This is a genomic window from Cupriavidus numazuensis (genome assembly GCF_905397435.1).
GTDB lineage: Bacteria > Pseudomonadota > Gammaproteobacteria > Burkholderiales > Burkholderiaceae > Cupriavidus > Cupriavidus numazuensis.
Map to the genome: position 1 here is coordinate 1 of NZ_CAJPVI010000034.1, position 103,223 is coordinate 103,223.

General features: G+C 65.1%; 82 protein-coding genes. 40 read left to right on the top strand and 42 right to left on the bottom strand.

The window, feature by feature from the left end:
• On the top strand, window positions 1-363 hold a 363-nt coding region (locus KHO41_RS24640), incomplete at its 5' end, for a tyrosine-type recombinase/integrase (RefSeq protein WP_211955878.1).
• 22 nt (window positions 364-385) lie between these two features.
• The gene (locus tag KHO41_RS24645; protein WP_211955879.1) at window positions 386-1,555 is read left to right on the top strand and encodes an IS91 family transposase; all 1,170 of its coding nucleotides are present in this window, start codon (window positions 386-388) and stop codon (window positions 1,553-1,555) included.
• Window positions 1,556-1,987: 432 nt separating this feature from the next.
• On the opposite strand, the gene KHO41_RS24650 is transcribed toward KHO41_RS24645, so the two are convergent.
• Entirely contained in the window at window positions 1,988-3,796 is a 1,809-nt protein-coding gene (locus KHO41_RS24650) for an AAA family ATPase (RefSeq protein WP_211955880.1), read from the bottom strand.
• A 185-nt stretch (window positions 3,797-3,981) separates the two neighbouring features.
• On the opposite strand from KHO41_RS24650, the gene KHO41_RS24655 reads away from it, so the two are divergent.
• Both KHO41_RS24655 and KHO41_RS24660 read left to right on the top strand, forming a co-directional pair.
• The gene (locus tag KHO41_RS24655) at window positions 3,982-4,809 is read left to right on the top strand and encodes a hypothetical protein (RefSeq protein ID WP_211955881.1); all 828 of its coding nucleotides are present in this window, start codon (window positions 3,982-3,984) and stop codon (window positions 4,807-4,809) included.
• A gap of 374 nt (window positions 4,810-5,183) precedes the next feature.
• Window positions 5,184-8,813: an SIR2 family protein gene (locus KHO41_RS24660; RefSeq protein WP_211955882.1), complete on the top strand. Its 3,630-nt coding sequence runs from the start codon at window positions 5,184-5,186 to the stop codon at window positions 8,811-8,813.
• An 86-nt stretch (window positions 8,814-8,899) separates the two neighbouring features.
• Here the strand turns inward: KHO41_RS24660 and KHO41_RS24665 are convergent, their stop codons facing one another.
• The 13 genes from KHO41_RS24665 to KHO41_RS24725 all read right to left on the bottom strand — a co-directional run bounded on the left by KHO41_RS24665 (window position 8,900) and on the right by KHO41_RS24725 (window position 22,350).
• Window positions 8,900-10,336: an MFS transporter gene (locus KHO41_RS24665; protein WP_211955883.1), complete on the bottom strand. Its 1,437-nt coding sequence runs from the start codon at window positions 10,334-10,336 to the stop codon at window positions 8,900-8,902.
• Window positions 10,337-10,507: 171 nt separating this feature from the next.
• Entirely contained in the window at window positions 10,508-11,464 is a 957-nt protein-coding gene (locus tag KHO41_RS24670) for a PDR/VanB family oxidoreductase (RefSeq protein ID WP_211955884.1), read from the bottom strand.
• Between the two features lie 85 nt (window positions 11,465-11,549).
• Complete coding sequence (locus tag KHO41_RS24675; protein WP_211955885.1) at window positions 11,550-12,524, bottom strand: VOC family protein; 975 nt, start codon at window positions 12,522-12,524, stop codon at window positions 11,550-11,552.
• Window positions 12,525-12,546: 22 nt separating this feature from the next.
• Entirely contained in the window at window positions 12,547-14,022 is a 1,476-nt protein-coding gene (locus KHO41_RS24680) for an aldehyde dehydrogenase (protein WP_211955886.1), read from the bottom strand.
• A gap of 250 nt (window positions 14,023-14,272) precedes the next feature.
• The gene (locus KHO41_RS24685; protein WP_211955887.1) at window positions 14,273-15,073 is read right to left on the bottom strand and encodes an aspartate dehydrogenase; all 801 of its coding nucleotides are present in this window, start codon (window positions 15,071-15,073) and stop codon (window positions 14,273-14,275) included.
• Between the two features lie 11 nt (window positions 15,074-15,084).
• Complete coding sequence (locus KHO41_RS24690; protein WP_211955888.1) at window positions 15,085-16,779, bottom strand: thiamine pyrophosphate-binding protein; 1,695 nt, start codon at window positions 16,777-16,779, stop codon at window positions 15,085-15,087.
• A complete protein-coding gene (locus tag KHO41_RS24695) occupies window positions 16,772-17,575 on the bottom strand; it encodes an SDR family oxidoreductase (protein WP_211955889.1) in 804 nt (267 codons plus the stop codon). Before KHO41_RS24695 ends, KHO41_RS24690 begins: the two co-directional genes overlap by 8 nt.
• A 5-nt stretch (window positions 17,576-17,580) precedes the next feature.
• Entirely contained in the window at window positions 17,581-18,438 is an 858-nt protein-coding gene (locus tag KHO41_RS24700) for an IclR family transcriptional regulator (RefSeq protein WP_211955890.1), read from the bottom strand.
• Between the two features lie 46 nt (window positions 18,439-18,484).
• On the bottom strand, window positions 18,485-19,021 hold the full coding sequence (locus KHO41_RS24705) for a cupin domain-containing protein (RefSeq protein ID WP_211955891.1): 537 nt from the start codon (window positions 19,019-19,021) through the stop codon (window positions 18,485-18,487).
• A 40-nt stretch (window positions 19,022-19,061) separates the two neighbouring features.
• Window positions 19,062-19,832 carry an SDR family oxidoreductase gene (locus KHO41_RS24710; protein WP_211955892.1) on the bottom strand — a complete coding sequence of 257 codons (771 nt, stop codon included), beginning with the start codon at window positions 19,830-19,832 and terminating at the stop codon, window positions 19,062-19,064.
• Window positions 19,825-20,892, bottom strand: a complete 1,068-nt coding sequence (locus tag KHO41_RS24715; RefSeq protein ID WP_211955893.1) for an aromatic ring-hydroxylating dioxygenase subunit alpha — start codon at window positions 20,890-20,892, stop codon at window positions 19,825-19,827. The genes KHO41_RS24710 and KHO41_RS24715 overlap by 8 nt, the downstream gene beginning before the upstream one ends.
• A 48-nt stretch (window positions 20,893-20,940) precedes the next feature.
• Window positions 20,941-21,246, bottom strand: coding sequence for a recombinase-like helix-turn-helix domain-containing protein (locus tag KHO41_RS24720; protein WP_376989525.1), 306 nt, complete (start codon window positions 21,244-21,246; stop codon window positions 20,941-20,943).
• A 213-nt stretch (window positions 21,247-21,459) separates the two neighbouring features.
• Complete coding sequence (locus KHO41_RS24725; RefSeq protein WP_211955895.1) at window positions 21,460-22,350, bottom strand: alpha/beta fold hydrolase; 891 nt, start codon at window positions 22,348-22,350, stop codon at window positions 21,460-21,462.
• Between the two features lie 514 nt (window positions 22,351-22,864).
• On the opposite strand from KHO41_RS24725, the gene KHO41_RS24730 reads away from it, so the two are divergent.
• Both KHO41_RS24730 and KHO41_RS24735 read left to right on the top strand, forming a co-directional pair.
• A complete protein-coding gene (locus KHO41_RS24730; protein ID WP_211955896.1) occupies window positions 22,865-23,956 on the top strand; it encodes a porin in 1,092 nt (363 codons plus the stop codon).
• Window positions 23,957-24,135: 179 nt separating this feature from the next.
• Window positions 24,136-25,128, top strand: a complete 993-nt coding sequence (locus KHO41_RS24735; protein ID WP_211955897.1) for a Bug family tripartite tricarboxylate transporter substrate binding protein — start codon at window positions 24,136-24,138, stop codon at window positions 25,126-25,128.
• 249 nt (window positions 25,129-25,377) lie between these two features.
• On the opposite strand, the gene KHO41_RS24740 is transcribed toward KHO41_RS24735, so the two are convergent.
• Together KHO41_RS24740 and KHO41_RS24745 are read right to left on the bottom strand one after the other, a co-directional pair.
• Window positions 25,378-26,958, bottom strand: coding sequence for a fatty acid--CoA ligase (locus KHO41_RS24740; protein WP_211955898.1), 1,581 nt, complete (start codon window positions 26,956-26,958; stop codon window positions 25,378-25,380).
• An 81-nt stretch (window positions 26,959-27,039) separates the two neighbouring features.
• A complete protein-coding gene (locus KHO41_RS24745) occupies window positions 27,040-27,825 on the bottom strand; it encodes an SDR family NAD(P)-dependent oxidoreductase (protein WP_211955899.1) in 786 nt (261 codons plus the stop codon).
• A 285-nt stretch (window positions 27,826-28,110) separates the two neighbouring features.
• Between KHO41_RS24745 and KHO41_RS24750 the strand changes: the two genes are divergently transcribed.
• Both KHO41_RS24750 and KHO41_RS24755 read left to right on the top strand, forming a co-directional pair.
• Window positions 28,111-30,432: a mechanosensitive ion channel family protein gene (locus KHO41_RS24750; RefSeq protein ID WP_211955900.1), complete on the top strand. Its 2,322-nt coding sequence runs from the start codon at window positions 28,111-28,113 to the stop codon at window positions 30,430-30,432.
• A 395-nt stretch (window positions 30,433-30,827) separates the two neighbouring features.
• On the top strand, window positions 30,828-32,012 hold the full coding sequence (locus KHO41_RS24755) for a helix-turn-helix transcriptional regulator (protein WP_211955901.1): 1,185 nt from the start codon (window positions 30,828-30,830) through the stop codon (window positions 32,010-32,012).
• Window positions 32,013-32,861: 849 nt separating this feature from the next.
• On the opposite strand, the gene KHO41_RS24760 is transcribed toward KHO41_RS24755, so the two are convergent.
• Window positions 32,862-33,755, bottom strand: a complete 894-nt coding sequence (locus KHO41_RS24760; protein ID WP_211955902.1) for a LysR family transcriptional regulator — start codon at window positions 33,753-33,755, stop codon at window positions 32,862-32,864.
• A gap of 102 nt (window positions 33,756-33,857) precedes the next feature.
• Here KHO41_RS24760 and KHO41_RS24765 point away from each other — a divergent pair, with 102 nt between their 5' ends.
• From KHO41_RS24765 to KHO41_RS24785, 5 genes are read left to right on the top strand one after another with little or no spacing between them, the layout of a single operon-like run.
• On the top strand, window positions 33,858-35,081 hold the full coding sequence (locus tag KHO41_RS24765; protein WP_211955903.1) for a CaiB/BaiF CoA transferase family protein: 1,224 nt from the start codon (window positions 33,858-33,860) through the stop codon (window positions 35,079-35,081).
• The gene (locus KHO41_RS24770; RefSeq protein ID WP_211955904.1) at window positions 35,078-35,545 is read left to right on the top strand and encodes a MaoC family dehydratase; all 468 of its coding nucleotides are present in this window, start codon (window positions 35,078-35,080) and stop codon (window positions 35,543-35,545) included. The genes KHO41_RS24765 and KHO41_RS24770 overlap by 4 nt, the downstream gene beginning before the upstream one ends.
• Window positions 35,546-35,596: 51 nt before the next feature.
• Window positions 35,597-36,580 carry a tripartite tricarboxylate transporter substrate binding protein gene (locus KHO41_RS24775; protein ID WP_211955905.1) on the top strand — a complete coding sequence of 328 codons (984 nt, stop codon included), beginning with the start codon at window positions 35,597-35,599 and terminating at the stop codon, window positions 36,578-36,580.
• Between the two features lie 46 nt (window positions 36,581-36,626).
• On the top strand, window positions 36,627-37,787 hold the full coding sequence (locus tag KHO41_RS24780; RefSeq protein ID WP_211955906.1) for an acyl-CoA dehydrogenase family protein: 1,161 nt from the start codon (window positions 36,627-36,629) through the stop codon (window positions 37,785-37,787).
• Window positions 37,788-37,813: 26 nt separating this feature from the next.
• Window positions 37,814-38,806 (top strand): acyl-CoA dehydrogenase family protein, encoded by a 993-nt coding sequence (locus tag KHO41_RS24785; protein ID WP_211955907.1) that lies wholly within the window; start codon window positions 37,814-37,816, stop codon window positions 38,804-38,806.
• Between the two features lie 63 nt (window positions 38,807-38,869).
• Here the strand turns inward: KHO41_RS24785 and KHO41_RS24790 are convergent, their stop codons facing one another.
• The 8 genes from KHO41_RS24790 to KHO41_RS24825 form a co-directional block, all read right to left on the bottom strand.
• On the bottom strand, window positions 38,870-40,423 hold the full coding sequence (locus KHO41_RS24790) for a SpoVR family protein (protein WP_211955908.1): 1,554 nt from the start codon (window positions 40,421-40,423) through the stop codon (window positions 38,870-38,872).
• Between the two features lie 136 nt (window positions 40,424-40,559).
• Window positions 40,560-41,822: a YeaH/YhbH family protein gene (locus KHO41_RS24795; RefSeq protein ID WP_211955909.1), complete on the bottom strand. Its 1,263-nt coding sequence runs from the start codon at window positions 41,820-41,822 to the stop codon at window positions 40,560-40,562.
• A gap of 37 nt (window positions 41,823-41,859) precedes the next feature.
• The gene (locus KHO41_RS24800) at window positions 41,860-43,782 is read right to left on the bottom strand and encodes a PrkA family serine protein kinase (RefSeq protein WP_211955910.1); all 1,923 of its coding nucleotides are present in this window, start codon (window positions 43,780-43,782) and stop codon (window positions 41,860-41,862) included.
• Between the two features lie 403 nt (window positions 43,783-44,185).
• A complete protein-coding gene (locus tag KHO41_RS24805; protein WP_211955911.1) occupies window positions 44,186-45,376 on the bottom strand; it encodes an acyl-CoA dehydrogenase family protein in 1,191 nt (396 codons plus the stop codon).
• Window positions 45,377-45,562: 186 nt separating this feature from the next.
• Entirely contained in the window at window positions 45,563-46,342 is a 780-nt protein-coding gene (locus tag KHO41_RS24810; RefSeq protein WP_211955912.1) for an enoyl-CoA hydratase/isomerase family protein, read from the bottom strand.
• Window positions 46,343-46,385: 43 nt separating this feature from the next.
• Complete coding sequence (locus tag KHO41_RS24815) at window positions 46,386-47,366, bottom strand: Bug family tripartite tricarboxylate transporter substrate binding protein (RefSeq protein ID WP_211955913.1); 981 nt, start codon at window positions 47,364-47,366, stop codon at window positions 46,386-46,388.
• Between the two features lie 38 nt (window positions 47,367-47,404).
• Window positions 47,405-49,132, bottom strand: coding sequence for a long-chain fatty acid--CoA ligase (locus tag KHO41_RS24820; protein WP_211955914.1), 1,728 nt, complete (start codon window positions 49,130-49,132; stop codon window positions 47,405-47,407).
• Between the two features lie 13 nt (window positions 49,133-49,145).
• Window positions 49,146-50,150 carry a Bug family tripartite tricarboxylate transporter substrate binding protein gene (locus KHO41_RS24825; RefSeq protein WP_211955915.1) on the bottom strand — a complete coding sequence of 335 codons (1,005 nt, stop codon included), beginning with the start codon at window positions 50,148-50,150 and terminating at the stop codon, window positions 49,146-49,148.
• Between the two features lie 341 nt (window positions 50,151-50,491).
• Here KHO41_RS24825 and KHO41_RS24830 point away from each other — a divergent pair, with 341 nt between their 5' ends.
• On the top strand, window positions 50,492-51,640 hold the full coding sequence (locus KHO41_RS24830; protein ID WP_211955916.1) for an AraC family transcriptional regulator: 1,149 nt from the start codon (window positions 50,492-50,494) through the stop codon (window positions 51,638-51,640).
• Between the two features lie 87 nt (window positions 51,641-51,727).
• Here KHO41_RS24830 and KHO41_RS24835 read toward each other — a convergent pair whose 3' ends face one another.
• Together KHO41_RS24835 and KHO41_RS24840 are read right to left on the bottom strand one after the other, a co-directional pair.
• Window positions 51,728-52,951, bottom strand: coding sequence for a CaiB/BaiF CoA transferase family protein (locus tag KHO41_RS24835; protein ID WP_244874012.1), 1,224 nt, complete (start codon window positions 52,949-52,951; stop codon window positions 51,728-51,730).
• A 13-nt stretch (window positions 52,952-52,964) separates the two neighbouring features.
• The gene (locus KHO41_RS24840) at window positions 52,965-53,879 is read right to left on the bottom strand and encodes an SDR family NAD(P)-dependent oxidoreductase (protein WP_211955918.1); all 915 of its coding nucleotides are present in this window, start codon (window positions 53,877-53,879) and stop codon (window positions 52,965-52,967) included.
• Between the two features lie 193 nt (window positions 53,880-54,072).
• Here KHO41_RS24840 and KHO41_RS24845 point away from each other — a divergent pair, with 193 nt between their 5' ends.
• On the top strand, window positions 54,073-54,975 hold the full coding sequence (locus KHO41_RS24845) for a LysR family transcriptional regulator (RefSeq protein WP_211955919.1): 903 nt from the start codon (window positions 54,073-54,075) through the stop codon (window positions 54,973-54,975).
• Window positions 54,976-55,008: 33 nt separating this feature from the next.
• Here KHO41_RS24845 and KHO41_RS24850 read toward each other — a convergent pair whose 3' ends face one another.
• On the bottom strand, window positions 55,009-55,494 hold the full coding sequence (locus KHO41_RS24850; RefSeq protein WP_211955920.1) for a DUF2628 domain-containing protein: 486 nt from the start codon (window positions 55,492-55,494) through the stop codon (window positions 55,009-55,011).
• Window positions 55,495-56,000: 506 nt separating this feature from the next.
• Between KHO41_RS24850 and KHO41_RS24855 the strand changes: the two genes are divergently transcribed.
• The 6 genes from KHO41_RS24855 (at window position 56,001) to KHO41_RS24880 (ending at window position 61,942) form a co-directional block, all read left to right on the top strand.
• Window positions 56,001-56,168 (top strand): hypothetical protein, encoded by a 168-nt coding sequence (locus KHO41_RS24855; protein ID WP_211955958.1) that lies wholly within the window; start codon window positions 56,001-56,003, stop codon window positions 56,166-56,168.
• Between the two features lie 224 nt (window positions 56,169-56,392).
• Entirely contained in the window at window positions 56,393-57,562 is a 1,170-nt protein-coding gene (locus KHO41_RS24860; protein ID WP_211955921.1) for an acyl-CoA dehydrogenase family protein, read from the top strand.
• Between the two features lie 8 nt (window positions 57,563-57,570).
• The gene (locus KHO41_RS24865) at window positions 57,571-58,770 is read left to right on the top strand and encodes a CaiB/BaiF CoA transferase family protein (RefSeq protein WP_211955922.1); all 1,200 of its coding nucleotides are present in this window, start codon (window positions 57,571-57,573) and stop codon (window positions 58,768-58,770) included.
• A 64-nt stretch (window positions 58,771-58,834) separates the two neighbouring features.
• Window positions 58,835-60,211 (top strand): MmgE/PrpD family protein, encoded by a 1,377-nt coding sequence (locus KHO41_RS24870; protein WP_211955923.1) that lies wholly within the window; start codon window positions 58,835-58,837, stop codon window positions 60,209-60,211.
• Between the two features lie 10 nt (window positions 60,212-60,221).
• Complete coding sequence (locus KHO41_RS24875; protein WP_211955925.1) at window positions 60,222-61,061, top strand: HpcH/HpaI aldolase/citrate lyase family protein; 840 nt, start codon at window positions 60,222-60,224, stop codon at window positions 61,059-61,061.
• A 17-nt stretch (window positions 61,062-61,078) separates the two neighbouring features.
• Window positions 61,079-61,942 (top strand): FAS1-like dehydratase domain-containing protein, encoded by an 864-nt coding sequence (locus KHO41_RS24880; RefSeq protein ID WP_211955926.1) that lies wholly within the window; start codon window positions 61,079-61,081, stop codon window positions 61,940-61,942.
• A gap of 854 nt (window positions 61,943-62,796) precedes the next feature.
• On the opposite strand, the gene KHO41_RS24885 is transcribed toward KHO41_RS24880, so the two are convergent.
• A complete protein-coding gene (locus KHO41_RS24885; RefSeq protein WP_211955927.1) occupies window positions 62,797-63,765 on the bottom strand; it encodes a Bug family tripartite tricarboxylate transporter substrate binding protein in 969 nt (322 codons plus the stop codon).
• Between the two features lie 90 nt (window positions 63,766-63,855).
• Window positions 63,856-65,346, bottom strand: a complete 1,491-nt coding sequence (locus KHO41_RS24890) for a class I adenylate-forming enzyme family protein (protein WP_376989528.1) — start codon at window positions 65,344-65,346, stop codon at window positions 63,856-63,858.
• Between KHO41_RS24890 and KHO41_RS41960 the strand changes: the two genes are divergently transcribed.
• From KHO41_RS41960 to KHO41_RS24900, 3 genes are all read left to right on the top strand, one after another.
• A complete protein-coding gene (locus KHO41_RS41960; RefSeq protein WP_407065390.1) occupies window positions 65,273-65,437 on the top strand; it encodes a 2Fe-2S iron-sulfur cluster-binding protein in 165 nt (54 codons plus the stop codon). The two genes, KHO41_RS24890 and KHO41_RS41960, sit on opposite strands and share 74 nt — an antisense overlap.
• Window positions 65,438-65,659: 222 nt before the next feature.
• Window positions 65,660-66,853, top strand: coding sequence for an acyl-CoA dehydrogenase family protein (locus KHO41_RS24895; protein WP_211955929.1), 1,194 nt, complete (start codon window positions 65,660-65,662; stop codon window positions 66,851-66,853).
• A 13-nt stretch (window positions 66,854-66,866) separates the two neighbouring features.
• The gene (locus KHO41_RS24900; protein WP_211955930.1) at window positions 66,867-68,000 is read left to right on the top strand and encodes an acyl-CoA dehydrogenase family protein; all 1,134 of its coding nucleotides are present in this window, start codon (window positions 66,867-66,869) and stop codon (window positions 67,998-68,000) included.
• A 132-nt stretch (window positions 68,001-68,132) separates the two neighbouring features.
• Here KHO41_RS24900 and KHO41_RS24905 read toward each other — a convergent pair whose 3' ends face one another.
• From KHO41_RS24905 to KHO41_RS24930, 6 genes are all read right to left on the bottom strand, one after another.
• Window positions 68,133-68,873, bottom strand: coding sequence for a GntR family transcriptional regulator (locus KHO41_RS24905; protein WP_211955931.1), 741 nt, complete (start codon window positions 68,871-68,873; stop codon window positions 68,133-68,135).
• Window positions 68,874-69,010: 137 nt separating this feature from the next.
• Window positions 69,011-70,036 (bottom strand): Bug family tripartite tricarboxylate transporter substrate binding protein, encoded by a 1,026-nt coding sequence (locus KHO41_RS24910; protein WP_211955932.1) that lies wholly within the window; start codon window positions 70,034-70,036, stop codon window positions 69,011-69,013.
• Between the two features lie 75 nt (window positions 70,037-70,111).
• Entirely contained in the window at window positions 70,112-71,128 is a 1,017-nt protein-coding gene (locus KHO41_RS24915) for an Ldh family oxidoreductase (RefSeq protein ID WP_211955933.1), read from the bottom strand.
• The gene (locus tag KHO41_RS24920) at window positions 71,125-72,060 is read right to left on the bottom strand and encodes a hydroxyacid dehydrogenase (protein ID WP_211955954.1); all 936 of its coding nucleotides are present in this window, start codon (window positions 72,058-72,060) and stop codon (window positions 71,125-71,127) included. Before KHO41_RS24920 ends, KHO41_RS24915 begins: the two co-directional genes overlap by 4 nt.
• Window positions 72,060-73,235 carry a UxaA family hydrolase gene (locus tag KHO41_RS24925; RefSeq protein ID WP_211955934.1) on the bottom strand — a complete coding sequence of 392 codons (1,176 nt, stop codon included), beginning with the start codon at window positions 73,233-73,235 and terminating at the stop codon, window positions 72,060-72,062. The genes KHO41_RS24920 and KHO41_RS24925 overlap by 1 nt, the downstream gene beginning before the upstream one ends.
• A 60-nt stretch (window positions 73,236-73,295) precedes the next feature.
• Entirely contained in the window at window positions 73,296-73,577 is a 282-nt protein-coding gene (locus KHO41_RS24930) for a UxaA family hydrolase (protein ID WP_211955935.1), read from the bottom strand.
• A 552-nt stretch (window positions 73,578-74,129) separates the two neighbouring features.
• Here KHO41_RS24930 and bcsB point away from each other — a divergent pair.
• Genes bcsB through bcsR form a run of 9 tightly spaced genes read left to right on the top strand, consistent with a single transcriptional unit; the run spans window position 74,130 to window position 88,519 of the window.
• Window positions 74,130-76,454, top strand: a complete 2,325-nt coding sequence (gene bcsB / locus KHO41_RS24935; RefSeq protein WP_211955936.1) for a cellulose biosynthesis cyclic di-GMP-binding regulatory protein BcsB — start codon at window positions 74,130-74,132, stop codon at window positions 76,452-76,454.
• 1 nt (window position 76,455) lies between these two features.
• Window positions 76,456-77,634: a cellulose synthase complex periplasmic endoglucanase BcsZ gene (bcsZ, locus tag KHO41_RS24940; RefSeq protein ID WP_211955937.1), complete on the top strand. Its 1,179-nt coding sequence runs from the start codon at window positions 76,456-76,458 to the stop codon at window positions 77,632-77,634.
• Window positions 77,619-81,416 (top strand): cellulose synthase subunit BcsC-related outer membrane protein, encoded by a 3,798-nt coding sequence (locus KHO41_RS24945; RefSeq protein ID WP_211955938.1) that lies wholly within the window; start codon window positions 77,619-77,621, stop codon window positions 81,414-81,416. The genes bcsZ and KHO41_RS24945 overlap by 16 nt, the downstream gene beginning before the upstream one ends.
• Before the next feature lie 8 nt (window positions 81,417-81,424).
• The gene (gene bcsE / locus KHO41_RS24950) at window positions 81,425-83,140 is read left to right on the top strand and encodes a cellulose biosynthesis protein BcsE (RefSeq protein ID WP_211955939.1); all 1,716 of its coding nucleotides are present in this window, start codon (window positions 81,425-81,427) and stop codon (window positions 83,138-83,140) included.
• A gap of 6 nt (window positions 83,141-83,146) precedes the next feature.
• Window positions 83,147-83,350, top strand: a complete 204-nt coding sequence (locus KHO41_RS24955) for a hypothetical protein (RefSeq protein ID WP_011299648.1) — start codon at window positions 83,147-83,149, stop codon at window positions 83,348-83,350.
• Window positions 83,347-84,141 (top strand): cellulose biosynthesis protein BcsQ, encoded by a 795-nt coding sequence (gene bcsQ / locus KHO41_RS24960; protein WP_211955940.1) that lies wholly within the window; start codon window positions 83,347-83,349, stop codon window positions 84,139-84,141. The genes KHO41_RS24955 and bcsQ overlap by 4 nt, the downstream gene beginning before the upstream one ends.
• Window positions 84,138-86,708: a UDP-forming cellulose synthase catalytic subunit gene (bcsA, locus tag KHO41_RS24965; protein WP_211955941.1), complete on the top strand. Its 2,571-nt coding sequence runs from the start codon at window positions 84,138-84,140 to the stop codon at window positions 86,706-86,708. The genes bcsQ and bcsA overlap by 4 nt, the downstream gene beginning before the upstream one ends.
• A 30-nt stretch (window positions 86,709-86,738) precedes the next feature.
• Window positions 86,739-88,307: a cellulose biosynthesis protein BcsG gene (bcsG, locus tag KHO41_RS24970; RefSeq protein WP_211955942.1), complete on the top strand. Its 1,569-nt coding sequence runs from the start codon at window positions 86,739-86,741 to the stop codon at window positions 88,305-88,307.
• The gene (gene bcsR / locus KHO41_RS24975; protein ID WP_244874013.1) at window positions 88,304-88,519 is read left to right on the top strand and encodes a BcsR/BcsP family cellulose biosynthesis protein; all 216 of its coding nucleotides are present in this window, start codon (window positions 88,304-88,306) and stop codon (window positions 88,517-88,519) included. The genes bcsG and bcsR overlap by 4 nt, the downstream gene beginning before the upstream one ends.
• Here bcsR and KHO41_RS24980 read toward each other — a convergent pair.
• Complete coding sequence (locus KHO41_RS24980) at window positions 88,516-89,163, bottom strand: TetR/AcrR family transcriptional regulator (protein ID WP_211955943.1); 648 nt, start codon at window positions 89,161-89,163, stop codon at window positions 88,516-88,518. The genes bcsR and KHO41_RS24980 overlap by 4 nt on opposite strands.
• A 141-nt stretch (window positions 89,164-89,304) precedes the next feature.
• Between KHO41_RS24980 and KHO41_RS24985 the strand changes: the two genes are divergently transcribed.
• From KHO41_RS24985 to KHO41_RS25005, 5 genes are read left to right on the top strand one after another with little or no spacing between them, the layout of a single operon-like run.
• A complete protein-coding gene (locus KHO41_RS24985; protein ID WP_244874014.1) occupies window positions 89,305-90,339 on the top strand; it encodes a phosphotransferase family protein in 1,035 nt (344 codons plus the stop codon).
• Window positions 90,339-90,719 (top strand): DUF6285 domain-containing protein, encoded by a 381-nt coding sequence (locus tag KHO41_RS24990; RefSeq protein WP_211955944.1) that lies wholly within the window; start codon window positions 90,339-90,341, stop codon window positions 90,717-90,719. Before KHO41_RS24985 ends, KHO41_RS24990 begins: the two co-directional genes overlap by 1 nt.
• Window positions 90,720-92,000 (top strand): acyl-CoA dehydrogenase family protein, encoded by a 1,281-nt coding sequence (locus tag KHO41_RS24995; RefSeq protein WP_211955945.1) that lies wholly within the window; start codon window positions 90,720-90,722, stop codon window positions 91,998-92,000. It abuts the gene before it with no gap.
• 20 nt (window positions 92,001-92,020) lie between these two features.
• Window positions 92,021-93,598, top strand: coding sequence for a fatty acid--CoA ligase (locus KHO41_RS25000; RefSeq protein ID WP_211955946.1), 1,578 nt, complete (start codon window positions 92,021-92,023; stop codon window positions 93,596-93,598).
• Window positions 93,599-93,627: 29 nt separating this feature from the next.
• Window positions 93,628-94,629, top strand: coding sequence for a tripartite tricarboxylate transporter substrate binding protein (locus KHO41_RS25005; RefSeq protein WP_211955947.1), 1,002 nt, complete (start codon window positions 93,628-93,630; stop codon window positions 94,627-94,629).
• Between the two features lie 97 nt (window positions 94,630-94,726).
• Here the strand turns inward: KHO41_RS25005 and KHO41_RS25010 are convergent, their stop codons facing one another.
• From KHO41_RS25010 to KHO41_RS25025, 4 genes are all read right to left on the bottom strand, one after another.
• Window positions 94,727-95,899: a thiolase gene (locus KHO41_RS25010; RefSeq protein WP_211955948.1), complete on the bottom strand. Its 1,173-nt coding sequence runs from the start codon at window positions 95,897-95,899 to the stop codon at window positions 94,727-94,729.
• Window positions 95,900-95,904: 5 nt separating this feature from the next.
• Complete coding sequence (locus KHO41_RS25015) at window positions 95,905-96,300, bottom strand: Zn-ribbon domain-containing OB-fold protein (RefSeq protein WP_211955949.1); 396 nt, start codon at window positions 96,298-96,300, stop codon at window positions 95,905-95,907.
• 146 nt (window positions 96,301-96,446) lie between these two features.
• Window positions 96,447-97,991: an acetolactate synthase large subunit gene (locus KHO41_RS25020; protein ID WP_211955957.1), complete on the bottom strand. Its 1,545-nt coding sequence runs from the start codon at window positions 97,989-97,991 to the stop codon at window positions 96,447-96,449.
• A gap of 34 nt (window positions 97,992-98,025) precedes the next feature.
• Window positions 98,026-98,805: a GntR family transcriptional regulator gene (locus KHO41_RS25025; protein ID WP_211955950.1), complete on the bottom strand. Its 780-nt coding sequence runs from the start codon at window positions 98,803-98,805 to the stop codon at window positions 98,026-98,028.
• 379 nt (window positions 98,806-99,184) lie between these two features.
• Here KHO41_RS25025 and KHO41_RS25030 point away from each other — a divergent pair, with 379 nt between their 5' ends.
• Complete coding sequence (locus KHO41_RS25030) at window positions 99,185-100,798, top strand: glycosyltransferase family 39 protein (protein WP_211955951.1); 1,614 nt, start codon at window positions 99,185-99,187, stop codon at window positions 100,796-100,798.
• Between the two features lie 228 nt (window positions 100,799-101,026).
• Entirely contained in the window at window positions 101,027-101,524 is a 498-nt protein-coding gene (locus KHO41_RS25035; RefSeq protein ID WP_211955952.1) for an acyl-CoA thioesterase, read from the top strand.
• A gap of 79 nt (window positions 101,525-101,603) precedes the next feature.
• Here the strand turns inward: KHO41_RS25035 and KHO41_RS25040 are convergent, their stop codons facing one another.
• Window positions 101,604-103,022 carry a sensor histidine kinase gene (locus tag KHO41_RS25040; RefSeq protein WP_211955953.1) on the bottom strand — a complete coding sequence of 473 codons (1,419 nt, stop codon included), beginning with the start codon at window positions 103,020-103,022 and terminating at the stop codon, window positions 101,604-101,606.
• Window positions 103,023-103,223 lie beyond the last annotated feature (201 nt).

Sequence of the window (103,223 nt, forward strand, 5' to 3'; positions counted from 1 at the left end):
ATGCTCTCTCCCGTGCTGCTCGAACGCCTGCGCGTTTGGTGGCGAGTTGCCCATGCCCAGGGCAAGATGCTCGACGGTGGCTGGTTGTTCCCGGGCCTCAACCCCATCGAGCCGCTCACTCCCCGGCAACTCAATCGCGCCATCCATGCCGCCGCCGAAGAGGCACAGATTGAGAAGCACGTATCCATGCACACGCTGCGACACAGCTTCGCTACCCACCTCCTCGAACAGAAGGTCGACATTCGCGTCATTCAAGTACTGCTTGGGCATAAGAAGCTGGAGACGACAGCGCTCTATGCCCAAGTCGCGACTGATCTGCTGCGCGAGGTCGTCAGCCCACTCGAGAACCTGCGTTCCGACTAGAGGTCCCGCCGCCGAGCTCATTGTGCTCGAGGTTGCGGACATCTTCCGCCTCCACGGGCCGGCCTGGCGACAGACTGCCCACTTGAGCCTTGGGCAGTTGCAGGTCATGTCGGCCATCGAACAGTGCCGCACCGGGGCACTGGGAGGGCATGTGCTGCGCTGTTCCGGCTGCGCCAGGCCCGAGGTGTCCTATAACTCCTGCCGCAACCGGCATTGCCCCAAGTGTCAAGCCAGCGCTGCGCATCGCTGGCTCGAAGCGCGCAGTGAGGATCTGCTCCCCGTCGAGTACTACCACGTTGTGTTCACGCTGCCCGCGTCCATCAGCGCCATCGCCTGGTACAACAAGGCGGTAATCTATGGTCTGTTGTTCGATGTCGCCGCCGATACCCTACGGACCATCGCCGCCGACCCGAAGCACCTCGGCGCGCAGATTGGCGCCACCCTGGTGCTGCACACCTGGGGATCCGCACTCACCCATCATCCCCACGTGCACGGCATCGTCCCCGGCGGCGGCCTGTCACTGGACGGCGAACGGTGGGTGGCTTGCCGCCGCGGCTTCTTCTTGCCGGTGCGTGTGCTCTCTCGCCTGTTCCGACGCCGTTTCCTCGAGGCCCTCCAGGCTGCGCATGATCAGGGTCAGTTGCAGTTCTTTGGCGACTACGCCGCCCTCGCCGATCCGGCTGCCTTTGCGCAGTGGCTTGCGCCGCTTCGCACCTCCGAATGGGTCGTGTATGCCAAGCGCCCGTTCGCCGGACCCGAGGCGGTGCTAGCTTACCTATCGCGCTACACCCACCGCGTCGCGATCTCCAACCAGCGCCTGCTTGCCCTGGACGAGCGTGGCGTGACCTTCCGCTGGAAGGATTACCGTGCCAAGGGCCGCACCCGCTACAAGACCATGACGCTCGATGCCGGTGAGTTCATGCGGCGCTTCCTGTTGCACGTGCTACCGCACGGCTTCCACCGCATTCGCCACTATGGGCTGCTTGCCAACCCGGTGCGCCGTGCCAACCTGGCCAAGGCGCGCGAGCTCTTGGATGTCGCGCCCGCAGTCACCGATCCACCTGACGACACCGGCCTCGCGATGCCCACGCCCTTCATCTGCCGGCATTGTGGCGCACCGATGCTCATCATTGAGGTCATTCCGCGCAGTGCCTGTATCCGCGGACCACCACCGAAGCGAGTCATCGCATGAGCCCACACGTCCTACGCATCAAACTCGATCGTCGGCTCTTCGGAGACCAGAGCCGAAAGCGGACAGTCGTGCTCGCTGTCTCACACCGCCTCATTAAATGCTCGCAGCGTCCCAAGGATTCTGACCCACCACCACCTCGCGTCATGCCTCCGTCCGCTTCACGCCTCGCTTCCTGCGACATCCCTTGGCATCGCTGACCGAGCAAACGCTTCAATCGCCATAGCCCGGCGCACCACATCGCTGCATCCCGCGGTTTCCTCCCTTGAGGATTGTTCGACGCCTGCCCACAGGCGCCACCCTCGCTCTCTGTCCTGCAGTCGAGGGCAGGCATCAAACAATCCTTAACAAGAGCGGTCAGTTGGCACACCATCCTGGTTGGACCGATTCGGGTGCGTGTTGTCATCCAGGATTGGTGGGCCAATGTCTGTATGGCTAACAAGTTAGACTCTCAAGGTCTTCAAGTGCAAGTGTGAGGTTGGCAAGTAGCTGCGTATGATATGCGTGCTCGTGGCCTAGGCGGTAGTTCGGTTTCTGGTCCGATTTTCGGAGGTCGCGAATGCTGCGGGCCGTGATACTCCGCTGCAACTGTAAGGCTCGTTTGATAGACGACGCCGTCACCGTGGCAAGGTGTGATCTTCGGAAGGCGGTGGCTTGGAGTCGAGCGCCACCGCGAGGCGCGGCGACGTACTGTACGCCGTCCGCCCCCATTTCTGTGGCAAATAGTTCGCATAGGGCTTCGGTCTCGAGGACAAGGAAGCCGTTTGCGTGGGACAGTTCTCCCCGCGGTAAGCGTGTGTCTTCGACGACAAGCAGCGATCCCGCGTACTGCAGCAGGGCATGAACATCTTGCAGTACGCCCTCCCATTGTTCGATCTCGATCTCGTGCAGCACGTTCGCCATGACAACCACGTCGGCTCTTGTCGCTACCGAAGCGAGGAAATCCTGCGCGGATGCGAATACGCGTGCAGCCCCGTCGTCAAAATGTCGGCTCACCCGTTCGGTGCACAGCGCCCGCGTGACCTCGTTCGGCTCGATTGCATAGTAAGACACGCTGTCGGCCAACGCGTCGCCGAGCGCATGAGTCAGCCCCTCGAGTAGCCGCCCCTGGCCGGCACCAATGTCGACGATGGTCAGACGACCCTCACTCTTCCCAGCGATAAACTCCCGTATCTGCTGGATTTGTGGATCGCCTTCCTTATATGTAACCGCCTCGGGAGGGCAAAGGCAGTCGGCTGAGAACGCGCACGCAGCGAACTGGTCTGCGCGAACACAGAAATCGCTGATCTGCTCGGCGCCTGTTGCCCCGCCAAGAAGACCGTTAACCACCTTCTCCTGCGCTAGGCCAGCGCGCTCGAAACGCCCGTTTGAGCCGAACCAGATTGCCCGCGGCTCTAGCGCAGCAAGGTGCGCTGTCAGCGAAAGACTGTGTGTAGCAATCCACAGTTGCGCGTGCGGCAGGTGGGTACGGAGCGCGTCGATAAGTCCGACGAGTCGCGACGGATGTAGGTGCCGCTCCGGCTCGTCGAGATGTATTGGCACCGCAGCGTTCTCGAGCACTCGCGAATGGACCAGAACGGCGATACGGAATAACGCCATCTGCCCGTCTGAGAACGTTGTGCGATGAACGCCTCGACCATCGAGGGAAGCATGCCCATCGGCGATGTCGAGACACATGCCTGTGATACTGCTCATCAATTTCTGCAAGCGGGCGTACTCGCTATCGATCATTCTGTGCTCGCTGTGAAACCCGATCCGCTCATCTCCGAGGGCTGCAGCGTGGCGCACGCAGATGTCATCGATGTAAACGAGTGGTGCGCCAACGAGCAGCGGATCCGTTGGGTCATCGCCACGCGGGACGCCGACTGTTAGGCGCGCAAAATGCTCTCGATTTGCGATTGAAGAGTTACGCAAGATATCGGCGAGCGCGCAGTATGCGGAGAGTGCGGCATCGACGTCCTCGCCGCTTTCCCAAGCGAGTTCGAAGCCCTCGACAGGCGAGAGCATTGCGTCGAAAGCTTCGAGATCATGGCCCGCCCCGGCAAATGTGTAGTGATCGTCTGGATCGTTGGCGAGAGCGGAGAAGAACGCCGCCTTTTCCTGCCTTCCTGCTCGAATCTCAAGCAAACGGGCATGGCCGACATGCCTCGTGCGGCGAAGGAGCCAGTCCACCGCTTCGAGCATTCGCGTCTTTCCGCAGCCATTTTCTCCGACCAGAACGACGAGCTTCCCCAAATCGCTCATCAAGTTCTCTTGGAGTCCCAGTCTAGAAGCAATGTACGGATTGATAGCAAGGCGCGTGAGGTGCATGGCGAACGTCAAGAAAGTAGCAGGCCCGAAACATAACCCATTTTAAGGGCATCCCGGTTGGTAGATGGGCAGCGTGGCCCTCTTGTATCATCGACGCACAACAACGTAAGGGAGATCACATGAACCACACGCTGGACCTGCTAGACAATGCGATGGACAGCCTGGAAGAGGCACTGAAGAAGTTCGAGGAGGGGGATGGAGGCGATCAAAAGGCCTACAAATTCTGCGTGCTCCACATGGCACACTTCATTGAACTGATCTTTAAGCACCACATCACCGAGAAGCACCCGCTACTAATCTACGCCAACCCTTTTGCGCCAAAGATCGACCCAGCAACGGCCAAGACAATCGGGCTCTGGGAAGCTGTCAACTTCATCAACAATGAAGACAAAGACGCAGTCGCCGGCGATTTCAAGAAGGACTTGGACTGGCTGAAGCGGCTGCGCAATGACATCGAGCACCACAAATTCGAGATGGACGTGGCTACCGCGCGGATCACAATCGGTCGTCTATTCCGCTCTGTTCTGGAGTTCTTGGACTCTTACAGCGTTGTAGACGTAGAGAAGCGAATTCCGGACGCGACTAGGGCGATCTTCAAGGTTCTTTCGGACGAGTACCAGTTCAAACTGCACGATGCTCTTAAGAGGGCTGACGAGGTTGAGGCAGAAAATCCTGTAGATCCGATGGACCCCGACGCTGATCCGGTACGCATGGAATGCGAGGAGTGCGGCAACGACACTATGGTGGTCAACAAGGAGTCTGACTCAGGCTACCGATGCACGTTCTGCGAGAACGAGAACGGGGATGACTTGCCCGCCAGTTGCTCGTGCTGCGGTCAGCGTTTGACGGCTGGGGATCTTGAAACTTGGCACGATGATGTCACTGGTGTTGAGTACCGTTGCTATTACTGCTCTGGGCGTTATGCTGCCGACCGTGACCGAGACTGAGGACATTGCGTAAAGGCGGCACTCTGAAAACGTCAGCTCTGCAATGCGGTCATTCATTGGGAGCGGTTTGAAAGGCGGCTTTGGGTCGGTCGCCTCTGGCCTTGGCAAGCCCCTGCCCAGCTACTCCGGGGGCAGAGATCGACCACGAAGCGTCATTCGCCCGCCGAGACGCTCGGACGCTGAGACGTCGCCAGTGCCACAGCAAGCTGCCGTTTGATCGGAGAAGCTGAACGTCGGTCCATCGGGCTTGGCAAATGGTCTGTGTCACGGAGACGTTCGCTAAAAGCATTTGTGCGCTACCCCTAATAGCAGACCGTCCCCCATAATGACGGTACCTCGATTGTCGCCAACGACAAAGCAAAGGAAACGACTCGATGGAACTACCGAATAAGCAAAGAAATATCGATCCTTTGAAACAAGTCCTTTTGCAGGAGGACACCGTGCTATTCATTGGGTCCGGGATTTCCCTTTGGGCGGGGCTCCCTACATGGTCGAACATGATCGAGGAACTTGCAACGTTTGTTGAGCGCAGCGGCGCAAGCGCCGACTTGATTCGACAAGAGGCAAAGAAGGGCGACCTATTACAGGCAGCAAGCTATGGTTTCGACAAGCTCACGAAGCAGCAGATCGGCGATTTCGTGAGATCTGCGTGTCGCTATGGACGAGCAAAGCCACACGAAATTCACAGGAAGATCGTCACATTAGGGCCCAGGTGCTTTATAACGACAAACTATGACGACTTGATCGAACAAGGTTTACGCCTCTGGCAACCCGATCGGTTTTACCGACCTCCTGTCACGAATAGACATTTGACCGAAACGGCCGAGATCGTCCACGCCCGCGCCACCGATTTTATTTTCAAACCTCACGGCGATGCTGGCGATAGCGAAAGCATAATTCTCACACGGGAGCAATACAGGCAGTTGCTTCCCCAAGGAGAGCGACAGGCCGCATTGGAATCCGTAAAAATGCTGCTCGCCAGCCGCCCCGTCGTCTATTTCGGATTTGGACTTCGAGATCCCGATTTCATCTATGTGCGCGATCTTCTCGCGAACACGTATAAGGGCGGAAGCCGTGATCACTACGCAGTCGTCGCAGACGTTCAAGAGCAAGAGATTGACTACTGGCGACGCAATTACGGAATTCACCTGATCGGATACGAGACGACACAACGCGAGAATGAGGCAGCTGACCATACACCTCTGCTAGAGCTACTTGATCTAATGCTGAAGCAAGCAGCAAGTGAGCAGCAATCTGCAGCTTTCAAGCCTCGCTCGCCTGAGGTCCTTCTTGCGTTGGCTCGCCACGCAGCCGCTCTCAGCCGTACACCGAAACAAGCCCCAGAGTACTCGATTCGAGTTCGTGCTGAATCGTTGCGCAAGGATAGCTTGATTGGGCGAAGGATGTTTGATCATTCTCGGATCGACTCATTTCTCACTGAGGGACCGGACCGAGCGGTCCTAACCGGCCTTCCCGGCGCGGGAAAATCGTACTCCATGCGAAGAGCCGCAGCACACCTTGCGGAGCGCCTTCACGAAGCGAGCCTAGCTGCTGAATTCGACCAGATAAGCGTGATCGTACCGGTATTTGTTGACCTTAAGCTCTACCACGGGAATCTGCGACAACTTGTTAATCAAACATTACCAGGCGGCCTGCCCCTCGACGAATTGATTAGTTCGTTCAGAGTAAAGATCTTCCTCGATTCGTTTAACGAGCTACCTCGGGAATACTGGGAGAGTGGAGCGTACGAGGCAGATTTTCAGCACTTTTTCGACAGTATTGGCGAGACCTCCGTTGTAATCAGCTCTAGAACATCGGATGGCTTGAACAAATTAGAAATTCCATTTTTCTGCCTTGATCAAATCGATCAATCCATAGTTGAGAGCGAGCTCGATCGACTACGGATAAACGTCGATGGAAGATTCCGATTGGAAATGATCCATTTACTTCAGCGGCCATTCTTCTTTCGATACGTCACAACCGGCGCAATCAATTTACCCGCAGCGCCTCATCCGCGGGACTTCTATAAATCACTTCTTGACAATACACGTGATAGATTTACGTCGCGCTTTGGAATTAATCTCGATATCGAACGTGTACTTTCTCCGGTTGCCTACGAAGCATTGAATCGCGGAGAGGAAGCCTTTCCGCTTGGAAGTCTTATTACTATTTTGCAAGCTGGCCCGGCCGCTGAGTCGCTTGTTCAGGCAGGGATATCAGCAAGTGATCTTGCTAACTGGCTTGTTTCGGATTCCCTTTTGGTTCCGTATAGCGGAAGTCGAGTAGCCTTCATACATCAATCGATCACAGAGTACCTTGCCTCAACAGAACTCGCCAGGCGCTATCTGTCTAATTCACTAATTCTTATCGAAAAGATGGCGCTAAAGAGGTGGGATCAAGCGCTATTTTTTACACTAAGCCTACTACCATTCGAACAGGCTAATGTTTTTTTACAGGACGTGATTAAATGTGATTTTGAACTCGCCCTGAATGCGTCTAAATATATGGAATCTGGTCGAGACGCGGTTATAGCGGAATTGCTAGAGAAAATTCCGACTCGCTGTGGTATCGATTTGCGCCGAGAATGGTCTGTAGCTTGGACAATGGAAAATCTTCCCCTTACCGAAGCGCATGAGCCACAGCTACGTTTATTGGTCAAGCTCGGCAATACCTTAGGTGGGACGGCACTAGCCAAGCTGATCGCGATCAAGGGCGAACAAATGAAGGCTGAAGCACTTCCGATGCTTTTGGGCCGGTGGGACGATTTCAATTTTTGTCAGAACGGGTTGGCCCCAGCACTGGCTCCATACGTAACCGAAGACGACGCAATCAGAATAGCGTGTTTGGCAGACGAACTTGATTTGAAAATCAATCCCGAAGACGATGAAGATTGTGCCGCGGGTTTTGTGAGCGGCGCCAGTACTCTCTTGGGTAGTCTGGACCTCTGTGCCGTGGAACGCATATTCATACCGTCGAATCGGTCGGCACCCGTTCCAAAGACCCGTGGGCGCGTGCTGTGCAATCTCCTCCGCGACAATCGCACCACCATGGGATTGACAATTGCAGGCGATTTGTTGCTCAGAGGTGTCAACGAAGCGGCTATGGTAATAGCCTTCGTCGGAAAGTTTGCGAAACTCGAAGACGAGTCATCTTGGGCTTCGTTTACATCTGAACACGTCACACAACTCGAATCACTTTTAGAAGTCGAGAGGTCTTCGGCCGTTGAAGCCCTTAGATACCTATGCGCCGCAAGACCTGACCTGTCAAATCTCGTGAATGAACGCGCTCATCAGATCCACGGGTTGCGTAAGGCGGTGTTCCTTTACTGCACCGCCCCCAACGATTTGAGACCAATCTTCTCGGCCCTTGGTGAATTGCTGGACAAGAGTGATGCGGAACGAAAAATTTTGAAATATGAACCGTTGTTGCGTATCGAATTCGATTGGACTGGGAAGGAGGTTCTATTCACCAAACTCATGAATCTTCAAGATGCTCGTCTCGCGTCCGCCCTGTTAGGAGGCTCGATTCCGCCAGATCTACCGGGTTTGGGTTGCTTGAATATTGAAGATATCGAACCGTGGCTGGAATGGACGCTTGAACTTGCAGCCACTTCTGACTATTTCTGGCTGTCACGAGGAATAGGCGCCTTGCTCGCGGAGCATGTAAGTCAGACTGTCAAGCAAAAGTTGATAGCGGAATTTCAACGAGAGGACTCCAAATTTAGAGCACTGTTGTTGCGAAATGTGATCCCTCATTTCACAGAAATCACGACGGATGCATTCAACGAGAATACAATATCGTTTCTATTGGCTGATCTACGCCGAGAGGGAAGTGTGTGGCCTCTTGATGGACACCTACTTGGAAGTGCTGCAACCGAGCGTTTTGTCGCTGAACGACTATTGCCACTGCTCCCGGCGGCGGCAGATGGAACGTTTTCGAAAAATTTACGTAAAGTGCTAGAGCAAGCGGGGGGCCGCCATGGGATACGGTATCTTATTGGATGAAAGCGACGGACTTTGGTGCGCGGGCTAGATCATTCATGGATTTGCGCACCGAGCCCGCCGGCAGATCGACTAAGCCCCCCAATACCTCAAACCTCCAACTCCTCCAACACCTGCCCCTTAGTCTCAATCCCCAAAAAGTGCACCGTAATCGCCGCCAAAAACGGCACAGCCGCCAGCGAAAGAAACGCACTACTGAGATTCCCGCTGCCAATGGTGCTAGCGATCAGCGACGGAGCAAAGATAGCCGCCAGCTTCAGCCAAGCACCACCCAGCCCACACCCCATAGCCCGCACACTGGTCGGATACAACTCCGGCGTATAGACATACGCCGTAATAAACCCGCTAGCCAGGAACCCCATAGCCAGCGCACACAGCGTCGCCACAACATAAACATTCGACGCATGAAACACCCCCGCCAGCACCAGCGACAGCGCACACAGCAGGAACGACACATTAATCACCGGCTTGCGCCCAACCTTGTCCACAATCATCGCGCAAACCAGCGACCCCACCACCCCCAGCACTGAAGCGCCAGCAGCCAGATTCAGCGCGAGTTGCAGCGGTGCGTGATACACGGTCTTGTAGACCGTCGGCAGCCACGTCGACAAGCCATACTGGATGAACCCGCAGGTCGCCCACAGCATCCACACCGCCAGCGTGCGGCCGATATAGGCCTTGCTCACCAGGTCACGGACACGGCGGCGCGGATGATGGGTCATCGCATCAAAGGCACTGGTATCCCCCACCGGCGGCAGCGGCGTGCGGGCACGCGCCTCGAACGCACGCAGCGCGCTGTCGGCTTCCTCCATCCGCCCCTTCTCCGCCAGCCAGCGCGGCGATTCCGGAATCACGCGGCGCAGGATGAAGAACAGCACCAGCGGAACGCCGCCGAGGAAGTACATCACCTCCCAGCCGTAGTGCGGCACCAGCCAGGCGCCCACGCCGTTGGAAACCATCAGGCCGATCGGGAACACGACTTCATACAGCAGCACGAAGCGGCCACGACCATGCGCGCGCGTGACTTCGTTGATGTAGGTGGCCGCTACCGGCAACTCGCCGCCGAGCCCCAGGCCCTGCACGATACGCAGCAGCAAAAAGATCTCGAACGACGGCGAAAGGCCGCAGGCAATGCTCATCAGGCCGATGATGCCAGCACTCCAGCCAATAGAACGCAGCCGGCCGAAGCGCTCAGCCAGCGCCGGGAACACCAGTGCGCCGACAAGCTGACCCACCGACGGCGCCGCGATCAAAATACCGATCTGGCCCGGCGTGAGCGACCACTTGGCGATCAGCAGCGGCAGCGTGGCGGCGATGGCGATGACGTCGAAGCCGTCGAAGAATGTCGCAAGGCCGATCAGCAGCCGCGCGCGGATATGCATGGCATTGCCCGGCATGCGCTCGATGCGGGCGATGATGTTGCCCCGTGTGACGCCGCCCGTGCTACCTGCGGCACTGGTGCTGCGGCTGTCGGCAAAGCCGGCGGCGCCATCGGCCGCGGTCACGATACTGGCGCTCGCCGCCATCTGCGCGCTCGGGGACGCGGTGTCTTGTCTCTGTGTCAGCACGGTGCTTCTCTTCTAATACTTTGGGGGGCAGTCAGCCATCGCGCCGCGGCACGGAGGGCTTCGGTTGCGCGCTCGGGCGCACTGGTGAAGCGCCGGCGAGGCCGGCAGGCCCCGCCGTCGGGCGTGGACTTACAGGTCCAGCACCAGCCGGCTGCCCTTGCAGCCGGACACGCAGACCATCATGGTCTTGTTGGAGGCGCGCTCGCTGTTGCTGAGCACACTGTCGCGGTGGTCGGGGCAGCCTTCCAGCACGGCGGTCTCGCACGAGCCGCACACGCCTTCGCGGCAGCTGTGCTCGACATCCAGGCCGGCTTCGAGCAGCGCATCGAGCAGCGATTTGCCCGACGGCACCTTGACGAGGGAGCCCGTGCGCGACAGCTGCACGACGTATTCGCCTTCCTGCACCGACTCGGTCGACGGATCGGCGGCGAAGCGCTCGATATGCACATTCGGATAGCCGTGCGCCTCGCACGCGGCTTCGAACGCGTTGAGCATCGGGCCGGGGCCGCAGCAGTACAGGTGCGTCTGCGCGTCCTGGCCGGCCAGCATGGCTTTCATGTCGGGCGGTGCGCCGGCTTCGTCGTCGAAGTGGAAACGCACCGCGTCGCCATACGCCGACAGCGATTCGACGAACGCGGCCTCGGCGCGCGTGCGGGCACAGTACAGCAGCGTGAACGAACGGCCCAGCTCGGCCAGGCGGCGTGCCATGCAGACGATCGGCGTGACGCCGATGCCGCCGGCGACGAGCACCGTGTGCGCGGCGCTTTCATCGAGTTCGAAGTTGTTGCGCGGCGCGCTGACGGTCAGCGTGGCGCCGACGCGCAGTTGCTCGTGCACGTAGCGCGAGCCGCCGCGGCTGTTGCGGTCCTGCAGGACGCCCACGGTGTAGCGGTCGCGGACTTCCGGCGCGCCGCACAGCGAGTAGCTGCGGACCAGGCCATTGCCGAGGTGCAGGTCGATATGGGCGCCCGGACCGTATTCGGGCAGCGTGGCCCCGTCGGGATCTTGCAGCTCGAGGCTGACAATGCCGCGCGCTTCGTAGCGCATGGCCTGGACTCGCATCGTCAGGGTCTTGTGGGCACTCATGTCTCTTCCTTCTGTTTCCTTGGCGTGCTGCGCACAATGCCGCAGCAGCACTACTAGCCTGGTCTTGCGCTCGCGTTCAGCGGGTTCAGCGCTTCTCGGTCAGGAACTTGCCTGCCGGGCCGCCAGCGTTCTTCTGGCGGCGCGTGTTGCCGTCGATGCCGCCCTCGATCGCCCATTCGGCGAACATGGTCGGGCCCGGCTCGAACGCGCGCGGCTCCCAGTGCTCGTCGAGCTGGTCTTCGTCGGCGTAGTACTCGATCAGGCCGCCGGCCGGATTCTTGAAGTACCAGAAGTACGCCGACGAGATCGGGTGACGGCCCGGGCCGAGCTGCGTGTCCCAGCCCTTGCGCGACATGTGCATGCCGCCGCCGAAGACTTCGTGCAGGTCGCGCACGGTGAACGCCACGTGGTTGATGCCAGCCTTCGGTTCCGGCAACTGCAGCAGGAACAGGTCATGGTGGCCGCCTTCGGCTGCGCAGCGCAGGAACGCGCCGCGGTCCGGGTAGCGGTCGGACGGCACGAAGCCGAACTTCTCGACGTAGAAGCGCTCGGTGGCCTTCACGTCCTTGACGAAGAACACCACGTGGCCGACTTCGATCGGCACGGCGCGTTCGTAGATCGGGCTGCGCTGGTTCAGGCGCGGCTTGTCGTTCCACGTGTTCATCAGCGCGCATTCGACCTGCACCTCATGCTTGCGCGTGACCTGGAAACGCACGGCCAGGCCGTTCGGGTCGGTGCAGCCGATGCGCAGCGTGTTGCCTTCGCCCTGCTTCACGAAGCCGGGCGCGTCAGCGATAGCGTCTGCGATATGGTCCAGCGATGCCTGCGTCTCCACGCCCCACACCACTTCGCGCAGCGTCGGGCCGGCTTCGATCGCGGGCGGCAACGTGGCGTCGTCGATGCGGCGCACCAGCACGCGGCAGCCGTTGAGCGTTTCGAAGTCCAGGCCCTGCGCGTCGTCGCGCTTGATGGTCAGGCCCCAGTCGCTGAAAAAGCCGCGGCAGGCGTCAAAGTCATCCGCGCCGTAGACGATTTCGTCGATTCCCAATACCTTGATCATGTTGTGCTCCAGCTTGCGGGGCTCAGTTGGCCCACGGCAGCGGTTGTTCGTTCAGGCCCCAGTACACGCTTTTCTGCTCCATGTACTGCAGGATGCCCAGCCTTCCCTTCTCGCGGCCGAGGCCGCTGTCGCGCCAGCCACCGAACGGCGCGGAAATGGAAAACTGCTTGTAGGTGTTGATCCACACATTGCCGGCTTGCACGGATCGTGCCACGCGCCAGGCGCGCTTGTAGTCGCGCGTCCAGATGCCGGCCGCCAGCGCGTAGACGCTGTCGTTGGCCTGCTCGATCAGGTCGTCCTCGTCATCGAACGGGATCGCCACCAGCACCGGCCCGAAGATTTCTTCCTGGGCGATGCGGGCATGGTTGTCCAGGCCTTCGATGATGGTCGGCGTATAGAAGTAGCCGTTGGGCAGGCCCGCCACGTCCGGACGCAGGCCGCCGGTGCGGAGCTGGCCGCCGTCCTGCACGCCCATGGCGACATAGGACTCGATCGAGTCGCGGTGGCGATCGGTGATCAGCGGGCCCATCTGAGTGCGCTCGTCGGCCGGATCGCCCACGCGCAGATGCGCAGCGCCGGCAGCCAGGCGTTCGATGAAGGGCTCGTACTGCGAGCGCGCCACGAACAGGCGCGAACCGGCGATGCACGATTCGCCCGACGAACTGAAGATGCCATACAGCACACCGTTCACCGCGTGGTCGAGATCGGCGTCGTCGAACACCATGGTCGGCGACTTGCCGCCCAGTTCCAGCGACACCGGCATCATCTTGTCAGCGGCGATATGCGCGATGTGCTTGCCCGTGGTGGTGCCACCCGTGAACGACACGCGGCGCACCAGCGGATGCTTGGTGATGGCGTCACCGATCACCGAGCCCTTGCCGGGCAGCACGCTGATCAGGCCCTTGGGCACGCCGGCCTCGTCGCAGATGCGTGCGAGTTCCAGCGCCATCAGCGGCGTGACTTCGGCGGGCTTGACCACCACGGCGTTGCCGGCGGCCAGCGCGGGCGCCATCTTCTGCGCTTCGCTGGCGATCGGCGAGTTCCACGGCGTGATGGCGGCGACCACGCCCATGGGCTCGTACACGCTCATGGTCAGGCATTCGCCACGCTGCGGCGTGATCTGCTCTTCCAGCGTTTCGCACGCAGCGGCGAAGAACTGGAACGTGCTGGCAGCGCTGGCGACGAGTGCGCGCGTTTCGCTGATCGGCTTGCCGTTGTCCAGGCGCTGGCGCTGCGCGAGCGGCTCGGCCTGCGCGCGGATCAGCTCGGCCACGCGATACAGCACGGCGGCGCGCTCGTGCGGCTTGCGCCGGGCCCAGCCACTGGTCTCGAACGCGCGCTGCGCGCCCTGCACCGCTTCTTCGACATCCGCGAGGCTCGCGGCGTTGAGTTCGGCCACCACTTCACCGGTGGCCGGGTAGCGCGTCGCGTAGCGGTCGCCGGTCCCCAGGCGCCATTCGCCTGCGATACAGATGGGGAGTACTTCTTGCGTCTTCATTGTCGTTGCCTGCTTGGTCTGTCGTTGCCCTTGCGTCCTGCTGCGGTCTCGCGCTGCGACGGCCTGTTCATTTACTGCTGCGTAGCTCCCCTCTCCCGCTTGCGGGAGAGGGGTGGGGGGAGAGGGCAGGAATCTCCACGAAGTCCAGCTTGTCGTGCTTGCCACACGCCTGCCCTCTCCCCCGGCCCCTCTCCCGCATGCGGGAGAGGGGAGCAAACACGCGGTGGGCTTCAACGCCCAAGCATGTCAATCAAATCGATACCGCGTGCGCCCGGTTGCCCAGTGCGCGAACCACGCTGAACACCGTCAGCGCCGAAGTCTTGGGGTTGGCCGCGAGCGGCTTGCCGCGCATGGTCAGTTCGAAGCCGCCGAACGCGCCGCGTGCTTCGATGTGGTGGACGTTTTCCACGGCATTCGGGTCGGCCAGCAGGCGCACCGAAGTGCGGTCCAGGCCGAGCCCGGCCAGCGAAACCGTGGCCGCCACGTTGGCGTTCTTCGGGTACAGGCGGGCCGCGTCGCGCGCGGTGCCTTCGAAGATCACCGTGGGTTCGGTCAGGGCTTCCAGGTCGAACAGCTCGGCGGCCGGTGTGCCGGTCCAGGCGCGCGCCGGCTTGCGGCCGGTGTAGATGACCTCGTCGAGGCCGCCCACACGTGCCGCGGCCAGCGCGTCGATCGCGCCGATCGCACCCGACAACAGCTGCACCTGCGTGTTGCCACGGCGCGCGGCTGCTTCCAGCCGCTCGACCAGGCCCGGCTCGGACAGCGCGCCGACCGACACCACCATGCACGCGATGCCGCGCTCCAGCGCCGGCACGATGTGCTCTTCGAGCGCCTGGTGGCCCGCGCACTCGACCAGCAGGTCGGGGCGCTGACCGTCGAGGCCCGTCGCCACACGGACGTTGGGCGCGAGCGCCGACAGCGCGCTGCGTGCCTCATCCATCTGGCCTTCCGGCACGATCACCACGTCGAACGCGACATCGGGATCCGCCTTCAGCAGCTCCAGCACGCCGCGGCCGATCGCGCCGCATCCCACCATGGACACATGCAGCATGGACATCTCCCTTAGGCGGTCGTAGCCGGCGCAGCAATCGGCGCCTGCTTGTTCACCGGCGGGCCGGCAAACACGGTCTTGAAGCTGCCGATCGACAGCATGTCGATTTCCAGCAGGAACGGACCGGTCTCAGCCGTGGCGTCCTGCAGCGCGGCACCGATGTCGTCCAGGCTGCTGACGCGGCGGTGGCGCAACGACAGCGACTGGCACAGTTGAGCATAGTCCGGCGTGTGCAGGTCGACATAGTGGCGGCGGCCGCCGTACTGCGCGTCCTGGATGTTCTTGATCACGCCATAGCCCTTGTCGTTCATCAGCACGATGACCATGTCGGCGCGTTCCTGCACGGCCGTGGCCAGCTCGCCGAGGTTCAGGATGAAGCCACCGTCACCAGCCAGCGTGAAGGTCTTCTTGCCCGAAGCCGTGGCAGCCGCGCCCACTGCGGCGCCGATGCCCATCGCCAGGCCCTGGCCGATGCCGCCGCCCAGCGCATGCACGCCGGCACGCGAATCGAAAATCTGCAGGTGGCGGTTGCCCCAGGTGCTGTTCGACACGGTCACGTCGCGCACCCAGTTGAAGTTGCGGCCCACGGCCTGCTGCAGTGCCTGCACGAGTGCCGAATACGGGCCCAGACCGTCAACCAGCGAGCTGACCGCGGTGTCGTGTGCGCGGCGCAGGTCATCGGCGAAGGCCGGGTCGATCTGCATGCGGCCTTCGAGGCGATCGGCCAGTGCGTCGAGCGCGAGTGCGGCATCACCGCTGACGAAGTAGTCGCTCTGGTAGCAGCGGCCTTCCGAAGCCGGATCCGCATCGATGCGCAGCAGCGGGCGCGGCAGCTTCAGTTCGTACTTCAGCGTTTCATTGCCGCGCAGGCGCGAACCGACCACGAGCATCGCGTCGCAGCTTTGATAGAACTGCTCGACCGGCTTGTGCAGGTTGTAGGCACCCAGCGAACGCGGATCGTCTTCCGCGACGATGCCGCGGCCTTGCGTGCTGGTGACCACGCCGAAGCCCAGGTCCAGCAGGCGCTTGACCTGCTTGCTGGCATGGCGTGCGCCACCGCCCAGCCACAGCATCGGGCGCTTGGCCTTGGCCAGGCGCTCGGCCAGTGCGTCGATCGCGTGCGCCGACGGCTGGTGCTGCGGAACCGGCAGCGGCTTGAGGTCGACGGGCATGTCGATCAGCGCGGCCTGGATGTCGATGGGGATCTCGACGCTGACCGGGCCGGTCGGCGCCGTCAGCGCGGTCTGCACGGCCAGCTTGATGGTGCTGATCGCGGTGTCGGCGCTGCGCACGCGGAAGGCGGCCTTCGACACGGCCTTCAGCATGGTCAGTTGGTCCGGCGCTTCGTGGATGTATGCGAGGCTCTGGTCCAGGTACGGCGTTTCGATCTGGCCGGTGATGTGCAGCATCGGCGTGCCGGCGGTCAGGGCTTCGACCATGGCGCCCGCGGCGTTGCCGGCGGCGGTGCCGGTGCTGGTCAGGCACACGCCCAGGCCGCCCGTGGTACGGGCGCAGGCGTCAGCCATATTGGTGCCACCCGCTTCACCGCGTGCCGGCACGAAGCGGATGTTGCCGCGCTCGCCCATGGCGTCGAGGATCGGCATGTTGTGGATCGAGATCACGCCAAAGGCTGCCTTGACGCCGCACTGTTCGAGAAACGCCGTGATGGCGCAGCCCACGGTGACTTGCTGTTGTTCGTTACGCATGACGGGAGTGTCCTCCGGAGATATCAATATGGCTGCCCGTGGTGTACGAAGACAACGGCGAGGCAAGGAACAGGATGGCGCGGGCTGCCTCGACAGGCAGGCCCAGGCGGCCAAGGGGAATATGTTTCTGCTGGGCCAGGCGCGCGGTCCATGCGGCCCAGTCCAGGTTGCGGTCTTCTTCGGGGCGCGCATCGAAGCGGCGGCGCCACTGGCCCGATTCGACCAGTCCGATCAGGATGCCGTTGACGCGCACGCCCTTCGGTGCAAACTCGGTGGCCATCGAGCGCACAAGGTTCAGCACGCCGGCACGCGCGGCCGACGTGGCGACCATATGCGGCTCGGGTTGCTGTGCGAGCAGCGAGTTCACGCAGACGATGGCGCCCTGCCCCGATTGCTCGAGCTGCGGCAGGAAGGCGCGCGTCGGGTGGATCACGGAGAAGAACTTGAGCTGCAGTTCTTCCATCCACGCTGCGTCTTCCGTGTTCGCGAAGGTCGACACGCGGCCCTGGCCGGCGTTGTTGACCAGCATGTCGACGTTGCCGAGCGTGCTTTGCACATTGGCGGCAAACGCTGCGACCTGTTCGGGCTTGAGCACGTCGCACGTGGCGGCATAGAGCCGGCAGTTGGGGAACGTCTCGCGCAGTTGCGCTTCGGCGCTGCGCAGGCGGCTTTCGTCGCGGCCGCAGATGGCCACGGCGGCGCCCGCTTCGAGCAGCAGTTCGACGGTCGCCAGCCCGATGCCGGAGGACCCGCCTGTGACGACGGCAACCTTGCCGTCGAGTTCAATCATGGACATTGTCCTCACTCCCGATACAGATTCACTACCTTGCCGCCGCTGCTTTTCAGCGCGGGCCGGTAGTCCAGCAGGCGCGACAATTCGCCCGCGGTTTCCCTGACTTTTTCCACCATCGAGTCCAGCTGCGCGGGATCGATATGCGCGGCCGGAATGGTGGCGCCCAGCGCCGCCACCACCTTGCGGGTGCGGTCACGCACCGGCGCGGCGATGGTGGAAATGCTCGACTCGAAGAAGCCTTCATGCAGCACATAGCCGCGCTCGCGATCGTGCTGCACCAGTTCGTACAGCGCGTCCACGCTGGCCGGCGTACGCTCGGAGAAAGCCTCGAGCCGCGGTTCCGGATACAGCGCGCGCAGTTCGTCGAGCGACAGGTCTTCGAGCAGCACGCGGCCAAGCACGGTTGCGTGCGCCGGCAGACGGGTGCCCACGTTCACGGTGCTCGCGAACGGACGCGGCGACACGGCCTTGGCCACGTACACGATCGAACGGCCGTCGCGCACCACGAGGTTGCTCGGATAGCCGATCTCGTCGCGCAGGCGCTCCAGCAGCGGGCGGCCCAGTTCGGTCAGCTCCAGCGACGCCAGGTATTCGAAGCCCAGCCGCAGCACGGCCATGCCCAGGCGGAAGTCCCGGCCACCCTCGGCACGCTCGACAAAGCCGAGCATTTCGAGCGTGGTCAGCAGGCGGAACACCGTCGAGCGCGGCACCTGCAGCCGGCGCGCCAGCTCGGCCGCCGAAATCGCGCGGTCCTTGCTGTTGAACTCGCCGAGCAGGCGCAGGCCGCGCTCGAGGCCCGGGACGATGTACTTGTCCGGGAACTCGGCGGCGGTTTGCGTGGCGGTGGCGGGTTGCAGGGCGTTCATGGCCTGGGTACCTGGTTATGGCGCGGTGTGCGGTTGGGCACTCGCATCAGCGCTTGATCTTCGACAGCGGATGCTCGGGCGGGTACGTCGGCGTGATCGGCTTCTTGGCGCCCAGCATCACGCACATCAGCGCGTCTTCGTCGCCGATGTTGATTTCCTCGCGGTACACGCCCGGCGGCACCGAGACCAGGTCACGGTCGGTCAGGATGGTCTCGAAGCGCTCGCCGTCCTTTTCCAGGATCAGCTTGATCTTGCCGCGCATCACGAAGAACACCTCTTCCACGTCGGTGTGGATATGCGAGGGACCTTCGTGGCCAGCCGGGATGATCATGGTCGAGAACGTGAAGTTCTCCGACGGCACGGTGTTGGTGTCAGCGGCCACGCCGGTGCCACCGGTGCCCAGGTAGCGCATCTGCGCACGGCGGTACTTCGGGTCGTAGTCGGCCTGGAACTTCAGCGCGTCCCAGTCGTACTTGCGCGTGGAGAAGCGCGCCACGCGGCTTTCCATCCACTGGTCAAACGAAGCGTCTTCCGGTTGTTCCCACGAACGCTTGATGTTGGCTTGTTGAGACAGATCGCTCATTTGGATTCCTTCTGTTTCAGTAGATCGGTTGATCCGTGGATCAGTGCATGACAAAGCCGCCGTTGACCGCCAGCGTCTGGCCGGTCACGAAACGGGCGAGGTCGGACAGTGCGAACAGCACCGCGCCGCAGACATCGTCGGGCAGTTGCTCGCGCTGGATAGCGCGCTGCTCGCGATACAGGTCGTGCCGGTGCTGCGGCACGTATTCGGTGGCTTCCACCAGCGTCAGGCCCGGCGCCACCGCGTTGACGGTGATCTGGTCGCGGCCCAGTTCGCGCGCCAGCGAACGCGTCATGCCGATGATGGCGCTCTTGCTCGCCACGTAGGCCAGCAGGTTCGGCGCGCCCCACAGCGGCGTGTCGGAAGCCAGGTTGATGACAGCGCCGCGGCCGCTGGCCTTCAGGGCCGGCAGGCAGGCGGTGGTCATCAGCCAGGTACCGCGCACGTTGACGTTCATCACGCGGTCCCACGTGGCGACGTCGATGGCGCTGGCGTCACGGCCGCCGGAATCGGTCACGGCAGCGTTGTTGACCAGGCCGTCCAGACCGCCGAGGCCCTTGATGGCGGCGTCGGCGCAGGCCTGCACGGAAGCCGGATCGGACAGGTCCACCGGCACGGCCACCACCTTGAAGCCGCGTGCACGCAGTGCGTCGGCTTCCTGCTGCAGGCGGTCGGCCAGGATGTCGGCCATGGCCACGGCGGCGCCAGCTTCAGCCAGCGACTTGACGAAGGCCAGGCCCAGTCCGCGTGCGGCGCCGGTGACCAGCACCTTGCGCCCGGCCAGCAGGCCGTTGTTGTTGGCCTCAGGCATGATTTGCCACCCCGTCGGCAGGCTTGAGCATGGCAACCGGCTCGTCGGCGATTTCCTGGTCGGCACGGCGCTTCAGCAGGCGGCGCACACGCGTGATGCCGGCGTCGTGCTGGTACAGCATTTCGTGGTCGCGGGCCTGCGGCGCCATCGATTCGAGCACCACGCGGTCTTGCTCGAGCACGTCCCAGTGCAGCTGCTCCAGGCGGTTGCGGTACAGGAAGCGCCATGCATCGCGCTGCCAGCCCTGCACGTTGCGGGTACGCCAGAAAAACACCATGCAGTGGTCTTCATCGACCGGCGTAGCCATGCCGACGATGCCGAATGGGCCGCCGGGGCCGACCTTGTCGCGGTACGGAATTGCCAGGCGCAGCCACAGCGTGCCGGTTTCGCCGAATTCGACCCAGTCGAAGTTCACGCCACGCTGGCCGACCTTCTCGAAGATCAGGCCGTGGTCGGTTTCGCGGATCTGCATCGTGGCCGACTTCTCGCCGCAGGCCATCGAGTGCGACACGGCATGCAGGTAGGCGCCGTGCATCGGGTCCATGACGTTGTCGATGGCGTAGCGGTAGTTGCAGTCCCAGTGCGCGACGCACAGGAAGTTGCTGTGTTCTTCGCTGACCAGCTCTTCCGGCAGGCGCAGCACGTCGGGGCTGCCCTCGCCTTCCTGCGGGGCCTGGTCGCCGAACCACAGGAAGATCGCGCCGGCCTGTTCCTGCACCGGGTAGCTGCGCACGCAGGTGCGGCCTTCCAGCGGGCAGCTGTCCACGGCCGGCACGCTCTTGACCTGGCCGTCACCGCCGACTTCCACGCCGTGGTACCAGCAGGCCACGCGGTCACCGAGGTTCCAGCCCATCGACAGGCGGGCGCCGCGGTGCGGGCAGCGGTCTTCCAGCGCGTGGACCTGGCCGGCGTTGTCACGCCACAGCACGATGTTCTGGCTCAGGCGGGTGATGCCGATCGGGGCATGCGTCACCGCCCACGAGGCAGCGACCGGGTACCAGTAGTTGCGCAGGCCGCTGTTCAGGCGGGCTTCGGCGCGGGCTTGCTTGTTCGATTCCATGTTTCTCTCGCTCGGGGCTCTGTGCTTGTCGGTCGGGGCGGGCTGCGGTCAGGCGCCCAGCCGGCGCAGTTCAGCCAGGAAGCGCTCTTCGGTCCAGGCCTGGCCATCGAGGCACAGGAAGTCCGTGGCATTAAAGGCGCGGACGATGTCGGCCGGCGTTTGCGCGCCGCCTTCGAACGCGGCTTCGAGCGCGTCGCCGAGCTTGTTCTCGTAGGCCGAGGGAGCATCAGCGCGGGTCTGCCAGATGATGTTGGCAACCTTGCCCGGCTGTTCGATGTGGCCCTTGCCCGCGACGTTGTTCGGGGCCGGACGCTCCCAGGGGACCAGGTTGGGGTTGTACGAGAGGCTATCCATTGCGCTTTGCTCCATTTCTGCCTGCGTGGGGACCGGTTTCATCACGCTGTGATCCCGGTTCGGATCACGCTGCGTTTTGTTTTACTAATGAAACGCTGGTTTAGATATTGAACACAGGTACGACTATAGACAACGATCGTTCAAAAATTGACTAGGGTTAACCCGTGAAATGCGGAATGTGCTGCCGGGGCGGCGTGCCCCGGCTGAGGAAGGCTATCGATTGGCCGCAGGCAGGGCGCTGCGGATCAGGCGCGCCGTGGCGGCAGCCTGGTCGATGTAGCAGGCGTGTCCGGCATCGGGCACCGGGTCGAACGGCAGATGGAAGCGCTCGGCCAGCATGCCGCACGCGACCGGGGTGGTGACGACGTCCTGGCTCCCGCAGCCAATGCGCGCCGGCACCGAGGCCGGACGCCTGGCGAGGTAGGCATCGATATCGTCGCCGCACAGCATGGCCACTGCCTGACGGTAGCCGTCCACATGCAGGCGCCGCATGTTCCAGCGCACCCACGCCGCGGCGCCGGCATCAGCACCGCGGCTCAGCAATCGTCCGGGGCCGCGCTCGGCCAGCCCTTCGACGCCGAGCGATGCCAGCGCATCCAGTCGCTGCCGCGAGACTTCGCGTGACTTGTCTTCCTTGCCCGGCGCACCGTATCCCTGCGCCACGCTCAGCAGCAGCAACTGCGCGGGCAGTCCGGCCTCATCGGCACCGGCCACATAGGCAGCGGCCATCAGCGCGCCGAGCGAATGGCCGACGATCAGGTCGGGCCGCACGCCCAGCGTACGCAGCCATTCCCGCAGGCGCTGCGCATAGTCCGCCGCCTTGGGCTCCGCCTGTGCCAGCGGCGTGGAGTCGCCGTAGCCAGGCGCGTCCCACGCGAGCACGCGCGCATGCGCGGCCAGCAGGCTTGCGCACGGCAGCCAGGACGGCGCACCGGAGCTGATGCCGTGTAGCAGCACGATCACCGGACCGGCGCTGCCGCCGCTGCGGTAGGACACCTGTGCACCGCCGCCGATCTGCGCTACGCGTTGCGCAAACCCGCTGTCCAGCGCCGCAAGCATGTCTTGTGACGGTGGGCACGCTTCTTGATAGTCTTTTTGTTCCATATATAAAACTCAGGTTTGTAAATGAAACCTTTTGACTATAGAAGCTCGCTTGCGGCAAGAGGATCAGGGTTAACGATAGGTCAACGAGGCTTTCCCACCGCCGCGCCGACCCGGTGCATGCACCGCGATCGCGCAACAGGATGCAGGCCGGGCCCGTCAGTTGTCTGCAAAGTCTTTACTGGCGCGCCTTGCGCATTTCCGCCCGTGTCGTAGTCGTGTCGTAGCGGCGCGGGCGGAAATGCCGATGCGCCGGCGTCCGACCCCGCATCGTGCACTGGAGGTGTGCAGCCTTCGGCTTTTGCCCACGTCGTACCGCGACCTCACTAGGGATAACCCTCCTCACTCCTCTCGAAAAGCCCGGCTATATTTCGCTCAACGTTTCTTAGGTTGTTTGATGTTTTACCTATAAAACGCAAAAGCGGCTGAAAATGCATTTACGGAGGCTTGCAGCAGCCGGTCCCCAGGACAGACGAGCCAGAACGATTAGAAGACGGAACAAAGAAGGAAACGGTAGATGAAACTTGCACGAATCGCTGCGGGCCTGCTCGCAGCCTCCCCCCTGCTGGCCTCGGCCCAATCGGTGACGCTGTACGGCGTGATCGACACCGGTGTCGAGTATGTGAGCAACGTCGGCGCCAATGGCTATGGCCTGACCCGTGTGCCCAACAACACCGCGACCGTCCCCTCGCGCTGGGGCCTGCGTGGTACCGAGGATCTCGGTGGCGGCCTGAAGAGCATCTTCGTGCTGGAATCGGGCTTCGCGCCGGATACCGGCAGCGCCAACCAGGGCGGCCGCCTGTTCGGCCGCCAGGCGCTGGTCGGCCTGTCGAACCAGTACGGCCAGCTGTCGTTCGGCCGCCAGTACACCATGCTGTTCTGGGCCACGCTCGACAGCGACATCCTGGGGCCCAACGTCTACGGCTCGGGCTCGCTCGACAGCTACCTGCCCAACACGCGTGCGGATAACGCGGTCTCGTACAAGGGCACCTTCGGCGGCTTCACGGTCGGCGCCACGTACAGCTTCGGCCGCGACGCCGTCAACGCTGGCCCGAGCCCGGCCGGCACCAACTGCGCGGGCGAAAACCCGGCCGACAAGAAGGCCTGCCGCGAATGGTCGGCCATGGTCCAGTACGCGACCAACTGGTGGGGCGTGCACACCGCCTATGACTCGCAGCGCGGCGGCCCCGGCGCGTTCGCGGGCCTGACCAACAGCAACCTGACGGACGACCGCCTGTCGGTGGGCGGCTACATGATCCTGTCGCGCGCCAAGCTCGGCGCCGGCTGGCTGCGCCGCGACAACGAAGGCAGCGCGACCCGCATCAGCGACATGTACTACGCCGGCGCGTCCTACGACATCACGCCCGCGGTCAACCTGGCCGGCCAGGTGTACTACCTGAACTACCACGGCAGCGACAACAAGGCATGGTTGTACGCCCTGCGCGGCACGTACGCGTTCAGCAAGCGCACGTCGGTGTACGCGACCGCCGGCTTCATCGACAACGGTGGTCAGCTCGCCGCGTCGGTCAGCGGCGGCTCGCCGGGCTCGAATCCGAAGCCGGGTGCGAACCAGTTCGGCACCATGCTGGGCATCAAGCACATCTTCTAAGAGACGTACGCAACGCGGCTGGCCGGCTCGATGCCCGGCCGCCGCGCTCCATGGCGATACATCCCCTGGCACGACACAGTCCGCGCGGCACTCCGGCCCGCGGCTGCCCTGAAGCACTCAATTGCCATCGTCCGCGCGCATGTTGCAATGCGCGGGACACCAGTTTTCAGAGGTCCACCATGAAGTCTGCACGTCGCAAAGTCCTCGCCACCGTTATCGCGGCCGGCGCTGCCGCCATGTTTGCCGGCGGCCCCGCGCTGGCCCAGGGCGAATATCCCAACAAGCCGATCACCATCGTGGTCGCGTATCCGGCCGGCGGCGACGTCGACGTGCTGGCACGCATGTTCGCCGAGAAGCTGGCGCCGCGCCTGAAGCAATCGGTCGTGGTTGAAAACCGCACGGGCGCGGCCGGCACGATCGGCAGCGCTTACGTGTCGCGCGCCAATCCGGACGGCTACACGCTGCTGCTTGCGCCCAACACCGTCGCCATTGCGCCGCTCGTGCTGAAGCCGGGTACCGGCGCCAGCTACGACGTGCAGCGCGACTTCACGCCGATCTCGCAGATCGGCACGCAATCGCTGTTCGTCGTGGTGAACAAGGGCACCGGTATCACCAAGGTCAGCGACCTGGTGGCACGGGTCAAGGCAGGCAAGGTGGAAACCTACGCCACGCCGGGCAATGGCTCGCCGATGCACATCATGGGCGAACTGTTCAACAAGTCCGCGGGCGTCAAGATCAACCAGGTGCCCTACCGCGGCCTGGCACCGGCGATCGTCGACGTGCTTGGCGGTCAGGTGCCGGTGACTTTCGTCACGTATGGTGCCGTGTCCCAGTATGTCGGCAATGGCACCCTGGTGCCGATCGCCGTGGCCGACTCGAAGCGTTCGCCGTTCGCGCCTAATGTCCCGACGCTGGCCGAGCAAGGCTACAAGGACGTGGAGATCGGCGCGTGGCAGGCGCTGCTCGGCCCCAAGGGCATGTCGCCTGAACTGGTGCGCACGCTCAACGGCCACGTCAACGAGATCCTGAAGATGCCTGACGTGGTGTCGCGCATGGCAACCATTGCTGTCACGCCGTCCGGCGGCGAGCCGGCCGTGCTGCAGAAGCTGCTGGCGTCCGATACAGCGCGCTACACGAAGATCGTCAAGGAATTCGGCATCCAGGCCGACTGAGCGATACCGTAGCCGCAGATGGACAAAGGACCCGGTTCCGCGAGGAACCGGGTCCTGCTGCTGAAAAAGCTGGCGTGCCTGCTTGGTGCTCCCCTCTCCCGCTTGCGGGAGAGGGGTTGGGGGAGAGGGCAGGCGCATGGCAAGCACCGTGACGCCCCACTTCGTGGAAACTCCTGCCCTCTCCCCCGCCCCTCTCCCATAAATGGGAGAGGGGAGACAATAATCGCAGCTTTTGACCTTGTCAGCCGGTCAGTTGACCTGCCGGCCCATGCCGTCCCAGAACGGCTCGCGCAGCTTGCGGCGCAGCAGCTTGCCGGATGGGTTGCGCGGCAGCGCGTCGACGAAGTCGATGCTCTTTGGAACCTTGAACCCCGCCAGGCGCTGGCGCGTCCACGCGACGATGCTGTCGCGGTCGGCAGCCTGCCCGGCCTTGAGCACGACGATGGCCTTGACCGCCTCGCCCCATTTCTCGTCGGGCACGCCGATCACGGCGACGTCGGCCACGATCGGGTGGCCGTAGATCGCGCTCTCGACTTCCGCCGGATAGACGTTCTCGCCACCGCTGATGATCATGTCCTTGACGCGATCATGGATGTACAGATAGCCCTCGGTATCGAGATAACCCGCGTCGCCGGTGCGCAGCCAGCCATCGGCGTCAATCGTGCGCGCGGTCTCTTCGGGTTGCTTCCAATACCCGGACATATTGTGCGCGGAGCGGACCACGACCTCGCCGACTTCACCGGGCGCCAGTTCGCGGCCTTCGTAGTCGACCACCTTCAGTTCCACGCCGGGCAGCGGCTTGCCTGCGGCACGCATGCGCGGCACTTCTTCGGTCGTATGGTCTTCCGGCGGCAGCGCCACCACGGTGCCCGTGGTTTCGGTCATGCCGTACTGCTGCACGAAGCCGCAGCCGAAAACTTCGATGCCTTCGCGCAGCAGCGCCGCCGGAATGGGCGCCGCACCGTACAGCAGGTACTTCAGGCGCGAGTAGTCGACCGAGCGCGCACGCGGATCGCGCAGCACGATCTGCATGGCCGCCGGCACCATGAACAGCTTGCTGATGCGCTCGTGTTCAATGAAGTCGAGCACGGCGCGCGGATCAAACTCTCTCGCCACGACGCCCTTGGCGCCCGAGAGCAGGTTGCGCAGGCCCCAGCCTGAGCCGCCGATATGCGCGACCGGCATGGCCACCAACGAGATATCGTCCGCGGTCCAGTGCGACCAGGGAATCGATTCACGCTCGCTGACCTCGGTGCCAATGGTCAGGTTGCGGTGGGTCAGCATGGCGCCCTTGGGTCGTCCGGTCGTCCCAGAGGTGTAGAGCTGCAGCACGACGTCATGCGCATCGGGCTGGTGATCGGGCAGCGTGGGCGGTTGCGCATCGCGCCAGTCCGTGTAGACGGGCCAGTCCTGTCCCCCGCCCGCTTCCATGGCGATGACCTGCCGCACCATCGGCAATGCAGGCAGCAAACCCTGCACCATCGCCGCGGATTCGGGACCCACGAACAGCATCACGGCATCGCAATGGCCGATGATGAATTCCACTTCGGGGCCAGCGAGGCGCCAGCTTGCCGGTGTCATGACCGCGCCCATCTTCGCCGCGCCGAGCCACGCCTCGAAATAGTGGTCGCAGTTCTTGCCGACATAGCCGATGCGATCGCCCGCGCGTACGCCGGCAGCGAGCAGCGCCTGCGCCACGCGGCTGGTATTGCGCTCGAACTCGGCGTAGGTCGTCTGCCGGCCTTCGAACGAGTAGGCCACGGCGTCGGGCCTGAGGCCTGCAAAGTGGCGCACCGCGTGAGGCAGCGTGGCCAGATAGCTGAAATCCATCGACGTCTCCTCTTCTTATATGTAGAAACGGCCCGGCCAGGCCGGGCCGCAGCCGTCATCTGCGGATGCTTGCGGTGCCGATCAGCGCGGTGCCATGCGGATGGCGCCGTCCAGTCGCACGGACTCGCCATTGAAATAGCCGTTGCGGCACATCTCGACCGCGAGCGAGGCAAACTCTTCCGGCTGGCCCAGGCGCTTCGGGAACGGCACCGAGGCGCCCAGCGCGGCCTTGACGTTCTCGGGCGCGCCTTGCAGCAGCGGCGTATTGAAGATGCCCGGCAGGATGGTGTTGACGCGGATGCCTTCACCGGAGAGATCGCGTGCGATCGGCAGCGTCATGCCGACCACGCCCGCCTTCGATGCCGAGTAGGACGCCTGGCCGATCTGGCCATCCTGCGCCGCCACCGACGCGGTGCTGATGATCACGCCGCGATCGCCGCTGGCGGTGTGGTCCAGCGTCAGCATGCCGGCAGCCGAGCGCGCGATGCAGCGGAACGTGCCGATCAGGTTGATCTGGACGATGCGTTCGAACGCATCGGTCGGGAAGAACTTGATCTGCGACGGGTCTTCCTTGGAGCGCGAAGCGGTCTTGATGGCGTTGCCGGTGCCGGCGCAGTTGACCAGGATGCGTTCCTGGCCGATGGCGGCGCGCGCCTTGGCAAAGCCGGCTTCCACTTCCGCTTCCGAAGTCACGTTGACCTGGCAGAACACGCCGCCCAGTTCACGGGCCAGTGCTTCGCCCTTTTCGGCATTGAGATCGAACAGCGCGACGCGTACGCCGTGCGCAGCCAGCGCGCGCGCCGTCGCCTCGCCCAGGCCCGAAGCGCCGCCCGTCACGATGGCCGATACCGATGCATTGAGTTCCATTGCCGTGTTCCTTCCGTCTGGTTTTTGCAGGCCTGGTGCCGCACAAGCGGCAAGCCCGAAGTTGGTGTCTGAAACCGGCGCAACGCTGCGCCGGAGCGGGTTCGAGATTCGGGGATCGGGCCCTGACACGCATCGTCGGAAGCGACGAATGCACCGAAACGCCACTTTTGCCCGCGCCACGGAGGGTCAGCGGGTCATCCCGATTCCAACTCAGGGAACCGGCAAGGGACCAATGCGCTACAGTGTCGCGCATGGACGGCTTGCCCGCGACGCGGCCCCTGACCCATGCGCCCCTTTGTCCCTGATGCCCGATCACTGCTGCACCGGCACGCCTGGCTGCCGCTGGCCGCACTGCTGCTGCCGCTGATCCTGATACTGGTGCCATGCGCGCCGGCCCATGCCGCGCCGGCCAACCCGCTGGCCGCCGCGATCCGGCAGGCCGATGCCAAGACAGATGCCAAGGCTGCACCGGCCAGCGCCCCGCTGGCCCAGTCGCTCGACCAGGTGATCGTCACCCTGAAAGACGACACCCAGCGCAAGGCCCTGCTTGAACAGTTGCAGGCGCTGCGCAGCGGATTGAATGCCCCGGCATCGGCGCCGGTTGCGCCAGCCTCCGCACCGGGGCTGATCGGCGCCGTCGCGCAGGCACTCGATGAAGTCGATACGCACCTGCGCAAGGACCATGGCCCCTGGCACTACTGGCGCTGGCGTGCACAGTTCGCCGCCGAGGAGTGGCGCGACGCCGTGACGCTCAAAGGAACGCGTTCGGGCCTCGCTTCCCTGCGCGAGTTCGTCATGGTCATTGGCGGCTGGGCGCTCTGCGGCTGGATCCTGTGGGAGATCGGGCACCGCATCCGGGTGCGCCGCCACATGCGCGCCGAGACCACTGTCGCGCTCGTACGCAAGCCACGCGTCGGGTTGCCCGACCTGCCATCCTGGATGGATGTCGGCATCTATATGCTGCGGCGCATCGGGCCATGGGTAGCCGCATTCGCACTCACGATGCTGCTTGCGTACCGGCACTTTTCCCAGTCGCCGGCCAGCATGGCGGCCGTGATGGTGGCCCATGCGATCGTGGCCGGGGCTATCGCGGGCGCGGTCTGCCAGGTCATCTTCGCGCTGTTCCGCACTGCACACCGCCGGCTGGCGGTACGCCAGTTGCTGACGCACTCGCCGCTGCTGCTGTTCTGTACCGGCGCCCTGGCCGCACTCGGCAACAGCGCGACGGATCCCCGCATCACCACGGTGCTCGGCACCAATCTGAGCGCGTTGATCTCCACAAGCGCCAATGTCGCGGCCGCAATCCTGATCGGCGTGTTCGCGCTGCGCTTCCGGCGCCAGGTGGGCCAGCTCATCGCGCAACGTCCGCTCGAATTCCGCCAGTCGCATCCGGCCATGACGGACCTGCTGCGCCTGGCCGGCCAGGCCTGGCATCTGCCCGTGCTCGCCGTGGTCGTGGCGTCGGTGATCGGCACCGTGCTGGCCACCGGCCATGCCGATGTCTTCCTGCGCCGCACCGTGGCCTCGGTGTCGCTGTTCGTCATCGCGCTGCTGCTGACACTGATCGCCGGCCGCTCCCCGAAGGCAAAGGTGCGTGCGCCCCGCATCCGCGACCGGCGGCGTTCCGCCTACCTGGAGCGCTTCGGCCGCTTCGCCATGGCGCTGGTGCGCGTGCTGATCTGGATCACCGTGGTCGAACTGGGCACGCGCATCTGGGGAACGTCGGTGCTGCATCTCGTCGAAGCCTCGCCCGCGGGCCGGCACATTGCTGAGTCCATGCTGAGCGTGACCGCCACGGTGCTGCTCGCGTGGCTGGTCTGGCTGCTGATCGACACGGCCATCACGCAGGCGCTCTCCCCCACGTATGGCCGGGCCGCGCAGCCCAGCATGCGTGCCAAGACCATCCTCCCGCTGGTGCGCAATGCGTCGTTCGTGGCGCTGCTGGTCATCGCCATGATGGTGGTACTGGCCAATCTCGGGGTCAACGTCACGCCGCTGCTCGCGGGTGCCGGCGTGGTCGGCCTGGCGATCGGCTTCGGCGCGCAAAGCCTGGTCCAGGACCTGATCACGGGGCTGTTCATCGTGATCGAGGATTCCATTGCCATCGGCGACTCCATCGAACTGCCCGACCATGCCGGCGTGGTGGAAGGCATGACCATCCGGACCGTCAAGCTGCGCGACGGCAAGGGCGCGCTGCACACGCTGCCGTACAGCCAGATCAAGGCAGTCAAGAACCTGTCGCGCGGGTATGGCTATGCGGTCTTCAACATCGGCATCGCGTACCAGAGCGACCTGGACCGCGCGCTGGAGCTGATCCGGTCCACCGGCGCCCAGATCGCGCACGACCACCGCTATTCGTACAAGCTCCTGTCCGGCCTGGACATCCTGGGCCTGGACCGCTTCGACCCGAGCGGCCCGGTGGTGCTGGCGCAGTTCAAGACCCGCCCGCTGATGCAGGCGGAAATCACGCGCGCGTTCAATGCGCTCCTCAAGCGGCAATTCGATACCAACGGTATCCGCATGGCATCGCCTAGCCTGACCATTCAGTTGGACGGCGGAACAGCCAGCGCGGCAAGCGTCGAAGCCGTCATGCCGCGCACCGAATGAGATGCCCGAATCACGCAGAAACGGGTACGCTGTCGCTTTTGCGAAACGCGGCTGTCATTTTGACGTCGAAATTCCTTCATGACTCCGTATAGCGCATTAACATCCGCGTTATGCAAGCGTCGACATATTGACGATCTGGTCCGCTGCGCTCGCTTGACGGAGCGTTAGCCCCCCAAAGCGGGGGATAAATCGAACTGGATTGTTTGGCATGATTGCCGACATGCAGGCATGGACAATGCTTGCAGAGCATCTTGCACGCGGTGCCGTCACGTTACGGTGCCGTGGCCACGGAGCGCACAAGAACGCCCGGGCAGCACAGCAGTAGGGGAAATACAAAACAGCAGCCATTTTGAAATGGCGCTCAGTAAAGGCGTTTGCCACCGGGGGAACTGAATATGGGCGAACACCCGACGGCCGACGATGATTTTCATCGTCTGGTCGACTCCATCTACGAGTCCGCAATGGACGTGGCGGCCATGCCCGCCGCTCTGGACCTGTTTTCACGCTACACAGCCACAGACAGCCCGCGCTATCTGATCTGGGACAAGCTGTCCGGCCATGCCCGGCTCGGCGTCACCCCGCACGGCTGTTTCACAAGCGGCGTCAGCCTGCCCGACGGCGTCATCCCGCCGTCGGATCCGGGCCAGCCGTCATACGCGGGAACCGCCCTCGCCGCCGGTAGCGATGCAGAGGCCATGGCGGACAGCATCGCGACAGCGGTCGCCGTCTCGCGCGACGGCGACGAACTCGAACAGGGCATCCGGCTGATCGACACCGCCGAGATCTGCGTGCTCATGAGCGGCACCAGCACGGGGCAAAGCCATGTCAGCCGCACCGTGCGCGAACGCCGGCTGGCCCATGTCATGCCGCACTGGGCTCGCGCCGCGCGCATGCAGCAGCGCAACTTCGAACTGAGCGGACTGGCTTCGCTGGGGCTGGCCGGGCTCGACACGCTGGACTTCGGCGTGATGGTGCTGCAGGCCGACATGCGGGTGCGCTATGCCAACAGCTGGGCCGAGGCGCTGGTGCAGGCCGACAGCAACCTGTCGCTCGAACAAGGCCTGCTGCGCTCGCGCGATCCATCGCTGCAGTCTGTGCTGCACGGACTGCTTGAGGGCGCCGTGCGCGGCCGCGGCGCCGACGCGGCATCGGGGTCATGGATGCACATCACCTCCGGCGGACAACCGGTGCCGATCATCGTCGTGCCACTGGTGTCGCGCCAGCCCGTGGAAGGGCCCTGGCAACTGCCGGCAGCGATGATGCTGCTGGGCAACTCGGAATCGCGGTCGGTGCTCGATGCGGCGGTGTTGACCTCGCTGTTCGGGCTGTCGCGCAAGGAAAGCATTATTGCCATCCGGCTGGCCGCCGGCGAAACGCTCAACGAGATTGCCGAGCGGGAGTTTTTGTCGCCGCATACCGTGCGGGTGCATATCCGGGATACGTTGCGCAAGACGGGGACGCATCGGCAGTCGGAGTTGGTGAGGTTGTTGCATTTGTTGCCGGGGGTGAATTTGGTGCGGGCGGGGGGAGCGTCGGCTACCCCGCGGCCGCGGGGTGCTCGGCAAGGGAAGAGTGGTTGAAAGGGTTTCGGCCAGGTAGCCGGCGGGGCGCTTCTCGTTAGGGCTGGGTTGTCGTTCTTGGCGGGCGCTGCTGTTTCGCCGGCGTAGCCGGCGAGTCACTTTTGTCCGAGCGACAAAAGTAACCAAAAACGCGTTTTGGTTGCCCCAAAGGGGCGAATTTTTATCGTAGTGTGCCAGGGGTGTTGTACGGGTATGGGCTTCAGAGTCAGTCACACTGCCTGCCGCGTGGGGCACGACCGTGGTCAGAATTACAGCGCTGATTGAACGAGCCCTGCAAGCGTCTGTGGCCCCTGCTGCGAGCGATATCGTGTGATCGCCTTCGGCTGCGCTACGCGCAGAGCCCTAGTCTGAGCACACAGGCCCAGGGCAAACCACGCCTCGGTAACGAGGCCCGCGCATTGCATGCGCCAAGTGGAGAGAGGGAGAAGAAATACAGACCTCGGGCGCCAGCGACGTTGGTGAGCTTGCGCCCCGACTAGGATGTGCGCGCAGCGCAGCCGAAGGCGTCCCACCACTGACCTTATTGAAACGCTGTACCCGAGTCCGTCTTGGGGATCGTCCAAACGTTGTGCCGCGCCAGGCACAGGTTCTGACTCACATGGCGTAGCAGGGTCGAACGGCCGACCACCATCGCAGGCGTCCAAAGCAGTTTGAACTACCGACACCGTGGAATTGATGGCCCGCGGCAACGACGCGCTTTTTGGTTACTTTTTGTCGCTCGGACAAAAAGTGACTCGCCGGCTACGCCGGCGAAACAGCGGCGCCTGCCAAGAGCAACAATCCAGCGCGAACCAGAAGCACCTACCAGCTACGCAAAAGAACCACCGGCGCGGGCCAAGAACCCGTTCCTTATTCCCCTACCGCCTCCAACGCCGCCCCCAGAAACCTCTCCACCTGCCGATCCGCATCATCCGCCCGCGCCGCGAAGGCAATCCCGATCCTCCCAGCCGGCCGCGGGCTGGACAGCGGCAAGAACCGCACCCGCCGGTTGGCGTACCGCGTCGCCACGCTCGGCACCAGCGCCACACCCAACCCGCTTTCCACCAGACTGATAATGGTCTGCACCTGCACCGCCTCCTGCGTGACGCGCGGCACAAACCCAGCCTGCTGGCACAGCATCATCGCCACCGCATGAAGGTTGGGCACCGCCGCCGCCGGATGCATGATGAACGGTTCAGCCGCGAGCGCCTTCAGCGGAATCGATTCCTCCTTCGCATGCGGGCTGTCCGCCGGCACGGCTGCGACGAAGACATCGCTCTCCAGCGGCGTGAGCGTGTAGCCACCGCTGCTCAGGATCGGAAAGCGCACCAGCCCGGCGTCCAGCCGGTGCTTTTCGAGCTGGTCGAGGATGTTCGCCGTGGTCGATTCATGCAACACCAGCTCGATCCCCGGATGTGCCGCCCGGAAGGCCGGGATCAGCTTGGGCAGCAGTGCATAGGTCGCTGAACCGACAAAGCCGATACGCAGCGCGCCGCGTTCGCCCTGCGCGGCCGCCATCGCCGCCGCCCGCGCCTGCCCCGCATGGAATAGCGCTCGGCGCGCATCCTGCAGCGCCGCTTCGCCGGCCTGGGTCAACCTGACACCGCGCGGCGTGCGCACGAACAGCGCGGTGCCGAGTTGCTCCTCCAGCTTGCGGATGGAGATGGACAGCGGCGGCTGCGCCATGTGCAGGCGCTCGGCCGCGCGGTGGAAGTTGCCCGTCTCGGCCAGGGCAACGAACTGCTGAAGTTGACGCAGATCCATATCGATATCCGGGGTATATCAGTTTCTAAAAAACTAATATTAGACCAGACATATGCCCGTGATCTACGCTGTGCCCCACAGTACAGATCCGGAGACAGACGCATGCTGCCCTTAGCAGGCATCCGCGTGATCGACCTTTCCACGGTCGTGATGGGCCCCTACGCGAGCCAGTGGCTGGCCGACCTTGGCGCCGAGGTCATCAAGGTCGAGCCACCCGAAGGCGACTCCACCCGGCGCACCGGCCCGGCCGCCGAAGCCGGCATGGCCGCGATTTTCCTCGGCGTGAACCGCAGCAAGAAGAGCATCGTGCTGGACCTGAAGCAGCCCGCCGCGCAGGCGGCGCTGGACCGCCTGCTGGCCGGCGCGGACGTGCTGATGCACAGCATGCGCCCGCAGAAGCTGGCCGCGCTCGGCCTGGCGCCGGCCGACGTGAAGGCACGCCACCCGCAACTGGTCTACGTCAGCCTGCTCGGATTTGCCGAGGAAGGCCCATACGGCGGACGCCCGGCCTATGACGACATCATCCAGGGCCTGTCCGGCAACGCCGCGCTGATGGCGGCGCAGACCGGCAGCAGCCGCTACTTCCCGACCATTGCCGCCGACAAGACCAGCGGACTGGTGGCTGCGCTGTCCATATGTGCGGCACTGGCTGGCCGTGCGCGCGGCGACGGCCAGGGCGCGATGGTCGAGGTGCCGATGTTCGAATCGATGGTCGCGTTCAACCTGGTCGAGCATTTCTACGGCCGGCATTTCGAGCCGCCGCGCGGGAGCACCGGTTATCCACGCGTGCTGGCGCCGCTGCGCCGCCCGTACCAGAGCGCCGACGGCCATGTCTGCATGATGCCGTACACCGACGCCCACTGGCGCGACTTCTTCCGCGCCGCGGGCCGTCCCGAACTGGCCGCCGATACGCGCTTCACCGATATCTCGGCACGCACCGCGAACATCGAGATGCTGTACGAGATCACCGGCGAGATCGTGCGCGGGCACAGCACTGCGCATTGGATGGAGGTTTGCGAGTCACTGCAGATTCCCGTGGCAAGGATCAACGAACTCGACGACCTGCCCGATGATCCGCACCTGCGCGCGACCGGCTTTTTCGAAGCCGTCGAAGATCCCGCCATGGGCTCGCTGCGCTTTCCGGGCGCACCGGTGCGCTTTGACGGCGAGCGCGCACCGGTCGGCGTGCCGCCGCGCCTCGGGGAACACACCTCAGAGTTGCTGGCGCAGGCCGGGCTGACACAGCAGGACATTGAAGGGCTATATGCCACTGGCGCTGCCCGCGGTACTTCCAACGCTGAGAACAACTCCAAGGAGACAGCATGACGCAACGCGACCTGCCGCGACTCGGCCAGGGCTTCTACTGGCAGGACCTGAAAGAGGGCCAGGCCTTCCGGACCTTCCGCCGCACCGTGACCGAGACCGACCTCGTCAACTTCATCTCGGTCACCGGCATGGTCGAAGCCATCTTCATCGAGGACGGCTACGACGGCGGTGCGATCGGCGGCCGCCCGGTCCCAGGCGCGCTTACCTACACGCTGATCGAAGGCTTCATCCTGCAGACCATGATCCAGGGCACGGGGCTCGCCATGCTCGAACTCACGCAGAAGATCCTGGCCCCGGTGGTGGTCGGCGATACGGTGTGGGCCACGGTCACGGTAACCGGCATCCGCCCCACGTCGCGCAGCGGCCGCGCGGTGGTCGATTCTGAGATCGAGGTCTTCAACCAGCGCAACGAGAAAGTCATGACATACACGGCGCGGCGGCTGCTGGCCGGACGTCCCGGCTGAAACGCATCGCATTGGAATGGATCTGACGATTTCGTGGAGGAGACAAACAGAATGATGGCAAAGACCCTCATGAAGGCCCTGGCCGCGCTCGTGCCGGCCTTGCTCGCCAGCACCAGCGCGCTGGCACAGGGTGGTGCCGGCTTCCCGGCCCATCCGATCCGGCTGGTGGTACCGTTCCCGCCGGGCGGCCCGACCGACCTGGTCTCGCGCGTGATCGCCAAACGCATGACCGACGAACTGGGCCAGCAGGTGCTGGTGGACAACCGTCCTGGCGCCAACGGCAATATCGCCGCCGAGATCGTGGCCAAGGCGCCGGCCGATGGCTATACGGTGCTGTACAACACCTCGTCGATCGCGCTGAGCCCGGCGCTCTACAGCAAGCTCACTTATGACGTACGGCGCGACTTCGCGCCGGTGGTGCTGACCGCCATGGTGCCGCTGGTGCTCGAGGTCAATGCGCAACTGCCGGTGCACAACGTGAAGGAATTCATCCAGTACGCCAAAGCCCATCCGGACAAGCTGACCTACGGCTCGGCCGGCAATGGCAACGTGACGCACCTGGCCGCCTTCCTGTTCCTGCAGGCCAACGGCCTGAACGCCGTGCACGCGCCGTACAAGGGCAGCGCCCCCGCGCTGACCGACCTGGCCGGCGGTCAGGTGCAGTTCATGACGGATACGATCAACTCGTCGCTGCCGTTCATTCGCGACAAGCGCATGCGCGCGCTGGCCGTGACCAGCAGCACGCGCAGCTCGCAGCTGCCGGAAGTACCGACCGTGGCCGAAACCGTCATGCCGGGCTTTGAAGTGGGCGCCTGGCAGGGCATGATGGTCCCGGCAAAGACGCCGCCGGAGATCGTACGCAAGCTCAATGCCGCGACCATGAAGGCGCTGGCCAACCCTGAAACCCGATCAGCGCTGGCCGCGCAGGGCGCCGAGCCGCGCGGCTCGACCCCCGAGGCCTATGCCAGCTACCTGTCCGCCGAGATGACGCGCTGGCGCAAGGTGGTGAAGGACTCCGGCGCCACGCTCGACTGACACGGCGGCCTGCCCAACGCCGCCATCACGCACCTGGATATTCAACGTGACCGCACTGCTTTCCACTTTCCAGCTCACCAGCCTGCCGCCGCACGCCATGGCGTTCCGCGAGCAGGTCCGGGCCTTCCTGGCCGAACAGATGCCAAAGCTGCCGCCCGAAGTCCGCGCACGCTCGTGGATGGGCTTTGACGCCGCCTTCAGCCGCGCGCTCGCCGCGCGCGGCTGGGTCGGCATCACGCTGCCGGCCGAGTATGGCGGTGCCGGCCTGGACCCGTTCTCGCGCTTCGTGCTGGTCGAAGAACTGCTGGCCGCCGGGGCGCCCGTGTCGGCCCACTGGATTGCCGACCGCCAGAGCGGTCCGCTGATCCTGCGCTACGGCAATGCGGCGCAAAAGGCCAAGTACCTGGCCGCCATCTGCCGCGGCGACGCGTTCTTCTGCATCGGCATGAGCGAGCCCAACTCGGGCTCCGACCTCGCCAGCGTGGCCACGCGTGCCGTGCGGCAACCGGACGGAACCTGGCTCCTGAACGGACGCAAGATCTGGACGACGAACGCGAACCACTGCCACTACATGATTGCGCTGGTCCGCACCTCGGGCACGCCGCAAGACCGCCAGACCGGCCTGTCGCAGGTGATCGTCGACCTTTCGGCACCCGGCGTCACGGTGCGGCCGATCCAGGACCTGACCGGCGACGCGCACTTCTCCGAAGTCAGCTTCGAGGACGTGGTGCTGGCGCCGGACGCGCTCGTCGGGCAGGAAGGCAGCGGCTGGGAACAGGTCAACGCGGAACTCGCCTTCGAGCGCAGCGGGCCGGAGCGGCTGTACTCGAGCGTGGTGCTGCTCGATACATGGCTGGCCGCGCTGCGGCGCCTGCCTGAAGCGCGGCGCGATACTGTCACCGCCGGCCGGCTGGTGGGCCACCTTGCGGTGCTGCGCTCCATGTCGCTGGCGGTGACGGCGCGCCTTGCCGCCGGTGAGAGCCCAGTGGTCGAAGCCGCGCTGGTGAAGGATCTCGGCACGACGTTCGAGCAGTCGATCCCGGCACTCGTGGAAGCCGCGCTCGGCGACGAGCCGGCACTTGCGGCCGATGGCGCGCTGTACCGCACGCTGGCCTATGTCACGCAGATCGCCCCGTCCTATTCGCTGCGCGGCGGCACGCGCGAGATCCTGCGCGGCATGATTGCGCGCGGCCTGGGTCTGCGCTGAACGCGTCCAATACTGAGTCCATCGCCATGCATAACACCTATTCCGACGCACTCGACGCCCTGCTGCGCGACCTTTGTCAACCCGCCACGGTTCGCGCCATCGAACAGGGTGCCGATACGGCGCCACTGTGGCAAGCGCTGCTGGAAAGCGGCTTTGCCGACTGCCTGCTGCCTGAATCCGCAGATGGCGCCGGCCTGTCGCTGTCCGACGTGGCCCCGGTGCTCTACGTGCTGGGTCGTCACGCCATGCCGCTGCCGCTCGCGCAGACGCTGTTCGCCCGTGCGCTGCTGCACGCGCACGGCGTGCAGACGCCAGCCGAACCGATCGCACTCGCAAGTTTCGACGACGAGAGCCCGGCCACGCTGGTGGCTGACGCCCGCCACGCAGGCTGGTTCCTGGTGCAGACCGGGACCCGCTGCGTGCTGCTGCCGGCCTCCTCCGCCGGTGCAGAACCGACCGGTGCCCACGCCGACCTGACCGTGCGCCTGCCGCGTCCCGATGCCCGGGCCGAACAGGCCTTCGCATTGCCCGCCGGCACGCTGCGCACCATCGGCGCCTGCCTGCACGCCGCGCAGATGGCCGGCGCGCTGTCCCAGGTCATGGACATGACGCTGCAGTACGCCAACGACCGCCTGCAGTTTGGCCGCGCGATCGGCAAGTTCCAGGCAATCCAGCACCAGATCAGCGAGATGGCCGAGCATGTTGCCGCCTCGCGGCTGGCCGCACAGATCGCGTGCGAAGGCTCGGGCAGCACGCCCGACCCGGTCCGCGCCGCCATCGGCAAGCTGCGCGCGAGCGATGCGGTCACGCCCGTGGCCGCCATCGCCCACGCGGTGCACGGCGCCATTGGCATCACCGAGGAATTCGATCTGCAGCTCTACACGCGCCGGCTGCACGCATGGCGCGTGGCCGACGGTTCGGAACGCTGGTGGAGCCGCGCGCTCGGCGAGCTCGTGTGTGCGGAGCCGTCGCGCGGCGCAGTGGAACTGGTGCGGGACTGGTGCGAGACCGCCGCCTGACACCTGAAACAAAACAGCGGCCCGGTTAAGGGCCGCCGTTTCGTCCGCAGAAAAACCTGACCCTCAGGCCGCCAGGCTCAGCCCGCCACCAGCCACTTTGCGGTGGCGGCGTTCCGGCTTGCACTCGTACTTGAGTTCGCGTCGACCATCCTCATACGCCACTTCCAGCCGCACGTTGAAGCCCCACAGGCGCGTCACGTGGCGGATCACCTCGTCGAAGTTGTGCGAAAGCGGCCGGCGGTCGCTTTGCTGGTGACGCAAGGTCAGCGAGCGGTCCCCGCCCACATCGACATTGGTGACCTGGATATTCGGCTCCATGCCGGACAGGTCGTACTGTGAAGCCAGCAACTGGCGGATCATCCGGTAGCCTTCATCGTCATGGATGGCCGTCACGCGCAGCTTGTTCTCGCGGTCGTCGTCGAGTACCGAGAACAGCTTGAGTTCGCGGATCACGCGCGGCGACAGGAACTGGAGCAGGAAGCTCTCATCCTTGAAGTTGCGCATGGCGAAGTCCAGCGTGGTGCGCCAGTCCGAGCCAGCGATCTCCGGCGCCCAGTGGCGGTCCTCGTCGTCCGGGTTCTCGCACATGCGGCGCAGGTCCTGGAACATCAGGAAGCCCAGCGTGTACGGGTTCAGCCCACTGTAGTACGGGCTGTGGTACGGCGGCTGGTAGATCACGTTGGTGTGCGCCTGCAGCAGTTCCAGCATGAACGCGTCATTGACCAGCTTTTCCTCATAGAGCTGGTGGATGATCGTGTAGTGCCAGAATGTGGCCCAGCCTTCGTTCATCACCTTGGTCTGGCGCTGCGGATAGAAGTACTGCGCGATCTTGCGCACGATGCGCACGATCTCGCGCTGCCACGGCGCGAGCTTGGGCGCGTTCTTCTCGATGAAATACAGCAGGTTTTCCTGCGGCTCCGGCGGGAAGGTGCCTTCCGGCTCGATTGCGTCGTCATCCGTGGCAAGCGCGTGCGGGCGGTGCTTCGGCAGCGTGCGCCACAAATCATTGACCTGCATCTGCAGGTAGTTCTCGCGCTCGGCCTGGCGTGCCTGCTCCTCCGTGATCGAGAGCTTCTTGGGCCGCTTGTAGCGGTCCACGCCATAATTTTGCAGTGCGTGGCAGGAGTCGAGCAGCAACTCCACCTCCTGCTCGCCATAGCGCTGCTCGCATTCGGCCACATAGTTCTTGGCGAACAACAGGTAGTCGATGATGGCGTCCGCGTTGGTCCAGGTGCGGAACAGGTAATTGCCCTTGAAGAAGGAGTTATGGCCGTAGCACGCGTGCGCGATGGTGAGCGCCTGCATTGGCAGCGTGTTCTCCTCCATCAGATACGCAATGCAGGGGTTGGAGTTGATCACGATCTCGTAGGCCAGCCCCATATGGCCGCGCTGATAGCTGCGCTCCGAGGCCAGGAAGTGCTTGCCGTATGACCAGTGGCTGTATCCCACCGGCAAGCCAGCCGACGCGTACGCATCCAGCATCTGCTCGGCGGTGATGATCTCGATCTGGTTGGGATAGGTGTCCAGCCCGAATTCGCCGGCAATACGGGCGATCTCGCGGTCGTACCGGTTGATCAGCTCGAAGGTCCATTCCGAACCCGTGGAGAGATAAGCCATCTTCACCCCCAATCTGGCGGGCACGCCGGCCGCACCCGGCATACGTTGCCCGGCACGGCCACGCTGCACCGCGTTGCCACTGTCAACGTCCTGCGGGTCCGCCGGAACCAGTGGACCCGAAAGGCTTCACGCCTCGTCAGGCCGCGCGCTTCTGGAACAGGTCGTGCAGCACCGGATAGATCTCGTCCGGACTGATGATGCGCTGCATCGCGAAGTGCTCGAACTGACCTTTGACCGTCAGGTACTCTTCCCAGAGATTCTGCGGTTCCTCCGAGGCAACCTCCACATACGCGTAATACTGCACCAGCGGCAGGATCGACTCGCGCAGCAAACGGCCGCACAACTCGGAATCCCCGGCCCAGTTGTCGCCGTCGGATGCCTGCGCACAATAGATGTTCCACTGGCTGGGTGGATAGCGGTCATGGATGACCTCGACCATCAGCTTCAGCGCGCTCGACACCACGGTACCACCGGACTCGCGCGAATGGAAGAAATCCTCCTCTTCCACCTCCTTGGCCACGGTGTGATGGCGGATGAACACCACGTCGATGCGCTCGTAGTTGCGCTTGAGGAACAAGTACAACAGCATGAAGAAGCGCTTGGCGAGATCCTTCCTGCTCTCATCCATCGAGCCCGAGACGTCCATCAGGCAGAACATCACCGCCTGGGCCTGGGGCCGCTTCTTGAGCACGCGGTTGTTGTAGCGCAGGTCGAGCTTCTCGATGAACGGCACGCGGTCGATGCAGGCACGCAGATGCCGCATCTCCTTCATCAGCTCGAGCGCGGTGTCCCCGTAAGGGCCATCCTTCTCCAGCGCCTCGTTGTAAGCCTCTTCCAGTTCGCGCAGGCGTTTCTGGTACGGGCTGGACAACGCAATGCGCCGGCCAATCGAACTGCGCATGGTGCGCAGGATCGACAGGTTGGAAGGCGTCCCGTCAATGGAAAAGCCGGCGCGGACCTTTCGGACTTCGGCGATCTTGGCCAGGTGGCGCTTGGCCAGGTCCGGAAGCGCCATGTCCTCGAAGAAGAAATTCAGGAAATCCTCGCGCGACAGCGTGAAGACGAAATCGTCCTCGCCCTCGCCGCTGTCGCTGGCGCGCGAACCGGTCCCGCCGCCGCCCTGCTGCTGGCGGTCGAACGAATCCCCCCGGACGAACTTCTTGTTGCCGGGATGGATCCATTCACGCCGCCCGCCCGGGCCGTGGTGAAAGATCGGCTCGGAGATGTCCTTGACCGGAATGGACACCTGCCCGCTCTGCTCGATGTCCATGATCTTCCGGCCGGACACCGCCTTTGCAACCGCCTGGCGTATCTGCTCTCGGTAGCGCTTGATAAAGCGCTGCTTGTTGACGGCACTTTTGTTGCCGCCGTTCTCACGCCTGTCGATGACCGTGCCCATGTATATGCCTTCGAAGAGAGGCCTGGTTCAGGCGCAGTTACGATGATTTTCTTACGCGCAGATACCACTCCACCAGCAGTCGGACTTGTTTCGGTGTGTACCCCTTCTCGACCATGCGGTTGACGAAGTTCTCGTGCTTCTCCTGGTCTTCGCGCGAAGACTTGGCGTTGAACGAGATGACTGGCAGGAGATCCTCGGTAGTGGAGAACATGCGCTTCTCGATCACCATCCTGAGCTTCTCGTAGCTGGTCCAGACCGGATTCTTGCCACCGTTGTGGGCTCTCGCGCGCAGCACGAAGTTGACGATCTCGTTGCGGAAGTCCTTGGGGTTCGAGATACCCGCTGGCTTTTCCACTTTTTCCAGTTCGTCATTCAGCGCGTTGCGGTCGAGGATTTCGCCGGTATTCGGATCGCGATACTCCTGGTCCTGGATCCACAGGTCGGCGAACACCACGTAGCGGTCGAAGATGTTCTGGCCGTACTCGGAATACGACTCGAGGTACGCGGTCTGGATCTCCTTGCCAATGAACTCCACGTACGGTGTGGTCAGGTACTCCTTGATGTGCGCCAGCAGCTTCGCTTCCTGCTCCGGCGGGAACTGTTCGCGCTCGATCTGCTGTTCGAGCACATACAGCAGGTGCACCGGGTTGGCCGCGACCTCGGTATTGTCGAAGTTGAACACCTTGGACAGCACCTTGAACGCAAAGCGCGTCGACAGGCCGTTCATGCCTTCGTCCACACCGGCATAGTCGCGGTATTCCTGGTACGACTTCGCCTTCGGATCGACGTCCTTCAGGCTCTCGCCGTCATAGACGCGCATCTTCGAGAAGATGTTGGAATTCTCGGGCTCCTTGATGCGCGTGAGCACCGCGAACTGCGCCATCATCTTCAGCGTGCTCGGCGCGTTCGGCGCCGCCGACAGCGAACTGCTGCGCAAGAGCTTGTCGTAGATCTTCACCTCTTCCGACACGCGCAGGCAGTACGGCACCTTGACGATGTAGATACGGTCGAGGAAAGCCTCGTTGTTCTTGTCCTGCTTGAACGTCTGCCACTCGGCCTCGTTCGAGTGCGCCAGGATGATGCCGTCGAACGGAATCGCCCCGAAGCCCTCCGTGCCCTTGTAGTTGCCCTCCTGCGTGGCGGTCAGCATGGGGTGCAGCACCTTGATCGGCGCCTTGAACATCTCGACGAACTCGAGCAGGCCGCGGTTGGCCAGGCACAGGCCGCCGGAATACGAGTAGGCGTCAGGATCGTCCTGCGGGAAATCCTCTAGCTTGCGGATATCCACCTTGCCGACGAGCGAGGAGATGTCCTGGTTGTTCTCGTCGCCCGGTTCGGTCTTCGAGATCGCAATCTGCGACAGCACCGACGGACGCAGCTTGACCACGCGGAACTTCGTGATGTCACCATTGAACTCTTGCAGGCGCTTGACCGCCCACGGAGAGGGAATGGTGTTCAGGTACCGGATCGGGATGCCATAGTCCTCTTCCAGAATCTTGCCGTCTTCCGTCGGCGAGAAAAGACCGAGCGGAGATTCATGGATCGGCGAGCCCTTCAGCGCGTAGATGGGTACCTCTTCCATCAACGCCTTCAGTTTCTCCGCCAGCGAAGACTTGCCGCCACCAGGAGGCCCGAGCAGATACAGGATCTGCTTGCGCTCTTCCAGACCCTGCGCGGCATGCTTGAAGAACGCGACGATCTGCTCGATCGTGTCCTCCATGCCGTAGAAATCGCGGAAGGCCGGATAAACCCTGATGACCTTGTTGAAAAAGAGTCGGGACAGTCGCGGATCATGGTGGGTGTCCACCAGCTCCGGCTGACCGATCGCGGCGAGCATGCGCTCAGCCGCAGTCGCATAGGCAGTCGGGTCCTTCTTGCAGATATCCAGGTACTCCTGGATGCTGTATTCCTCTTCCTTGCGAGCTTCGAAACGCGTGGCGTAATGGCCGAAAATGTCCATTCCTCACTCCCGTCAGAGTCCCCATCCGAGGTCAAGGCACTGCTACTCCCCTGAGGCTTCGCGTCAGCTTTAGCGGTCCACCACCCCGGCTTGGCGACCTGTTCATGTTGCGAAGTCTTTACTTCATCATAGTCAAATAACGGCGATGGTGGTGCTCAAGTTGACGATTCGTATGTATGTAGGCAACGGCATTTCCACCCTGCAAACACCACATTCGAACCAGAGCCTTTCCCCGCGCGCGACGGGCCATTGACTATGGCTTGTGACAAACCTTACACCTTTCTGCCCCACCCTGCACAGACGGTTTTGTAACCAGTACACAAAAAAGGCCGGCGATTTCGCCGGCCTTTCGCGGAGATTTTCGCGGCGCGCATCAGCACACGCCGACTGCTGATGACAGCACTCAGAGCGTGCGTGCGACCAGCTCTTTCATGATCTCGTTCGAGCCACCGTAGATCTTGCCGACACGCGCGTTCGCGTACATACGTGCGATCGGGTATTCGAGCATATAGCCGTAGCCGCCATGCAACTGCAGGCACTCGTCGATGATTTCGCAGTTGCGTTGCGTGCACCACCACTTGGCCATTGCCGCGGTCGCTGCGTCGAGCTTGCCTTCCATCAACCGCACCATGCAGTCGTTCACGAACGTGGCCGCGATGGTCGCATTAGTCTTGCACTCGGCCAGCTTGAAACGCGTGTTCTGCAGGTCGAGCAACGGCTGACCGAACACCTTGCGCTCGCGCACGTAGTCAGTCGTCAGCTCGATGGCGCGCTGCATGCTCGCCACCGCACCAAGGGCGATGATCATCCGCTCCTGCGGCAATTGCTGCATGAGCTGGTAGAAGCCTTGCCCCTCCTGCTCGCCGAGCAGGTTCTCGCAAGGCACGATCACGTCGTCGAAGAACAGCTCTGCAGTGTCCTGGCCCTTCTGTCCGATCTTCTCCAGAATGCGGCCGCGGCGGAACCCCGGCAGATCCCGGGTCTCCACCATGATCAGCGACACCCCGCGCGAACCCGCTTCCGGATCAGTCTTTGCGATCAGGCAGACGAGGTCGGCGTGATACCCGTTGGTAATGAAGGTCTTTGCACCGTTGATGCGATAGCAATCCCCGTTTTCCGTCTTCTCGCGCACCGCGCGGGTGCGTACCGATTTGAGATCGGAACCGGCGCCCGGTTCCGACATGGCGATCGCCGCCACCATTTCACCGCTGGCCATCTGCGGCAGCCATTTCTCCTTCTGCGCCTGTGTGCCGTAGTTGAGCAAGTAGTGGGCCACGATGCCGCTATGCACGTTATTGCCCAGGCTGGTGCAGATGCCGCGCGCCATTTCCTGCGTGATGACCGCCTCATGCGCAAAGGTGCCGCCACCGCCGCCGTATTCCTCGGGGATGCTTGCGCACAGCAGGCCGATCTGGCCCGCACGGCGCCAGACGTCGCGGTCGATATAGCCCTGCTCGGCCCAGCGCGATTCGTTCGGCGCCAGTTCACGTTCGACAAAGCGCCGCACCGTGTCCCGGAACAGGATCAGGTCTTCGGTCATCCAGGAGGCCTCGGTGGTAGCAGAGGCGACGGCATTCAGTTCGGGAGTTCCCATGATGTGTATCGACTTCGAAATGCAGAGGGAAAAGGAGGAAAGGCGGAAGACAGGCGGACGACACGCGGCGTTACCGCTGTCATGCCTCTATATAGATAGGCGTATTTCGTTGAAGCCTTGCGAGGCAGGAAACGTCCGGCGTGCCGCAGTGCAGCATGCCGGACGCACCCGATTGCTTCGCAGGACTTAGTCAGGCCAGCGATAACGCGGCGGCTGCTTGGACAGGAAGCGGTTCGCGGCCTCCTGGCGGTATTCCGTGGCGAACGCGATGCCCTGGCCGTCCGCTTCCATGGCCAGCATGCTGTGCAGGTCCTGGTTCAGCGACGCATTGAGTGCCTTCTTGGTCAGCGCCAGCGCAACCGGCGAGGCCTCGGTGAAGGCGCGGGCCATCGCACGGGCGCGCTCCTGCAGACTGTCTGCGGGCACGATCTCCATGACGATGCCCTGTTCCTGTGCGGCCTCGGCGTTCAGTTCCCGCATGGAGAACATCAGCGCCTTGGCGCGCTGCAGGCCGATCATGCGCGGCAGAGTGTAGAAAACGCCACAATCCGGAATCAGGCCCAGACGCAGGAACGGCAGCCCGAAGCGGGCGCGCGGCGTGGCCAGGATGATGTCTGCGGTCAGCGCCAGGCTGAAGCCTGCACCAAAAGCCGCGCCATCCACCGCTGAAATGACAGGGATCTCGAGATTGATCAGCGTCTCCAGCCACGGATGGATATTGCCCAGCCGCTGGCGCCCCTGCGCGGCGCTGATCTCGCCCTGCATGGAGCTGATGTCCCCGCCCGAGCAGAAGTCAGTGCCGGCACCGGTCAGGATCAGCGCGCGCACGCTGGTGTCCTGGCGCAGCTGGTGCATCACGTCGCCGATCTCGCGGCGCATGACGCCGTTCAGCGCATTCTTGCGGGCCGGGTAATCCAGCGTGAGGGTGGCAATACCGTCTTCGACGGCATAGCGAATGGTTTCCATTGATGACTCCATGTAATGCTGCGGTTCGATGCCTGACTGGCGCTCAGTCCAGCTGGATATGCGCGTCGCGCACGATCTTGGCCCACTTGGGCATATCGCCCGACACCACGGCGGCCAACTCCTGCGGTGCGGAACCGACTGGCTGAAGGCCCATGCCGGCCAGCTTCTGGGTGATCTCGGGCAGCTTGACGATGCGCGCGGTCTCGGCGGCAAGGCGCGCGGTCACGTCCTTGGGCGCGTTGGCGGGCAGGAACAGCGCGAACCAGCCGCTCGGCTCGAAACCCTGCAGGCCCTGCTCCGCAAATGTCGCGACGTTCGGAATGGCCTTGTAGCGCTGCGTGCCCGTGATGCCGAGGATCTTAAATTTGCCGCTGGTCAGGTATGGATACGCCGACGTCACATCGACGAACGCCGAGTCGACCTGGCCGCCGAGCAGGTCATTGAGCAGCGGTGCCGCGCCCTTGTAGGGCACGTGCGTCAGCTCGATGCCCGCCTGTTGCCGCAACAACTCCCCGTGCAGGTGCGACGAAGTGCCGTTACCGTAGGAGCCATAGCTGAGCTTGCCGGCCTTCGCCAGCGCGATGAACTCGCGCATCGTATTGGCTGGGACGCGGTTGGGCACCACGAACAGATCCGACGACTTGGCGATCAGCGAAACGGGCGTGAAGTCCTTGTTCACGTCATACGGCGTACGCTTGTACAGGCTCGGCGACTGGATCAAAGCCGTGATCGCCAGCAGCATCGTGTAGCCGTCGGGCGTCGACTTGGCGACGATGTCGTTGCCCAGCATGCCACTCGCACCGGGCTTGTTGTCGACCACCACCGGCTGGCCCCACGCCTCGGCCAGCCGCTGGCCGATCATGCGGCCCACGGTATCGGTGCCGCCGCCGGCCGGGTACGGCACGACCATACGGATCGGCTTGCTGGGGTAATTCTGGGCCAGTGCCTGGCCCACGTTGCCCAGCATGGCGGCGCCCGCCAGGGTGCCGGCCTGTGCCAGCCAGGTTCGTCTGCTCTTCTGCATGATGCTGTCTCTCTCCAAAACTCTGTCTGGTTCCGGTCTCACCGGCCTTCCGTGCCCGTCTTGCCCGGGGCCGCCGGTTGCATGGCCTCTTCCTGCAGCGCGCGCCACTGGATCTTGCCGGTGGCCGACTTGGGCAGGGCGTCGACGAATTCGACGATGCGCGGCACCTTGTAGGCAGCCAGGCGCTCGCGGCACCAGGCCATGATGCGTTCCGGGTCAGCCTCGGGCGTGCCGCGCGATTCCGCGCGCAGCGCCACCACGGCCTTGACCGTTTCACCGCGATGATCGTCGCGCGCGGCGATCACGCAGGCCTCGTGGATTGCCGGATGCCCGTAGAGCAGGTTCTCCACCTCGGCCGGCCAGACCTTGAAGCCGGACGCGTTGATCATTCGCTTGAGGCGATCGCGCATGAAGAAGTAGCCCTCTTCGTCCATGAAGCCGAGGTCGCCCGTGCGCAGGAAACGCTTGCCATCGACCTCGATGAACGATTCTTCGTTGGCCTCCGGGTTGTTCCAGTAGCCGAGCATCACCTGCGCGCCATGGGCGACGATCTCGCCGATCTCGCCTTGCGGCAGTTCGGCCAGCGTTTCAGGGTCGACCACGCGCGCGTCCACGCCAAAGGTGGCAATGCCCAGGCATTCGCGCTTGGGCTTCTGGCGCGGGTTGGACAGCAGGAACGACGCCGTCTCGGTCATGCCATAGGCCTCGACATAAGGCAGGCCGAAGCGCTCCTGCAGCATATTGGCCACGGCATCGGGCATGGCTGCGCCACCGCCGCCGAGGAACGCCAGGCTGGACAGGTCGCGTTCCGTCACGCCGGGCTGTGCGAAGAAGTCCACCAGCATGGCCGGCGGCGCGCCCCATACCGAGACGCGATAGCGCTCGATCAGGTCGGCGGCGAGCGAGCGCTCCCAGCGCGGCATCAGCACCACGGTGGCGCCGAGGTAGATGGGCGAATGCATGCAGTTCTGCATGCCGAGCAGGTGGAACATCGGGGCCACTGCCAGCACCACCGCTTCCGGCGTACTGCTGCGCCAGACCTGCGAGCCCACCGCGGAGCTCATCATGGTGCCGTGGGTATGCATGCACCCCTTCGGATTGCCGGTCGTGCCCGACGTGTAGGCCAGCATGCACAGCGAGTCGTAGCCGGCCTCGTGCGGGCGCGGGCGCTGGCCGGCATTGCTTGCCGCTTCCCAGGCGACGGGCATTGCACCGCTCGGTGCCGCGCTCAGCGGGGGCGCCGGCTCGCGCAGCCAGGCCGGCACGGGCAAGCCACCATCGTCATGCAGCATGCCCGCATAGTGGTGCACGATCACGTGGCGCAATGCCTTGCCGTGCAGCGGCGCGACGCGGTCGTACAGTTCGCTGCCGCAGAACACGGCCACGGCACCGCTGTCCGCGACCACGTGTTCCAGTTCGGCCTCGAGCCACATCGGGTTGGCCGGCACCACCACGGCCTCGGCGCGCAGGATGGCGTAGTACGCCGCGATGAACTGCGGGCAGTTCTGGCTGAACAGCACCACCCGGTCGCCGGGCTGGATTCCGCAGGTGTGCTGCAGATAACCGGCCATGCGCTCGACCTCATCGAGCAGCGCTGCATAGGAGATCGCGGTGCCGAAGTACTGGATCGCGGTCTTATCGGGATAGCGGCGCGCGGCCACCTCCAGGTTGTAGAACAGGCTGGTACGCGGCGCATGCAGCGACGCCGGCAAGCCGGCGGGCCAGGCGGGGGAACGGTAAGGCTGGGAGGTACTGGCGAACTTCATGTCAGGCAAAGGCTCAGTCAAGACGAATGTTGTGGGTACGGATCACCTTGCCCCAGCGCGCGTAGTCGGACTGCACGGTCTGGGCAAAGGCATCGGGCGTGCTGCCGGTCAGGATCACGCCCAGTTCGTTCATGCGCGTGCGCACCGCGGGGTCGGCAAGCACCTTGTTGACGTCGGCCGAGAACTTCTCGACGATCGCGCGCGGCGTGGCGGCGGGCAGCAGCAGGCCGAACCAGCCGAGCGAATCCAGGCCGGCAATGCCAGCTTCCTTGAACGTCGGCACGTCGGGCAGTTGCGGTGAACGCGAAGCCCCGGTCACGGCAAGCGCGCGCAGGCGCCCGGAGGCGTTGTGGGGCTTGGCGCCCATCACGGAGATCACGGCGGATGGCACCTGGCCGCCGAGCAGGTCGTTCAGTTCAGGCGCCTCGCCCTTGTAGGAGACATGGATCATGTCGAGCTTGGCGGTCTCGTTGAAGATCTCGCCGTAAAGATGGCCGCTCGAACCAGTGCCGTACGAGCCAAAGGAATACTGCTTCGGCTTGGCGCGCACCAGCGCAATGAATTCCTTCAGGTTCGTGGCCGGCACCGCACCGTTGACGGCGAACACGAGGTTGGTGGTACCAAGCTCCGACACAGGCGCGAAATCCTTCACCGGGTCGAACGGGGCCTTGGTGTAGAGGCTCGGGGCCTGCACGAGCGTGGTGATGGTGAGCAGCGCGGTATAGCCGTCCGGCTCGGCACGTGCGACCACTTCCGAGCCGATCATGCTGCTGGCGCCGGGGCGGTTCTCCACCACGACGGGACGCTTCCAGGCCTTGCCCAGACCGTCGGCAATGGCACGCGCCAGGACATCGGTCGCCCCGCCGGCCGGATACGGGACCACCAGCCGCACGGATTTCGACGGGAAGGCGGCTTGTGCCATGGCCGGTCCGGCGCCAAGCAAGCCGGTTGCGACCCCGCCCAGTGCCAGCAATCCGGCACCAAAACGCAGCAATGCACTACGACGATCTGCCTGCATGTGGTTGTCTCCTTTGTGTTTTTTGTTCGCGGCGAAGGGCTCTGCCCCCTTTTGCTGACGCCGGCGATGTATCCGTTGGCGTGGCCGTGTCCGGCGTGCCGGTGGCGGTCCGTTCGGTGCGGACCTTTCCACAGCGAGAGGGTGCGCGATGGGAGGTGGTCCGGACAATGACCAGACGACCCAAAATGATTGGCCGAATCGCTCAGTTGAAAGGCAGGCTTTGGCAAATCCCGATTGTGCGGTGCGACCCGGCCGCGATAAGGTCTGCCTCAGGCCACCATGCCGCCAGTTCGCCACTGCCAGGGCAACGCCCGGCGCGCCCCAACACGACGAGGAGACTCATGCACATCGTTGCCACGCCCGCTCACCGGCATCCCGTGCCGGGCATGCCGCGCAGCATCGCCGCGCCGGGTCCGGCGTTGGCCGGCACCGCCGGCACGGTCATGACACCGCTGGCCGCAGCGCCCGCGCCGGCGCGCCACACGATCGCCATCCACCACGTCCAGCAGATCGTGCTCGGCGTGCGCCGGCTCGGCGGCGATATCGATGCGCTGCTGCGCCGCGCAGCCATCTCGCCGGCACTGCTGGCATCGCCCACCGCGCGCGTCACGCAAGACCAGTACGCCGCACTGATCCGCACGCTGCGCCGCATCACGCGCGACGAACTGTGGGGCCTGCTCAGCCGCCCCGTGCCGCCGGGGGTGTTCGCCCAGGCTGCCAGCGCAATGATCCACTGCGCGACGCTGGAGGAGGCGATCCAGGCCGGCCTGCGCCAGTACCGGCTGCACATCGGCGACTTCACGCCACGGTTGCACCGCAGCGAAGATGGCAAGACCGTTTCCGTCCAACTGCATGCGCACGCGCCCGCGTCGCCGTGCCACGTGTTCGCCGAGTCGACGTTCGTGTTCCACGCCTACGGCCTGATTAACTGGCTGGTGGCACGGCGCATGCCGCTGGCCCGCGTTGACCTGAGCGCGGGGCCGCCCAAGGGGCAGACCGACACCGAGCGCATTTTCAACACGACGGTCCGGTACGGGCAGCCCTGCACGGCGCTGCATTTCGACGCCGCCTGGCTGCGGCTGCCGGTGATGCAGGATGCCACCGGCCTCGGCGAATTCCTGCGCGAGGCGCCGCACAAGTTGCTGGTGCGCTACCGCGACAACAGTTGCCTGGCCGAACGCATCCGCCTGCACCTGCGCTCGCACCTCGACGACGAACTGCCTTCGCTCGAGCAGATGGCGCAGATGCTGCGCCTGACGCCGCAAACGCTGCGCCGCCGGCTGCGCGACGAAGGGCGCGGCTACCAGAACATCAAGGACAACCTGCGGCGCGACGTGGCGATCGGCATGCTCGAGCGCTCCGATCTCTCGCTGCAGCAGGTCGCGCTGCGGCTCGGCTTCTCGGAGCCCAGCACCTTCCACCGCGCGTTCAAGAAATGGACGGGCGTGGCGCCGGGCGAATACCGGCAGCTCGCAAGCGCCGGCAGCTGACCAGCCGTCAAGACCAGCGCAAACAAAAAAAGCCGGCGATGACAACGCCATCGCCGGCTTGACCCTATCGGGCTTTCACGTACGCGGTCAGACCACGCCCTGCTCCCGCAGTGCAGCGATCCGCTCCGCGGACAAACCGAGCACTTCAGCCAGCACACGTTCCGTGTGTTCGCCAAGGCGCGGCGGCGGCGCGTCATATTGCACCGGCGTGCTCGACAGCCGTAGCGGGCTCTTGACGGTCGGGCAGATCGCACCGTCCTTGCGTACCAGATCGACCTGCAGTTCGCGATGACGGACCTGCGGGTCGTCGAGCACCTGCGCATAGTCGTTGATCGGCCCGCACGGAATGCCCTGTGCCTCCAGCGCTTCGACCCAGTGCGCGGTGGGACGGGTGCGCATATGGGCCTCGAGCATCGGCACCAGCAATTCGCGATGGATGATACGACCCGAGCCCGTGGCGAAGCGCTCGTCGGCGGCCAGATCCGGACGTTCGATACCACGGCAATACGCCTGCCACTGGCCGTCGTTCCCGGCCGCCACGATCATGTAGCCGTCCGACGTCGCAAAGACGTGGTACGGCACCATGTTCGCGTGCGCATTGCCATAGCGCGGCATGGCCTGGCCGGTGATGCGCTGCGCGATGATCGGCGTCGCGCCCACGGCCACCACGGCATCGAGCAGCGCCATGTCGATATGCTGGCCCTCGCCGGTGCGCTCGGCATGCCGCAATGCGGCAAGCACAGCCACGGTCGCATACATGCCGGTCAGCACGTCCACCACCGCCACACCGACCTTCTGCGGACCGCCGCCAGGCAAGTCGTCACGCTCGCCGGTCACGCTCATCAGTCCGCCGATGCCCTGGAAGATGAAGTCGTAGCCCGGCTTGTGCGCGCTCGGGCCGGTCTGGCCATAGCCGGTGATCGAGCAATAGACCAGCGCCGGATTGATCGCCTTCAGGCTCTCAAAGTCGAGCCCGTAGCGCTTCAGGTCCCCGACCTTGTAGTTCTCGAGGACGATGTGCGACTTGGCCGCGAGCTCGCGCACGATCGCCTGCCCTTCCGGGCTGGCGATGTCGAGCGTGAGCGACTGCTTGCCGCGGTTGGCGCCGGCAAAGTAGGTGGCATCGCGCGAAGGCTGGCCTTCGGGATCCGGCAACCATGGCGGGCCCCAGGAGCGCGTGTCGTCGCCGACCCGGGGGCGTTCCACCTTGATCACTTCGGCGCCGAGGTCCGCCAGGTTCTGCGCGCACCACGGCCCGGCCAGGATGCGCGACAGGTCGAGCACCCGGACACCGGCCAGTGCGCCTTGCATGGCGGGCGCCATCTCAGATCGGGTCCCAGCTGATCACGTCGGGCGAGCGCTCGAGCTTGAAGAAGCTGTTGCGCATGGCCGGCATGGCGATCTCGCCGATCGATTCCGGCGTCCAGCCTTCGCTCATGTGCACCGAGCGCACCGGGCGCGGCTGGCTCATCAGGATGATTTCGTTGGCGCGCACGGCGAAGATCTGGCCGTTGACCTCGGCTGCCTCCGGGCTGGCCAGGTAGACCGCCACGGGGCCGATCTTGCCGGCTTCCATCTTCTGCAGCTTGGCCACACGCGCCTTTTCCTCCGGCGTTTCGGCCGGGATCGAGCTGGTCATGCGGCTCCATGCGAACGGCGCGATGCAGTTCGAGCGCACGTTGAAGCGCTGCATGTCGAGTGCGATCGACTTCGACAGCGCGGCGATACCGAGCTTGGCGGCCGAGTAGTTGGCCTGGCCCAGGTTGCCGATCAGGCCCGAGGTCGACGTCATGTGCACAAAGGCGCCGCCCTCCTGGTCCTTGAAATAGTTGGCCGCCGCACGGCTCACGAAGAAGGTGCCGTGCAGGTGCACGTCGATGACCGAACGCCATTCCTCTTCATTCATCTTGAAGAACATGCGGTCGCGCAGGTTGCCGGCGTTGTTGACCACGGCATCGATGCGGCCGAAGTTATCGAGCGCGCACTGGACGATGGCGTTGGCACCATTCCAGGTCGACACGCTGTCGGTGTTCGCCACGGCCTCGCCGCCGGCCGCGCGGATTTCTTCCACCACGCGCTGTGCGGGACCGGCATCGCCGCCTTCGCCGGTCATCGAGACGCCGAGGTCGTTGACCACGACCTTGGCACCGGCAGCTGCCATCGCCAGCGCGATGCCGCGCCCGATTCCACCACCAGCGCCCGTTACCAGCGCTACCTTGCCTGCCATCAAACCGCTCATTGCGTTGCTCCTCTGAATGCTTTTCCCGGTCACCAGACCGCGTTTCTGGCGACAATAACGGCCGCCCGCGACGGCCGTGCCAGTCGCAGGCAAGCATGTCCGGATGTTATTGCCACGCTAGATACGATAAATTGGCGGCTGAAACATTGGAATTCACGAATCGCAAAAGTGGCCTTTGGCCTGACGGAACCCCATGCATTACGACCTGACCGACCTGCGCCTTTTCCTCAACGTCGGTGAAACGGAGAACCTGACCCGCGCCGCGGAGCGCAGCTTCCTGTCCCTGCCGGCAGCCAGCACGCGCATCAAGCAGCTGGAAGAGGCGTTCCAGACGCAGCTTCTGATCCGTCAGGTGAAAGGCGTCAGGCTGACCCCGGCCGGCGATGCGCTGCTGCACCATGCCCGCGAGGTGTTCCGTGAACTCGAATGCCTGCATGCCGACCTGCGTCCCTATGCCAAGGGCGTCAAGGGCAAGGTCCGCCTGCTGGCCAATACGACCGCCACCAACTCGTTCCTGGCGACCGGCCTGTCCCGCTTCCTAAGTGAAAACCCTGACGTCGATGTGGAGCTGGAAGAGCATCTGTCGCAGGAAATCGTCTCCGCGATCAGCGCCGGTGCGGCGGACCTTGGCATCGTCGCGGGCGAGGTTGCGACCCAGGATCTCGACGTCATGCACCTGTGCAGCGACGAGCTGATCGTGATTGCGCCGGTCAACCACCCGCTGCCGCAGTTCAAGCGGCTGCACTTCGCCGACCTGCTGGACACCTGCCGCTTCGTCGGCCTGAACCAGTTCAGCGCGATCCAGTCCTTCCTCGACCGCATCGCCAGCGGCATGGGCAAGCGCATCAGCCTGCGCATCCAGGTGGGCAGCTTCGACGCGGTCTGCCGCATGGTCGAGGCCGGTGCCGGCATCGCCATCGTGCCCAACAGCTGCGCACGCCGCTACGCGAGCCGCAAGGTGCTGCGCTTTATCTCGCTGGAAGACGAATGGGCACGCCGCGAATTGCGCCTGTGCCGCCGCCCGGGCCGCGAACTGCCGCAGTTCGCCGAAACCCTGATCCAGTACCTGGTCGACGCTGCGCGCGAGCCTGTATAGAGTTGGCATTGCATGGCCGTTCCCCGTCTGGCGCTAGGCCACCAGCCGCGCGAGCGGCCGCAGCGACACCAGCATGACCGCGATCAGCAGCGCCATGGCTGCCACACCGGGCCAGCTCGTGCGGCCGCAGCGCGCAAGAGAATCATTGACCACCTCGGGCGACCAGTGGTAATCGCGCAGGCGCCGGATCGTCGATTCCGCATGCATGCGGTACAGCTGGTTACCGTAGAAGCCGAGGACCAGCGCCATGGCGTAGGCTAGCGGCCGTGCGAGCACATCCGGCATCTGCACATGGAACAGCGCGTGCAGCACCGGTTCGGCGCACAGGACGATGGCGTAGACGCCGACCTGCCAGTACATGCGGCGGTAGGCCATCCAGAAAGGCCCGAAGAAGAACGCCGCCCAGTTCCACGCCATGCCGTTGTGCGCCGCTGCGACCTGCCAGCGATCGCGGTAGTACGGGAAACGGGATCCTACGAACACGGCGAAAGCCGCTTCGTCGCTGATGATTGCTTTCATGCCACACTCCCCTGCGGTGGGCCCCTGACGACGGGACCTCTGCGACAGAGCATAGGCTTGCGCCGCTGCGCTAAGCGTGCGGTTGCGCGCAGAAGGCGCGATTTTCCCGACTGCGTCCGGCGGCCGGGACACGAGCGGCCAATCAGCTACGTGGAATGTGCGTCCGGTGGATCGCGGCCCATTGGGCGGGCGCGCCCGGGGACATGGGTGACGCTGCGCGGCCTGGCCCGGCAGCACCGAAGTGCCGCCGGGCGCGCGCCGTCTACGCCCCTCGCGGACATCGTCCCGTCTCGCCGGCATGTGCCGGCCCTGTGCGCCAGGTGAGGACGTGGTCCGTTTTGCTTCCCCTGCTTTTTTGCGGACCGCATGTGACGCCTCGTCGTCGCCAATGCGAACCGCCATGCCATTGTGACCGATTCGCAGCGCCGCATCATCATCAAAATGAGTGATGCGCACCGCGACGGGTTGCGTGGAAGGCGCTCGCCAAGTCATGCCAGACAAATGCGATGCCGTCCTACAGCGCAACCGGATTCGCGCGGACACGGCAGAGCAGCCGCTCCTTCTATCGTGAAGACGTACAGAAAAGGAAGGAGCACATCATGCCCTACATCATCGCGTGGCTTCTCGGCGTTCCGGCCTTCGTGCTGATCCTGATCTGGCTGTTCATGCGCTGACACGTTCCGCGCCAATAACATGCCAGAAGACGCCCGGTTCGCCGGGCGTCTTCCCATTGGGCCCGGCCTTTCACCACGGATTGCGCACGCTGTGCCGCACCCGCAGCTGTGCTCCACATTGGCCGCACCTAAGCCGCACCTAAGCCGCTCTTTCGCAAATCCGAATTTCGGGCCAAAGGGCCCTCGGGAATAATGGCCCCATTCAAATCGACCGGGCCCACCCCATGTTTGCAGATCAGGATCAAGACCAGCTTTTCCCGGAAATCCGCGAAGCCGTACGCGACCTTTGCGCGGGTTTCGATTCGGCCTACTGGCAGCGCATTGAAGAACAGAACGGCTTTCCCGAGGAATTCGTCCAGGCGCTGACGCACGCGGGCTGGCTGTCGGCCCTGATCCCCGAAGCCTACGGCGGTTCGGGCCTGTCGCTGACGGCCGCCTCGGTCATCATGGAAGAAATCAACCGCAACGGCGGCAACTCCGGCGCCTGCCACGGCCAGATGTACGTGATGGGCTGCCTGCTGCGCCACGGTTCGGACGAGCAGAAGAAGCGCTGGCTGCCGGGCATTGCCTCGGGCGAACTGCGCATGCAGTCGATGGCCGTGACCGAGCCGACCACCGGCACCGACACCACCAAGCTCAAGACCACTGCCGTGCGCAAGGGCGACAAGTATGTCGTCAACGGCTCGAAGGTATGGATTTCCCGCGTGCAGCACTCGGACCTGATGCTGCTGCTGGCCCGCACCACGCCACTGGACCAGGTCAAGCGCAAGTCGGAAGGCTTGTCGGTGTTCGTGGTCGATCTGCGTGAAGCCATCGGCAAGGGCCTGACGGTCCGCCCGATCCGCAACATGGTCAACCACGAGACCAACGAGCTGTTCTTCGACAACCTCGAAGTGCCGGCCGAAAACCTGATTGGCGAGGAAGGCAAGGGCCTCAAGTACATCCTTGACGGCATGAACGCCGAGCGCATCCTGATCGCCGCCGAGTGCATCGGCGATGGCTACTGGTTCGTCGAACGCGCGAGCAACTATGCGCGCGAACGCGTCGTGTTCGACCGCCCGATCGGCCAGAACCAGGGCATCCAGTTCCCGATCGCACGCTCCTACGTCAACGTCGAAGCCGCCAGCCTGATGCGCTACAAGGCTGCAGCGCTGTTCGACGCCGGCAAGCCGTGCGGCAAGGAAGCCAACATGTCCAAGCTGCTCGCTGCCGACGCATCGTGGGAAGCGGCCAACGTCTGCCTGCAGACGCACGGCGGCTTCGGCTTCGCGGCCGAGTACGACATCGAGCGCAAGTTCCGCGAGACCCGCCTGTACCAGGTCGCGCCGATCTCGACCAACCTGATCCTGTCCTACGTGGCCGAGCACGTGCTCGAGCTGCCGCGTTCGTTCTGAGGCCGCGCATGACTGCAACTACGCCCAACGGCATCCGGCCGCTCGACGGCATCCGCGTGGTGTCGCTCGAACACGCGGTCGCGGCCCCTTTCGCCACGCGCCAGCTAGCCGATCTCGGCGCGCGCGTGATCAAGATCGAGCGCCCTGGTGTGGGCGATTTCGCGCGCGGCTATGACGAGACCGTGCACGGCCAGTCGTCGTACTTTGTCTGGCTCAACCGCGGCAAGGAAAGCCTGACGCTCGACCTGAAGGACGCCGAGGCCCAGGCCATCCTGCACAAGCTGCTGGCCGACGCCGACGTGCTGGTGCAGAACCTCGCCCCCGGCGCCGCCGCGCGCATGGGTCTGGACTTCGACACCCTGCACCCGCGCTACGAAAAGCTGATCGTCTGCGATATCTCGGGCTACGGCGACGCCGGACCCTATCGCGACAAGAAGGCCTATGACCTGCTGATCCAGGCCGCCGCCGGCCTGGTTGGCCTGACCGGCGGCCCGAACGAACCGTCGCGCGCGGGCGTTTCGATTGCCGACATCTCGGCCGGCATGTACGCCTACAGCGGCATCCTCTCGGCGCTGCTGCAGCGCGGGCGTACCGGCAAGGGCCTGCGCGTGCAGGTCACCATGCTGGAAACCATGGCCGAGTGGATGAACCAGGTGCTCTACCTCGGCCACTACGGCGGCAAACCGCCGGCGCGCGTCGGCGCCTCGCACCCGACCATCGCTCCGTACGGCATTCATCGCACCGCGAATGGCAGCGTGATCTTCAGCGTGCAGAACGAGCGAGAATTCGCCAACTTCTGCGAGATCGTGCTTGGCAATCGTGAGCTCGCGCAGGATGAACGCTTCTCCAGCAATACGGCACGCGTGCGCAATCGGCCCGAACTTACCACCATCATCGAGGATCGCTTCTCGACGCTGACCGTGGCGCAGGTCGAGGAATTGCTCGACCAGGCACAGATCGCCAACGCCCCGATGAACGACATCGAAGGCGTGTGGAATCACCCGCAACTGCAGGCGCGCGAGCGCTGGCGCAAAGTGGAGACGCCGAACGGCACCGTCGACGCGCTGCTGCCGCCGGCCAACCTGTCCGGCGTGGAGCCGGCGATGGGCGCCATCCCCGCCCTGGGCGCGCACACCGCTTCCATCCTGACCGAACTCGGCTACGGTGCTTCGGACGTCGAAGCCCTGGCCGCCAAGAAAGTCGTCTGAGCGGACGGGTCCGGCTTTGCCCGGGCCTTTCCCTTTTTCAAACGTTACCCGGCACCCAGCCAACATGAGCGCTGACCACACCTACCCGACCCGCCAGCTCTGCGAATTCCTCGCCCGTTTCACGCTGGCCGACGTACCCGCCCCTGTCATCGAGCGCACCAAGGACCTGTTCCTTGACTGGATCGCCTCGGCCATAGCCGGCAAGGACGCCCCCGCCGTACGCAAGATCCAGGAATTCGCCGCCGCCATGGGCCCCTCGACGGGCGACGCCGAAGTCTTCGTCGACCGCCGCCGCACCTCGCCGTACTTTGCCGCACTGATCAACGGCGCGTCGTCGCACGTGGTCGAGCAGGACGATGTGCACAACGGCTCGGTGCTGCACCCCGCCGCCGTAGTGTTCCCGGCCGTAATCGCCGCCGCGCAGGCCGAAGGCAAGACCGGCGCGGAGGTGCTGCTGGCTTCCATCGCCGGTTATGAAGCGGGCATCCGCATCGGCGAATTCATGGGCCGGTCGCACTACCGCATCTTCCACACCACCGGCACGGTCGGCACGCTGGCTGCGGCTGCCGCAGTTGCGAAGCTCTACAACCTGGACGCCGAAGGCATCAACCAGGCACTGGGGTCGGCTGGCACGCAAGCCGCCGGACTGTGGGAATTCCTGCGCGACGCGGCCGACTCCAAGCAACTGCACACCGCGAAAGCCGCTGCCGATGGGCTGCAGTCCGCGTGGCTGGCCCGCGCCGGCTTCACTGGTGCGAAGCAGATCCTCGAAGGCGCACAGGGCATGGCCGCCGGCATGTCGAGCGATGCGAACCCGGCTTGCCTGACCGATGGCCTGGGCACGCGCTGGGCCACGGCCGAGACCTCGTTCAAGTTCTTCGCCTCGTGCCGCCACACCCATCCGGCTGCCGACGCGCTGAAGGTGCTGATGCAACGCGAGGGCGTCAGCGCCGACCAGATCGCCAGCGTCACGACGCATGTGCACCAGGGTGCCATCGACGTGCTCGGCCCGGTGGTCAACCCGACCACCATCCACCAGGCCAAGTTCTCGATGGGCACGGTGCTGGGCCTGGTTGCCGTGCACGGTCACGCCGGCCTGGCCGAGTTCGAGCAGCACGCGCTGCAGGATGCGAAGGTCGCCAGCTTCCGTGGCAAGGTGGAGATGGAGCTTGACGACGAGATCAACGCTGCCTATCCGCGCCAGTGGATTGGCCGCGTGACGGTACGCACCACCGACGGCCGCACGCTGGCCGCGCGCGTGGACGTGCCCAAGGGCGATCCGGACAACACGCTGTCGCGCCCCGAACTCGAAGCCAAGGCGCTGCAGCTCGGCGGCTTCCGCCACGGTGCGACCGAGGCCGAGATGCGCACCATCATCGCGCGGGTGTGGGGCCTGGAAAACGCCCCGAACGTCAACGACTGGCTGCCGCTGGCACGCTGAGGCACAGACCATGTCCACTGCAGTCACCTACCTGTTCGTGCCGGGCGACCGGCCCGAACGCTTTGACAAGGCCGCCGCGGCAAAGCCGGATGTGATGATCCTCGACCTCGAGGACGCCGTGCATCCGGACGCCAAGCCGGCGGCGCGCCAGGCCATTGCGCAATGGCTCGCCACGGGTCCCGCTGCCAATGCCTATGTGCGCATTAACGACAGCGCCGCGGCGGGCTTCGCCGCCGACATCGAATGGCTGCGTACATTGCCGAAAGGCACGCCGTTGGCCGGGCTGATGGTGCCCAAGGCGGAAGATGCCGCGGCACTGGCGTCGATCACCGAAGTCCTGCGCGGTATCAATCCGAACGCTGAAGTCGTTGCCATCATCGAAACCGCGCTCGGCCTGCATCAAGTCGACGCAGTGGCCACCGCCAAGGGGGTTGCGCGACTGGCATTCGGCTCGCTCGACTATGCGGTCGACCTCGGCTGCAGCCACACGCGCGATGCGCTGGCCTATGCGCGTGCGCGTATCGTTCTGGCATCGCGCGTGGCCGGCCTGCCGCCTCCCGTCGACGGTGTCACCACGGCGCTGAAGGATGAGTCCGTCCTCGCCGACGACGTGGCGTATGCCCGCGCACTCGGCTTTGGCGGCAAGCTTTGCATCCACCCGGCACAGCTCGGCGCGGTTCGTGCGGGCTTCCTGCCCACGCCCGAGCAACTCGACTGGGCACGGCGCGTGCTGGAAGCGACCGCCAGCGGCAGCCATGCCGTGCAGGTCGATGGCAAGATGGTGGATCGCCCCGTCATCGAACAGGCGCGTCGCCTGCTCGCCCTGGCGCAACCGTCAGCAGCGCTCTGAACACAAAGGCAGTCGTCATGACCCAGAACTCCCAACTCGACCATTTGCGCACGTGGATCGGCCGCAGTGAATCACGCACCGAGACACTGACGCCGGAACCCGTGATCGGCCTGGCCGCCACGTTTGACCTCGACCCGGAAGCCGTAGTGCGCGGGCCGCTGCCGCCGCTGTGGCACTGGCTCTACTTCCTGCCGCGCGCGCAGCAACGCGACATCGGCGCCGACGGACATCCGGCTCTCGGCGGCTTCATGCCGCCCGTGCCGCTGCCGCGTCGCATGTGGGCGGGCAGTGAACTGTCGTTCGAACGCCCGATTCACGTCGGTGACACCGTGACGCGCACGTCGACCATCAAGGACGTTCAGCACAAGGCTGGCCGCAGTGGCGAACTGTGGTTCGTCGCCGTTGACCACGAACTGAGCGTCAACGGGCAGATCGCCGTGCGCGAGCGCCACGACATCGTCTATCGTGCCATGCCGGAAATCGGCAAGCCGCAGCCCGCGCGTCCGCGCCTGGAGCATACGGCGCAATGGCAACGCACGCTGCGCGCCGATCCGGTCATGCTGTTCCGCTATTCGGCGCTGACCTTCAATGGCCACCGCATTCACTACGACCGCGAGTACACGCGGGACGTGGAAGGCTACCCGGGCCTCGTCGTGCACGGTCCGATGCAGGCCATGCTGATGCTGGACCTGGTGGCACGCGAACAGCCGCAGGCACGCGTGCGGCGCTTTGGTTTCCGCGGACTGGCGCCGCTGTTCGACCAGGACATCATCACCGTTGGCGGCACGGCCGATCCGGCTCAAGCCGGCAAGCTGATCCTCTGGACCGGTGACGATGCTGGCGGCCAGGCAATGCAAGGGTGGGCCGAGATCGAAAGCTGATCGCAATCTCGACGACAGCAGGAGAGAGAAAAGGGGCAAGCGTCAGGCTTGCCCCTTTTTTGTTGGCTCTTCGTCGAATTACGCGTTGTCGTTCTTGGCATGCGCCGCTGTTTCGCCGGCGTAGCCGGCGAGTCACTTTTGTCCGAGCGACAAAAGTAACCAAAAACGCGTTTTGGTTGCCCCAAAGGGGCGAATTTTTATCGTAGTGTGCCAGCGGTGTTGTACGGGTATGGGCTTCAGAGGGGATTTGCGCTGCCTGCCGCGTGGGGCACGACCGTGGTCAGAATTACAGCGCTGATTGAACGAGCCCTGCAAGCGTATGTGGACCCTGCTGCGAGCGATATCGTGTGATCGCCTTCGGCTGCGCTACGCGCAGAGCTCTAGTCTGAGCATGCAGGCCCAAAGGCAAACCACGCCTCGGCGACGCGGCCCGCGCATTGCATGCGCGAAATAGAGAGCGCGAGAGAGAAGAAAGCGGACCTCGGGCGCCAGCGCCGTTGATGAGCTTGCCCCCAGACGACGACGCGCGCGCAGCGCAGCCGAAGGCGTCCCACCACTGACCTGGTTGGAACGCTGTACCCGAGTCCGTCTTGGGGATCGTCCAAAAGCCGTGCCGCGCAAGGCACAGGTTCTGACTCACATAGCGTTAGCAGGCTCGAACCACTGACCACCGTGGCAGGCGTCCAAAGCCGTTTGAACCACTGCCACCGTGGAATTGATGGCCAGCGGCAACGACGCGCTTTTCTGCCTACTCTTTTGTCGCTCGGACAAAAGAGTAGGTCGCCGGCTACGCCGGCGAAACAGCGGCGCCGGTCAAGGACGACAACCCAATCTCGACTAGAGCCGGCCTTCGATCAGTCGGCCTGGATATTCGCCGTCTTGACCACGCCGCCCCACAGCTTCAGTTCGCGCTGAATGCGGTCAGCGAGAGGCTTGGGACCGGAGATGTTGAGGTCATAGCCACCGGCCGTCATGCGCTGCTTGAACGCCGGATCGTCGCCGATGGTCTTCTGCGCCTTGATGAGCTTGTCGACCACGTCGGCAGGCAGCTTCTGCGGACCGATCAGCGCATACCAGCCGGTCAGGTCATAGTCCTTCAATCCGGACTCGATCATGGTCGGCACGTTCGGCAGCGCCGGGTTGCGTGTCTTCGATGTCACCGCCAGCGCGCGCACCTTGCCGCCATTGATATGGCCGATGGCCGTACCGGTGATGTCGAACATGAACGTCACCTTGCCGCTCATCACGTCGGCCATCGCGGGCGAATTGCCCTTGTACGGCACGTGCAGCATCTTGACGTGGCTCATCTGTGCGAGCAGTTCAGCCGACAGGTGGTTGGACGCCCCGACGCCGGCCGAGCCGAACGTCACGTCGTCCGGATGCTTGCGCGCGTAATCGACCAGTTCGCCGACGTTCTTCGCCGGGAAGTCCTTGTTCACGAGCAGCACATTGGTGTAGTCCGTGATCAGGCCGATGTAGGTGAAGTCCTTGAGCGGATTGAAATTGACCGAGCGCTGGATCAGCGGCGTCATCGTCATGGTCGGGCTGGCGACGAAATACAGCGTGTAGCCATCCGGTGCCGACTTGGCGGTCAAGTCGGCGGCAATGGCGCCGCTCGCACCGGCACGGTTGTCCACGACCACCGGCTGGTGCAGCGCACGGCCGAGCTGGTCGGCATAGATGCGTGCCGCAGTGTCGACGGGACCGCCAGGCGCATAGCCCACGATCAGCTTGATCGGGCGCGACGGATACGCATCAGCCGCCCATGCGGCCCCATGCAGCAGCGTAGCCATCATCGCGGCAACGGTCATCCAACGTTTCATGTTGTCTCCTCCAGATTGACTTTGTATTTCCCGCCGGATGCAAATCGCGAACCGCGAATCGACCGGCGGGCAGAAAAACGTGCCGGGCAATCAGCCCAACAAGGCCCGCAGCGGCTGCTTGAGCAGCTTGCCGCTCGCCGTCGTGGGAATCACATCGATCACGCGCACTTCCGCCGGGCGCTTGTACGGCGCAAGGCTGTCGCGCAGATAGGCGTCGAGCTTGGCGCGATCAGGTTCGACGCCGTCCTGCATCTCGATGAAGGCCACGACTTCCTCATTGCCGTCGCTGGTGTTGCGACCGACCACGGCCGATTGCCGCACGCCCGGGAACGCGTTGATCACCGATTCCACTTCGATCGGGTACACGTTGAAGCCGGAGCGAATGATCAGGTCCTTCGAGCGGCCCGAGATGAACAACGCGCCGTCGGCGTCGAGGTAGCCGAGGTCACCGGTATTGAGCCAGCCGCCCGGCAGCAGCGCTTCGGCGGTCTGTTCGGGGTTGAGGTAGTAGCCGAGCATCACGCCCGGGCCGCGCACGCGGATCTGGCCGCGCTCGCCGGCCGGCAGCAGATTGCCTTCGCCATCGGTAATGTTGATCTCGACGCCTTCGACGATGTAGCCGGCCGAGCAGTCGGCGCGCGGCGCTTCCATGCGCGTGATGAAGAGCGAGCCCGCGTACTCGGTGATGCCATAGCCATGGTGCAGCGGCTGGCCGAAGTACGCTTCCACGTCGCCCTTGAGGGTCGGATCCAGCGGCGCGCCGCCGGTGTACAGATAGCGCAGGCCCGGATAGGCCTTGCGCTCGCGCTGCTGCGCGACCGCCATGATGCGCGTGAACATCGTGGGTACGCCCTGCAGGATGGTGACGCCCGGCGACTCCAGCGCGTCGAACACCTCGTCCGCATCGAAGCGGGGCCGCACGAAGAGGCTCGCGCCGCCGTACAGCGTCGCCAGCAGCACCGTGGCAATGCCGAAGATATGCGACATCGGCAGCGCGCCGTACGCGACATCGGCCGGGCCCATGTTGCGCGAGGTCGCGGAAATGCGCGCGAAATGCGTGAGGCCTTCGTGCGGCACCATCACGCCCTTCGGCGCGCCGGTGGTGCCCGACGTATAGATCAGCGTGGCCACCTTGCGCGCCTGGTCTGCGGGCACGCGGTCCGGCGTGGTCTCGGCCCGCACCACGGTCATGCCGTCCGCATGGACCGGACAACCCGTCGCCTTGGCGTCGAGCCGCCGGCCGTGCGCGGCAGCGACATCGGAAACGTGCCCCGTGAACAGTACCAGCACCGGCTGCGCATGGTCGCGGATGTTGTCGATCTCGCGCGCCGACAGGCGCGCGTTGACCTGGATCGGCCATGCGTGCAGCGTGCTGCAGGCGAACATCGTGGCGATCATCTCGTTGCAGTTCTCGCCGACCACGATCACGCGGTCGCCCTCGCCCACGCCCTGCGCGGCCAGCCAGTCCCGCGTGGTCTCGATGCGGCGCCACAGCTCGCCGTAACTGATCACGGTACCGCTCTCGTGCAGGCACGGCGCCTGCGGCGTCTGCGTGGCCCAATGGCGGGGAAGGTCGTGGATGAACTCGGGGCGGAAGGAAGACATGATGCTCGCTGCTCGGTCAGGAGTTGATACGGCGAATGCGTCGGGGAATGCACTGCAACGCACTTAACGCAGGTGAAGAAGTTTGCGCCATGTATCCCGGCTAAGCCATTTGGAATTCGCTAAGGCCGCCTTCGGCGCGGCCGCGCCCCGTGCAACAGTTCCGCCGGTACGAAGGACACCTTTGCCATTGATGAAGAACCGAACGGCAAGGCGCTCATACAATCGGCCAGCACAGTGAAGGGCCGCCGCGCATACGCCATGCGGCCCGCGTACCACAGGGGACATTCAGATGGATTTGCGTTTTACCGCTGAGGAACAGGCCTTCCGCGAGGAAGTCCGGGCGTTCGTCCAGGCCAATCTGCCGGAGGACATCCGCAACAAGGTGCTGAACCACCAGCGCGTCGAGAAGGACGACTATGTCCGCTGGCACCGCATCCTGACCGCGCACGGCTGGGGCGCGCCGACGTGGCCCAAGGAATGGGGCGGCACGGGCTGGAACGCGCTGCAGCGCCTGATCTTCGAGATCGAGACCCTGCGCGCCGGCGCACCGCGCATGCTGCCGTTCGGCCTGACCATGATCGGCCCCGTGCTGATGAAATATGCCAGCCAGGCGCACAAGGAACGCTTCCTGCCGCGCATCCCCAATGTCGAAGACTTCTGGTGCCAGGGCTATTCCGAGCCGGGCTCCGGTTCTGACCTGGCCTCGCTCAAGACCCGCGCGGTGCGCAAGGGCGACAAGTACATCGTCAATGGCCAGAAGACATGGACCACCATGGCCCACTTCGCCGACTGGATCTTCTGCCTGGTCCGCACCGACCCGGAAGCCAAGGCCCAGGAAGGCATCTCGATGCTGCTGATCGACATGAAGTCGCCCGGCGTGACCGTGCGCCCGATCAAGACGCTCGACGGCGGCCACGACGTCAACGAGACCTGGTTCGAGGACGTAGAAGTCCCCGTCGAGAACCTGCTCGGCGAAGAGAACAAGGCCTGGACCTACGCCAAGTACCTGCTCGGCCATGAGCGTACCGGCATTGCCGGCATCGGCCATTGCCACCGCGAACTGCGCCAGCTCAAGCACTACGCGGCCCAGGCCACGGATGGCGCCGGCCGTCCGCTGATCGAGGACGTGCGCATGCGCGACAAGATCTCGCGCATCGAGATGGACATCATGGCGCTCGAAATGCTGCTGCTGCGCGTGGCCACGCAATCGGGCGGCCAGCCCGGTCCCGAGGCCTCGATCGTCAAGATCCGCGGCTCGGAAATCCAGCAGGACCTGGCCATGCTGATGATGGAAGTGGCTGGCCCCAACGCGTGGCCGTACTCGCCCGAGTGGCTGGAGCCCGGTGTCGAGGAGCCGGTGTCGGGTCCGGCGTGGGCTTCGTCCGCATCGTCGACCTACTACGACATGCGCAAGACCTCCATTTACGGCGGCGCCACCGAAGTGCAGAAGAACATCATCTCCAAGATGATCCTGGGTTTCTGAAGGGATAGCAGACATGGACTTCACCTACAGCGAAGAGCAGCAGATGCTGGCGGACAGCCTGCGCCGCTTCATCGATACCGAATACACCTTCGACGCGCGCCGCAAGAGCTCGCGCGCCGGCGAAGCGCTGGACCGCAACCTGTGGAACAAGCTGGCCGAAATGGGCGTGCTGGGCCTGACCGTGCCGGCCGACTTCGGCGGCTTCGGCGAAGGCGCCGCGAGCCAGCTCGTGGTGCAGCGTGAACTGGGCCGCGGCCTGGTGCTGGAACCGGTCACGCCGAGCGGCGTGATGTCGGCGGCGATCCTGTCGGCCTACGGCAGCCAGCAGCAGAAGGAAGAATGGCTGCCGGCAATCGCCAGCGGCGAGCGCATCGTCACCCTCGCCTACCTGGAGCCGACCACGCGCTATCGCCCCGAGACCGCCCGCGCCAGCGCCGAGCGCAGCGGCAGCGGCTACGTGCTGAACGGCACCAAGAGCCTGGTCTGGCATGGTGCTTCGGCCGATGCCTACCTGCTGACCGCGCGCATTGCCGGTAGCAATGACGTCGCACTGTTCCTGGTGCCGCGCGACAGCGCCGGCCTGACCGTGACCGGCTACCCGACTATCGACGGCTTGCGCGCCGCCGACCTGTCGCTGCAGAACGTCACCGTGAGCACCGACGCCCTGGTGGGCCAGCCGGCCGACGGCCTGGCAGCGCTGGGCCTGGGCATGGAGCACGGCGTGGCCGCGCTGTGCGCGGAAGGCGCGGGTGCGATGGAAAAGCTGATCGAGATCACCGGCGAATACTTGGGCACGCGCCAACAGTTCGGCAAGCCGCTGGCAGCCTTCCAGGCGCTGCAGCACCGCATGGCTGACATGCTCGTGCAGAAGGAGCTGGCGCTGTCGATGGCCTACGTGGCAGTGCAGGCGCTGGACGAAACCGATCCGGCACGCCGCCGCCGCATGCTGTCGGCGGCCAAGGTCACGCTGGCGCGCGCCGGCCGCTACGTCGGCCAGCAGGCCGTGCAGCTGCACGGCGGCATGGGCATGACCGATGAGCTGTCCGTGGGCGATTACTTCAAGCGCCTGACCATGCTCGACCAGCTGCTTGGCGACAGCGACTACCACCTGCAGCGTTTCGGCGAAGTGATGGAAACCGCGGCCTGAGGCCAGCGTAGTCAGACCGACGCTCCCGCAGTCTTGCAGGAGCGTCATCCAGCGCGGCGAACCTGAGCCGGACCCAGTCCGGTTCGCGTTCGCCGCGCTGCATTTCAGGTTCAGGGTTCGGCGCTCAGCGTCTCAGGGCTGCGACAGCACGAACTCATGGCCGGTGGTATCGAGCCGCGACACGCGGTACTCGACGCGTTCATCGTGATACGACGATGCCACCCTCAGGATCTTCAGCAGCGGGCTGCCGACCGGCACGCCGAGCAAGGCCTCGTCATCCTCGTCGGCGAGCGCCGAACGCAGGCGCTCCTCGGTGCGGATGATGTTGATGCCGAACGCGTCCTGGTAGAAGTTGTAGAGCGTATTGGGGCGCTCGCGCAGTTGCTTTTCGGAGAGCGTCTTGAACCGCTCTTCCGGCACCGTGATAGCGTCGATCATGACCGGCTTGCCTTCGAGCGAAAGCACATTGGTGAACCGAAACACCGCTTCGCCGACCGCCAGGCCCAGCGCGGCGGCCTCTTCCTTGTCGGCCTTTGCCCGCCGGAACCGCGCAAGCTGCACGGTCGGATACTCGCGATGCCCGTCCTGCCGGACGATGCGGAAGAAGCGAAAGAAATGGTCTTCCAGCCGATGGGTAGCCACGAACGTGCCGCGGCCCTGATGGCGGATCAGGATGTTCTCCGCCACAAGTTCGTCGATCGCCTTGCGCAGCGTTCCAATCGACACACCGAAGCGTTCGATCAGCTTGCGTTCGGACGGGATAACCTCGCCTGGCTTCCATTCCCCGTCTGCCAGCGCAGCGAGTATCGCCTGCTTCACATCCTTGTACAGGACACCGCCGATGGCGCTGCCCGCTTCGAATCTCGCGCCCACGTTGAGGATCCCCTGAGATGCAATTCCTTAGATAGGCCGGATCATATCAAAGCAATTTCCTGCCGCCGTGTCACGCCGGTCACCGGCGCGAACCCCATGCGCCGGCGCTCCTTCGCGATCCAACCTTGCTATCCGCGCTACTCGACGCGGATGTGCTTCTCCTCGATCAGCTTCGCCCAGCGCGTCACTTCGGTATTGAAATACTCGTTGAACGGCGGGCTCTGCGGTGCCGGCGTGAAGCCCGCCGCCACGATGCGCTCACGCATGCCATCGGTCTGGAGCAAGCGTCCGACCGACGCCGTCACCTTCTCCACGATCGGCCGCGGTGTGCCTGTCGGCATCATCAGGCCCGTCCAGTTCTCGACAATCAGGTCCGGAAACCCGGCCTCGGCCACCGTGGGCACATCGGGCAATTGCGGATGCCGCTCGCGTGTTGTCACCGCTATCGCGCGCAGCTTGCCGCCCTTCACGTAGGCGATCGATTCGGGGAAATTGGAGAACACCACATCGAGCTGCCCGCCGATCAGGTCCGTCATCGACGGGGCGCCGCCCTTGTACGGCACGTGGGTCAGGTTGGTGCGGGTCTGGCTTTCAAACAGCGCGAGCGTCAGATGCGGCGGCGTGCCGTTGCCGCTCGAGCCGGCATTGAGCCGAGCCTTCTGGGCTGCGGCAGCCAGGTCCTTCATCGACTTGATCGGCGAATTAGTGGGCACCACAACGAGCATCGGCGACGACGCAATGCGCGCCACGGGCACCAGGTCCTTCTGCATGCTGAACGGCAGCTTCGGGAACAAGGTTACGTTGGACGCGTGGGTCAAGGTGACAGCGAGCCACGTGTAGCCGTCGGCAGGCGACTTGGCCACCTGATCGGCACCGATATTGGCATTGCCACCGGGCTTGTTGTCGACGACGATGGGCTTCTTCCATTCCTCCGCGAGCTGCTGGCCCACCAGCCGCGCCATGATGTCCGTCAGCCCGCCGGCCGAGAACGGCACGACGTAGCGGATCGGCTTGCTCGGGTAGTCACTGGCGGCCGGCGCCGGGCCGCTTGCCTGTGCTGCTGCCGGCGATGCGGCCAGCCAGGCGAACGTCGAAACTGCGGACAATGCAACAAGCGCGCGGGCGGCAAGCCTGAGCGCCGGGCGAATCAAGCCTCGATGCATGGTGTGTCTCCGTTTGGGGTCGCCGGCCCGCTTTTTTTGTCGACTAGCGGGTCCGTCTTCGTTGTGGAATGACTGCTATGCCTTCACCTCCTCGCCCGCAAGCGACAGCAGTTCTGCAAGCTGCGCTTCCGGTATTTCGATGCCGCGGTCTTGCGCCTCGGCTTGCAGCGCATAGCGCCGCGCACCTGGCAGCCGCGTGCCCGTGTCGTCGAGCATCGTCTGCAGCAGCGATTCGACCCGCTCGCCATACACGTCCGAGCCCGCGAAGGCGCCCGGGTCGAGCACAAGGAACAGTTGACCGATGCGCGGCCGGTTGCCGGCGTCCGTGAAGAACGAATCGGCCTCGGCGCCGAACTGCGCGCCGGCAAGCGTGGTCACCAGCAGTTCGACCATCAGGGCCAGCATCGCGCCCTTGACGCCGCCGGCCGGCAGCATCGAGCCGCGCAGCGCGGCCTGCGCGTCGGTGGTCGGCTGCCCGTGCTCGTCGAGCGCCCAGCCAGGCGGGATGGGCTTGCCCTGCTTGGCCGCGACCATGATCTTGCCGCGCGCGACCTCGGACAGGGAAAGGTCGATCAGGACCGGCAGCTGCCCCCGCCGTGGAAATGCCGCGGCAATCGGATTGGTGCCGAACAGCGCGCGCTTGCCGCCCCACGCCGGCATCGCCGCAGGCGAATTGCCCATGGCAATGCCGACCATGCCGGCACGGGCCACGGTATCGAGCGGCAAGCCAGCGGCGCCGAAGTGATGGCTGTTGGTGACCGCGCCGACGCCGACGCCGGTCTCTCGCGCGCGGCGCATGGCCTCGGCGATCGCCAGCTCACACGCCGGGAACGCAAACCCGCAAGCCGCATCCACCAGCACGGCGCTGGCGCGCGTACTGCGCACGGCCGGCACCGCTTGTCCGTCCACGCGATCGTGCCTCAGGTGTCCGACATACATCGGCACGCGCGATACGCCATGGGAGGCAAGTCCCATGGCATCGGCCCGCACCAGCGCCGCGGCTGTGGCGTGCGACTGCAATTGGCTCGCACCGGCCCTCCGCAAAGCGGATCGGGCCAATGTTTCCAGCTTCTCCATCGGGATACGGCTCATGGCAGCGCCTCCAGCGTTTGCCGCACCTGCTCGGCAATCATCATCGACACGCGCGCATTGGCCTCACGCGTGACGCCGCCGATATGCGGAGTCAGCACCAGGTTCGGCGCGTCTGCGAGCACGCTGTCCGCGGTCAGCGGCTCGGCTTCGAACACGTCCAGCGCCGCGCCACCAAGGTGCCCTTCGAGCAAGGCGCCAGCCAGCGCGCCCTCGTCCACCACGCCGCCACGCGCCGTGTTGATCAGCACGGCGCCCCGCTTCATCGCGGCAATGCGCTGTGCGTTCATCAGGTGCCGCGTCGCGGTCACCAGCGGAACATGCAGGCTCACCGCATCGGATTGCGCCAGCAAGGCTTCCAGCGTTGTGCCCTCCACGCCGGTAGCGGCCCAGACCGGATCGTCTGGTGCAAGCATCGGATCATGCGCGACCACTCGCATGCCGAACGCCTGCGCGAGCGCGGCGGCCTGCCGGCCGATATCGCCGAAGCCAATCAGGCCCAGCGTCTTGCCCAAGGCCTCGCGCCCTTCCGACAAGCGGGCACGCGGCCACTTGCCGCCGGCTACCTCGGCGCTGCCGAGATACGCGCCACGCAGCAGCAGCGCCGCCGTGGTCACCACGTACTCGGCAACGGATCGCGCATTCGCGCCGCTCGCCGGAATCACGCGAATACCGCGGTCACGGCACGCTGCGACATCGATATTGTCGAGCCCCACGCCAAGCCGGCCGACCACACGCAGCGCAGGCGCCCGTTCCAGCAACGCCGCGTCGACCTGGGTGCGGTTGCGCACGATCAGCGCATCCGCACCAGCCAGCGCGTCCAGCAGCGCGTCGCGGCGATCCACCCAGCCCGGCTCGTAGCACACGTCGAAGCCGGGCGTGAGCGCCTGCACCGCGGCCGGGTCCATGAACTCGCTGATGCAGATGCGCTTCATCATGCGGACTCGTGGATGCGCGTCAGCACGAATTCGCGGTGGCCGAGCGCCTCGGCCGCGGTCCAGCGCCCGTTGGCCGTGGCCAGCATGCACTCGAGCAGCTTGTCGCCGGTCTGGTCGAGCGTCTGTTCGCGTTGCAGCAAGCCTGAACAATCGACGTCCATGTGCTCGCTCATCAGCCGCACCGTGCGCGGATTGGCGCAGAGCTTGATGACCGGCACGATCGGGTTGCCGATCACGTTGCCCTGGCCGGTCGGGAAGAAATGCACCACGTATCCGGCGGCCGCGCACAGCGTCACCATTTCAGCCGCGGCGGACGACGAATCCATGAACCACAGGCCCGGATGGGTCGGCTCCTCGGCTTTGTCGAGCACACCGTCGACCGTGCATTTCTTGCCGATCTTCTGGATATTGCCGAGCGCCTTCTCTTCGATGGTGGTCAGGCCGCCCGCGATATTGCCCTTGGTCGGCTGGGATTCCGACAGGTCCGAGGTCTTCCAGCGGTCGATCATGCCCTGGTAGCGCTCGAACATCGCCATGAACTCGTGGCGCACCGTGTCATTGGCGCAGCGTGCCGCGACGATGTGCTCGCCGCCGGTCAGTTCCGACGTCTCGCCGAACACCAGCGTCGTGCCGAGCGGATGCAGCTTGTCAAACGCATTGCCGACCGTCGGGTTGGCGCCGCAGCCGGACGTGGTATCGGACTCGCCGCACTTGGTCGATACCCACAGTTCGCTGATCGGGCATTCGACGCGATGCAGCGCGGTCGCGTACTGCACGTATTCCTTGGCCGCCTTCGAGGCGCGCATGATGGTCTCGTGATCGCCGTGGCCTTCAATGCCGAAGCCGACCACGGGCTTGCCGGTCTTGGCAATGCCGTCGACGACACGCTTGGTCCAGCCGTCTTCGATGCCGATCACCACCACCGCGGCGACGTTCGGGTTGCTGCCCGCACCGATCAGCGTGCGGAAGTGCAGGTCCAGGTCCGGCCCGAACTGCAGGCGGCCATACGGGTGCGGAATCGCCATGGTGCCCTTGATGGAGGCGGCCACGGCTTCGGCGGCGGCATTGGACAGGTCGTCCAGCGGCAGGATGATGACGTGGTTGCGCACACCAACGCGGCCATTGTCGCGGCGGTAGCCCCAGAAGGTGGTGTTTTGGTCGATCACGGACATGGCGTGGTCCTCGAATATGGAATGGGGATCAGATGGATGGGGTGACAGCGGCGCGGCGGATTACCAGCGCTTGGTCTTGATGTTGTGGACGTGGGCGTGTTCGCCGGCCTTGATCGGGGCCACCACCTTGCCAATGTCGATGCCGTACTTGAAGACGGTGTCATTGGGCGCCATGTCGCACAGCGCCACCTTGTGGCCGATGGGAATCGGCTGCAGCGCCGTCACCGTGACGATCTTGTCCTCATCCATGATCCACGCATTGAGCTTTGTGCCCGCCTGGATGCCCTCCACCACGGCCACCGCGACGGTGTCCTTGGCGTCATGCAGCACGACATGAATCATTGTTGTCTCCTCGGTTGTGGGTCGGTGTGTGGAAGTCATGTTAGGAGAGGGATTAGTCCATGTCAACTAGCTCATATATATGAGTTGGATGAATGATGAATTTTCGGGACGCTGGGAGGACGCTATGCGGGGATTGGATGTCGTGCCTGGCAGGCGCCGCTGTCTCGCAGGCATAGCCGGCGCCTGACCGGAGGGCGCCTTCGCTGCGCTGCCGGAATGCTGTGGCACCCCATTGAATGAGATGCAAAAATCACATAAATCGACAACCATTTTGATGGTTATGGAATAATCATCACTTTTTGTAGCGCTTTCTGCCGACCGCTCGTTTTACTTTTTGGGCAGCGGACATGAATGTTTTCGAGAAAAGCACCTCTCATGTGCATCAGGCGAAGCATTGGGTCTACACTCAGCCGAACCGTTGAACGGCTGGTCTTGTCATCCCGGCCGGCGAACCCGACTGCCCGGAATCACCGAATTGAACGGCGGCGGAACGCTGACGCGCCAACAGGCGATGCCCCCACCGTTCGCATGAACAGGAAAAGGCCTTCCGCCATGCCCCGCTCAGCGTACGCCCCGACACCCCGCCGCCGCCTGCTATCTGCCAGCCTCGCCCTGATGATGCTGGCCGCGCCGACCTGGCCATGGCACGGCGTTCTGGCCGCGCCCACTCCCGCCGCCACGTCCGCGAGCGCCGCAGCGGCCCCGGCACAGCCGGCCGAAGCACCGCCGGCGTTGCCGACAGCAACAAGCACTCAGGTCCTGACCCTGCGCCAGATGGGCTCGTATGGCCCGATTGCGCTTCGCGGCGTCGATGATGACCGCTCGCTCGATGTCGGCGTGCGGCTCGATGAAGTCGTCACCGCGGCCAGGCTCAAGCTGGTATTCACGTATTCGCCGGCGCTGATCTTCCCGCTGTCGCATATCAAGATCACGCTCAATGACGAGGTGATCGCCACCGTGCCGCTGGAGGAAAAGGAGGCCGGCCGCCTGGTCACGCGCGAGATCGACCTGGACCCACGCTTCTTTACCGACTTCAACCATCTGACGGTGCAGCTGATCGCGCACTACACGATGGATCATTGCGAGGATCCGCTGCACTCCAGCCTGTGGGCCGATATCAGTCCGGCCACCACGCTGACGCTGAGCAAGGCGCATATGACGCTGCCGGACAGCCTTGCCCTGCTGCCGGCGCCGTTCTTCGACCGGCGCGATAACCGGCGCGTGACCGTGCCGTTCGTGCTGCCGGCCAATGCCGACGCCGCGACGCTGCGCGCGGCCGGCCTGGTGGCGTCGTGGCTGGGCGCGCTCGCGTCGTACCGGGAAGCGCGCTTCCCGGTGGCACGCAGCGCGCCGGCGGATGCCGACTCGATTGCCTTCGTGCTGCCAGGGGACCTGCCTGCCGGCATCGCGCTACCGGAAATCAAGGGGCCGTCGGTCAGCGTCATGCCCAACCCCGCCAGTCCCCACCGCAAGCTGCTGGTCATTGCGGGCCGCACCCCCCAGGAACTGCAGACCGCGGCCAACGGCGTCGTGCTGAGCAAGACGGCGATGGCCGGCAGCAGCTCGCAAGTGCAGTCCGTGGATATCGGCAGCCCGCGCCAGCCTTACGACGCACCTGCTTGGGCGCCGACGGACCGTCCGATCCTGTTCAAGGAACTGGTGTCCGACCCGCAGCAGCTCCAGGTGGCAGGCTACAACCCGAACCCGATCCGCGTGAACCTGCGCGTGCCGGCGGATCTGTACGACTGGACGCGCAGCAACGTGCCGCTGAACGTGCGCTACCGCTACACCGCGCCGCCGACGTACAACGATTCGGTGATCAGCATCGACATCAACGACCAGCTCGTGCGCTCGTACCGGCTCAAGCCGCTTGCGATGAAGGATGACCAGAACCTGGTCAGCGTTCCGCTGCTGTCGGGCAGCAGCGTGTCGGCTGAGAACCTGATCGGCATCCCGGCCTTCCGCGTCGGCAGCAACAACCAGATGCAGGTCAGCTTCCACATCGATTCGCAGAAGACCGGGCTGTGCACGTCGACCGCCACGAACGTGGCGCGCGCCGCGATCGATCCCGATTCGAGCATCGATTTCAGCCGCTTCTCGCACTACACCGGCCTGCCCAATCTCGCGTTCTTCGCCAACAGCGGCTATCCGTTCACGCGGCTGGCCGACCTGGCCGACACCGCAGTCGTCATGCCCGACGCGCCCACGGCACTCGACCAGGAAGCCTTGCTCACGCTGCTCGGCCACATGGGCAAGTGGACCGGCCTGCCGTCGCTGCGCGTAGCGGTGGTGCCCGCTGCGCAGATCGACAGCGTGCGTGGACGTAACCTGCTAATCGTGGGCACGGGCAGCGCAGCAGGCGTGCTCGGCAAATGGGGCAAGTCGCTGCCGATGCTGATCGAACGCGGCCGCACCGAGATCACGCTGCGCGACCAGCGCAGCCATGCCTGGTCCAACTGGCTCAGCGGCGTCGAGGAGGATCCGATCACGCCAACCGGGCGCGCCATCCTGACGGCCGACGGTCCACTGGCGGCGCTGGTGGGCTTCCAGTCACCCTATGCCGAAGGCAACAGCGTGGTGGCGCTGACCGCAACCGAAGACGGTCGCGTCGCAGACCTGCTCGACTCCCTGGAAAATCCCGGCAAGGTCGCGCAGATGCGCGGCGACCTGACCGTGGTACGCCACGACCAGGTCGACGGGCTACGGCTGGGCGAGCGCTATTACGTCGGCGACCTGCCATGGTATGCGCGCGTCTGGATCCGGGTATCGGCGTTCCCGAGCCTGATGGCCATTGCTGGCCTGCTCGCCGGGCTGGTCGTAGCGCTGTCGCTGTTCTGGACGCTGGGCAAGCTCGCGGCACGGCGCAACGGAGGCTGACATGTGGCGCGCCTTGCCGGGTCTGACCAGGTGGCTCGCGGCCGGCGCGCTTGCGTGCGCCTGCATGGCGGCCGCGCCCGCGCATGCCGCCACGTGCGCCTGGACCGACTGGGACACCTTCAAACGCACGCTGATCAGCGCCGACGGGCGCGTGATCGACGCGAGCACCGACGACAAGGTCACCGTGTCCGAAGGGCAGGCCTATGGCCTGTTCTTCGCGCTGGTGGCGAACGACCGCGCCACGTTCGACAAGCTGCTCGCGTGGACCGAGAACAACCTTGCGCAGGGCGATCTCATCGCGCATCTGCCCGCCTGGATCTGGGGCCGTATTCCCGCCGACAAGGCCAAGGACGGCAAGGAGACCTGGGGCGTGATCGACACCAACTCCGCTTCCGACGCCGACCTGTGGATCGCCTACACGCTGCTGGAAGCGGGCCGCCTGTGGAACGAGCGGCGCTTCACCGCGCTCGGCACGCTGACGGCGCGGCGCATCATGCGTGAAGAAACGGCGGCCATGCGCGGCCTGGGCCGTACCGTGCTGCCCGGCCCGGTCGGCTTTTCGCTGAGTGAAGGCCGCTGGCGCGTGAATCCGAGCTATGTGCCGCTGCAGGTCATGCGGCGCCTCGCGGCGTTGCTGGCGAAAGAGTCTGGCTGGGACCAGCTTGTGGCCAGCTCGTCGAAGGTCATCCTGGAAACCGCACCGCGCGGCTTCTCACCAGACTGGGCCGAGTACGACAACAGCCGCGGCTTCCTGCCCGATACCAAAACCAAGGCCGAAAGCGCCTACAACGCGATCCGCGTCTATCTGTGGGCGGGCACGCTTGCCGCCGACGATCCGCAGCGAGCCCGCATACTGCAGCAGTTCATGCCGCTGGCGGACTACGTCGCGGCCCACGGGTATCCGCCTGAACGCGTCGACACGCAGACCGGTCAGCCAGGCCCCAATTCCGGCAATGCCGGCTTCTCGGCGGCAGTCGCACCGTACCTGGCCGCGCTCGGCCGCACCGACCAGGCGCGCGCGCAGGCGCAGCGCACGCGCGAAATGGCCGCACGCGAGCCGCTCGGCTACTACAGCCAGGCGCTTGCCCTGTTCGGCCTCGGCCACCTGGACGGCCTCTACCACTTTGCAGGGGACGGCGCCCTGCTGCCAGCCTGGAAGACCGGATGTCCCGCGCGCTGACGCCCCTCGTGCTCGCCGTTGCCAGCGCGCTGGCGGTGCCCGCCATGGCGCAGCAGGCAGAGAAGCCGTCGCCGGAGATGGCCCAGTTGCTGGCTGCGGCGCGCATGTGGGAAGCCAAGAACCGTACCGACATCGCACGCGGCATCCTGGACAAGGCGCTGCTGATCGATCCGAACCAGCCGGATGCACTGATGCTGCTCGGCCTGATCGAGTTACGCTCGAACCGGCCGCTCGAAGCGGACAAGATCCTGCGCAAGCTGCGCCAGCGCGCACCGAACCACCCGGCCACGCTGGAGCTGGAAGACGCCTATCGCATTGCCACGCGCGACAAGCAGGAGATGGCCCGCATCCGGCTGCTCGCGCGCGCCGGCAAGTCCGAGGAGGCCATCGCGCGGCTCAGGCAGCTGTTTCCGCGTGGCGCACCGCGCGGCGACCTCGCTGTCGACTACTACCGCATCATGGCCGGCACACCGGCCGGCCGCACGGCCACCATTGCCGAGTTGCGCGCGCGCGTGCGCCAGAACCCCGATGACCTGCGCCTGGCCATGGCGCTGGCCAGCCTGCTGACCGACCGCGAAGCCACGCGCCAGGAAGGACTGGCGATCCTGTACGGCATCGTCCAGCGGCCTGACGGCGACCGCAAGTCGGCGCTGGAGATGTGGCGGCGCACGCTGTACGGCGTCAGCGACGACCCGGCGTACTACAAGTGGTTCGAGCTCTATGTGAAGGAAGTGCCCGACGACACCTCCGCCCAGCAGACGCTCGCGGAACTCGCCAGGAAGGGTGGCGCCGCCAGCCCGGCCACGCAGGCGCGGCGCCGTGGCGAACAGCAGCTTGCACGCGGCAACGTGCGTGAAGCCGAAACCGCGCTGGAACGCGCCAACCGCAAGCGCCGCAACGATGGCGAGACGCTCGGCAACCTGGGGCTCGTGCGATTGCGCCAGGGCCGCCACGACGAAGCGCGCGAACTGTTCGCGCGTGCAGAGCAGCTCGACACCGGCAACCGTGGCAAGTGGCACAGCCTGAAGGACACGGCCACGTTCTGGGGCACGGTGGCCAAGGCGCGTGAAGCGAATGCCCAGGGCAAGCCTGCGCAGGGCGAAGCCCTCGCACGCGAAGCCCTCGCGTTGCAGCCCGGCAATGCCAATGCACGCGGCGTGCTGGCCGATGCGCTGATCGCGCAGAACAAGCTGCCCGAAGCCGAGGCGCTGCTGCGCGAAACGCTGGCAGGACCCGAACCCGATATCGGCACGCTGCGCACGCTGGTCAAGCTGCTCAACGACAGCCAGCGCAGCGACGAAGTCGGACCCTTGATCGCGAGCACCGGGAGCCGGTTGAAAGGCTCGGCGGACGAGCTGCGCAGCTTGCGCGCGGACTTGCTGTCGCTGCAGGGCGAACAGCTGCTCGCGCAGCACAAGCAGAGCCCGGCGCTCGCCCGGCTCGAGGAATCGATCCGGCTCGCGCCCAACGATCCGTGGACACGCTTCACGCTCGCACGCGCCTATCGCGACCTCGCGCTGCCCGTGCTGGGCCGCCGCGTGATGGAAGACGGCATGGCCGCGTCGCCCACGAGCGAAATGCGCTACGCCACCGCGCTGTACCTGAATTCGGTCGACGATATCGATGCCGCCAGCAGCGTGCTGGCCGGTGTGCCGGAAGCGGAGCGTTCCGATTCCATGCGGCGCCTCGCGGGAAACCTGCAGGCGCAGCGGCTGTTGCGCGAGGTGCGCCAGCTTATCGCCGCTGGACGCGAACAGGAAGCGGAAGACAAACTGCGTGCCGCCGCAGAAGCCGCGCGCGACGATCCGCAGATGCTGGCCTCCATCGGGCGCGAGTGGATCGCGATCGGCCAGCCCGACACCGGTCTCAAGCTGGTGCGCGACTGGCTTGACGCGCATCCGCAGGACCCGGCCATCGACGTGCGCATCCGCTATGGCGAGCTGCTCGCGTCGGCCGAGCGCGACGACGAACTGCGCGCCTGGGTTGCAGCGTCCAGCGCCTTGCCCGGCATCACGCCGGAACAGCGTGCCGATTTCGACGACCAGTTGCTGCGGCTGGCGCTGCGCGACACGGACCGCCGCATCGCCGACGGCGACCTCAAAGGCGCCGAACGGATGCTCTATGCAGTGCCCGCGGCGCAGCAGAAAGACCGGCGCTGGCTGCTGGAACTGGCCGACCTGCGCGAAGCCCAGGGCGACTACGACGGTGCCGCGCAGGCCGCGCGCGAGGTGCTGAAGACCCATCCGCAAGATGCCGATGCGCGCCTCACGGTCGCACGGATGCTGGAACGTCAGGGCAAGGAAGACCAGGCGCTCGAGGAAGTGCGCGCGGTGCTGGCCGACACGCCCGAGGACGATATCGATACACGCCTGGCCGTCGCACGCCGCTTCACCGCCATGCGGCGCGAGGACGAGGCGCTGGCCGTGGTCATGCCCTTGCGCGAACGCTATCCGGAGCGCTCCGACGTCACCATGCAGGCCGGCCGCATCGCCCAGTCGCGCGGCGACTTCAATGGCGCAGCCGTGCTCTACCGCGAAGCGCGCGTGCAAGAGCAGCGCGAGAACGAGATTCCCGGGCCCGAGGGCACTTCGGCCGAACGCGCCCTGCGCGCGCTCGAGGCGCGCCGCGAAGGCCAGGTGGCAACCGCCGTGCTGTTTTCGAACAAGTCCGGCGACCCAGGTATCTCGCGCCTCAACGCGACCGAGATCCCGCTGTATGTGCGCATTCCGCACGGCTACACCGGCCATTCCTTCTTCCATGCCGACACGGTCTTGCTCGACGCGGGCACCCTGCCTGCCGACAGCCTCCCCGGTTCGCGCGACTTCGGCAAGATCCGCGCGCTGGGCAACAACGGGCTTGGCCCGATCAGCCAGAGCGACCGCGGGGTGGCACTGGCCGCGGGCTACGAGTTCAACGGCGCCTACAACAGCTGGCGCGCCGACATCGGCACCACGCCGCTCGGCTTCACGCTGCAGACCGTGGTTGGCGGCTTCCGCTACCGCGCGGAAATGGGCCCCGCGTCGGCGACGGTGGACATCTCGCGCCGGGCCGTGACGAGCAGCCTGGTGTCGTACGCCGGCGCGACCGACCCGCGCCACGTGGATGCGCAGACCGGCGCAGTCACGCCCGCCGAGAGCTGGGGCAACGTGGTGCGCAACGGCATCCATGCGCGATATGCGCGCGACGTGGGGCGTTTCGGCCTCTTCGCCGACCTGGGCTACGGCGTCTACACTGGAACGAATGTCCTCACCAACCAAGAGTTCACCGTGCGCACCGGCTTCGACGTTCCCGTGTTCGTGCGGCGCGACCACCGCATCACGAGCGGCGTGGTGCTGAACTACTGGCGCTACTCCGAGAACGAGCGCTTCTACACGTTCGGCCACGGCGGCTACTACAGTCCGCAGAAATACCTGTCGTTCCTGATTCCGGTGGACTGGACCGGGCGACGCGGCCTGCTGTCGTGGCGGCTGCGCGGCTCGGTCGGTATGTCCAGCACCTACGAGAAGTCCATGGACATCTACCCGACCCGGCCCGACCTGCAGGCGATGGTCGGCGGCGCGCAGTACGAAGGCGGCTCCGGCGGCGGCTTCAGCTATACCGTCGGCGGGATCGTCGAGTACCGCTTCGCGCCGCACTGGGTGGCGGGCGCGGGTTTCGACATCGACCGCTCGCGCGACTACGCGCCGAACCGCGCCTTTGCCTACGTGCGCTATTTCTTCGAGCGCCAGCAGGGACCGGTTCCCTACCCGCCCACGCCGGTGCGGCCGTACTCCACCTACTGAGGGCCCGCATGAACGATACGCGTCCAGCCCGCTCCCGCAACGCTGCCTCCAGCCCATGGCTGCAGGCGCGCCACGCGCTTGCCATCGACGCGCTGCCGCCCGCGCTGGCTGCGCTGCAGCCCGGCGCGGTGCATGCCGTCTACGCCGACGCGTCGCCCGCGCGCGATGCGCTGTTCTGGCAGAGCGCCGCACAACTGCTGCGCGCGCGCACCACGGTGCTGTCCACGCGCGAGCCCGCCGAGATCGGCGCGATGCTGCGCCAGCACGGCCTGGACATCGACAGCAGCCGCACGCTGCACAGCCGCGCCAATGTCTGCACACTGCGCGCCGTGCCCGACCGTACGGGCCCGGACGTGTTGCTGGAGGCCATGCAGGCGATGGTCGATCAATGCGGCGCAGCGGGCGGTGAAATCCTGCTCGAAGGTGCCGAAGCCTTCCTGCCCTGGGACGACGCCACGGCCCTTGCCGATGCCGGCGCGCGGATGGCGCAATGGTGTGCCGCGCAGGGTTGCGGCCTGTTGCTGCTGGCCGCCCCGCCCGACGGCGCGGAAACGCTCGATCTTGCCACACTCGTCCGCTTTCACCGTCACTTCGCCGGCGCGGCCAGGCTGGCACAGGTGCAAGGCCAGTACGTCTGGGAAGTCGGCTTCTGGCGCCACAAGGATGCCGTGCTGCCGCACGAAGTCGTGCCGCTGCGCTTCTCACCGGACGACCACGGCCTGATGGCGGGCACCGGCGATGCCGATGCTGCCGACGGCGTGCCGGCCGGGCTGCTCGCGCCCGACGAACACCGCGTCATCGTCAGCCGCGATGCGGTGCTGCGCGAACGCTGGATTCCCGCCGAATGGCAGGTGGTGCCCGACAATGACGCCGCCGTGGCGGCCGCGTCCGGTGCCGTGGCGGCGACCGTGATCCTGCACTATGGCGACCGGCAGGAACTGGAGCCGCTGGCCGCGCAGGTCCACAAGCTGCGCCACCACGGCGGCAAGGCGCTGAAGATCGTCGTGCGCGAAGACAAGGAGATGCTGCGCCAGCGCTATGAGCTGCTGATGATGACGCTTGGCGCCAACATGGTGATCCTGCGCAACACGCCGTTCGCGCGCATGCAGACGCGCATTGAATCGCTGCAGGGCCAGGTGTTCCAGCGGCCGATCCTGCCCGACTACAAGAGCGCGCTGTCCGCCGTGATGGCCACAGTCGCGACTGGCTACCTGCCCGCAGCCGAGTTCATTGCGCTGGTGCGAAGCACGCTTGAACGCAGCACCGTTGTACGCCTGCCCCATGTGCTGCTGGAACTGCCGCTGCTGCCAGAAGTCGCACACGTTGATGCACTGCGCGCATGCCTGATGCGAGACCCCGGAGACCTGTGCACGGCAGGCAGCAACAGCGTGTACGCCTTCTTCTTCGCGTGCCGGCTCGAGAATGTGGAGATTGCCTGCCAGCACGTATTCCAGCGCCCCATGTCCGAATTGTTCAGCGGCGAGCTGCGCTGCGGGGATACCGAGTCGATCCTTGGCACCCTGCAGCGGCTGGAAGCCGACATCGCACAACGGCCCGCACAGGACTACAGCGGCTGGCTGGCCCAGCATGCGAACGACCGTGCCGACGCACCGGCCAGCCAGCCGGTGGCCGCCGGCATCTTGCCGCAGCCATCGGGCGGCCAGCGCCGGCGGCCGCGTAGCGCGCCGCAGCCGTTTTCCATTCCGATCAAACCGCAAGGCTAGACCATCATGGCGATCTTCCTGGGCTATTTCATCTGGGGCGTGATCCTGGCCGTGCCCGTCACCTGGCTGGTCTGGCGCTTCCGCCTGCTGCGCCTGCTGCCGCGCTGGCGGTTGCCGCGCTCGCGCCGTTCCGTGCGCCTGCCGGCACAGCTGCGTCCGGTCGTGATCCGCGGCCGGCCGTGGCGCGACATCGCGGGAGGCCGCGAATGAAGACCATCGCCCTCATTTCAGCCGTCGGCGGCGCCGGGCGCACCACGATCACGGCGGAACTGGCCTCGCTGCTGCGCTGGCATGGCCACGCGCCGCTGGCCATCGAATGCGACCCGCGCGGCCTGCTCGGCTTTCATTTCGGGCTGCACGAGCCGGTGCGCCAGGGCCTGTCCAACACGGCCGACTGGGCCGCTTGCGGCCACCGCAGCGACGACGGCGTGCTGTTCGTGCCGTGGGGCGAGCCGGGCACGCGCGCCGCGCGCGCGGATATCGCCATGCGAATGCATGAAGATCCGCACTGGCTGCGCCGGCTGTTGCAGGACGTCGACCTGCCCGGCGATGCCGTGGCACTCGTGGACAGCGCCCCGTGGCCATCGCCGTTCGCGGAGCAGGCGCTGGCCGCCGCTGACCTCGCCCTGGTGCTGCTGCCATCGTTGCCCGAAAGCTGCGCCACGCTCGCGCCGCTGCGTCAGGCGCTCGATGAGGGTGGCATTGCGCGCGCCTACGTCGTCACGCGGTTGCAGCCGGGTCGCCAGTTGCACACCGACGTCTCCGTGCTGCTGCGCGCCACACTTGGCGACGCACTGTTGCCCTATGAGGTCCATGAGGACGCAGGCGTGCCCGAAGCGCTGGCGCGCGGCGAATGCTTCTGCCGCAGTACGCCGCATTCGCAGACAGCGCATGACTTGCAGGGACTGGCGTCCTGGGTGTCAGGCTGGCTGCTCAACGGCGCGCGGGCCGGCAAGGGACAGGCCGGCGGCCACGTGCCGCGCGGAGTGGTGGCGCCATGACGCTGCCATCGGTATCCCGCATGTGGGAAGCCTTGCGCCGCCTGCTCGCCCGGGAACTCGGCATTTCCGCCAGCGCGCCCGCCGCCGGCCTGTGGTGGCTGCGTTTGCTGTTCCGGACCCCGCCTCCCGGCCGGCCGGACATACCGCTGCGCTGCGCGATCTGGCTGCGCGAGCGCGCACACGTGCGCCTCGAGATCGGCCGCGCGCACGGCCCTCGGATCTGGCTGCAACGGCTGCTATTGCGCGCGCCGCGCGCGCTCCGCCCGCTCGCGGCGGATTTGCGGCAGCGCCGCCAGCCGCAGGCCGCGCCCGAACCGAGCGCATTGCGGCGCTGGTTCCGCAACTGGCTGGAACCGGCCTACTTCCGTGTGAAGCGGCTGCGGCACCGGTTGATGGCGCGTCTGCCCCAGGTGGACTGGCACGGCATCGCCAATCGACTGGAAGCCTTGTCACCGACACTCGGACAAATCCCTCTGCTGATGCCGATCCTGCTGGTGCTGGCCGCGGTCTCGGGCATCCTGCTCTGCACCACGCCTCTGCCGCTGCGCGACCAGTTCCTGCTCGTGGTACTGATCCTGATTGGCCTGTTCATCCTGCGCCGCATTCCGGGCCGGCTCGCCACGCTGTCGATGGCCGCGCTATCGGTGCTGATGGCGGGCCGCTACATCTGGTGGCGCGTCACGACCACGCTGCGCTTCGAGACCACCGTCGAAGCCGTCTTCGGCTACCTGCTTCTGATCGCGGAACTCTACACGTGGATCGTGCTGTTCCTCGGCTATCTGCAGACCATCTGGCCGCTGAACCGCAGGCCGGCAGCGCTCTCGCCGGATCCTGCCGACTGGCCCACCGTCGATGTGTTCATCCCGACCTACAACGAACCGTTGCGCGTGCTGCAGCCCACTGTCTATGCCGCGCGCAGCATGGACTGGCCCGCCGGCAAGATGAACGTCTATGTGCTCGACGACGGCGGCCGCGAAGAAATCCGCGCCTTCGCCGAGGAAGCGGGCGTGCACTACCTCGCGCGCGATGAACACTCGCACGCCAAGGCCGGCAACATCAACTCCGCGCTGAAGCGGACGGCGGGCGAGTATGTGGCGATCTTCGACTGCGACCACATTCCCACACGCTCCTTCCTGCAGATGACGATGGGCGAGTTCCTGGCCGACCCGAAATGCGCCATGGTGCAAACCCCGCACCACTTCTTCTCGCCGGACCCGTTCGAGCGCAACTTCGACACGTTCCGCCGCGTGCCCAATGAAGGCAGCCTGTTCTACGGCCTGATCCAGGACGGCAACGATTTCTGGAACGCGACGTTCTTCTGCGGCTCTTGCGCGGTGATCAAGCGCGCGCCGCTGACCGAGATCGGCGGCATTGCAGTCGAGACCGTGACCGAGGACGCGCACACCGCGCTCAAGCTGCACCGGCTCGGCTACAACAGCGCCTACCTGCGCACAGTGCAGGCCGCGGGCCTGGCCACCGAAAACCTGGCCGGGCACATCGGCCAGCGCATCCGCTGGGCGCGCGGCATGGCGCAGATCTTCCGCATCGACAACCCGATGTTCGGCAAAGGCCTGCACCTGTTCCAGCGGCTGTGCTACAGCAATGCCATGCTGCATTTCTTCTACGGCATTCCGCGGCTGATCTTCCTGACCATGCCGATTGCCTACCTGTATTTCGGGCTGCATGTGATCCACACCTCGGCGGTGCTGATCATGGCGTATGTGATCCCGTACCTGATGGTGGCCAGCATCACGAATTCGCGGCTGCAAGGGCGGTACCGGCATTCGTTCTGGGCCGAGGTCTATGAATCGGTGCTCGCGTGGTACATCGTGCTGCCCACCACCATGGCTTTCGTCAACCCGCGGCTCGGCAAGTTCAACGTGACCGCCAAGGGCGGGCAGATCGAGGAAGACTACCTGGACTGGACCATCTCCAAGCCGTACGTGCTGCTTCTGGCGCTGAACGTCGTGGGCCTGGCGCTCGGTGCGGGCCGCGTGCTGTTCGACGACAGCTTCGAGGCCTCGGCAGTGATCATGAACATGGGGTGGGCATTGTTCAACCTGGTGATGCTGGGCGCGGCCATTGGCGTCGCGCGCGAAGCGCGGCAGGTCCGGATTTCGCACCGCATTCCCATGCGCGTGCCGGCCACGCTGCTGCTGCCCGATGGCCGCACGCTGGCTTGCAGGACCGAGAACTATTCGCTAGGCGGACTCGGCCTGATGTTGCCCGTGGAGACCCGCGTCGATCCAGGCGAACAGGTCGGCGTATGCCTGTCGCGCGGCAAGCGCAGCTACCACTTCCCTGCCGTGGTGACGCGCAATGCGGACCGCCATCTCGGCGTGCGCTTTGAAGACATGGACGCGCTGGCCGAACAGCAACTGATCCAATGCACGTTCGGGCGTGCCGACGCGTGGATCAACTGGATCGACGAGCAGCCCGTGGACGTACCGCTGAATGGACTGAAGGAAGTCATCGAGATGGGATATCAGGGCCTGCTGCGGCTGGTCGACGCCGCGCGCGCCTCGGTCGCCGGCATCTTCGGCCGCGTGGGGCCGCGGCAACCCTGAGGCTGACCTGCTGACCTCACTGACACCGACATGGGAATCTGGAACCTCTACTTCATCGTCAAGCTCTACCTGTTCCATATCGGACGGGTCGAGCCGCAATGGCTGCTCAATATCCTGTTCGCGCTCGCGCTGGCCATCCGCATTCCGAACCGTGCGCTGGCGGCACTGCGGCAAGTTGTGGCGGTGGTCGCCGGCGCCGCGCTGCTGTACTGGGAATCGAACTTGCCGCCGTTCGAACGTGTGATATCGCAGCTCTCCAACCTGCAGGCGTTCACGCCGGCGTACATGGTCGAATTGCTCGGCCGGCTGGTCAGCCGGGAAATGCTGCTCACGGCGCTGGCGGTGCTGGTTGTCTTCCTGCTGGTGAACCGCTGGGTGCGCGTGACCACGCTGGTGTTCGCGGCGCTGTTGCTGGTACCGCTGTGGCAGGTGCTGTCCGTGGGCCCGGTGGTCGGCGGCGGACAGCAGGCGATCGCCGGTACCGAAACGGCCGCCGCCGGCGGCGCACCCGGCGAGGCCGGCTGGGATGCGCGCCTGAATGCATTCCGGCAGCAGGAAGCCCAACGCTCGGTGCACTTCGGCCCGCTTGCCGCGACGCCCGATACGCAGTACGACATCATCGTGCTCCATATCTGCTCCTTGTCGTGGGATGACCTGGATGTGGCCAAGGCGCGCGACAACCCGCTGCTGTCGCGCTTCGATTTCCTGTTCACCAACTTCAGCTCCGCCGCGAGCTACAGTGGCCCGGCAGCCATCCGCGTGCTGCGCGCTGCGTGCGGGCAGCCGCGGCACAAGGATCTGTACGATTCGGCGCCGGCCGAATGCCACATCTTCTCGGCGCTTGCCGATGCGGGCTTCAGCACCCGTATGCTGCTCAACCACGACGGGCACTTCGACAACTTCCTGCAGGAAATCGAAAAGGAAGTTGGCGTGCCGGGCGTGAAGCCGCCTTCGAACGATGGCCTGCCGGTCGCAATGCGTTCGTTCGACAACTCCCCCGTCGCCGGTGATTTCGATGTGCTGCAGCGCTGGTACAAGAAGCGGCTCGCCGAAGGCGGCGGCCCGCAGGCGCTGTACTACAACACCGTGACGCTGCATGACGGCAACCGCTTGCCGGACACGAAGATGTCGAGCCTGGAGTCATATCCGCTGCGGCTGTCGAAACTGCTCGGCGATGTGGACAAGGTCATCGACATGGTCGCCAGTTCGGGGCGCAAGGCGGTCATTGTGTTCGTTCCCGAACACGGCGCGGCGTTGCGCGGCGATGCAAACCAGATTGCGGGCATGCGCGAGATCCCCACGCCGCGTATCATCCATGTGCCGGTGGGCGTGAAGCTCGTCGGCTTGCCCGGAGGCCAGTCGCCATCCGGCAAGACCGTGACGATCGATACGCCGACCAGCTACCTGGCGCTGTCGCAGCTGATGGCGAACCTGGTGGCAGAGAACCCGTTCCAGCCCGGCGCGCAGACGCTCGCGCAGTATGCGGCGGACCTGCCCCAGACCCAGATGGTCGGCGAAAACGAAGCCACGGTCACCATGCGCGACGGCAGCGGATACATGGTGCACACGCCAGACGGCGTGTGGATCGAGGGGAAATGATGAAACCGGCCAATGCACGCGGGCTCGCGCTCGCTCGCAGCGACATCGACGTCCTCGGCAAGGAGGTGGCCGGCTTCGATCCGCATCGGTACTTCGACCAGCAGGACCTGCAGGCAGCACGCGCGGCGGCACAGCGGTGGCCGCTGCTGGCGAGCCTGCTCGGCTATGAAAGCGCAGTCCCCGTGCTGGCCGGGAACGACGACCACGCCTAGTCGAGTTCCTGCGTGATGTAGAGGTAGAACGCGCGCGCCATTTCTGCTTCCAGCCTGCGATCCGACAACCGGTACGTGCCTGACCGGTTCACCAGCGTGTAGATCAGCGTTCCGACCATCGCCTGATACGCGAAGCGGATGCGCGTTTCCAGTTCCGGCGACGCGCCCGCCGCATGCAGCCGCGCCAGCCGCGGCACCACCAGTTCCACGTAGTCCTGGTTCATCCGCTTGAGCGGATCTTCTCCCGTGATCGCGCGCTCGATCAGCGAGGCGCGCAGCACGCCCTCGTTGCGGTACGCCCACATGCGGTTGCTGCGCGCGAGCGATTCGACCACCTCGCGCAGGGTCTGCTGCCCTTCGTCGAACAGCGCCACGCGCTGCGCCATCCCCTCACGCAACTGCGCCACGAGCAGCGTCTGCAGTGCGCGAAAGTAGCTCTCCTTGCCGTCAAACCGGCTATAGAACGCGCCGGTCGTCACGCCCGCATGGGCACAGAAGTCCTGGATCGGTACCTGATCGAGCGCACGGTCTTTCAGCAGGCGCCGCCCGGCTTCCAGCAACCGCTCGGTTGTGCGCTTGCCGCGCGAGTAGCGCGGCACCGCGAATCCTTCCTGACCTTCCAGGGGCGTGAGGGCTTGTTTCATCGTGGCCGGCGTCTGTGTCCGTGTTTTCCCAGTGTTGACAAGCTTAACAGGCGTCTTTAGTCTTAAAAACATAATCTGGATTATGAATTCAACGGCGCGCTTCCTGTCGCGCTGTTGACGCCATTCGGGAGAACAACAAACGTGGAGACAACCCCCGTGCAGGCTGAGGACGTACTGTCCTCGGGCCTGCATTGCATCGCGCGCCGCATCGACGCGCGCGCCACGGGCATCAGTGCCCTGCGCCGCCTGTCAGGTGGCGCCAACCAGGAAACCTGGTCTTTCAACCTCGAACGGGCAGACGGCACAGCACCGATGATCCTGCGGCGCTGCCCGCCGCAAACGGCGCGCCCTGCGGGCACCGGCACCGCAAGCTTCACTGGCATGGCGACCGAAGCCGCCTTGCTCGACCGGGCCGCACGCGCAGGCGTACCGGTGCCGGTGGTGCGGGCACAGCTCGCTCCTGCCGACGGTATCGGCGACGGCTTCATCATGAATTTCGTCGCCGGCGAAACGCTGGGCGGACGAATCGTTCGCGATCCGTCCCTGGCGCATGCGCGCACGGTGCTGGCCTACCAGTGCGGGCGTGCGCTGGCGGCGATCCACAGCATTGCGCGCGCGGATTTGCCGCCATTGCGCGAAGCCGCGGCCGCCGAAGAAGTCGCGAACTACCTGGCGCGCCACCGCGCTGGCGGGTCTGCCAAGCCTGTTTTTGAGTTGGCCTTCCAGTGGCTGCAGCGCAATCTGCCGCCCGCTCCCGAGCGCAAGGTGCTCGTCCACGGAGACTTCCGCAACGGCAACCTGATGGTCGGCGAAGACGGCCTGCGCGCCGTGCTCGACTGGGAACTCGCCCATCTCGGCGATCCGATGGAAGACCTCGGCTGGCTCTGCGTCAACTCCTGGCGCTTCGGGCACACGGCCCTGCCCGTCGGTGGCTTCGGCACGCGCGAGGACCTGTTCGTCGGCTATGAAGCCGGCGGCGGCACCGTCGACGCGGCACGCGTGCATTTCTGGGAAGTGTTCGGCTCGCTCAAATGGGGCATCGGCTGCGAAAGCATGGCGCAGGCGCCCGCTGGCGGCGCGCCGCGTACCGTGGAGCGCGCGGCCATTGGCCGGCGCAGTTCCGAGACCGAGATCGACCTGCTGAACCTGCTGGCGCCGCGCCAGGGAGCACGCTGATGCGAGACACACCCAACGCCGCCGATCTGCTGCGGTCGGTCACGGCCTTCCTGCGCCATGCCGCCATCCCGAAGCTGTCGGGACGCGAGGCCTTCGATGCGCGCGTTGCCGCCAATGTACTCGACATCGTCGAGCGCGAACTACGCCTGGCACCCGATGCCAATGCGGCCGAACACGAACGCCTGCGTGCGCTGCTCGGCGCCGACGGCACGCTCGAAGCGCTGAACCGGCAACTGTGCGAAGCCATTGCCGCCGGCATCGTCGACCTGGAGACGCCCGGCCTGGCCGCGCATCTGTGGACCGTCACCCTGAACAAGCTCGCCATCGACCAGCCTGCCTACAGCAGCTATCGCGCGGCATTGCAAACCATGGAGCAATAAATGGATTTCCAGCTTCCCGCAGAACTCGTCGCCTATCTCGAAGAACTCGACCGCTTCATCGAAGCCGAGATCCGGCCGCTGCAGGCCGAGAACGACAACGAGCGGTTCTTCGACCATCGCCGCGAATGGGCACGCACCGATTTCGACAACCAGGGCCTGCCACGTCCCGAGTGGGAAGCGCTGCTGGCCGAAGCGCGCCGGCGTGCCGACCGCGCGGGGCACCTGCGCTTCGCGCTGCCGCCCGAGTATGGCGGCAAAGGCGGCGGCAACCTGTGGATGGCCGTGATCCGCGAACACCTTGCCGCCAAAGGGCTCGGCCTGCATAACGACTTGCAGAACGAGCATTCGATCGTCGGCAACAAGCCATTCGTGCTGGTCATGCGCGACTACGGCAGCGACGCGCAGAAGGCGTTCTTCATCCCGGGCATGCTCGATGAAACGGTCAAGCTCGCGTTCGGGCTGACCGAGCCCGAACACGGCTCCGACGCCACGCACATGGCGACGCGCGCCATTCCAGAGAAGCGCGATGGCAAGGAAGGCTGGCGCATCGATGGCGAAAAGATGTGGACCACTGGCATGCACACTGCCACGCATTGCGTAGTGTTCGCGCGCACCAGCGGCGAGGATGGCGATGCGCGCGGCATCACCGCGTTCCTCGTGCCGGCGGACACCGCGGGCGTGCGCGTGGAGGAGTACCTGTGGACCTTCAACATGCCGACGGATCATCCGCGCGTGAGCTTCACCGGCGTGTGGGTGCCGGCCGACGCGGTGCTCGCCAAGACCGGTTCAGGGCTTTCGGTGGCCCAGCATTTCGTGCACGAAAACCGCATCCGGCAAGCGGCTGCGAGCCTTGGCGCAGCCGATTACTGCATTCGCGAAAGCGTGCGCTATGCGCGCGAGCGCAAGCCGTTTGGGCAGGAACTCGCGCGTAACCAGGGCATCCAGTTCCCGCTGGTCGAACTGGCCACGCGTGCGCAGATGCTGCGCGCTTTTATCCGCCAGACCGCGTGGGAGATGGACCGCATCCCGAAGAAAGAAGTGGAGAAGCAGCTGTCAGACAAGGTGTCGATGTGCAACTACACCGCGAACCGCCTGTGCTGCGAAGCGGCCGACCTGGCCATGCAGGTGCACGGCGGCATTGGCTATTCGCGGCACAAGCCGTTCGAGCACATCTACCGCCACCATCGCCGCTACCGCATCACCGAAGGCTCGGACGAGATCCAGATGCGCAAGGTGGCGGCCTACCTGTTCGGCTATATCGGCCGCGAATCCAAAGCGTGAACCACGGGACGGAGACCTTGATGAACGTGGACCATTTGGCCACACTGCCGCGCGCCGTGCAGCACCTGGCGCGCGTGCAGAAGACGCAGATCGCCTATGTGTTCGAAGGCAGGGAAACCACATACGGCGCATTCGGCATGCATACGGACCGCGTCGCCAATGGCCTGCTGGCAGCGGGACTGGCACCGGGTGACCGCATCGCGTACCTGGGCAAGAACTGCGACCACTATTTCGAACTGCTGATCGGCGCGGCCAAGGCCGGTGTCGTGATGACGCCGGTCAGCTGGCGGCTCGCTGCGCCGGAAGTGGAGTACATCGCCGCCCATTGCGATGCGGCGCTGCTGTTCGTCGGCAGCGAATCGGTGGAACTCGCGCAGTCGATCGCATCACGGCTGCCCGCGCTGCGCGGCGTGGTGGCCATGGAAGCCACCGTGGCCGACTGGCCGGCATATCAGGACTGGCGCGATGGTCAGGCGGCCACGCCTCCCACGCACGTGAGCCGGCCTGACGATGTGGTACTGCAGCTCTACACCTCGGGCACCACGGGCCGCCCGAAGGGGGCGATGCTCACGCACCGCAACCTGACCGTCAGCGCGATCATCGCCGAGCGCGAGAACATCGCCTGGCTGCGCTGGGTGCCCGACGACGTCTCGCTGGTAGCCATGCCGGTCGCCCATATCGGCGGTACCGGCTGGGGCCTGCGCGGACTTCTGGCGGGCGCGAAGGGCATCGTGGTCCGCGACTTCGATCCGCGCCGCGTGCTCGACTTCATCGCCAATGACCGCATCAGCAAGCTGTTCCTGGTGCCGTCGGCAATCCAGATCGTGCTGCGCGACCCGCGTGCGCGGCAGGTGAACTATTCGCGCCTGCGCTACCTGATCTATGGTTCCGCGCCGATGCCGGCCGACCTGCTGCGCGAAGGCATGGAAGTGTTCGGCTGCGGCTTCGTGCAGACCTACGGCATGACCGAGACCACCGGCAGCGTGACCGGGCTGATGCCGGAGGACCACGCGAGCGGCAACACCGCGCTGCTGCGCGCCGCCGGCCGGGCGCTGCCGTGGGCCGAAGTGGCCGTGGTCGATGCAGCGGGCACGCGCGTGCCGCCGCGCGAAGTCGGCGAGGTCATCGTGCGTTCCGTGCAGACCATGGCTGGCTACTGGAAGCAGCCGGAAGAGACCGCGCGCACGATCGATGCCGACGGCTGGCTGCGCACCGGCGATGCTGGCTACATGGATGCGGACGGCTACCTCTACATCCACGACCGCGTGAAGGACATGATCATCAGCGGGGGCGAGAACATCTACCCCGCGGAAGTCGAGAACGCGATCTATGGCCATCCGCATGTGGCCGAAGTCGCCGTGATCGGTGTTCCCGACGCGCGATGGGGCGAAGCAGTGAAGGCCATCGTCGTGCCGCACACCGGCACCACGCCCGATGCGCGGGACATCCTGCAGTGGGCGCGCGAGCGGCTGGCGGGATTCAAGCTGCCCAAGAGCATCGATTTCGTCGAAGCGCTGCCGCGCAATCCATCGGGCAAGGTCCTGCGGCGCGAATTGCGCGAACCGTACTGGCAAGGCTATACGCGCCGCGTCAACTGAGGCCGGCGGACTAAACAGGATTTCCTTTCATGACCCAGACTTTCCGACATCCGCGCCGCCAGTTCCTGAAGCTGGTCCCGGCGAGCCTGCTGCTGGCCGGCGCCGCGGTTGCGCTGCAGGCGCCGGCCGCACGCGCACAGACCTTCCCGGCCAAACCCGTCACGCTGATCGTGCCTTATCCGGCCGGCGGCGCCACCGATGTGCAGATGCGCTCGCTGGCGCTTGCGGCTTCGAAGCGGCTCGGCCAGCCGATCGTCATCGTCAACCAGCCCGGCGTGGGCGGCACGCTTGGGCCGGCCGCCATGGCGCGCACCGCCGCGCCGGACGGCTACACGATTTCGGTCATCAATGCGGCGCTGTTCCGGCTGCCTCATATCCAGCGCGTTTCCTACAACGCGCTGACCGACTTCACGTTCATCATGGGGCTCAACAGCTATGTGTATGGCGTGTCGGTGGCCGCGGACTCGCGCTGGAAGCGTGTGGAAGACCTGATCGCCTATGCCCGCGCCAATCCAGGCAAGCTCAGCATCGCCTCGGTCGGCAATGGCACCTCGGGCCATATCGCCACGGAACGGCTCGCGAAGATGGCCGGCATCAAGGTCAACTTCGTGCCGTTCAAGGGCGGCGCAGACGCGCTGGTCGCGCTGATCGGCGGCCATGTCGACGCGATGATCGAAGCGGGCTGGGGGGCCATGGCCGAAAGCGGCAAGGTGCGGTTGCTCGCCGTTGCGCTGAATGAGCGTCTGAAGCGCTGGCCGCAGGTGCCGACGCTCAGGGAGCTGGGCTACGACATCGCCATCCAGTCCGAGGTCGGGCTGGCCGGCCCGAAGGGCATGCCGCCTGCAGTCGTGCAGGCTTTGCATGACGCGTTCAAGGCATCGCTGTCCGACCCTGGCTACCAGCAGGCGTTGCAGGCGGAATCGATGCCGAACATCTACCTGAGCACCGCCGAGTACCGCCAGTACGCGCAAACGCAGTTTGCCAGCGACAAGCGCTTTGTCGAGGAGCTCGGCATCCGGCTCGCAGACTGACGGCCGGCGCTACTGCATCCGCCAAAAACACAACGGCGGGGAAATCCGATTGGACTTCCCCGCCGTTGCGCCTTCTTCCCTTTAAACCCGGATTGCCTTACAGCGTGGCGGCCGTCCCCAGGATCGCCGTTGCCTGGCTCGACAGCGTGCCGCCGTTGCCGTGGACCACGGCGACTTCCGCGTCCTTGACCTGGCGGTCACCGCATTCGCCGCGTAGCTGGCGTACGGCTTCAATCGTGATGAACATACCGTACATGCCCGGATGCACGCAGGACAGACCGCCACCGTTGGTGTTCACCGGCAGGCGGCCGCCCGGCGCGATGCCGCCGCCGCTGACGAAATGCCCGCCTTCGCCCTTCGGGCAAAAGCCGAGGTCTTCGAGGAACAGCAGCGTGTTGATCGTGAACGCATCGTACAGTTCGGCCACGTCGACATCCGACGGCTTGAGGCCAGCCATCGCGAATGCACGCTCGCCGGATTCCTTCGCAGCCGTGACGGTGACGTCGGGCATGCACGAGATCTGGCGGTGCCACGTCGCGGTAGCGTTGCCGAGCACGTAGACCGGCGGCTTGGCCAGGTCCTTGGCGCGGTCGGCGCGGACCATCACGTAGGCGCCGGCGCCGTCGGTCACGAGGCAGCAGTCGCGCACGGACAGCGGGTCCGACACCATGCGCGCGTTGAGCACGTCGTCGATGGAAAGCGGATCGCGCATCTGCGCTTCCGGATTGAGTTGCGCCCATTTGCGCGCGGCGACGGCCACTTCGGCCAGGTGCTCGCGCGTGGTGCCGTATTGATGCATGTGGCGTGCGGCGGCCAGTGCATAGGACGTGATCGGGCTCAGCGGCTGGTACGGATTCTCGTACGGCTGCGGATCGAGCATCGCGCGCACCTTGCCGATGCCGGCACGGCCCACGGTGGAAGTGCGCTGGTTGCTGCCGTAGCAGACCAGCACCGCATCGCACTGGCCGGCTTCCAGCGCCATCATGGCTGGCAGCATGTGCGAGACGAAGCTCGAACCGCCGATCATGGTGCTGTCGATGAACTTCGGCTTGATGCCGAGGTATTCGGCCACCGGCATCACCCACATGGAGGCGCCGACGCTGGCGGTGGCAATGCCGTCGATGTCGCGCATCGACATGCCCGCATCCTTCACGGCGGCCTTGGCGGCCTCCACCAGGATTTCCATTTCAGTCTTGCCATGGGCTTCGCCCAGGCCTGCCTGGCCCACGCCGACGATGGCGACGCTGCCGCGCAAAGAAGACAGACTCATTTTGCTTAGCCCTCCACCGGATCGAACACGACGAGAGCGGGCTCGCCATCTGCCTTGCCAGGCGCCACGCGCGCCTTGACGCGCATGCCGATGCGCACGGACGTCGGCGCAATGCCTTCGACCCGGCTCATCATGCGCACGCCTTCATCCAGGTCGACCAGCACGATGTTGTAGTCGCCGCCGGCCTCGGCCTTGCGACGGATCACGCTGGTGGAGTAGACCGTGCCTGTGCCCTTCGGCTCGGTCCAGTCGAGCGCGTCACCGCCGCAATGCGGGCAGATGTTGCGCGGGAAAAAAACGTGCTTCTTGCAGTCCTGGCAGTGCTGGATGCGGAATTGGCCAGCGGCGAGCATGTCCGCATAGACCTTGTCCGGACCCGCTGCCGATCCTTCTTGGGGCATGGTGTCTCCTTCACATATGATGCCGCCACGGGGCTTCCATGGCACAGCTGCCAGATTGCCGCACTATGCGCAGTGCAGCAATTCGCATCTGCCAAAGGCAGGATTCCCGAATGCGGAAAGCCCGCCTTGCCCAGGCGTGCCGACGCTCAGATCACCAGTTCGATCAGGAACGGTCCCTTGCGCTGGTTGGCCATGCGGAACAGCTCGGCAAACGTCTCCATGTCGTGCGCCCGCGCGCCTTCCACACCCATGCCGTTGGCCATCTGCACCCAGTTCAGGTCGGGGTTGCCGATGTCGAGCATGTCGAGCGCGGTCTTGCCCGGATTGGCGCCCACACCGGCCAGCTCGCCGAGCAGGATCGCGTACTTGCGGTTCGCCAGCAGCACCACCGTGACGTCGAGCTGCTCGCGCGCCATGGTCCACAGCGACTGCAGCGTGTACATGCCCGAGCCATCGGCCTGCAACGCAACCACGCGGCGATCCGGTGCGGCCACCGCGGCGCCGGTGGCCAGCGGCAGGCCGGCGCCGATCGCACCGCCCGTGAGTTGCAGCCAGTCATGTGGCGCGGCGTTCACGGTGCCCGGATAGAACGCGCGCCCGAAACTGACACTCTCTTCCACCACGATGGCGTTCTCGGGCAGCAGCGCGGTCAGCGTCCTGGCCACGGCTTCCGACGTGACAGCGCCGCGTGCGATGTCGGACGGCGCCACGGCGGCGGATTCAGGCAGCACCGCGTTACGCGCGCCCACTTCATCGGCAAGGCGAGCCAGCGCATCCGCGAGGTCTTCTTCTTCCCGTGCCAGTACGTGCACGACCGCATCTTCCGGATAAGGCCGCGGCGACTTGCCCGGATAGGCGAAGAACGTCACCGGCGCCTGCGCACCGACGAGAATCACATGGCGGATGCCGGCGAGCCGGTCACGCGCCACATCGCCTGAGTACGGGATACGGTCGACTGCCAGGCGCCCTCTCCCGCGCGACACGCGTGCGTTCGACATCGGCGTGATCAGCCTTGCCTGCGTGGCCGCCGCAATGCGGTGTGCATCAGCCAGCGGCGCTTCGCGCAGTGCGCTACCGGCCACTACGATCAGCGTGGGCTGTCCGGAGCGCAGCACGCGCGCGGCGTTCTGCACGGCGTCAGGAGCCACCTTTGGCACGGCCAGCGGCGGCAGCGGCGCCGCCACTTCGCCGCCAGCGTCCCAGCACACGTCGGACGGCAGGATCAGGCTGGCGACACCACCGGGCGCAGTGCGCGCGGCCTGCACCGCTGCGGCCGCGTCCGCGCCGACCGATGCCGCGCGCGTCGCCGTGCGCGTCCACACCGAAACCGGGCGGGCCCAGCCTTCGGTATCGGCGGTGAGCGGCGCATCGAGCGGACGATGGTAGGTGGCCTGGTCGCCGATGATATTGACCACCGGCGTCTGCGCGCGGCGCGCGTTGTGCAGGTTGGCGAGGCCATTGGCCAGCCCCGGGCCGCAGTGCAGCAGCGTGGCGGCCGGCTTGTCCGCCATGCGCGCATAGCCGTCGGCAGCCCCGGTCACCACGCCTTCGAACAGTCCCAGCACGCAGCGCATGCCGGGAATGCGATCGAGCGCCGCGACGAAGTGCATCTCGCTTGTGCCCGGGTTGGCAAAGCAGGTATCCACGCCGCTGGCCAGCAGGGTCTTGACCAGGCTTTCGGCACCGTTCATCGCTTGGGAGGTTTCCATGGGTCGTTTTCGTGATTCAGGACGGGTTGGCATCAGACTGCGGGCCGGAGGAGGCCAGCAGATCAAAATCGAGACAGACGAATTCCGTTGGGAATTCGATGCGGGCGTAGTAGACGATCACATCGTCGACGCAGGCGTAGCGGCGCAGTTCGGCCACTGGCGCGCCCACGGCAAGATCGAGCCCGACGGCGGACTCCGCCCCGGCCGCGACGATGGTCAGGCGCTGGCGCGCCGCGCTGACCTGCAGGCCGGGAAAGCGGTCGAGTACCTGCACCGAAGCGCCATGCCTGAAAGCATCGGGCTCGCGTGCGAAGACATCGGCTTCGATGTACACCTCACACATCGCGAACGGGCGCCCGTCCGCGCGATGCAGTCGCCGCAAAAAGTGATATTCGGCGGCTCGCTGCGCGCTGCACGGCAGGCCGAGGTCGACAGGCAACGCCACGTTGCGGCGGGATTCGACCAAGGCTTCCGTATCGATGGCATCGCCGACTGCGACAGCCTCGTCCCAGCTCGTGGATAGCGACACGCGCCGCTGCGGGCGGCTACCCGCCTTGACGAACGTTCCACGGCCGCGCGAGCGCTCCAGCATGCCCTCCTCGTCGAGCATCGACAGCGCCTGGTGCATGGTCATTCGCGCCACGCCGTACTGGCGGCACAGCGCGTCGAGCGACGGGATCTGCGCACCGGGCGCCCAGGCGCCGCTTTCGATCTGCCGACGGAATATGGTCGCCAGCTGCAGATAGACGGGCTGGCGGCTGCGGGAAAGAAGTTCGGTGGAAGGATGTTCCGGCATGGGGAGTCAGGCTGATTCGCCTCTGCTGCAAAGGCTGCCCACGACACATTCATACGCAGGGCGGCATGCCGAAACTTTATAAAGGTATATAAACCTAGACTACTAGGGTTTACCACCCCACCAGTCCCTTGGTTCCCACAAATTGCTGCAATGGATTAAGGGAAATGTGATGCTTTCAAAGGCATTCGAGCGCCGACTAACACCTTGTTCTTGATGCGTCAACTCGCACATTCGCGCTATGTAATCATCTGTAATGTACTGAGATAATCGCACTGCCAAAAACGGTTGCCAGTCTGGGAACCGCATGGCGTCGCATCGTGGAGGTCGGTGCGAAATACAAGACCAAATCCCTGCGCCCTCGCAGGACGCCAGGACAGACGTGGAAGAATTTTCAGCTTTTTCAGGTCGCGGCAATGCCGCGCCGGTCGGCACCCCTTTGCCGAATGCCATTCAGAAGTGGCCTCTTCTCTCGAATAAACTCGCGCAACCGCAGTCCGCCACAAGCATTTTTGCCATCGCGCTGCTCGCCCATGTGCTCCTGTGGACGCTGTTGCCAAGCCTGCTGCTGAGAAACGCTTCACTGGACATCATCGAGGCGCTGGCGTGGGGGCATGAGTGGCAACTCGGCTACGAGAAGGATCCCCCGCTCTGGCCGTGGGTCACCGAAGCCCTGAGTGTCTGGCCGGGCAAGAATCTGTGGGCCTGCTATCTTGCCGCACAGGTCTGCATCGGAACCGTATTCGTCTCGGTATGGCAGTTGGGGTGTCGCATTGCGTCCCGGCGTGAGGCACTACTGGGCGCCCTTCTGCTCGAGGGCATCTATTACTTCAACTTTCCCACCCCCGAATTCAACGACATTGTCCTGCAGATGCCGTTTGCGGCGCTGTTCGGGTGGCTGTTGCATCGCGCACTGACCGACAACCGCCTGCGCGACTGGTGCCTGGCCGGATTCGTTGCCGGTCTTGGACTATGGGCTCGCTATTCGATGGGGGCCTATCTCATCCCCATGGCCATCTTTGTGCTGGTGCACCCGGTGGCACGCCGCCGCCTCGCCGAAGCGGGGCCTTGGGTTCTGGTAGCTACCGCGCTGCTCACCTTCCTGCCGCATATGGCCTGGATCGTGGACAGTGGCTTCATCTCGATCGAGTATGTTGCGCGGCGAGCGCCTGAGGCAACGAACGGCCTGCATTATGTGGCCAAGCTTTCCTCGTTTATCGGCGCGCAGCTTGCAGCGCTGATCCCGATGCTGCTGCTCGCGCTGATGCTGTGGCGCTGGAAAAACCCCAATCCGCCATCGCCCTCGGATTCGCGCGATTTCGACCGCGCCTATCTTGCCGCGCTGGCCTTCGGGCCGATCGTCTTCTCGGTGATCCTCTCGGCCATGACGCAAAGGCCCCCGCGGGTCATGTGGGCCGCGCCGCTGTTGTGCTATGTGGGACTGTTCATCGCCACCTCGATCCGCCCGGTGCTCACGGCCCAGCGGTTGCGTACCTTTGGTCGGGCATGGATCGCCGTGCTGCTGCTTCCGGCGTTGCTGTTCACGCTGGAACAAGTCGCCCGGCCGCTGGTTACCGGCAAGGAAAACCGCAGCCATTTCCCGGGGCGATCGCTCGCCGCGGAGGTGACAGACAGATGGCATGCCGAGACAGGAACCCCGATGAAGTACGTGATCGGGGATACGTGGTATGCCGGCAATGCCGCGTTCTACTCCGACGACCGGCCGTCCGCCTTGTTCGTGCATGGCGGGTATCGATTCAACCCGTGGGTGACCCCGGAACAGCTGAAAAAGGAAGGTGCAGTCCTGGTATGGGATGCCGCAAGCGAAGGGGCTGACATCCCGCCCATCATTGCCGAGCAGTTTCCCGGGGCAGCACTGCAGCCCGCTGTTTCCGTGCGCGGACCGGCTTCCGTCCATCAGGTCGGCATCGCGTTCCTGCTCCCGACTGAGACGGCCATGCCGGAAGACGGCGAGCGGCTCGCAACGAGCCTCTGACCCGGTATCTTCCCGGGGAACGCGCGGGCGCCTTGCCCGCGCTCGTCTTTCCATCGCCATATCGGCCAACGGCCCGGCGCCGCCGACCCTGGCCGGTGTCGTGACAGTGCCAAAGGCACCACATCCTCGCGCCTACGCAATGCGCCAAGCGGCCAGAATGCGTTATGCCCCGACCTTCCCCGGGGCGTGCGCGACTGCCGCTTCGCAGTCATTCTCAGGAGTCAATCCATGTTGATGCGAGACGTGATCCCCCAAGTGCTGAACCGCGGTACTGCCATGCTGACGCAGGACCTGCTGGAGACACCCCCGCAGAAGACGTTCCACCACGCTATCGATATCTATCTCAAGGATTCGAATGCCTTCATGAACACCTACTTTGCCCGCTACTTCGAATGGCAGGGCATTTGCCGGGAACGCTGGTTCCACGAATGCATCCATGACAACCTGCTGGCCACCGGCGGCGTCTTCGTGACCAAGCGCGCGCACCAGGAGTATGTCGAGGAAACGTTCCCGTTCCAGCGCGTGGACTGCTACCTGAACACGTTCCAGGTCAAGCAGTGTTCGGCGTATCTGCTGTTCCGCTTCTGCGTTGGCGGCAAACCGGTCTCGCTGGGCTACCAGCAGATCGTCTTTGCCGACCGGGACAAGCGGATCAGCCGCTTCCCGCACGGCATCATCGAGCGCGTGAAGGAATATGAACTGGTGCTGCCGGCACTGGCCAGCTAACGGACAGCGAAGCAGCTAGTTGAAGCCGGCGGCTGGCAAAGCCGCTGGCCGATATGCAAGCACAGCGCCGCCGGCCCGGTCAGCCGGCGGCGCTGGCGCGCAGCTGGCTGTCCGCCATGGGCGTGAAGCGCGGCAGCTTCAGCGTGAAGGTGGTATGCGAGCCTGGCATGGATTCGCATTCGATGCGCCCGCCGAACGACTCGATCGCGCGGCGGCAGAAGGCCAGCCCGAGGCCGGCGCCGCTGCCGTGGGCCTTGGTCGAGAAGAACGGATCAAAAATGCGCGGTAGCACCTTGGCAGGAATGCCGCAGCCAGTGTCGCGGAAGCGCACGACATGGTACGGGCCTTCGGCCGCGCCTGCGATCTCGATACTGCCCTCGCCGCGGGCACGGATCGCATGCAGCGCGTTCTTGAGCAGGTTGAACAGGACATAGACCAGCAGCGTGTCCGATCCCACGAAGCGCCAGGCATCGTCGATGCCGCGCACCTGCACGCGGCCCCGGTCGTCGCCCTGGAACGGGTAGCGCTCCAGCGCCTCGTGCACGCATTCACCGATGCCATGCGGCGCGAACGTGCTGCGGTCCAGCCGCTCGAGCGTGACCGAGGCCAGCGCCATGTCGATGACCGTGCTGGTGCCATCCACCTCGCGGGTGATCGCACCCACGAGGCTGGACACGCGTTCGAGCTGCCCCGGGCGCATGCGGTCTTCGCACAGCCCGTGTTCGACGGCAAGCCGGTAGCCCTGCAGCACCTCCGGCCAGGTCCGCGCCATTTCCTGCGCCTGCATGCGGATCGACGCGAGCGGCGTGCGTACTTCGTGCGCGACCGTGGCGGCCAGCGAATACGGATGCATGAGGTCGTAGCGCACCACGCTCAGCGCGAGGATGCCGAGGCTCAGCGCCACGAACACCACGCCGGGTGGATAGAAGGCGTAGCCATAGTTGACCGCGTAATCGACTGCCGCGATCGAGTAGAGCACCACCGCCACGAGGCACAGGTTATAACGCTTGCGGCGTTCCGCGGTGGCGTTGCGGCGCGCTTCGAGCAGGATCCAGGCGCTGCGCATTGCCACCAGGACGGTCTGCACCAGATGCAGTGGATGCAGGGGTCCCGCCTTCGGATAGTCGCCGAAAAAGTATGTGTAGTAGCCCGCCACCACCTTGTTGCTGGTCAGCAGCATCACGGCAAGCAGCAGGCTCATGCCGTATGAGGCAAGCAGGATCGGCCGTTCCTGCCGACGTTCGGTGACTTCGGCAATGAAGTGGTAATACGTGGTCGGCAGGAACAGGATGAACAGGTAGCCGAGCCGCGCCAGCAGCGTCGCCACGTCGGGATGTTCGGCCTGGAACAGGAAGACCCAGGTCCCCTGCCACGCAAACGTGGTCACGCACAGCAGGAAGAACGATGCCGACACGCGCGTCACGCCCTTGGTCACCAGCACATAAAGGCCGTAACCGAGAAAGGTGGACGAGACGAAGGCTGGCAGGGCGGCGTACATGCGTGGCGCGATTAGGGGTGTCCCCGAAGCAACGTGACATGTTAAGTCGCGACAGGCTGCGGCGTGCATCATTTGATTGCATTCTGAGCTAACCTGCGCTTAACGCATCCCCTACTACCCGGGGGTTCCAAAAACAACAGGGCGGCGGGGGGGGGGCTACGGAAGCCCCGCGCCCCCCGAGGCGGGGGCCGGCGGCGCTAC

Bases quoted from the DNA above. Each gene is read 5' to 3' on its own strand.
- KHO41_RS24650 (WP_211955880.1), bottom strand. From the start codon at position 3,796: ATGAGCGATTTGGGGAAGCTCGTCGTTCTGGTCGGAGAAAATGGCTGC.
- KHO41_RS24655 (WP_211955881.1), top strand. From the start codon at position 3,982: ATGAACCACACGCTGGACCTGCTAGACAATGCGATGGACAGCCTGGAA.
- KHO41_RS24660 (WP_211955882.1), top strand. From the start codon at position 5,184: ATGGAACTACCGAATAAGCAAAGAAATATCGATCCTTTGAAACAAGTC.
- KHO41_RS24665 (WP_211955883.1), bottom strand. From the start codon at position 10,336: ATGGCGGCGAGCGCCAGTATCGTGACCGCGGCCGATGGCGCCGCCGGC.
- KHO41_RS24670 (WP_211955884.1), bottom strand. From the start codon at position 11,464: ATGAGTGCCCACAAGACCCTGACGATGCGAGTCCAGGCCATGCGCTAC.
- KHO41_RS24675 (WP_211955885.1), bottom strand. From the start codon at position 12,524: ATGATCAAGGTATTGGGAATCGACGAAATCGTCTACGGCGCGGATGAC.
- KHO41_RS24680 (WP_211955886.1), bottom strand. From the start codon at position 14,022: ATGAAGACGCAAGAAGTACTCCCCATCTGTATCGCAGGCGAATGGCGC.
- KHO41_RS24685 (WP_211955887.1), bottom strand. From the start codon at position 15,073: ATGCTGCATGTGTCCATGGTGGGATGCGGCGCGATCGGCCGCGGCGTG.
- KHO41_RS24690 (WP_211955888.1), bottom strand. From the start codon at position 16,779: ATGCGTAACGAACAACAGCAAGTCACCGTGGGCTGCGCCATCACGGCG.
- KHO41_RS24695 (WP_211955889.1), bottom strand. From the start codon at position 17,575: ATGTCCATGATTGAACTCGACGGCAAGGTTGCCGTCGTCACAGGCGGG.
- KHO41_RS24700 (WP_211955890.1), bottom strand. From the start codon at position 18,438: ATGAACGCCCTGCAACCCGCCACCGCCACGCAAACCGCCGCCGAGTTC.
- KHO41_RS24705 (WP_211955891.1), bottom strand. From the start codon at position 19,021: ATGAGCGATCTGTCTCAACAAGCCAACATCAAGCGTTCGTGGGAACAA.
- KHO41_RS24710 (WP_211955892.1), bottom strand. From the start codon at position 19,832: ATGCCTGAGGCCAACAACAACGGCCTGCTGGCCGGGCGCAAGGTGCTG.
- KHO41_RS24715 (WP_211955893.1), bottom strand. From the start codon at position 20,892: ATGGAATCGAACAAGCAAGCCCGCGCCGAAGCCCGCCTGAACAGCGGC.
- KHO41_RS24720 (WP_376989525.1), bottom strand. From the start codon at position 21,246: ATGGATAGCCTCTCGTACAACCCCAACCTGGTCCCCTGGGAGCGTCCG.
- KHO41_RS24725 (WP_211955895.1), bottom strand. From the start codon at position 22,350: ATGGAACAAAAAGACTATCAAGAAGCGTGCCCACCGTCACAAGACATG.
- KHO41_RS24730 (WP_211955896.1), top strand. From the start codon at position 22,865: ATGAAACTTGCACGAATCGCTGCGGGCCTGCTCGCAGCCTCCCCCCTG.
- KHO41_RS24735 (WP_211955897.1), top strand. From the start codon at position 24,136: ATGAAGTCTGCACGTCGCAAAGTCCTCGCCACCGTTATCGCGGCCGGC.
- KHO41_RS24740 (WP_211955898.1), bottom strand. From the start codon at position 26,958: ATGGATTTCAGCTATCTGGCCACGCTGCCTCACGCGGTGCGCCACTTT.
- KHO41_RS24745 (WP_211955899.1), bottom strand. From the start codon at position 27,825: ATGGAACTCAATGCATCGGTATCGGCCATCGTGACGGGCGGCGCTTCG.
- KHO41_RS24750 (WP_211955900.1), top strand. From the start codon at position 28,111: ATGCGCCCCTTTGTCCCTGATGCCCGATCACTGCTGCACCGGCACGCC.
- KHO41_RS24755 (WP_211955901.1), top strand. From the start codon at position 30,828: ATGGGCGAACACCCGACGGCCGACGATGATTTTCATCGTCTGGTCGAC.
- KHO41_RS24760 (WP_211955902.1), bottom strand. From the start codon at position 33,755: ATGGATCTGCGTCAACTTCAGCAGTTCGTTGCCCTGGCCGAGACGGGC.
- KHO41_RS24765 (WP_211955903.1), top strand. From the start codon at position 33,858: ATGCTGCCCTTAGCAGGCATCCGCGTGATCGACCTTTCCACGGTCGTG.
- KHO41_RS24770 (WP_211955904.1), top strand. From the start codon at position 35,078: ATGACGCAACGCGACCTGCCGCGACTCGGCCAGGGCTTCTACTGGCAG.
- KHO41_RS24775 (WP_211955905.1), top strand. From the start codon at position 35,597: ATGATGGCAAAGACCCTCATGAAGGCCCTGGCCGCGCTCGTGCCGGCC.
- KHO41_RS24785 (WP_211955907.1), top strand. From the start codon at position 37,814: ATGCATAACACCTATTCCGACGCACTCGACGCCCTGCTGCGCGACCTT.
- KHO41_RS24790 (WP_211955908.1), bottom strand. From the start codon at position 40,423: ATGGCTTATCTCTCCACGGGTTCGGAATGGACCTTCGAGCTGATCAAC.
- KHO41_RS24795 (WP_211955909.1), bottom strand. From the start codon at position 41,822: ATGGGCACGGTCATCGACAGGCGTGAGAACGGCGGCAACAAAAGTGCC.
- KHO41_RS24800 (WP_211955910.1), bottom strand. From the start codon at position 43,782: ATGGACATTTTCGGCCATTACGCCACGCGTTTCGAAGCTCGCAAGGAA.
- KHO41_RS24805 (WP_211955911.1), bottom strand. From the start codon at position 45,376: ATGGGAACTCCCGAACTGAATGCCGTCGCCTCTGCTACCACCGAGGCC.
- KHO41_RS24810 (WP_211955912.1), bottom strand. From the start codon at position 46,342: ATGGAAACCATTCGCTATGCCGTCGAAGACGGTATTGCCACCCTCACG.
- KHO41_RS24815 (WP_211955913.1), bottom strand. From the start codon at position 47,366: ATGCAGAAGAGCAGACGAACCTGGCTGGCACAGGCCGGCACCCTGGCG.
- KHO41_RS24820 (WP_211955914.1), bottom strand. From the start codon at position 49,132: ATGAAGTTCGCCAGTACCTCCCAGCCTTACCGTTCCCCCGCCTGGCCC.
- KHO41_RS24825 (WP_211955915.1), bottom strand. From the start codon at position 50,150: ATGCAGGCAGATCGTCGTAGTGCATTGCTGCGTTTTGGTGCCGGATTG.
- KHO41_RS24830 (WP_211955916.1), top strand. From the start codon at position 50,492: ATGCACATCGTTGCCACGCCCGCTCACCGGCATCCCGTGCCGGGCATG.
- KHO41_RS24835 (WP_244874012.1), bottom strand. From the start codon at position 52,951: ATGCAAGGCGCACTGGCCGGTGTCCGGGTGCTCGACCTGTCGCGCATC.
- KHO41_RS24840 (WP_211955918.1), bottom strand. From the start codon at position 53,879: ATGAGCGGTTTGATGGCAGGCAAGGTAGCGCTGGTAACGGGCGCTGGT.
- KHO41_RS24845 (WP_211955919.1), top strand. From the start codon at position 54,073: ATGCATTACGACCTGACCGACCTGCGCCTTTTCCTCAACGTCGGTGAA.
- KHO41_RS24850 (WP_211955920.1), bottom strand. From the start codon at position 55,494: ATGAAAGCAATCATCAGCGACGAAGCGGCTTTCGCCGTGTTCGTAGGA.
- KHO41_RS24855 (WP_211955958.1), top strand. From the start codon at position 56,001: ATGCCGTCCTACAGCGCAACCGGATTCGCGCGGACACGGCAGAGCAGC.
- KHO41_RS24860 (WP_211955921.1), top strand. From the start codon at position 56,393: ATGTTTGCAGATCAGGATCAAGACCAGCTTTTCCCGGAAATCCGCGAA.
- KHO41_RS24865 (WP_211955922.1), top strand. From the start codon at position 57,571: ATGACTGCAACTACGCCCAACGGCATCCGGCCGCTCGACGGCATCCGC.
- KHO41_RS24870 (WP_211955923.1), top strand. From the start codon at position 58,835: ATGAGCGCTGACCACACCTACCCGACCCGCCAGCTCTGCGAATTCCTC.
- KHO41_RS24875 (WP_211955925.1), top strand. From the start codon at position 60,222: ATGTCCACTGCAGTCACCTACCTGTTCGTGCCGGGCGACCGGCCCGAA.
- KHO41_RS24880 (WP_211955926.1), top strand. From the start codon at position 61,079: ATGACCCAGAACTCCCAACTCGACCATTTGCGCACGTGGATCGGCCGC.
- KHO41_RS24885 (WP_211955927.1), bottom strand. From the start codon at position 63,765: ATGAAACGTTGGATGACCGTTGCCGCGATGATGGCTACGCTGCTGCAT.
- KHO41_RS24895 (WP_211955929.1), top strand. From the start codon at position 65,660: ATGGATTTGCGTTTTACCGCTGAGGAACAGGCCTTCCGCGAGGAAGTC.
- KHO41_RS24900 (WP_211955930.1), top strand. From the start codon at position 66,867: ATGGACTTCACCTACAGCGAAGAGCAGCAGATGCTGGCGGACAGCCTG.
- KHO41_RS24910 (WP_211955932.1), bottom strand. From the start codon at position 70,036: ATGCATCGAGGCTTGATTCGCCCGGCGCTCAGGCTTGCCGCCCGCGCG.
- KHO41_RS24915 (WP_211955933.1), bottom strand. From the start codon at position 71,128: ATGAGCCGTATCCCGATGGAGAAGCTGGAAACATTGGCCCGATCCGCT.
- KHO41_RS24920 (WP_211955954.1), bottom strand. From the start codon at position 72,060: ATGAAGCGCATCTGCATCAGCGAGTTCATGGACCCGGCCGCGGTGCAG.
- KHO41_RS24925 (WP_211955934.1), bottom strand. From the start codon at position 73,235: ATGTCCGTGATCGACCAAAACACCACCTTCTGGGGCTACCGCCGCGAC.
- KHO41_RS24930 (WP_211955935.1), bottom strand. From the start codon at position 73,577: ATGATTCATGTCGTGCTGCATGACGCCAAGGACACCGTCGCGGTGGCC.
- bcsB (WP_211955936.1), top strand. From the start codon at position 74,130: ATGCCCCGCTCAGCGTACGCCCCGACACCCCGCCGCCGCCTGCTATCT.
- bcsZ (WP_211955937.1), top strand. From the start codon at position 76,456: ATGTGGCGCGCCTTGCCGGGTCTGACCAGGTGGCTCGCGGCCGGCGCG.
- KHO41_RS24945 (WP_211955938.1), top strand. From the start codon at position 77,619: ATGTCCCGCGCGCTGACGCCCCTCGTGCTCGCCGTTGCCAGCGCGCTG.
- bcsE (WP_211955939.1), top strand. From the start codon at position 81,425: ATGAACGATACGCGTCCAGCCCGCTCCCGCAACGCTGCCTCCAGCCCA.
- KHO41_RS24955 (WP_011299648.1), top strand. From the start codon at position 83,147: ATGGCGATCTTCCTGGGCTATTTCATCTGGGGCGTGATCCTGGCCGTG.
- bcsQ (WP_211955940.1), top strand. From the start codon at position 83,347: ATGAAGACCATCGCCCTCATTTCAGCCGTCGGCGGCGCCGGGCGCACC.
- bcsA (WP_211955941.1), top strand. From the start codon at position 84,138: ATGACGCTGCCATCGGTATCCCGCATGTGGGAAGCCTTGCGCCGCCTG.
- bcsG (WP_211955942.1), top strand. From the start codon at position 86,739: ATGGGAATCTGGAACCTCTACTTCATCGTCAAGCTCTACCTGTTCCAT.
- bcsR (WP_244874013.1), top strand. From the start codon at position 88,304: ATGATGAAACCGGCCAATGCACGCGGGCTCGCGCTCGCTCGCAGCGAC.
- KHO41_RS24980 (WP_211955943.1), bottom strand. From the start codon at position 89,163: ATGAAACAAGCCCTCACGCCCCTGGAAGGTCAGGAAGGATTCGCGGTG.
- KHO41_RS24990 (WP_211955944.1), top strand. From the start codon at position 90,339: ATGCGAGACACACCCAACGCCGCCGATCTGCTGCGGTCGGTCACGGCC.
- KHO41_RS24995 (WP_211955945.1), top strand. From the start codon at position 90,720: ATGGATTTCCAGCTTCCCGCAGAACTCGTCGCCTATCTCGAAGAACTC.
- KHO41_RS25000 (WP_211955946.1), top strand. From the start codon at position 92,021: ATGAACGTGGACCATTTGGCCACACTGCCGCGCGCCGTGCAGCACCTG.
- KHO41_RS25005 (WP_211955947.1), top strand. From the start codon at position 93,628: ATGACCCAGACTTTCCGACATCCGCGCCGCCAGTTCCTGAAGCTGGTC.
- KHO41_RS25010 (WP_211955948.1), bottom strand. From the start codon at position 95,899: ATGAGTCTGTCTTCTTTGCGCGGCAGCGTCGCCATCGTCGGCGTGGGC.
- KHO41_RS25015 (WP_211955949.1), bottom strand. From the start codon at position 96,300: ATGCCCCAAGAAGGATCGGCAGCGGGTCCGGACAAGGTCTATGCGGAC.
- KHO41_RS25020 (WP_211955957.1), bottom strand. From the start codon at position 97,991: ATGAACGGTGCCGAAAGCCTGGTCAAGACCCTGCTGGCCAGCGGCGTG.
- KHO41_RS25025 (WP_211955950.1), bottom strand. From the start codon at position 98,805: ATGCCGGAACATCCTTCCACCGAACTTCTTTCCCGCAGCCGCCAGCCC.
- KHO41_RS25035 (WP_211955952.1), top strand. From the start codon at position 101,027: ATGTTGATGCGAGACGTGATCCCCCAAGTGCTGAACCGCGGTACTGCC.
- KHO41_RS25040 (WP_211955953.1), bottom strand. From the start codon at position 103,022: ATGTACGCCGCCCTGCCAGCCTTCGTCTCGTCCACCTTTCTCGGTTAC.